A 114,979-nucleotide genomic window follows, 5' to 3' on the forward strand; every position below is an offset into this window, starting at 1 on the left:
CCGGTCTGGATCATCGAGTATCCCAGAAAGTGCACGGTGCCCTGCGCGTCCTCGATCCGGACCACCTGCACATAGCGCCCCGCCTCCTCATGCAGATCCAGATACGTAACATCCGCCGGACGCCACACCATCGGATAGCCCTGCGTGACCATCCGGCCAAAATTCTCCGGCGTGCGGAACATCCCCTGAATGGACGGCGCGGCATAGGTGAAAGCTTCGGCAAAATCATCAACCTTGAACGCCTCGATCTGGCTCGAAATCACGCCCTCGATCTCGGCGCCCTGTGCCAACGCACCACCTGCCAACCCAATGGCCAAAACCGCCCCAATCATCCACTTGCGCATCTGTCGTCTCCCCTGAACTGCAGGAAGACCTAGGCCAACACAGGGCACCGGCAACTTCGCCGCCCCAAGGCCTAGCGTGCAGCACCCTTGCAGAACCACACCACGCTGCCCACCAGAACACCCCAGAAGGCACCGCTGACGCCAAACAATTCCATTCCGCTTGCTGCGATCAGAAAGGTCAGCGCAGGTGCCTCAAGCTGTGCGGGCTCGGCAAACGCACCGGACGTTGACGCGACAAAGGCCGGGATCAGGGCCAGACCGGCAACAGCCGTGATCAATTCGACCGGCGCAAGCCCCGCCACGGTCGCCACAACTGCTGCGGCAAAAGCCAACAGCACATAGGCCACACCAGACGTGATCGCGGCCCAATACCGATGCGCCGGGTCTCTGCCCGCGTCCTCACCTGCCATCATCGCCGCCGTGATCGCGGACATGTTCACCGGCACCGACCCAAAGGCCGAAATCACCAGGCTCACCACCCCCGTGTTTCGGATCAACGGACGCCGCTCGACGGCATACCCGTTCAACTCCAGAACGGCGAAACCGGGAATGTTCTGCCCCGCCATCGTCACCAGATACAGCGGTAGCGCGATGGACACAAAAGACTGCAAGTTAAAGACAGGCACCACCGGCGCAAACTCGGGCAACCAAACCACATCCGATGCACTGTCTCCGCCTGACATGTCCACACCCAGAACCAGCACAAGCGCAAAGGCAAAAACCGCCAGCGGCATCGCCGCAAGCCGGTTCCAGATCAACCCGCCCAGCCATGCCGCCATGACCGGCAGCACCAGCAAGGGGATCGTACCGAGGGCAAGCGCCGGAGCCAGGCACAGCTTGAACAACACCCCCGCCAACAGCGCATTAGCAATGGGCTTCGGGATCGCGGCCACGACCCGGCCAAGTGCCGGGACAAGACCGGTCAGGATGATCAAGACGGCGCAACAGATCATCGCGCCTACGGCCTCTGCAAATCCGCCGGGCAGTACCGCCGTCGCAGCAAGGAACGCGGCACCGGGCGTCGACCAGGCGACCGCCGCCGGAATGCGCGTCACCGCAGGCAACCAGATGCTGCACACCCCCATGCCCATCGTCGCAAAAAACAACCCGGTCGCGGCCTGCGCCTCTGTCGCGCCCATGGCCGTCAACCCGGCCAGCACGATGGCGAAGGATGCGGAATAGCCCACAAAGGCCGCAAGCAGGCCCATGTATATGGCGGAGGGATGGATTTGGCGGATCATGGCGGCGCGGTTCCCGATGTCAGTCCGCCCTGTTTTGCAGACCCTGACGCCAAGGACCAGCACCCGCGTATGACGCGGCATTCAGATGGCTGGCACTCACAAAAAACGCTGCCGCCCGCTCTCGGGCAGCAGCATGTGATTTTGCCGGTTAATTTTGCGCTACGGTACCGCGCGCAGGCCAAACACCTGAAATCGCGTGGCTTTCACAAAGGCCTAAAGATCCCGTAACCCGGCCGAACAAGCTGTCCCCGCGGGGACAAATCCCGTCCCCGCCACGTCAATCACTCAATCGGACCGAGCAACACCCGTAGGGTGCGCATTTACTGCGCACCTTCCGGCACCAGTTCACCCGCCAAAGCCGCCTCAATCAGCGCAATGGTTTCAGCCACGCCATAAAGCGCAATGAACCCACCAAACCGCGGCCCTTGAGACGCCCCTAGCAGCACCTCGTACAGCGCGGTGAACCACCCCCGCAGCGGATCAAACCGCTCGCGCCCGACGGCATAGACAACCGACTGCAACGCCTCGTCCTCGATCGCCCCGTCATAGGTTTCCAGCTCTGCCTTCAGCACCTCCAGCGCCTCACGCTCTTGGTCCGTCGGCAGGCGGTAGGTCTTCGCCGGTTTCACGAAGTCATTGTAGTAGCGCACCGCATGACCCACGGCCGTGTCCATGCCCGGATGCGTCTCCGGCCCGGTCTCCGGCGCATAGCGCTGGATGAACCCCCACAGCTTGTCCTTATCCTCCGCCTGGCTGACCGAGGCGAGGTTCAGAAGCATCGCAAAAGGCACGACCATGTCGCTCTCGGGAACGTCGCCCGAATGGATATGCCAGACCGGGTTCGCCGCCTTGCCCTTGTCGTCCTGGCTCGGATAGGCCCGGAGTTGCTGGTGGTACTCGTCCACCGCCTTGGGGATAACGTCAAAGAACATGCGCTTCGCTGTCTTGGGCTTCTGGTACATGAAATACGAAAGCGACTCGGTGCTTGCATAGGTCAGCCACTCGTCGATGCTCACGCCATTGCCAGACGACTTCGAAATCTTCTGCCCCTGATCGTCCAGGAACAGCTCGTAGCTGAAGTGGTTCGGCGGCTGCGCCCCAAGCGTCCGACAGATCGCGTCATAGATCTTTTCGTTGGTGGCGTGCTCCTTACCATACATCTCGAAGTCCACGCCCAGCGCCGCCCAGCGCGCACCGAAATCCGGTTTCCACTGCAGCTTCACATTGCCGCCCGTGACAGGCAGCGTCCATTCCTTGCCCGTCTCATCGTCAAACGTGACGGTGCCGTTCACAGCATCCACATGCTTCATCGGCACATACATCACCCGGCGGCTTTCAGGATGCAGCGGCAGGAAAATCGAGTAACTCTGTTGCCGCTCCTCGCGCAGCGACTTGAGCATGATTTTCATCAGATCATCGTACTTCTCGGCACAGCGCAGCAGAATTTCGTCAAACTGGCCAGACGCATAGAATTCACGCGCCGAATAGAATTCGTAGTCAAAGCCAAACGTATCCAGAAACCGACGCAGCATGGCGTTGTTATGATGGCCAAAGCTCTCATGGGTGCCGAACGGATCCGGGACGTCCGTCAGCGGACGCTGGAGGTGCTGCTCCAGCAGCTCTGGATTCGGCACGTTGCCCGGCACCTTGCGCATGCCGTCGAGGTCATCCGAAAAACAAATCAGCTTGGTCGGGATGTCCGAGATCGCCTCGAAAGCGCGGCGCACCATTGTTGTACGGGCCACCTCACCAAAGGTGCCGATATGGGGCAGACCCGAGGGACCGTAGCCCGTCTCGAACAGGACATAGCCCTTTTCCGGCGGCGCTTTTTCGTAGCGTTTGAGCAACCGGCGCGCCTCTTCGAAGGGCCAGGCCTTGCTGCTCATCGCGGCGTCACGGAAACTCGACATGCTCATTGATCCCATGTGGTGGCACGCGCCCGATGCGCGGCCCTTGTGACATGTCCCCGCAGGGACAATCCCGGCGCTACCTATTGCGGGCCGCCCCAGCCGTCAATATTGAGGAATGCAGCACCGCATAAGGATACGCCACCATGGCCGACACGAACCTTTCCATGACCGCACAGGACGCGCTGGTCGCAATGATGATCGCTGTGTCCGCGTCAGACGAGGACATCCGCACCGCCGAGCTGGTCAAGATTAACTCGGCCGTGAACAACTTGCCGGTCTTTGCGGGTTACGATCTGGACCGGTTGAACCGGATGGCGCAGATGGTCTTTGACCTTTTTGAACAGGAAGACGGGCTGGATGCCCTCTTTGGCCTCGTCCGCGAAGCCCTGCCGGAACGGCTGTTCGAAACCGCCTATGCGCTGGCCTGCGACGTGGCCGCTGCGGACGGAACTCTTGAGGAGGCGGAACTGCGGCTCCTGGAAGAAATCCGCTACGAGCTGAACATCGACCGGCTTCATGCCGCGGCCATCGAACGGGGCGCGCGGGCGCGGCATATGACGCTGTAACAGGCGATGACCAACGAGCCAAACCATACGCAAGCGTTTGTTTTTCTCATCGCTGTTGGAGATGCGACGGCGGGGTTCTTTGCGCAGGAGGTGTCGGGGCTGGGCGCCACGCTGGAAACGGAACCCGTGGTGGAAGGTGGCGAAAACCGGTTTGTCCACCAACTGCCGAAGCCTGTGAAACATGTCAATTTAACCATCAAGCGTTTTGCCCTGAAAAAGACTGACCCCGTTATTGCCTGGGTTCGTGATACGCTCGAGGGCAATTTGAGCGAACCGATCACACCCAAGAGCGTTGCCATCGACCTGATGGATAACGTGGAAAACACCGTGGCCTCATGGAACCTGAAAGACGTCTACCCCGTTGCATGGTCAGTCGACCGCTTTGATGCGATGGAGGATGAGATCATGGTTGAGCGGATCGAACTGGCCTATGGCGACATCGTGCGCGACCTTTAGCAGGCCGCCTTGCATATCGGCCGCGGCGCAACATGTTCAATGCCTCACCGTGTAACGAAACCATTTGATCCCCATGGCCACTGACCCCGACACATCCTCCACCACATCGCGCATATTGGGACCGATCCTGTTTCTCGACGACGTGCGGGACGCGGCCCTGCACCTCAGTGCGCTTGTATTCGTGACGGACACCACCAACCCCGATCCGCTGATCTGCGGTGAGGGGCGTTATCCCTTTGTCGAAATTGCCGCAGATGCAGGCTGGCGCGTGCTGCGGGCGCGGTTCGAGGCGGCGATGAGCGCGCCCGTCACCTACAGCGTATTGGGCCAAAGCCACACGATCCGCACCGGCTATGACGGTGATCTGAACATCGCCTTCGCGTCCTGCAACGGCGAGGAAAACGGCGATCTGGACCGCGACCCGGATGAGCGCAACGCCATGTGGGCACGCTTGCGGGACGATCACCGGAACAATCCGTTCCACCTGCTTTTGCATGGAGGCGACCAGATCTATGCCGATGAGGTAACGCTGGGCCATCCGCTGAGCGAGGACTGGCCCGAAAGCGTGCCCAAGGACCCCGAGCGCGCCGACCTGAGAGAGCTGCGCGCGCATCTGCGGCGCGGGTTTTTTGAACGCTACATGAAGTTCTTTGACACCTGCCCGGCCTTCATGGAACTGGCCGCAAGCGTGCCGTCACTGTGCCAATGGGACGACCATGACATCTGCGACGGGTGGGGATCACTGCCCCGGTCACGCACCTATTCGCCTGTGGGCCAGACGCTTTATGAAGTTGCGCGCGAGGCGACGTTGATCTTTCAACATGCTTGCACCCTGGACGACATGCCGGGGCGGTTTCATGACAAGACCGGGCTGAGCCTTGGCTGGTGGATCGACCTGCCCGACCTGCGCCTCGTTGCCCCCGATCTGCGGGGCGAGCGGACGCGGCGGCAGGTGATGGGCGATGTCGGTTGGGCGATGATGGAGGCCGTGGCCGCGTTGCCGCCCACACGTCAGATCCTGTTTATCTCGTCCGTGCCCTTGCTGGGTCCGCGCCTGTCTGTGCTGGAGGCGGCGATGGTCGTCACGCCCAAAATGCAGGAATACGAAGATGATCTGCGCGACCAGTGGCAGAGCCGCGCGCATCGCACGGAATGGCGGCGAATGCTGCAATTGCTGACCGACATTGCCGTCGACACCGGCGCGCGCATCACCGCCGTATCGGGCGAAATTCACCTCGCGGCGCGCGCCACCATGCCCTTGGGCGGTCAGGACACCCTGCATCAATTGATTGCATCGGGCGTGGCCCACCGTCCGCCCCCTCAGGCCTGGGCCAAGGTTTTGGGCTCGCTTGCCGCCTTTGGCGAGGGCCCGCTGGACGGCGCGCCCATCACGATCGAGCGCCTGCCCGGTCAGTCGGGCCGTTATGTGGCCGAGCGGAATACCCTTGCCATCACCCGGACGGATGATGCCTGGCACGCGGTCTGGGATCTGGAAGACAGTGGCAAGACCGAGCCACTGGCGCTGGCTGGCCAATGACCGCAGTGGCATTGCCCAGATCTTGAGCGCCATTGCGCCATCGTGATCTTAATCTGAGGTGTACCTGAGAAAACCCTTTGCGCGACTCAATTGTGTTTCCTATACGAAACTCAGTCGCAGAGGCCGACATGGGAGAGCGCAAGCAACGTGCTTGCCGCCGAAGGAGCAACGCCCCGGAAACTCTCAGGCACCAGAACCGTGCCGGCCGCGCCCAACCTGAAGCCATTCAGGACGGTAGCTGTGACGATCTGGAGAGTGGTCGGACCGCATGGCATCCGGCCCACCGAAGGAGAAAGCGGCCCGCCCGGCACCTGATGAGGTGCTTGCCGTCAAGCTCTCAGGTCTCGCGACAGATGGGGATGCAGACCCGCGTGGTGCGGGTGCGCATCCGTGTCATCGCCGTGAGATTGGGAGGATCCCCAAATGACCCATATTGCCGTGATCGGCGCCGGAATAACCGGAATTACCACTGCTTATGCGCTGGCTCGCCGGGGCTATGATGTGAGCGTCTTCGACCGCAACCGCTATGCGGCGATGGAGACGTCCTTTGCCAATGGCGGTCAGTTGTCGGCCAGCAATGCCGAGGTGTGGACGCGCTGGGGCACGATCTTCAAGGGGTTGAAATGGATGATGAAATCCGACGCCCCGCTGCTCGTAAACCCGACGCCGAGTTGGCACAAGCTGAGCTGGATGGCCGAGTTCATGGGGAACATTCCGGACTATGAGCGTAATACGGTCGAGACGGCGCGGCTCGCCATTGCGGCGCGTGAGCATCTGCTGGCCTTTGCCAAGGAGGTGGGCGCCGATTTCGATATGGAGCAGCGCGGCATTCTGCATGTGTACCGCAACGCCGCCGAGTTCGATCATGCGCGGAGGGTGAATGACCTGCTGGAAAAGGCGGGGCTGGAACGGCGCGAGGTGTCGGCGGACGAGGTACAGCGGCTGGAACCCGCGCTGCAGGCCGAAACGCTGGGCGGCTTCTATACCGAGAGCGATTTTACCGGAGATATTCACCGCTACACCCGCGCGCTGAGCCAGGGCTGCGAGCGGATGGGCGTCAGTTTTCACTACAAGTGCGATGTGACCGACCTGACGCATACGGGCGCAGGTGTGAGGCTCACGTGGGACGAATGTGGTGCCGCCCAGACCGAAGCGTTTGATGGCATCGTAGTCTGCGCGGGTGTGGGCAGCCGCGCCATTGCGGCCGAACTGGGTGACCGAGTGAACATCTATCCGGTGAAGGGGTATTCCATCACCGTGAACCTTGATGACGTGGAAAGCCAGGCGGCGGCACCCTGGGTGAGCCTCTTGGATGACGAGGCCAAGATCGTGACCTCACGCCTGGGCCGCAAGCGGTTCCGGATTGCTGGCACCGCCGAGTTCAATGGCTACAACCTCGACATCCGCGACGACCGGATCCGGCCGCTGCGCGACTGGTGCGAGACGTTCTTTCCGGATGTATCGACGGAGCATTGCGTGCCATGGGCGGGTCTGCGCCCCATGCTGCCATCCATGATGCCGAAGGTCGGGCCGGGCAAGAAGCCGGGGGTCTACTACAACACTGGCCATGGGCATCTGGGCTGGACCCTGTCAGCGGCCACGGCGCAGGCCACGGCGGACACTATCGATGCGGGTCGGATGAAGAACGCGGCTTAGTCTTCTTCTGACCAAAAATACCACGGGGTCTGGGGCGGAGCCCCAGCCGGTCGCCGCGCGGCACGCGCGGCGAAACACCTAGCTGCCGTAGACAGCGCCCCAGCGTTCGATCAGCTTTTGTTGCATGGTCTTGGCCCGCCGGTTCCAGCTGCGTGCACCCTGCGGGCGTTCACGTTCCGCCCGCGGGATACCGGCCCGGGTCGCTTCATCGGCGGCGAAGATGGCAAAAGCCATTTCCGTGCCGTCGCGCGCCGTCATGTATCCGGCCAGTCCTGACACGAAGTTCAGAGTACCGGTCTTGGCGTGGACCTCGATCGGGTGGTTCTTGATCGCGCGACGCTGCGCATCGAGCATGGGAATGGGTTTCAGGATCGGACGCAGGACGTTGTTCTGGCGGGCCCGCACCAGAGCCAGAACCATGTCGTCGGCCGTCATCTTGCTGGCATCGCCAAGGCCCGAATGATCGACCAGGCGCATGCTTGGCGTGCCAAGTGCCGCCCGTGCCCAGCGGTTCATCTCGGTCGCCGAAGCGCGCAGGCTCGCCGGCCTTCCACTGCGTTTGGCGGTCGCCGCCATGCCGACCATTTCTGCCGTTACATTGGTCGAAAACCGCAGCATGTCGCGCACGATCGTTCGCAGATCACCGCTTTGATAGGAGGCAAGGGTGGTGCCCTGCGGCGTGCGCGTCACCACCTGCGGGTTCTTAAGCACGATGCCCTGTGACCGGGCGAGCGTCTGGAACACGTCACCTGCATAAAGCGCGGGCTTGCGCACAGGCAACCAGCGCGCGCCGCCACTGCCGAGCGCGCCGCGCGCCACGGTCCAGTTGTCCGTGCGTCCCCCGTCGGAATAGGTGTAGGTCGGTGCACGCCGTTCGGTTACCGCCATGCGTGCCATGGCGACGTCAGGACGATAGCGGTCCGACCGCGCATCCATCGACACGGCGTACTGCGATCCCTGCCGCCGCCATTCAAAGTGCACACGGTTAAAGTTCAGCGCGATGCCCGACAGCGCCGGGCTGTAGCCGACGTGATCGGGCTGCCCCTTGTCGATGGTGGGCACCTGCGGGAACATCCCGTCGGCCACTTTGAAATCGCCCCGCACCTCGCGGATGCCCTTGGCCTTCAGCGCGGCAGCCAAGGCCGCAAGCGCATTTGTGTCTAGCGTCGGGTCGCCGCCACCAACCAGAATAAGATCGCCCTGCACCACGCCGCCGGACACCCCACCGGTCGCCACGACCCGTGTCGTGAAGCGATGCGTCGCGCCGAGAACGGACAGGGCGTAGAGCGCCGTGATCACCTTGGCCACCGAGGCGGGGGGCGTGCCGATTTTGGCATTGTCGCCCTCGAGCATGGCGCCTGTTCTTGCATCCGCAACGGCATAGCATACGCGGCCACCCAGTCTTGCCTCGGCGATGATGGCCTGCGGATCGGCAATCGCCTTCTTGAAATGATCGCCGCCACGGGCGCTGGGTCGAAGGGATGCTGTCGGCGGGGCGGCAAGCGCGGTTGTGGCCGTTGAACCGGCCAAGGCAACTAAAAAGAAACGTCTCGAAAATCTACTCAACATGCGCGCATGTAAGCGCAGCTTTGCGGCGCGAACAAGCGGGTTCAGATCACAAATCCGAAGAAGCGGTCCAACCACCCTGCGCTCGGATCGCAGTCGAGGATTGCGCGGTCATCGCGACATTCACAAAACACCACGCCGGGGCATCGGCACGCCCCAGAAGGTGACTGGCCCGGCCTGAAATGCGGTAGCGGCGATAAAGCCGGGCCGCGTGGCTCATTCGGGCCGAAATCCTGTCACCCGGACGGGCAAGCACGCCGACGGGCACGTTTTCCATGATCCATGTCCAATCTTGCCAGAGATGGAACTGCGCAAGGTTGTCGGCACCCATGAGCCAGACGAAGCGCACGCCGGGATAGCGCGCACGCAGCGCCGCGATGGTTTCAGCCGTATAGCGCGTTCCCAGCCGCGCCTCGACATCGGTGACGGTCACGCGCGGGTGCTGCATAACCTTGCGCGCCCGGTCCATACGGCTGTGCAGGGGCGCGGGGCCTTGTGCCTTGAGCGGGTTGCCCGGCGACACCAACCACCACACATGGGTCAGCCCGAACCGCTTCATCGCCTCTCGCGTGATATGCGCATGCCCGTCATGGGCCGGATCGAACGAGCCGCCCAAGAGGCCGATGATCTGACCGCGCGTGGCGTGGGGAAAGGGCATGTGCGTCAAAGTCGCGTCCACAATATTCAGACCGCGTGAACGGACGCGAAAGTCTGGCGGTTGTCAATCAATCGGCTGCACCTGATCGCCAAGCGTGACGGTGCCCGGCTGCACCACCTCGGCACACCAGCCGCCATGCCCGCGCATCGCGGCATAGGCGCCGTGGCCGATGAGCCGCTCCATCAGGCTGCAGGGCGCGCAGATGGTGGTGATCCGCACTATGGCGCTGCCAATCTGCACCTCGCGCGCCTTGAGGCCGTTCAGGTTCAGGCCGCTGATCAGGATGTTGCGCCGAAACACCTCGGGACCAAGGTCAGTACGGCCGAGACAGGAGGAGATGACCGGCACATGTTCGGCTTGCATCAGCGTGACCGCGCGCTTGCCCGCCCGTCCCCGGTCGCCGTCCAACCCGTTGTCGGTGATGTTCACCCGGTCCAGCACCTGAAGCTCCGCCCCACGCGCGGGCCGCACGCCGATCCAGTCCACGCGCCCGGGCTGCGCCCAGCGCGCGATCATCGCGTGCAGGTCGCTCACCGTTCTTCGCGACGTGCGGCGCGCGCTTCGAGCCCAATGAGATCCGGCAGGCGGTCAAGCGGGTAGTTGGGGTGCAGAACCCATACCCCATCTTCATCCTGATCCAGCGGACGCAGCGTACCACCGGGAAAGGAGCGTGTGCGCAAGGCCAACACAACGTCTGACAGCACCGCCGGGTTTTCCCGGAAATAGGAATGCCCGAACCCGCCCCGCACGTTTTCGACCCGGATGAAATGGACAAGCGCCTGGTCCCGCAGCAGCTCAAGCTCGCCTTCCGCGAAATCGGTGTTCCTGAGCGCACCCAGCCGGGTGGACCGGGTGAGCAGCGCCGAGATGCGCAGGGCGGTGTCGCCGGGATTGATGTAGAGGTTGATCTGTTCGAAGGATTCCGAGAACCGTTCGGCTTGCAGCCGCTGCCGCACAATGCCGACATCAAGATCGGGGGCAGCCATGATCAATGTGCCGGTTTTTAGCATCTTCTTGGGATGGATGCCCGCCCCCCGCGCCTCGATCATCAACTCGCGCAGGGCCGTCGTAACCACATCCGTGCCCCGCGAATGTGCGATGATGTCGATGCTGTCGACCTCGGGCATCGCGGCGAGCATGCGCAGGAATTCCTTGGTATGATGGACCGAGAACACCCCAGCATCGCGGTCGCGGAAATAGCCAAGTGGGCCAAACCCGTTGCCCGCGGGCCAGGTGAAAGAGATCGGGACGGATTCCCGACCCGCAAAGTGCCACATGTTAGCCAGTGTGGTCAGGCTGTCTTCGAATTCGCTGTTGAAACCGTGGACGTAGATCAGAAGGCTGCGGTTGCCCGTCTGCCGGATTTCATCAGCGATGACCGCCTGAAACTGAGCGGCTTGGGCGTTGTAGACATCAAGCGACGTTTGCAAATGCGTCAGACGCCCGTCATCTCGGGCATAGGGGAGCGGAGTGGTCTCGAACCGCACGACCTCTTCCAGCTCGGGAACCCAAAGGGTGGACACCCGTTGGTCCGAGTCCGCACGGGTGCGTTCCAGCAATTCCTCCCACCCCAGGTCGCGGCCGAACTTGACCGTGGCCGCACCGAACGCCATCGAATCCGACCGGCTGGCACCGTAGCTTGTGCCGTCCGGCAGCCGGTTGGTCATGTAGAAAATCTTGGGTTCTGCCGTACGCCACACCTCTGGCACAAGATCGTCGGGGTAGTTGGCCCCTGTGCGGTACACGTTCGGCGGCGGCGCGAGGCTGATGCCGACCGCGCATCCACCAAGGATGAACAGGGCTGCCAGCAGGATAAACCGCCGCATGTCAGACACTTCCGTAGGTTTCGCCTGCCACCGCTACCACGACTCCGTATCCATCACCAAATCCCAATTCCAGGAGCGGCGGCGCATTGCCCTTTCTCCCGCCGGGCGGTAGATGGTTCTGCGCAGTTTTGACCGGGAGAGAACCATGGCGGCCTATCAATATGTCTACCACATGTCGGGTGTGTCCAAGACCTATCCCGGCGGCAAGAAATGCTTTGAGAACATCCACCTGAACTTCCTGCCCGGCGTGAAGATCGGCGTCGTGGGCGTGAACGGTGCGGGTAAGTCCACGCTGATGAAGATCATGGCGGGCATGGACAAGGATTTCACCGGTGAGGCCTGGGCCGCTGAGGGTGCCAAGGTCGGCTATCTGCCGCAGGAGCCGCAGCTCGACCCGGCGCTCAGCGTGCGCGAGAACGTGATGCTGGGCGTGGCCGAGAAGAAGGCCATTCTGGACCGCTATAATGAGCTCGCCATGAACTACTCCGACGAGACGGCGGATGAGATGGCGGCCTTGCAGGACCAGATCGATGCGGAAAACCTGTGGGATCTGGATTCGCAGATTGACGTGTCGATGGAGGCCCTGCGCTGCCCGCCCGATGACGCAGATGTGACAACCTTGTCCGGGGGCGAGGCGCGCCGCGTCGCGCTGTGCAAGCTGCTGCTAGAAGCGCCTGACATGCTGCTGCTCGACGAGCCGACCAACCACCTCGATGCCGAGACCATCGCGTGGCTGCAACAGCACCTGATCGACTACAAGGGCACGATCCTGATCGTGACCCACGACCGCTATTTCCTCGACGACATCACCGGGTGGATCCTGGAGTTGGATCGGGGCCGCGGCATTCCCTACGAGGGCAACTATTCCGCGTGGCTGGAGCAGAAGGCCAAGCGGCTGGAGCAGGAGGCGCGCGAGGACAAGAGCCGCCAGAAGACGCTGGAGCGCGAACTGGAGTGGATGCGGCAGGGCGCCAAGGCGCGGCAGGCCAAGTCCAAGGCCCGGATCAACGCCTATAACGAGCTGGCAGAGCAGTCCGAGCGCGAAAAGCTGAGCCGCGCGCAGATCGTCATTCCGAACGGGCAGCGGCTGGGGTCCAAGGTGATCGACGTGGCCGGGCTGACCAAGGCGATGGGGGATAAGTTGCTGGTCGAGGGGCTCGACTTTTCCCTGCCCCCCGGCGCGATTGTGGGCGTGATCGGCCCCAACGGCGCGGGCAAGTCGACGCTGTTCAAGATGCTCACCGGGCAGGAAACGCCCGATGCCGGGACCATCGAGTTGGGCGACACGGTGCAGCTGTCCTATGTCGACCAGTCGCGCGACGATCTGGCCGATGGGGACACGGTGTGGGAAGCGATCTCTGGCGGGGCCGAGGTAATCGAGCTGGGCGACGCGCAGGTGAACTCCCGTGCCTATTGCTCGTCCTTCAACTTCAAGGGCGGCGACCAGCAAAAGAAGGTGTCGCTGCTGTCAGGCGGCGAACGCAACCGCGTGCACATGGCGCGGCTGCTGAAAGAGGGCGGCAACGTGCTGCTGCTCGACGAGCCGACCAACGACCTGGACGTGGAGACGCTGCGGGCACTGGAAGACGCTTTGGTGGATTTCGCGGGCTGCGCGGTCGTGATCTCGCACGACCGGTTCTTCCTCGACCGGATTTGCACACATATCCTGGCGTTCGAAGGCGACGCGCATGTGGAATGGTTCGAGGGGAATTTCGAGGACTATGAGGAAGACAAGAAGCGCCGGTTGGGGCCGGATGCCCTTGAACCCAAAAGGCTCAAGCACAAGAAGTTCGTTCGCTAAGCGAACGGATTTCTTGTGCAGGCTTTTGGGTTCAAGGCGTGCGCGAAAGAGTGTTTGCGCAGCAAACGCGCGTAGCGGCACTCGGTTGGGTTTGTTAAACTCACAGTGTGTTTACGGTTGTAATTGACGAATCTGGCGACCCGGGAGTCGTCGGGGTTCAAGCTGATCCAAGTTTTGGACCTTCGCAGTACTTTACGATGTGCGCCACTCTATTTCGCGAAGACAACCGTACCCTTATTGAAGAAGCATATTCCAATTTGCCTTGGAACTCTTCCAAAAGGAAACACGCCAAGCACCTTGGACATTTCGATAAAGTACACGCTTGCAAGATAATTTCCGAGCTACCGGTCGCGATGGTAGGTGTTGTTTCAAACAAGTTAACTCTCGGAAATTACCTGGCCGCAGCCAAACAGACGCCAACACACTTTTACAACAAAGTCACTCATTACCTACTTGAGAGAGTAGGTGCACTACTGGGTGCCTACTCAATACCTAAGGAAAGCGTTCGTATCGTTTTTGAAGCTCGGGAACAGCAATATAGCTCATTACTATTCTACATTGAAAGAATTCAGGATACACCATTGAACCCAAACGCTCGTTTATTGAGAAACATTGATCGATTTTCGATCACAACGATCAAGAAGAGTGACGAACCATGTATGTGGGTTTCAGATATTGGTGCCCACGCAATATTTTGCCTTCTCCGGCGAGATGCTAAAATGCATTGCGTGACTGAAGGGCGTTATTTGCGCGAACTTTCGCCTCGGTTTTTTGCTAAGCGTAATGGATTGATCGCCGACGCCGGATTGAAGCTCATTCAGAGCCTTGACGATGTAACGTCTGACCAGGAAACGAAGAGCCTGATTGCTTTACTTCGGAATCCTCATAAGGAGTATTGCAAGTTGTAAGCCCCCGACCGCGGGTCGGAGGCCGTCTTGCAAACGCTCCAGTGGAGCGTTTGAGGCCGGAGAGGGCTTTAGCCCCGGGGGTGACAACGTCGCCCCCGCCCATGGGGGCGGTCGGGGGCGGCGAAAACGCGGGGCGTTTCCGCATAGCGCACAAAAAAGGCCGCTCAATCAGCGGCCCTTTCGTCGCACAGTTCAGTACATTCAGAGCAAATACGCCCAAACCAGCACCACCGGCAGCCCGAACGCAAACGCGATCATAAACAGCTTCGCCACGTGGCTCACCTTGCCGAACAGCCCGTCACCCAGCGCACCTTCGCCATAGTTCATCGCCGCCGACATCACCACATAGCCGCTCTTCTCCCGTTCCATCTTGGACCGGTTGATCGAGGCCATCGCAGCCTGGTACCGCGCATCCATGCGCTCTTGCTCATCGAGGTTTGGTTGCAGATTTTCCATACGTGTCATGTGGTGCGCACTCCCTTGTTGGGCAAATAGATGGGTCAAAACCCGCGCACGTCCACTTTCTGCGACAAAAAAGGCCAGCCCGTGGGCTGACCTCGCATACGTTCCGCTCAAACATTTGTTATTGAAGGATAAATGTCACCTTGAGGTTGACGCGATACTCGGTGATCTGACCATCACGGACAACTGCCTTCTGGTCCTGCACCCACGCCCCTTCGACATTCTTCAGGGTTTCGCAGGCGCGTTGCACCCCCTGCTGCACCGCGTCCTCGAAACTCGTCTCGGAACTGGCGATAATCTCGGTCACACGTGCGACTGACATGGTCTTCTCCCCTTTGCTGTGCTGGCCCAGTCAGGCTAACGCTGCGGAGAACCCCGAAATTGACAAATCGCATTACACGCGTGGGATCGGCGGAACCGGGCCACCCGTCATGGGCGGCCCGGCCAATCACTTACGACCCGCCAAGCGCTTTGTCCGTGATCTGGTGCGTCCACGCACCCTCGGGCGCTTTGGAGATCACGGGGTCCGAGCCGCCCGACAGCAGCGACGCCACCGTGCGCTCATAGTCCGCGGGCACCAGCGCGCCGTTGGAGCCCGCCGTCAGCTTGGCGACCTCGCCCATCATCCGCTTCTGGTGCTTTTCGGTCTGGGCGCCGGTTTCATCGTATTCCAACACGATCTCGGCTGCTTCGTCCGGGTTCTCCTCGGCGTATTTCCAGCCTTTCATGGAGGCGCGGACGAAGCGGACCATCTTGTCCTCGAACGCCGGGTCGGTGAGGTTTTCTTCGAGCACGTAAAGCCCGTCTTCGAGCGTGGCGACGCCGTTGTCCTCGTATTTGAAGACGGTCAGGTCCTCGGGCGTCAACCCTGCGTCGATGACCTGCCAGTATTCGTTGTAGGTCATGGTGGACACGCAGGCCGCCTGCCCGTTCAGGATCGGATCGACGTTAAAGCCCTGTTTCAGCACCTCGACACCCGCGTCAGAGCCGTCCGTGGGGATCTCAAGCTGGCTCATCCACGACAGGAACGGGAATTCATTGCCGAAGAACCAGACCCCCAGCGTCTTGCCGGGGAAGTCTGCGGTGGTCTCGACCCCCGCATCCTTGCGACATGTCAGCATCATGCCCGAGGATTTGAACGGTTGCGCGATGTTGACCATGGGCAGGCCCTTTTCCCGCGCCGCGAGGGCCGCTGGCATCCATTCCACCGTCACATCGGCACCGCCACCGGCCAGCACCTGCGTGGGCGCGATGTCCGGCCCGCCGGGCTTGATGGTGACGTTCAGGTCTTCCTCACCGTAGAAGCCCTTTTCCAGCGCCACATAGTAGCCCGCGAACTGGGCCTGGGTGACCCATTTCAGCTGCAAGGTGACGTCGTCCGCCGCCCATGCACCCGTCGCGGTCAGCGAGAGCGCTGCCAGAGTTGCTTTGATCTTCATGATACCCTCCGAGGTTGGTTTTGTTATCCGCGTTGTGACGGGTGCCAGAAGGTCACCCGCTTTTCGATCCAGGCCACGATGCCATAGAATGCCGTGCCTGCCAAAGCTGCGACGGCGATTTCAGCCCAGACGAGGTCGATGCTCAAGCTGCCCACGCCGGTCGAGATGCGAAATCCCATGCCGCGCGTGGGCGAGCCGAAATATTCGGCAACGATGGCCCCGATGAGCGCCAGCGTGGTGGCGATCTTGAGCCCGTTGAAGATGAACGGCATGGCCGCAGGCAGGCGCAGGCGGAAGAGCATCTGCCAATAGCTCGCCGCATAGGTCCGCATCAGGTCACGCTGCATGGCGCTGGCCTCGTTCAGCCCCTGCACGGTGTTCACGAGGATGGGGAAGAAGACCATGACCACGACCACCGCCGCTTTGGACTGCCAGTCAAAGCCGAACCAGTTCACCATGATGGGCGCGATGCCGACGATGGGCAGCGCAGCGACGAAGTTGCCGATGGGCAGCAGCCCGCGGGTCAGGAACGCCGACCGGTCAATCGCGATGGCCGCGACAAAGGCGGCAACGGCCCCGATGGCAAAGCCGCGCAGCGCGCCCTTAAGCACGGTCTGCTGGAAGTCGATCCAAAGCACATTGGTCGAAGTTGCAAAGGTCTGCGCGACAGTCGAGGGTGCAGGCAGAATCACCGGCGAAACGCCGAAACCGCGCACCAGCCCCTCCCAGATCACCAGCAGGGTCAGTCCAAAGATGACCGGCACGGCAATGCGCACCGCGCGGCTCTCACCCTGCTGTGCAAGCCAGGCGTTCAACGCCCAGCCCCCCAACCAGGCCACCAGCGCAAGAACCAGCCACATCATGTCGCCATCCCCATGCGCTTCAGCGTCACCCGCTGGATCACATCAAGCAAGGTCACCAGCGCCCCCGCCAGCACCGCCGCAGCAAAGAGCGCCGACCAGATCGCAAGCGGCGTGCCGAATTGGTCCCCGATCAGGATGCGGGCACCAAGGCCGGAGATAGCCCCTGTAGGCAACTCACCGACGATTGTGCCCACCAGCGCTGCAGCGATCCCGACCTTCAGCGACGTAAACAGATAGGGCACCGAGGCGGGCAGACGCAGGCGCAGGAAACTCTGCAAGCCACTGGCATTGTAGGTCCGCAACAGATCGAGTTGCGACGTGTCCGGCGCGCGTAACCCCTTCACCATGCCCACCAGCACCGGGAAGAAACACAGGTAAGCCGAGATAATGGCCTTTGGCACGCCTCGCCCTTCAATCCCCACCTGAGACGACAGCACGATGATCATCGGCGCCAGTGCCACTATAGGAATGGTCTGGCTGATGATGGCCCATGGCATCAGGCTCAGCTGCGCAGTGCGGGAATAGACGATGGCAACAGCGCCGACGATCCCCAGCAGCGTGCCCAGCGCAAAGCCCCATAGCGTCGATTGCAGGGTGATCCAACCGTGATAAATCAGCCCACGCTTCGACCAGGGCCGCCCCTTGGCTACCATCTCTCCCGTTGTCTTCCACAACTCCTGTCCCACCTGCGCAGGTGTGGGCAAGCGCGGCCTTTCAAGGGCATAGCCGAGGCGCACATGTTCGGAATTATCAGCCATCAAACGCCAAACAGACACCTCGCGGCGTGGCACAGATCCTTCGGGCACCACGACCTCTCCTGCACGCTCCGCCTGATCCAGCGCCACCCGCACGTTCATGGGGGCCACGGCGAGATACCAGATGCCAACGATCACGGCCAAAACGGTCAGAACAGGGAGCAGAGATCGCATCAGATGCACACCTCAGCTTCATTGTTCCACAAATATGCAAATGCTCCGTCCGCCACGCAGCGCAATTTCTTGCATATTTTAAGAACAATGAAAGGGTTTTGGTTTGAGTTGGTCCCACGGTACAGGCAGGCATGCCGATGGCCGTGAACGATGAAGATGGGGGTGGCCGCGCCCTTAAACCAGATGCGGTCCGGCTGTGGGCGGCAAGCAATGCTTGCCGTCCCATCCGGTAAAATCGTGCGCTCAGTCATAGGCATGCCCCGCCCGCAGCCCGTCCCGCACGCGGTGCGCGATGTCCAGAAACTCCGGCGTCTCGCGAATATCCAGAGGCCGCTCTCTCGGCAGAGAACTCTCGATCACATCGGTGATCCGCCCGGGTCGAGGCGACATCACCACGATCTTGGTCGACAAGTAGACCGCCTCGGGGATGGAGTGAGTGACGAAGGCAATCGTCTTTTCCGTCCGCGCCCAAAGCTGCAAAAGCTGTTCATTCAGGTGGTCACGCACAATTTCGTCCAGCGCGCCAAATGGTTCATCCATCAGGAGGATATCAGCATCGAAAGCCAACGCCCGTGCAATCGACGCCCGCTGCTGCATCCCGCCGGACAGCTGCCAAGGAAACTTCTTCTCGAAACCTGACAGCTCTACCAGCTCCAGCGTCCGCGCCACCCGTTCGGCGATATCAGCCTTGGAGTATCCCATGATCTCCAACGGCAGCGAGATATTCCGACCAATCGTCCGCCACGGATACAGCCCCGCCGCCTGAAAGACGTAGCCGTAGGCGCGCGCTTTCCTTGCCTCCTCCGGCGTGGTGCCATTCACGGTGATTGTCCCGCCGGTCGGCTGCTCCAGATCCGCCATGCAGCGCAGAAAGGTTGTTTTCCCGCAGCCCGACGGACCGATAAAGGAAACAAAGTCGCCCTTGGAAATGTCCAGCGACACACCCTTGAGCGCGTGGACCGGGCCGTCATTGGTTTGGAAAGTCAAATCCAGCGCGTCGGCCTGGATCACCGGGGCTTTTTCTCGGACCGGACCGTCTAAGGACATCGTCTCAGCCCTTGTCGCCAGTTGGGCGCGCCCTTGGGGTGAATGAGGATCAAATCCGGTTCGTCCGTTTCAATAATCATGTAGTCCAGATCGGATCGGCCCCCGATCCCTTCGCAGGTCAGTGATATCTGCTGCACACCGTCTTCGACCGGTTCGAGGTTGTCGATCTGGCAAACGTTGCTGCCAAACTCGAACCGTTGGCCCTGTACCCAGAATACCGGAACGCCCGCTTTCTCTCCGCTGGCATAAGCCGCGCAGCCATCCACGTTTCCAAAGACATCTTGCGCAGCCACGACACCGGGCACCATCAGCGAGACCGCCAAAGGTCCGAACCAACTTCTCTTTGCGCCCATCAAATCCCCGCCGGAATGTTCAATGGATCGCGCTCGATCATCTTGGGTGCGGTCAGCGCTTTCCACTTCGACAACGCCACAGAGGCAGACGGGAAGGCGGGCCGCGGCACGAACTTGCCCCGGCCGGGCGACGGTTGCGAATTCTGACCCCAAGCCCAGATCACTTCACCCCGGCTCAGCGTGTAACGCGACTGCGCCTTTACCTCGAACCCTTCGAACACGTTGTAGTCCAGCACAGAGTGATGATTGGCGGGCGAAATCGTTTTGGTGATCTTCGGATCCCACACCACGATATCCGCATCGGCCCCTTCCACCAGCGCACCCTTCTTGGGATAGATGTTCAGGATCTTCGCCACGTTGGTGGAGGTACATGCAACGAACTCGTTGGGCGTCAACCGCCCGGTCTCCACCCCCTCGGTCCAGAGCACGGCCAGCCGCTCCTCCAACCCGTTAGAGCCGTTGGGAATGATCCGGAAGTCATCGCGCCCTGCCCGCTTCTGTTCAGTGTTGAACGCCGCATGGTCCGTCGCGACGACCTGCAGCGACCCGGCCTGCAGACCCGCCCACAGCGAGTCCTGATGATCCTTCGACCGGAAGGGCGGCGACATCACCCGCCGCGCCGCATGGTCCCAATCCTTGTTGAAATACTCGCTTTCATCCAGCGTCAGGAACTGGATCAGCGGCTCACCATAGACCCGCATCCCCTTCTGCCGCGCGCGCCGGATCGCTTCATGCGCCTGCTCACAGGACACGTGGACGATATAGAGCGGCACACCGGCAGCGTCGGCAATGGTGATAGCGCGGTTCGCGGCTTCACCCTCGAACTCCGGCGGCCGGGAATAGGCGTGGCCCTCCGGCCCGGTGATCCCCTGATCGAAATACTTCTGCTGCATCTCGGCCACCAGATCGCCGTTCTCGGCATGGACCATGGGCAGCGCGCCCAACTCGGCGCAGCGCTTGAAGGACGCGAACATCTCGTCATCCTCGATCATGAGCGCACCCTTGTAGGCCATGAAGTGCTTGAAAGAGTTCACACCCATGTCGACCGCATCCTTCATCTCGTTGAAGATGCTCTCGTCCCAGCCGGTGATGGCCATGTGATAGCCGACGTCCGAACAGATCTGCGGCGCGGATTTGCGGTGCCACTCGTTGATCGCATTCTTGATCGACCCGTCGGCCCCCGGCAGGCAGAAGTCCACGATCATCGTGGTCCCACCTACAGCCGCCGCCCATGTGCCGGACTCAAAGGTCTCGGCGGCGGTCGTGCCCATAAATGGCATCTCCAGATGCGTGTGGGGGTCGATCCCACCGGGAATGACATAAGCGCCCTCGGCGTCGATATACTCGTCGCCCGACAGATCCTCGCCAATCTGCTTGATGGTCTCGCCTTCGACCAGAACGTCCGCTTTCCAGGTCCGGTCCGCTGTGCAGACCATCCCACCCTTGATCACCTTGGTCATGTCATCTCTCCTCTGTCAGCTGTTTCTTCTGACGAAAAATACGACGGGGTCTGGGGCAGAGCCCCAGTCACACAGATGCAAAACACCCCAACGCCGGCCCATGCACCCCAATGTCCAAGGGCCCGAAATCACTCTCCACGCACAGCGAAAAGTAGCCCGCGCGCGGCAAGTATACCACGCGATAGGCGCCATCGCTGCGCGTCACGGTCCAGCAGCGCTGCGTGATGCCGCCGCTGAAGTTCACCGTGCATTCGAACGGCTGGACCAAGGCATCCTCAAAGGCTTGCACAATGGCGCGTTCGGCTTCGGTGCCACGCGGCGCATCCAGCGCCTCGGCGGCCACCAGATCGGCAATGCGGTCGGCAAGGCTCAGGTCAGGATCGATCACACCTGCCACCCCGCACCGGAATTTTCCAAAAATTCCGGTCCGTTTTCCGTGTCGGAAAACGGCCCCGTCACGCCACGATCTCCGCCGTCTCGACAACCGCGTGCATCAGCACATCCGCCCCTGCAGCGGCCCACTCTTTTGAGATTTCCTCGGCCTCGTTATGGCTCAGCCCGTCCACACAAGGACACATGACCATCGCCGTCGGCGCCACCTGGTTGATCCAGCACGCATCGTGCCCGGCCCCAGAAATGATGTTCTGGTGCGAGTATCCCAACCGCTCTGCCGCTGACCGAACGGCGGTGACACAGTCCTCGTCAAAGGCCACAGGATCAAACCCGCCCACCTTCTCGAATGAAATGGTCAGCCCCATCTCGTCCGCAATCTTCTGACCCTCGGTACGCAGCCGCGCCTCCATATCCTCGATCACGCTCAACTCGGGTGACCGGAAATCAACGGTGAAAACGACCTTGCCCGGGATCACGTTGCGCGAGTTCGGGTACACATCAATATGCCCCGCTGCCCCCACGGCGTGCGGCGCATGAGACCAGGCAATCTCGTCCACTTTCTCAAGCACCCGCGCCATGCCAAGACCCGCATTCTTGCGCATGGGCATAGGGGTCGAGCCGGTGTGACTGTCTTTCCCTTCAATCGTCACCTGCGTCCACGACAGGCCCTGCCCGTGGGTCACAACGCCGATATCCTTGCTTTCGGCCTCCAGGATGGGCCCCTGTTCGATGTGCAATTCAAAGAAAGCGTGCATCTTGCGCGCGCCAACTTCTTCATCGCCGCGCCAGCCGATGCGCTTCAACTCGTCGCCGAATGTCTTGCCCTCTGCATCGACACGGTCATAGGCCCAGTCCTGCGTATGGATGCCCGCAAACACGCCCGAGGACAGCATCGCTGGCGCATAGCGCGTGCCCTCTTCATTGGTGAAGTTCGTCACGACGATAGGATGTTTCGTCTTCACATCCAGATCGTTCAGCGTGCGAATGATCTCCAATCCTCCAAGCACGCCCAGAACGCCGTCGTATTTGCCGCCCGTGGGCTGGGTGTCGAGGTGTGAGCCCACATAGACCGGCAGCGCATCGGGATCGGACCCTGCGCGCATCGCAAACATATTGCCCATCTGGTCCAGACCCATGGTGCAGCCCGCGGCCTCGCACCATTCCTGAAACAGCGCACGGCCCTCGGCATCTTCATCTGTCAGGGTCTGCCGATTGTTGCCGCCCGCCACGCCGGGGCCGATCTTGGCCATCTCCATCAGGCTGTCCCACAGCCGCTCACCGTTGATCCGCAGGTTCTCGCCCGGTGCCGCCATGTGATGTCCCCTTCTGCCGATGGTCGCGCGCTTTTTGACCAATTGGTAAAGCCACGATTGCCAGCCAGCCCTTTTCTGTCAAGAACTGCTTTGAACAGAATTGCCCAAGGGCCACGCATCTGCCTAGACTTGCAGCAGATCACGAGGGAAGTCCGAATGCCTGATGGCGCAGAGAAGAAACCCAGCCGCATCCAGCTGCGCAACCGCAGTCTGATCCTGGATGCAGCGCTCGACGTGTTCTCGGCCTATGGCTACCGCGGCGCGACGCTTGACCAGATTTCCGTCGCCTCGGGCCTGTCGAAGCCCAACATTCTATACTACTTTGCCGGCAAGGAAGACATCCATGTCACCCTGCTCAACCAGTTGATGGAGACGTGGCTTGACCCGCTGGTCGAAATGGATGCCAGCGGCGATCCGCTAGAAGAGCTGCTGGCCTATGTGCAGCGCAAATTGGACATGGCCCGCGAGCTGCCCCGCGAAAGCCGCCTGTTCGCGGGCGAAATCATACAGGGCGCCCCACGGATGCTGCCGCATCTGGAGGCCGACCTCAAACCGCTCTTTGACGAAAAATGCGCCGTGATCCAGGCATGGGTTGATGAGGGCAAGCTGGCGCCCATCGATCCGCGACATCTCATCTTTTCCATCTGGTCGACGACCCAGCATTACGCCGACTTCGCTGTCCAGATCGGGGTGCTTATGCGCACGGATGTGGCCGCCCCCGGCGCCGACGCCTACCTGCGCGATCTGTTCACAAAGCTTTTGATGCCCGCGACACGTTAACGGTTCGTCAACCTTCGTTACTCATTTGCCGGGCCAATTAACGCTCTGTTCAGACTCTTGCCGCACAAACCGTACCGGGTGAGGGCGTGAAGCCTATGAGTGGAATATGAGTATCTTATCAATCTTCGGCGGCGGTGGAGGCAGCCCGCAACCGACACAACAACCATCGAACCAACAGCAGACCGATCAAAGCACGGATGAAACGAGCACGGCTGCCAATGAAAGTCAGGACAGCGGTGCCGCAACCTCTGGCAACGCAGCCCAGACACAGGACACGGCGGCCCCTGCTCCGGCAACCGGAGCGGATCAATCAACCGCGATTGCGGCACCACCGCCAAGCGAGCCGAAAGCCGACGCGGCCCGTGTCGCCACGCTGAGCGAGACCGGAGACAGCACAAGCGCGCAATCCATTGTGGAGGCTGCGATTGCGGAAACACCGGAGCAGATCGAGGCTGACGCGCGTCGCTTTGCAGAAGCGGCCCAACAGCAGCAGCGTCTCGAGATGCTGATCGAAGCGGTGAACACGCCGGTCGAGGCGACATCGCTCGTCGCCCCGGCAGCGAACAACGATGAGGCCGCAGCGGCCGCCAAGGAAGACGGCACGCCGGTCTAGCGTCCTACTCGGCGGCGGTGGCCGCCGGGTTGTTCGGGTGGGTGGTCCAGTTGGCATAGTCCGGCTCGACCACCTTGCCCGTCCGCGGGTCGGTCTGACCCGGTTCCATCGCTTCCATCGTGATGCAGTTTTCGACCGGGCACACGTTGACGCACAGGTTACAGGCCACGCATTCCTCGTCGATCACCTCGAACACACGGGTCTCGGACATCGAAATCGCCTGGTGCGAGGTGTCCTCGCACGCCGCAAAACAGCGCCCACAGGAAATGCACAGGTCCTGATTGATCTTGGCCTTGGCCACGTAGTTCAGGTTCAGATACTGCCAGTCGGTCACATTGGGCACCGCAGCCCCTTTGAAGTCATCGATGCTGGCGTGGCCCTTTTCGTCCATCCAGTCGGACAGACCGCTGATCATCTCCTGCACGACCTTAAACCCGTAGGTCATCGCTGCCGTACAGACCTGCACGTTCCCGCAGCCCAGCGTGATGAACTCTGCCGCATCGCGCCATGTGGTGATGCCGCCGATGCCGGAAATGGGCAGACCGTGGGTTTCAGGGTTGCGCGCAATCTCCGACACCATCGACATGGCGATGGGCTTCACCGCAGGCCCGCAATAGCCCCCGTGCGAGCCCTTTCCGTCAATCGACGGCTCCGGCGACATGGTATCTAGGTTCACCGACGTGATCGAATTGATCGTGTTGATCAGGCTGACAGCATCCGCCCCACCCGCCTTGGCCGCAGCCGCAGGCTTACGAATGTCGGTGATGTTCGGCGTCAGCTTCACGATGACCGGCTTCGAATAGTAATGCTTGCACCAGCGCGTCACCATTTCGATATATTCCGGCACCTGCCCCACGGCGGACCCCATGCCGCGCTCGCTCATCCCGTGCGGACAGCCGAAATTCAGCTCGATCCCGTCGGCACCTGTGTCCTCGACCAGCGGCAGGATGGCTTTCCACGCCTCTTCCTCACACGGCACCATGATCGACACGATGACGGCGCGGTCCGGGTAGTCAGCCTTGACCCGCTTGATCTCTTCCAGGTTGGTATAAAGGTCGCGGTCCGTGATCAATTCGATGTTGTTCAGGCCCAACAGCCGCCGATCCGCACCGTAGATCGCGCCGTAACGCGGCCCGTTCACGTTGACGACGGGCGGCCCTTCGGACCCCAGGGTTTTCCAGACCACACCGCCCCACCCGGCCTCAAAGGCACGGCGGACATTGTATTCCTTGTCCGTGGGCGGGGCTGACGCCAGCCAGAACGGGTTGGGGGATTTGATCCCGACGAAGTCACTTTGCAGGTTTGCCATCGTTCTCTCCCTCCGCTCAGCCCATCAGGCTTGCGTGAATATCCATGGCCGCATCCCGGCCCTCGGCCACGGCCGTCACGGTCAGGTCGTCACCGCCAGCAGCGCAGTCGCCCCCAGCCCAGACACCGTCCATAGAAGTGCGTCCGGCACCCGTGACCGCGATCTTGCCACCATCCAGATCAGGCAACGCATCGCCGTCCAGCGTCTGGCCAATGGCACGCAGCACCTGATCCGCAGGAATGCGCACCGTCTCGCCCGTGCCGGTCATATCGTCGTTCACATATTCGAACTCAATCTCGCGCACGGCGCCATTGCCATGCAGAGCACGCGGCACAACATGGGTCATGATCCGCACACCCTTCGAAGCGGCGAGGTCCTGTTCGAACACACTCGCATTCATGCGATCACGGCCCCTGCGATAGGCCAGTGTGACGTTCAGCGCACCCAGAAGCTTGGACTGCACCGCAGCATCCACGGCTGTCATGCCTCCGCCAATCACAACCACATCGCGTCCCACGGGCAAGGCACCCATATCCGAGGCCTGCCGCAAGTCAGCGATGAAATCGACGGCATTCAAAACGCCGTCCTTGTCACCACCCTCGACCGCCAGTGCGTTCACACCACCCAGGCCCATGCCTAGGAACACCGCGTCAAAGTCGCCTTTCAACTGCTCCAGTGTCATGTCCAGACCCAGCGCCTTGCCATGCTCGAGCGTGATGCCACCGATCTTCAGCAGCCAATCCACCTCGGCCTGCGCAAAGTTCTCGGGCGTCTTGTAGGCGGCAATGCCATACTCGTTCAGCCCACCCGGCTTGGGCCGCGCGTCATAGACTGTCACGTCATGGCCCAGCATCGCCAAGCGATGCGCGCAGGACAAGCCCGCAGGACCCGCGCCCACCACGGCCACACTCTTGCCCGTCGCATCGGCGCGGGAGAACGGATGAATACCCTGCTCTTGCAGATGATCCGTGGCATAGCGCTGAAGCTGCCCGATCTTGACCGGCTTGCCCTCGGCCAACTCGCGCACACAGGCCTCTTCGCACAGCGTCTCGGTCGGGCACACACGGGCGCACATGCCGCCCATGATGTTCTGTGTCAGGATGGTTTTAGCCGCTGCATCCGGTGTCCCGGTCGCGATCTGACGAATGAAGAGCGGGATGTCGATTTCGGTCGGACAGGCCGTGACGCAGGGCGCGTCGTGGCAAAAATAGCACCGATCCGCCGCAACAAGCGCTTCATGCGGATCGAACGCAGGGTGCAGGTCAGAAAAATTTTCAGCATAGGCACCGTCGTCCAGGCGACCCGCCTCAACACCCGGTGAGAAAGGAGATGGCTTCATGGCTACCCCGTGTGCAAGATTTGTTCACCTGAAACGCTCTCACAGGTCAAAAATTTTATCAACTGGTAAAAAAGATGGGCCTGCAACGATTTCGAGGGTCTGCACAAAGAAGCAGCACTTCGCCGGAACCGGCCAATGCGGCCGCAAGCCCTTGCAATGCTGCCAAACGGTGCCATATCTCGCGGTGCTACATCATCTATCGACCTACTGCTCCTTTCGGCTCAGTCACTCGATCTATTGACGACGCCAAGGTTGCCGCATGTTGCGGGCAACACCCAAAGGAGTAACGACGATGGCCAACGGCACCGTCAAATGGTTCAACACCACCAAAGGCTACGGCTTTATCGCACCCGAAGATGGTGGCAAAGACATCTTTGTCCACATCTCTGCTGTTGAGCGGTCCGGCCTCACAGGCCTGGCCGACAACCAGAAGGTCACATTCGACCTGGAATCCGGCCGCGACGGCCGCGAAAGCGCGGTGAACATCGCGCTGGCCTAAGCCATACGCGAGACACAGGTTTGAGGGCGGTGCACTTCGCGGTGCACCGCCTTTTCTTTTTGCGATCGTCGGAGCCTCCGGCGGGGATTTTTTGAAACAGGGAAGACGGGACCCGAAGCGCTTGGCGGTCAGTCAACCAACCTGGCTTCTACTCTCGTAGTGCGTTGGGAACTAGCGTAGCGCTTCAATAGATAATGGCGTCGCGCAGCGGCCTTTGGATCACGGCCCTTTCCAGTCCACGCCAGTTGCCTCTTCGATCTTCAGCCGACCAACGGGCCACGGCTGCATCAAGGCCTTCACCGCGTCGATTTCGGTGCCCATCCAGGTATCCAGATCAGCGCGCTCAAGCAAAACGCCCATCCGGTGATGTATCGGTGCCACGTCCGCATTCGGCTCACAAGTGACAGCAGCAACCTGTGGCACCTGCAAACCACCCGGCGCCGTCCAGACATCGGTCACCGCAGCGAAGTAGAGAAAGCCACCGCCTTTCGGCGCGATCCGCCAGGCCGTTTTCTTGCGTTTCTCGCCGGTCCACTCGTACCAGCCATTGACCGGAATGACCGCGCGGCCAACGCCCTTGAACGCAGGTTTCTCGAACAGTGTCTCGGACCGCGCGTTAATGATGTTCTGCATCACCGGTCGACCCCGCGCGTTCACGCGACCAACAGGCACGATGCCCCAGCGCATTCGCGTCAGGGCGCCATCAAAAACGATGATCTCCTGGCTGGGCGAGATGTTCTGGCGGGCGGGTTCGTTGTCGACGACCCCTGCCGGGACATCCAGCGCCGCAGTCAGGTCCGATATCGGATCAGTGAGAAAGAACCGCCCCGGCATATCACTCGACCCTGCCAATCAAGGCTTCGACACTCGGACCCAGCCCACCGACAATCCGCGCCACACCCTCGGCATTGGGGTGGATGCCATCCGGCTGCATGAAGCTGCGCACCTCTGCCGGGTCTGTGTCAGGCCCACCAAGCCCGGCAAAGAAGCTGTCGAGGTAAAGCGTGCCGTAAGCCTCGGCAATCTCCGGGTACATCGCATCAAAGGCCTGTTTGTAGTCGGGCCCATAATTCCCCGGCGCCTGCATCCCGACGACCAACACCTCCACCCCGGCATCCGAAGCGGCCTGCACGATCCCCTCAAGATTGGCCCGGCTCACTTCCGGCGCGATCCCGCGAAGCAGATCGTTGCCACCCAGCGTGACAATCATCGCATCCACTTCTGGCGTCAGGGTCCATCCCACACGGCTCAACCCGCCCTGGGTCGTATCGCCGGACACCCCTGCGTTCACCACGTCAACATCATGCCCGGCTTCTTCCAGCCACGCCTCAAGCTGCGGCACGAACCCCTGCTCGACGGGCAGCCCATAGCCTTGCGTCAGACTGTCACCCAGCGCCGCAATCGTCACCGGCTCCGCCCCGGCCATCCCGGCACACAGACTGATGACAATTGCACCTGTTACCTTGCCCATCCTGATCCGATCTCCATATGACGGCGTACACGACAATAAAGGCCGCTTGTGATGTCCGATCCAGTCCTGTCCCTGAAAAATGCAGCGCTCAGCCTCGATGGCAATGCCGGGCGGGTCGATATCCTGCATGGAATCACGCTGGATGTGGGCAAGGGGGAAACGGTCGGGCTGGTGGGTCCGTCAGGGTCCGGCAAGTCCTCGCTGCTGATGATCATGGGCGGGCTTGAGCGGGCCACGAGCGGCACGGTCACCGCGCTCGGTCAGGACCTGACCGCCATGAACGAGGATGCACTGGCCCGCTTCCGCCGCGGACATATGGGCGTGGTGTTCCAAAGCTTTCACCTCATCCCCACCATGACCGCACTTGAAAATGTCGCAACCCCGCTGGAACTGGCAGGCGTACGCGACGCCTTTGACCGGGCGGAGGCCGAACTTCAGGCCGTGGGCCTTGCCCATCGCAGCGGGCACTACCCAAGCCAGATGTCGGGCGGTGAACAACAACGCGTGGCACTGGCCCGTGCACTGGTCACCCGGCCCGAGATCCTGTTGGCGGATGAGCCCACCGGCAACCTCGACGGTGCAAACGGTCAGGCCATCATGGACCTGCTCTTTGCCCTGCGCGACCGGCACGGGGCCACGCTGGTGCTGGTCACCCACGCGCCTGACTTGGCCGCGCGCTGCGACCGGGTGATCCGTCTGGCCGATGGCCGGATCGAAACGCCCGCGCGGGCCGCCGCCGAATGAGCCTTGCCACCTCCGCCCGCTTTGCGCGACGCGAGCTGCGCGGGGGTCTGCGCGGCTTCCGCATCTTCCTCGCCTGCCTCGCCCTCGGCGTGGCCGCTATCGCAGCCGTGGGCTCAGTCCGGTCCGCAATAGAAGCGGGGCTGGAACGCGAAGGCGCGGCCCTGCTCGGTGGCGATGCAGAACTGGACTTCACCTACCGCTTTGCCACCGACGATGAACGCGCGTGGATGGAAGAGGTCGCGACAGACGTGTCGGAAATTGCCGATTTCCGCTCCATGGCCGTCGTCGAACGCGCTGGCGAAACAGAACGCGGTCTGACCCAGATCAAGGCGGTCGATGGCGCCTATCCCCTGATTGGCGCGGTCGAACTGGACCCGGCAATGCCGCTGGCCGAGGCGCTCGCGGGTCAAGACAACCTTCCCGGTGCCGTGATGGAACGCGCGCTGATCGACAGGCTGGGGCTGAGCACAGGCGATACGTTCCGCCTTGGCACGCAGGACTTTGTGCTGATGGCGACGCTCACCCGGGAACCGGACAGTGCTGCGGGTGGCTTTGGCCTCGGTCCACGCACAATCGTATTGCGCACGGCGCTGGAGAACGCGCAGCTGCTCGCCCCCGGCACACTGTTCAATTCAAAATATCGGCTGGACCTTCCGGATGGCACCGACCTCGAAACACTCGAAAACGCCGCACGCGACCAGTTCGAGGCCACGGGGATGCGCTGGACAGATGCGCGCAATGGCGCACCCGGCGTCTCTGAGTTCGTGGATCGGCTTGGCGCATTCTTTGTGCTGGTTGGCTTGTCCGGATTAGCCGTCGGCGGCGTCGGCGTGTCGGCGGCAGTGCGCGCCTATCTGGCAGGCAAAACATCCGTGATCGCCACACTGCGCACGCTCGGGGCCGAACGTCGCACGATCTTTCAAACCTACTTCATCCAGATCGGCGTGCTGTCCCTGCTGGGCATCGCCATGGGCCTTGTGCTCGGGGCGCTCGTCCCTTTGCTCCTCGCCCCCATCATCGAGGCACGCCTGCCGATCCCCGCCAGCTTCACCATATTCCCCGCCCCGCTTTTCGAGGCCGCAATCTACGGCCTCCTAACCGCCTTTGTCTTCACCCTCTGGCCACTCGCACGGGCCGAAGACGTCCGCGCCGCCACTCTGTTCCGCGACGCCCTCGACAAGGCGCGGTTATTGCCACGGGCAGGCTACCTGTTCTGGATCGGCCTTGGCCTAGCCGCACTCATCAGCCTCGCGGGCCTGTTCTCAGGCACATGGTGGCTGACGCTCTGGACCTCGGGCGGCATCGCCTTTGCCCTCGGCCTTCTGGCACTCGCCGCCGTGCTCATCCGTTGGCTATCAAAACGCGCCGCCCCACAGGCCAAGGGTCGACCGGCCTTGCGATGGGCGCTCGGCGCAATCTCCGGCACGCGCGAAGGGGCGGCATCGGTGGTTTTGTCCCTTGGCCTCGGTCTGTCAGTCCTCGCCGCCGTGGGCCAGATCGACGGCAACCTGCGCAACGCGATCACCGGCAACCTGCCCGAGATTGCGCCCAGCTACTTCTTCGTCGACATCCAACGCGACCAGATGCCCGGCTACACCGAACGGCTGGAAAACGACCCCGCCGTCAGCCGCATCGACAGCGCGCCCATGCTGCGCGGCATCATCACCCAGATCAACGGGCAGCGCGCTGCCGACGTCGCAGGCGACCACTGGGTTCTGTCCGGCGACCGCGGCATCACCTATTCCGACACGCCCACCGAAAACACACGCATCACCGCCGGTGAATGGTGGCCCGAGGACTACACGGGCGAACCGCAGATCAGTTTTGCTGCCGAAGAGGCCGAAGAAATGGGCCTGTCCCTTGGCGACAGCATGACCATCAACATCCTGGGCCGCGACATCACCGGCACGATCGCATCGTTCCGCGAGGTCGACTTTTCCACTGCAGGCATCGGTTTCATCCTGTCCATGAACCCCGCGGCCCTGCAGGGCGCGCCGCACACCTTCATCTCGACGGTCTACGCCGAGGACGGGGCCGAAACCCAGATCCTGCGAGACATCGCCAACGCCTATCCCAACGTGACCGCCATCCGCGTCCGCGACGCAATCGACCGGGTGAGCGAGGTGCTGTCCGGCCTTGCCGCCGCAACATCTTACGGCGCAGGCGCCACATTGCTTACCGGCTTCCTCGTCCTGATCGGCGCGGCAGCGGCAGGCACGCAAGCCCGCACATACGAGGCAGCGGTGCTGAAAACCCTCGGCGCCACGCGCCAGCGCATCCTGATCAGCTTCGCCACCCGCGCCGCCCTACTTGGCCTCGGCGCAGGCGCGGTGGCCCTCGCCGCAGGGATCGCAGGCGGCTGGGCGGTCAGCCACTACATCATGGACACCGACTTCACCGTCATCTGGCCCTCCGCCCTCGCCATCGTCATCGGTGGCGTGACAGCCACACTGCTGGCAGGGCTCGCCTTTGCCTGGGGGCCACTCGCCGCACGTCCGGCCCAGGTGCTCAGGGGGCGCGAATAAGGCACGTTGCGGCGGTGCAGCAAGACATGGCACACCAACGACGATCCATGGAATCAAGGACTATTTTATGACCGACCAATTGCCCATGCCCGTCACCGCCCCTCTGACCCAGGCCCAGAAAACCCAGATCATCAACCTGATCCGCCGCGCCGCCCGGGCCGAAATCATGCCCCGCTTCCGCCGCCTTGATGCAGGCGAGGTCGACACCAAACGCGACGAAACCGACCTAGTCACCCAAGCCGACACGGCAGCCGAAGCGATGATCACCCGCGGCCTGCAAATGGCCTTCCCCCACGCGCTCGTGATCGGGGAAGAGGCCGTATCGGCCAACCCAAAACTGCTCGACGGCGTGGGCGACGCCGAACTGTGTTTCATCATCGACCCGGTCGACGGCACCTGGAATTTCGCCAAGAACATGCCACTTTTCGGCACGATGGTGGCAGCCTGCCGCTTTGGTGTCCCGGTCTTTGGCCTGATCTACGACCCGGTGGGCAACGATCTGATCATGGCCGACAACAGCAATGCAGCTGAATGGCTGACGCAAACAGGGCGCCTGCGCGCGATCCAGACCGCCAGGACCAAACCGCTGGATCAGCTCGCAGGCTACGCCCACATTCGGCTGATGACACCCGCGGACCAGGCGCTGATGTGGACCAAGGTCGGCGCGCTCGCCTTTGTGGGCAGCCTGCGATGCTCGGCCCACGAATACCGTCTGGTCGCCACCGGCGCGGTCGATTTCCTGATCACCAGCTCGCTCAACAGCTGGGATCACGCCGCCGGCGCCCTGATCTGCCAGCAGGCAGGCGGCAAGGCGGCGATGCTCGACGGTTCGGACTACAACGCCGCAACCAAGGAAGGCTACCTGCTCACAGCCTCGTCACCCGAAGTCTGGGACACGCTCGCCGCCCATTTCGCCGATCTCATGTCCGACGAATGACGCCCTGGTTCTTCGGCTACGGCAGCCTCGTCAACCGGGCCACCCATGACTACCCGCAAGCCCAGCGCGCCACGCTCAACGGCTGGCGGCGCGCTTGGGTGCGCACCGAACGGCGCGACGTGGTGTTCCTGTCGGTGCACAAAGCACCGGGCCACAGCATCGATGGGCTGATCGCCTCGGTCCCGCAGGCGGATTGGGCCGCGCTCGACCTGCGCGAAACCGGATACACCCGGATTGACGCGACCCGCGCCGTGACCCACGACGCCAACGCCACCGACATCGCGGTCTACCAGGTGCCCGCCCATGCACAGCAACCAAGCGGCGATCACCGCATCTTGCTCAGCTATCTCGACGTGGTGGTCCAAGGGTTCCTGCGCGAGTTCGGGCAGGCCGGGGCCGAACAGTTCTTTGCCACGACCGATGGCTGGGACACGGCCATACATGACGACCGCGGCACCCCGCTCTACCCCCGCGCACAAACCCTGACGGCGCAGGAACAGACGCTCACCGACCGCCTACTTGCGCAGGTTCAATAGGGACAACAGCCGCCCCTCGCGCGCAAAGCTGTCGCGGGCAACCTCACCACCCTCAGCCGCGATGACACGCCGGGCCAACGCCCAGGCAAACCCGCCAAAAACGACCGCCGACAGCGCCTGCCCGATCAGAACGCCCTCTGCGCCGTAAAGCTGCCCGCCAACCCACACCAGCGGGATCATGGCGACCGTGTTCCGTCCCCAGTTCATCCACGTCGAATAGAACGGGTGCCCCAGATTGTTGAACGCCGCATTGGCCACAAACAACACCCCGTTGAAAAAGAACAAAAGCGCCAGTGGCCCGCAAAACAGAAACACCAGATCGCGGGTCACGCCACTCGCATCGAACAGGTCCGCAATCGGCCCCCGCAGCACGAACAGCGCCCCCGCAATGACAAAGATCACCGACCCAGCAAAGATCAGCGCCGCATCGAACCCCGCACGCACCCGGTCACGGCGACCCGCACCAAAGTTCTGACCCAGGATCGGACCAACCGCACCGGAAAGGGCAAAGATCACGGCAAAGGACACCGGCATCAGACGGCCCACGATGGCCATGCCCGCCACGGCCTCCAACCCGTACTGCGCCATGGACCGTGTGACGATGGCCTGACCCACGGGCGTTGCAAATTGCGTCAGGATTGCAGGGAAACCGATGGTCACAAGCGGGCGCAAATCGCGCAACATCCCCACCACCTCGGGGCGCGGCAACCCGCCATGATGGCGCAGGATCGGCAGGATCGCCGTTGTCGCAATCGCCACCCGCGCCGCGACCGACGCCAGCGCCGCACCGGTCAAATCCAGCCCCAGACCAAAGATCAAAATGGGATCCAGAACGGCATTCACACCCCCACCCCAGATCGTCGCCATCATCGCGCGGCGCGCATCGCCATGAGCGCGCAGAATGCCACTACCCATCATGCCCACGACCAGAAAGGGCAGCGACGGGATGATGATAGCCAGATACCCCTCGGCCAGCGCCGCCGTCTCCCCCTCGGCCCCGATCCAGCGCACGAAGGTGGGAATGTTCCACCAGACAAAGGCCGAAAACAGAACACCGAACCCAATGCCGTAGGCTAGCCCATGCGAACTGCGCAGCCGCGCCCGGTCGCGGTCGCCCGCACCCAGATCCCGCGCGACCAGTGCGCCCACCGCAATCGCCATCCCGATGGAAAAGGACGTCGTGAAAAACAGGATCGCCCCGGCATAGCCGACGGCAGCGGCCAACTCCGCCTTGCCCAGCATGGAGATAAACACCATGTCGATAAAGTCGACCAGAAACACCGCCATCAACCCAACGGTCGAGGTCAACGACATCACCGTCACATGACGTAAAAGCGACCCTGAGAGGAACTTCGCCTGCCCCTCAGCCATCACCGGCGCTCTTCATCTTGCCAGAAAAACTCCCCCCGGAGGGCCGCTGTCCAAAAGCGCCCCCCGCCAGGATCATGTGCGGGCCTTCACAACCTGCAAAAGCGGCATGAGCGATCCCATATCGGGCCCATGCCGTTGCCCGGTCAGCGCCAGACGCAAGGGCATGAACAAACCGCGCCCCTTACGACCCGTCGCGGCCTTCACGGCACCGGTCCACGTACCCCAGGTGTCGGCATCAAACGGCCCTTCGGGCAACATCGCCATGGCCTCGGTCACGAAGTCCTTGTCCTCGTCCTCGATCACAGGCTCGGCCCCGTCCCGGCACAGCGCCCACCAGGTCGCAATATCAGCACGGGTGTCGATGTTCTCGCGGATCACGGACCAGAACGCATCGCGCTGACCCTCGGGCACGCCAGCGGCATCCAGATCGGCGGCCACGGCTTCGACTGGCAAGGCCTGCAAGTAGCGGCTGGTCAGCGGATCAATATCCGCCACATCGAACTTTGTCGGCGTCGTGCCAAACCGACCCACATCGAACCCGTCGATCAGGGCCTCCATGTCCATCCGCAACTCCACAGGGTCCGAGGAGCCCAATCGGGCGAGGAGGCTCAGCACCGCCATCGGTTCCACACCTTTGGCGCGCAGATCACGCAAGGCCAATGTGCCCAGACGCTTCGACAGCGCCTCGCCCTGCGGCCCGGTCAGCAGCGAGTGGTGCGCAAAACGCGGCACGGACCCGCCCAGCGCCTCGATGATCTGGATCTGGGTCGCGGTGTTGGTCACGTGATCCGACCCGCGCACCACGTCCGTCACACCCATCTCAGTGTCGTCCACGACGGATGCCAACGTATAAAGCACCTGACCATCGCCCCGGATCAGCACCGGGTCGGACACGCTGGCCGCGTCGATGCTGACATCGCCGATGATCCCGTCGGCCCATTCGATGCGTTCGTGGTCCAGCTTGAAGCGCCACACGCCCTGCCCGCGCTCAGCGCGCAGCGCAGCCTTCTCATCATCGCTCAAATTCAACGCCGCACGGTCATAAACCGGCGGCTTGCCCATGTTCAGCTGCTTCTTGCGCTTCAGATCCAGCTCGGTCGGCGTCTCGAACGCCTCGTAGAACCGGCCAATCTCGCGCAGCTTGTCCGCGGCCGCAGCATAGCGATCCAGCCGCTCCGACTGCCGCTCCACCCGGTCCCAGTGCAGGCCCAGCCACTCCATGTCCTGCTTGATGGCGTCAACGTATTCTTCCTTCGACCGCTCGGGGTCGGTATCGTCGATGCGCAGGATGAAAGTGCCGCCCGCCTTGCGCGCGATCAGGTAGTTCATAAGCGCCGTGCGCAGGTTGCCGATGTGCAGGTAACCGGTGGGCGACGGGGCGAAACGGGTGGTGGTCATGGGCGTCTCCAAAACTTCCGCCTGCCTTGTCACAGGGGCTGCCCCTTGTCCAGCGAGGCACGCGCGCGCACGGGCCACCGGGAGGCCAAATCCTGCACACCCGCAGCAATCAATTCGCCCAGAACATCCAGGTCCACCCGTTGCAACCTCGTGATGTACAGACACGACTTGCCCCGCGAATGCGGCCCCAGGCGGTCAAGGATCGGTCCAAAATCCGTGTAGCCCGGCATGATGTAAATGCTCAACTTGGCCTTGCGCGGGGCAAACCCCGTCGCCATCCACGTCCCGGACCGACCCGATGCGTAGGTGTAGTCGTAAGCCCCGTAACCCACGATTCCACCGGTCCAGACCTGCGCCTCAAAACCCGTCACCCGTCGGAACAGTTCATCCAGAACACGTGCCTCCTCGCGCCTTTGCTGCGGTTCCACGTCCTCGACCCAGACGGAAAACGGCGTGTCAGACGTTTGTGTTTTGAGGTCGGCCATCGGCACCTCTCGCAAAAATGAACAGCCGTGTTTGCATATGACCACGTGACTGTGTCGCCATAGCGCTATGTATGATGTGTCTGACAGGAAGGATAACACCCATGTCCACACCCCCCAAATTCAATCGTCGCACGGCCCTGATGGGTGCCGCCGCACTTCCACTGGCCGCCGCCACAGCCACCCAGACGCGGGCCGCAGCGCCCATGCTCGGGGTTGCCCAGGCCCCGTATCGTCGGGTCAAGGTCGGCAGTTTCGAGGTCACGACCCTGCTGGCTGGCACACGCGCGGTCGAAGGGCCACACAACATCTTCGGCCTGAACGTGGATGCCGATACGTTTAACAGCGTCTCGGCCGAGGCCGGGCTTTCGACGCACGCAGCCCAATTCTTCTTCACGCCCACGCTTGTGAACAACGGCTCCGAACTGGTCCTGTTCGACACCGGGCTGTCCGGCGCCGGCACCGTCGCCGCGATCGAAGCGGCAGGCTACACCGCCGACCAGGTGGACAAGGTGGTGATCACCCACATGCACGGCGACCACATCGGCGGCCTGTCGGGCGATGACGGCACGCCCACATTCTCCAACGCCGCCTACGTCACCGGCTCAGCCGAATTCGGCGCGTGGTCGGGCACCGACAACGAAAACTTCGACGCCAAGGTCGCCCCGCTGAGCGAACAGTTCACGATGCTCGACGACGGCGGCTCACCCGCCTCCGGCATCACGGCCATGGCTGCCTTCGGACACACGCCCGGCCACATGGTCTACATGGTCGAAGATGGCGGCACGCAACTCGTGATCGGCGCGGATTTCGCCAATCACTACGTCTGGTCACTGGCCCACCCCGACTGGGAGGTCCGCTTCGACATGGACAAGGAAGCCGCCGCCGTAACGCGCAAGCGCCTGCTCGACATGATGGCCACGGACCGGATCGCCTTTATCGGCTACCACATGCCCTGGCCCGGCATCGGCTACGTCGTCGGCAATGGCGAAGGCGGCTACCGCTACGAAGCACACAGCTACCAGCTCATGCTCTAAGCAAGAAAGGCGGAGGACAGCTCCGCCTTACACCTTCCCTGCGGCACTCAGGCGATCCCAGGCATAGCCAAGGAAACCTCGCCGAAAGCTATGGCCGCCGGGGAAGGTGCAGAACTCCAGCACATCACCCGCCGCGTTGTCCTGCCGCTGGCACGCCAGATCGTCCATGACGTCCGCGTGCTGCACAGGACCAAAGCCACCCTGATCGCGATACATGGCAAGAACCTCGGCCATGTCGCCCTGCTTGGTGTCGCGGATCGGGCGCCCGGCCAAGGGCACGGTGCGGTCCTCGGTGCCGTGAATGTGGATCACACTCGCAGGCGCCGCACAGCTTTCAGGCGGACCCTGCCAGAAGGTCCCTGCCACCGGCGCGAAGCCTGCAAACAGATGCGGCCGGGTGCAGGCCAATTCCCACGTCACCATCCCCCCGGCCGAGAAGCCCGACATCATGATGCGGTCGGGATCGACACCAAAACGCGCGGTGATGTCGGCCACAACGTCATCGAAATACGCCATCTCGGCGGCACCCGTGCTGTCCATATTGCTGGGCGTGCCGGGAATGTCCCAATCATCGCCCGCCGATTTCACGGCAACCAGCGCAAGGCCCATATCCGACACCATGCGGCGCATGTTCATGTTGCGCATCGTGCCACGCGCCGAACCGCGATAGCCGTGGGCAAAGACAATGGCGCCCACGGGCGTCGCACCGTCATGGCCCTCCGGCATCGCGATCAGGTAGTGACGGTCGCCCAGCACACATTCCGTATCCGGCCCACAGGCATCGGCCGCACCGCCAAACACAAGGGCAAAGACCCCGGCCAACATCCATCGCGACAGCATCCGCACCCTCCGCAGTTCATCCTGCCGGAGCAGCATGACAAAGGCACGCACAGGCTCAAGTCACATGCGCGTGTAAAGGATGTGACCCAATCAGCTCGGATCGCGCCACCGGTTCACGATGGGATAGCGCCGATCCAGCCAGAAGGCCCGCGTGGTCAGGCGTGCGCCGGGTGCGGACTGGAACCGCTTGTATTCGCTGAGGTAGATCAACCGCTCCACCTTGCGCGCCACATCCGTCTCGAACCCGGCAGCCACGCAATCGGCAATCGACCCGTCCTGATCCACCAGAATATCCAGCAACACATCCAGCTCGGGATAATCCGGCAGGCTGTCGCTGTCCTTCTGATCTTCGCGCAGCTCGGCACTTGGCGGTTTCGTGATGATCCGGTCCGGGATCACCTCACCGGTATTGCCCATCATCCAGTCGCGATGGTTGGCATTGCGCCAGCGGCAGGTCTCGAACACGCGGGTCTTGTAAAGATCCTTGATCGGATTGTAGCCGCCCGCCATGTCGCCATAGATCGTGGCATAGCCAACGGAGACCTCGGACTTGTTGCCGGTGGTCAGCAGCATCTCACCAAACTTGTTGGACAAGGCCATCAGCAACAGCCCCCGAATGCGGCTCTGGATGTTCTCCTCGGTCAGACCCTCGTCCATCCCCTCGAACAAGGGCGCAAGGGTCGAGGTCACAGCGGCCCGGGTCTCGGCAATCGGCACGTAATCATAATGGCACCCGAGTGCGGTCGCACAGGCTTCGGCATCCTCCAGCGAATGCGGGGATGTGTATTCCGACGGCAGCATGACGCAGCGCACATTTTCCGGGCCCAGCGCATCGGCGGCAATGGTGGCGACCAGCGCGGAATCCACACCGCCGGACATGCCAAGCAGCACCTTCTTGAACCCGGTCTTGCCGCAATAGTCGCGCACGGACGTGACCATGACGCGGTAGTCCTGCTCCCACTCGTCAGGATGATGTGCTTTTTCGCCATCAACCACACGCCAGCCGTCGGAGCCACGCTCCAGATCGACATGGGCCACGATCTCGTCAAAAACGGGTAGTTGCACGGCCAGCGCGCCACCGGGGTTCAACGCAAAGCTGCCACCGTCAAAAACCTGATCGTCTTGTCCACCCACCATGTTCAGATAGATCAGCGGCAGCCCAGTCTCGACGACACGGGCAACCATATGGTTCAGGCGGGTTTCGAATTTACCCCGGTAATAGGGCGAGCCATTGGGCACCAGCAGGAACTCGGCGCCGGTTTCCTGAAGGGTTTCGGACACCTCCGGGTGCCAAGCATCCTCACAGATCGGGCTGCCGACGCGCGTGTTGCCCACGGAATATGGCCCACCCAAAGGCCCCGCATCAAAAATGCGCACTTCGTCGAACACCGTTTCATTGGGCAGGTTGTGCTTCAGCAACCGGCTCACGATCTTGCCACCGCGACAGATCAGATAGGCGTTGAAAAGCTCCGCCCCTTCGGTCCACGGACAGCCAATGGCAAGCGTCGGCCCCTCGGCGCACTCTTCCGCCAGCGCCTCCACCGCCTTCATGGCCGCGGTGTGAAAGGCAGGCTTCATCACCAGATCCTGCGCGTTGTACCCGGTGATGAACATCTCCGGCAGCGCCACCAGATCGGCGCCTGCGTCGCGCCCCGCCTCCCAGGCGGCCTTGGCCTTGGCGGCATTGCCCGGGATGTCGCCCACAATCGGGTTCAACTGGCCCAAGGTGATGCGAAATGTGTCGGCCATGACAGGCCCTCCTTCAACGTCCCGCGTGATGTAGCAGAAAGCGGGACGGAGGAAACCCACCCGCGACAACGCGACGAAATACACCTTCTTCTGACTGAAAATACCACGGGGGAGCCCGGCACGGGCGGGGGCAGAGCCCCCCAAACAATGTCGTCGCGCAGCGGCCTTTGGATCACGTCCCGCTGAACCCCATTGCCCCCTGCCGCCCCCTGCCTTACCCTTTCCGCGCCTGCCCCACGGGGCAAGCCAACGAATCTTGAGAGGTGAGCCATGTCCGTCCGCGGTCTGATCTTCTGTCTATGCCTGTTGCCCGGCGCTGCACTTGCGCAATCTGGCGCCGTGCTGACCAAGCAATACGATGATGGCGGCGTCTACGAGGGGACCTTCCGCGGTGGCCTCCAGCACGGGCAGGGCACCTACCGGCTGCCCAATGGTTACGAATATTCCGGCGAATGGGTCGATGGCGAGATCAAGGGCGAAGGCACGGCGCGCTTCCCCAACGGCTCGATCTACGAAGGCACGTTCTCCAAGGGCAAACCCGAAGGCTTCGGCAAGATCACTTTCGCCGATGGCGGCACCTATGAGGGCGAGTGGCAATCCGGCGCCATCATGGGCGAGGGCGTCGCACTCTACGCCAACGGGGTGCGCTACGAGGGCCAGTTCCGCAACGCCAAACACCACGGCAAGGGGACCATGCAGTCGCCGGGCGGCTACGAATACCGCGGCGACTGGATCGACGGCATCAAACAGGGCATGGGCGTGATCACCTACCCAGATGGCTCCGTCTATGACGGTCAGATCGACGCCGGCAAACGCCAGGGCGAGGGGACGCTGACCACGCCCGACGGGCTGGTCTACGTGGGCCTGTGGACCGGCGGCCAGATCGACGGTAAGGGCACGCTGACCCAACCCAATGGCGACGTCTACGAAGGCGACCTCGTCTCCGGCAAACGCGAGGGCCAGGGGCGCGTCACCTACGCCAATGGGGACGTGTACGAAGGGCAATTCACCGATGACCGCCGCCACGGCCAGGGCACCTTCATCGGCAATGACGGCTATCGCTATATCGGCCAATGGGCCGAGGGCCAGATCGAGGGCACAGGCCGCGTCACCTACCCCGATGGCTCCGTCTACGAGGGGGAATTCGTCGACGACCTGCCGCAAGGCACCGGCAAGATCACCTATCCCGACGGCGCAGTCTACGAAGGCGCGTGGATCGCCGGCGTGATCGAGGGCGAGGGCAAGATCACCTACCCCAACGGCATCACGTATGAGGGCAGCTTCAAGAACGCCCGCAACCACGGCACCGGCGTGATGACATATGCCGACGGCTACCGCTACGAAGGGGCCTGGGTCGACGGCAAGCGCCAGGGCCAGGGCGTGGCCACCTACCCCGACGGCACGGTCTATACCGGCCAGTTCCAGGACGGCCAGCGCCACGGCACAGGCAAGATCGTCATGGCCTCGGGCTTCACCTATGAAGGCGAATGGCAAAACGGCGAAATCAACGGCCAGGGCATCGCCACCTACGCCAGCGGCGACGTGTACGAAGGGATGTTCCAGGACGGCAAGCGCCAGGGCACCGGCACCATGCGCTACGCCACGGGCGAAGAAGCCACCGGCGAATGGAAAAGCGGGACCCTGAATGAAGACAGCTAGGGCTGTCGCGGCAGCGCTCTGCCTCCTCGGCAGCGCAGCGCACGCCGAATGGCGCACGATCGACGGCTTTTCCGACCCGTTCAACGGCTTCGACACCCGCGCCGCGGTCACCGAAGCCGCCGATGGCACCATTCTGCACCTCTACCGAAACCCGGTCGGCCGGGTCTATGCGCTCTTCACACTGCCAGAAACCGGACCCGACTTCGCCGCAGAAGGGCCCGTCGCGACACTCACACCCCAGGGCTTCGATCCCAAATCCATCGAAGCCCGCTCTGAAGCGGGCCGGGTGGTGGAATATGCAGCGACCCAAGGGCGCACCCTGCGCGACAGGCTCTGGCACGGCGAAGGGACGGCCCCCGCCTTCGGCACCCTGCACGACCTGATCGAAGCGCCGGAAATCGCGGCAACCTTCACCCTGTCCGATGGTTCCACCCACAGCACAACATGGTCGATGGCGGGCGCGGGCACCCCCATCGCCCACGCGCTCGGCATCACCATCGAAGGGGCGGCCGCAGGCCAGGAATGGGAAGACGCCGCCGCCCAGGCGCTGCTCGCGGCGATGACCACCTGCCAGTTCCCCAAACTCGATGTCACCTGCGTGCAAAAGGTCACCGCCTGCTCGGACAAGATCAGCACCGACCGCGACATTGACGGCTTTGACGCCTGCGTCGCCGAAGGCACAGACTGAAGGGACAGCTCCCATGACGGACAAGGACGGCGCCTTCGACACACATGTCGCCAGCACCTACGATGAACGGCACGGCGCGACCTCACCAGACACGCTGAACAGCACCATCGACACACTGGCCGCCCTTGCCGATGGCGGCGCAATCCTCGAATTCGCAATCGGCACCGGCCGCATCGCCCTGCCCCTGGCAGCGCGCAATATCCCGGTCTCCGGGATCGAACTGTCGGCAGCCATGGTCGACCAGATGCGCGCCAAACCCGGCGGCGCGGACATCCCCGTGGTCATCGGCGACATGACGCGCGCCAAGGTCCCCGGGCCCTTTGCTCTCGTGGCACTGGTCTTCAACACCATCGACAATCTAACAACACAGGACGCGCAGGTGGCCTGTTTTGAAAACGCTGCCGCCCACCTGCAACCCGGCGGGCGCTTCGTGGTCGAAACCCTGATCCCACCGCTACAAGACCTGCCGTTCGGCGAATGCAAACGCGCCTTTGCCGCCGATGACGATCATTTCGGAACAGATGTGTTCGACGTCGCGCAGCAGACATACAGCTCGCGCCACGTCTGGATGACAGATAAAGGCACCGACACGCTGACGGTCCAGTTCCGCTATGCGTGGCCCGCCGAAATGGACCTGATGGCACGGATTGCCGGGCTCACGCTCGAACATCGGTGGTCCGACTGGTCCAGATCACCCTTCACCCGAACCAGCCGCAGCCACATTTCCGTCTGGCAGAAACCGGCATAGAGCTTACACCAGCTCACCAGCCGACATCCGCTCCAGAAACGCCTCGGCCTCCGACAGCACGGTCTCGCGCCGCGCATCATCCATCCGGTCCCAGGTCCGGTACATGTTGCCCATCCGCGCATTGTTCGAAAACCGATCCCGATGCCTATCCAGGAAATGCCAGTAAAGCAGGTTGAAGGGGCACGCCTCCTCGCCCGTCTTGACGCTCACCTTGTAGTGGCAGCCTTTGCAGTAATCCGACATCCGGTTGATGTAGGCGCCGGACGATACGTAAGGCTTCGACGCAATCACGCCGCCATCGGCAAACAGCGACATACCCACGACATTCGGCGCCTCGACCCATTCAAACGCATCAGCGTAAACGGCCAGATACCACTCCGACACCTCTGCCGGGTCCAGCCCGGCCAGCAGCGCAAAATTCCCTGTCACCATCAGCCGCTGGATATGGTGGGCATAGGCTTCGGCCCCCGTCTGCTCGACCGCTTTCGAAATGCAGCGCATCCGCGTCTCACCACCCCAATAGAACTCCGGCAATTTCCGCTGGTGGTTCAACACATTGCGGCGCGGATAGTCGGGACCATGCAGGAAATAGATGCCCCGCACATATTCCCTCCAGCCGATGATCTGGCGAATGAAGCCCTCGGCCGCGTTGATGGGGGCATCTCCGTCCTTCCAGGCCTGCTCCACCGCCTGACAGACCTCCAGCGGGTCAAGCAGCCCGATGTTGATGTAAAGGCCGACAACCGCGTGATACAAAAACCGGTTCTCCGCCAGCATCGCATCCTGAAAGTCCCCGAACTTGGGCAGTGCGTGTTTTACGAAATGGCCCAACGCCCGCCGCGCCTGCCCCTGATCGGTCGCAAACCAGAACGGGCGCAGATCGCCAAAATGATTGCCAAAGCGCCGCTCGACCAGATCCAGCACCGCCTCGACCGTCTCATCCGGCGTGAATTGCATCGGCCCGCCAAAATCCACGTCATCCGGCGCAGGCTTGCGGTTGTCGTGGTCATAATTCCACTTGTCGCCCGCGGGCTGGTCGCCCTCCATCATCAGCCCGGTCTTACGCCGCATATCGCGATAGAAATACTCCATGCGCAACGCCTTGCGCCCCTCGGCCCAGTCCTCGAACTCTTTGTGAGAGGCAATGAACCGATCATCCTCCAACAGCGTGACCTTCAGCGGGCACTCCTCAAGAGCCGCGATCAAGCGATACTCCCCGGGCCGCGTCGCAATCACCTCCGACGCCCCCCGCTGCTCCGCCCGACGCAGCAGCTCGCCGGTGATCGACTGGCTGTTCTCGGTATCGTCCAGTTCGGAATAATCGACGGTCCAGCCATCCTCCCGCAACCGCGCCGCAAACTTGCGCATCGCAGCAAGGATCAGCGCAATCTTCTTGGGATGATGGGGTACATAAGACCCCTCCTCCGCCACCTCGGCCATCACGACCACATCGCTCGACTTGTCAGCCCCCCGCAACGCCGCAACGCTCTCGGTCAACTGATCCCCCAACACCAAAATCAACCGGCTCACCACGGCACCTCCGCCCCTGAATAGTCAAAGAACCTGCCGGTCTGCTCCGGCCCCAACCCGTCCATGACGGCAATCAACTCTTCTGCCGCCTGTGCGGGAGGCACCGACGGATGCCGCCCCAGATACTTCTCGGTAAACGATGTCGCCACAGTCCCCGGATGCAACGCCACCACAGCAGCCCGCTTATGCGTCCTCGCCAATTCAATCGACGCCGTCCGCACCACCTGGTTCACGGCAGCCTTCGCCGCCCGATATGAAATCCACCCGCCAATCCGATTGTCCCCAATCGACCCAACCCGCGCCGACAACACGGCAAACACCCCCGGTGCATCCCGATCCAGCAACCGATGCGCATGGCTCAAAACCAACGCAGGCCCCACCGCATTCAGCGCAAACTGATCCATCATCGCGCCCGGATCCAAGCCCTTCACAGTCTTCTCCGGCGCCGCCCCATCAATCTCCAACGCCCCCGTCGCGACGACCACCCGGTCATAAGGCCCACGCCCCGCCAAATGCCGTTCCACCGACCCCGCATCCGTCACATCAAACCCATCACCAGACCGCGACAGCCGCTCCACCTCAGCCCCACGGCGCTCAAACCCAGCGACCAGAGCCGACCCGATCCCACCGGACGCACCCAATATCAAAACCTTTTCCATGAGCGCACGAGCTAGCAGCCAAACCCGATCCATCAACTTCATCTTGCCAAATAAACTTCCCCCGGAGGGCCCGGCAGCCACCAGAATTCCCCACTTCCCATTCTCGGCAAGCGCGGTATAACTAAGCCCATGACCAATGCCACGCATATCCCGACGCAGCGCCCCACCGGCGCGCTCCTGCGTGGCCTCCTGCTCCTAATCCGCCTCTGAGCGTGCCCACCGGCGCGACCGCTCAGAGGATGCCGCCCGCGCCAAGGCTTTAGGACAGAAAAAGAGAATTCAAATGACCCAAGATCAAGTTGTCATCTTCGACACGACCCTCCGCGACGGCGAACAATCCCCTGGCGCCACCATGACCCACGCCGAAAAGCTCGAGATCGCGAACCTGCTCGACGACATGGGCGTCGACATCATCGAAGCGGGCTTTCCCATCGCGTCCGAGGGCGACTTCAACGCCGTCTCCGAGATCGCCAAACAGACCCGGAACGCCGTGATCTGCGGCCTCGCCCGCGCGCAGCTGCCCGACATCGATCGCTGCTGGGAGGCGGTGAAACACGCCAAACGCCCCCGCATCCACACCTTCATCGGCACCTCGCCCCTCCACCGCGCCATCCCGAACCTGACGCAGGACGAAATGGCCGAGCGGATCGAACAGACGGTCAGCCACGCCCGCAACCTCTGCGACAACGTGCAATGGTCGCCCATGGACGCCACGCGGACCGAGCTTGACTACCTCTACCGGGTCGTCGAAATCGCGATCAAGGCAGGCGCCACCACGATCAACATCCCCGACACCGTGGGCTACACCGCCCCACGCGAAAGCGCCGACCTGATCGGCAAACTGATCGAGAACGTCCCAGGCGCGGATGAGATCACCTTCGCCACCCACTGCCACAACGACCTCGGCATGGCGACGGCCAACTCGCTGGCGGCCGTCGAAGCAGGCGCGCGCCAGATCGAATGCACGATCAACGGTCTGGGCGAACGCGCAGGCAATACGGCACTGGAAGAGGTCGTGATGGCCCTCAAGGTCCGCAACGACATCATGCCCTTCCAGACAGGCATCGATTCAACCAAGATCATGAACATCTCGCGCCGCGTCGCCGCCGTCTCCGGCTTTCCCGTCCAGTTCAACAAGGCCATCGTCGGCAAGAACGCCTTCGCCCACGAATCCGGCATCCACCAGGACGGGATGCTCAAGAACGCCGAGACGTTCGAGATCATGCGCCCCGAAGACGTAGGCCTGTCTGAGACCAACCTCGTCATGGGCAAGCATTCGGGCCGCGCCGCCCTGCGCGACAAGCTCGAACAGCTGGGGTTCGAGGTGGGCGACAACCAGCTCAAGGACGTCTTTGTCCGGTTCAAGGCACTGGCCGACCGCAAAAAGGAAATCTTCGACGACGACCTGATCGCGCTGATGCGCACATCGGACGATGTCGAATCCTCGCGTCTGAAAATCGTCTCGCTCGCCGTCCAATGCGGCACCGAAGGGCCACAACAGGCCGAACTGACGATGGAGATCGACGGCGAGGTCCAAAGCACCACCCAAACCGGCGACGGCCCGGTCGATGCGACCTTTAACGCGGTCAAGGCACTCTTCCCGCACGAAGCACGCCTGCAACTTTACCAGGTCCACGCCGTGACCGAAGGCACCGATGCCCAGGCCACAGTGAGCGTCCGCATGGAAGAAGCGGGCCGCATCGTGACCGGCCAATCCGCCGACACCGACACGGTCGTGGCTTCGGCCAAGGCCTATGTCCACGCGCTCAACCGCCTGCTGGTGCGGCGCGAAAAGGCGGGTACCGACCGGCGTGAGGTCAGCTACAAGGACGTCAGCTAAAAGTCAGGCGGGCGACACGCCCGCCTTACCAGTGCCGACACGATGGCACCGTAGGGTGCGCATCCCTTGCGCGCCCATCGTAAGGCGGAGGTGCCCTCCGCCCTCCACACGTTTGCCCAAAGCGCCGCAAAGCCATCCTGTCTCCGCAATGGCCGGTTATCCCACGCAAAGCCGCAGGTCTCAGCGATTTACAGGGGTGACAAAATGAACAGTGGCTTCTTCAAACGGCCCGCCAATGAAAAGCCGATGCAGACATTCCCCCCACCCGAGCCAGAACACGCTCCCGACCCCACACGCGACCACATGCCGGCCGCCGCGCCGGACGCGCCCGGAGTCTTTAGTGTCACTGAACGCGGGTTTGACGAACTACACCCGCGGCTAAACGCGCTTCACGAGTTCAAGGCGTTCAATGTCGCAGGACAACGGGATGCCGCGCAAATCGCCGAACTCGACCGGGTTGCACCGATCTGGAAGGCATTCAAATAAGGTGATGTCGCAGCAAGCGAACAACTTCCGCGCAATCTCTACGTCCAGCTTGGTATGCGCTTCCCGGACGCGATCCCGACGGTCTTTACCGGTGGACGCATGAATGTCTTTTACATGCGCGAGGACATCGCGAACATCCTGCGCCAGCACAACCTCGGCGACGCCGCCCTTCTGCCCGTCGACATCTATGACGCTGACGGCCTGAACACATATGATGAGCGCGCCTATCTCCTTGCCCCAGGCACATTCCGTCCGACAGTGGACATCCGCGCATCGCGTCTCCGCAGGAACCGCTACGCTTCAAAACCGGAATTCTCACTTTACTACGATGCCGAAACCTGGCGCGACCTCACACCGCTGGCACAGCCGGACGACGGGCTTGCCGTCTGGTGGGACGACAAGATCATCAACACCGTCTTTTTTCAGCGAGGCGCTGGTGGCCGACCTGAAAGGAACAGGGCTCGAACAGGATGTCATCGTGGGCAGGATCGGACAGGGTCCGCTCTGAACGCAGTCGCATGTCAGCCGGACATAAACCCGCTGACGCCCCGTCCCGCGTCCAAAACGGTCTTTAATCCGCGCCCGCCCATCCCTATAAGACCCCGGGTTGCAAGCGCCCCCGAGTCGGGGCGCCAATAAGCATTTGGGGCCAGTCAAAGGCAAGGGGCACGGGGCATGTCAGTATTCGGAAATCTCGGCGGTCTGTTCTCGTCAGACATGGCGATCGACCTCGGCACCGCCAACACGCTGGTTTACGTCAAGGGGCGCGGCGTGATCCTGAGCGAACCCTCGGTCGTGGCCTACCACGTCAAGGACGGCGTCAAGAAGGTGCTCGCCGTGGGCGAAGACGCCAAGCTGATGCTGGGCCGGACCCCCGGCAGCATCGAAGCCATCCGGCCCATGCGCGAAGGCGTCATTGCCGACTTCGACACCGCCGAAGAGATGATCAAGCACTTCATCCGCAAGGTGCACAAACGCTCGACCTTTTCGAAGCCCAAGATCATCGTCTGCGTCCCCCACGGCGCGACACCCGTTGAAAAACGCGCAATCCGCCAGTCGGTGCTGTCCGCAGGCGCCCGCCGCGCGGGCCTGATCGCCGAACCCATCGCCGCCGCCATCGGCGCGGGCATGCCCATCACCGACCCCACCGGCAACATGGTCGTCGACATCGGCGGCGGTACAACCGAGGTGGCGGTTCTGTCGCTCGGCGACATCGTCTACGCCCGCTCCGTCCGCGTCGGCGGCGACCGCATGGACGAGGCGATCATTTCCTACCTCCGCCGCCAGCAAAACCTGCTTGTGGGTGAAACCACCGCCGAACGGATCAAGACTTCCATCGGCACCGCCCGGATGCCCGACGACGGGCGCGGCACCTCCATGCAGATCCGGGGCCGCGACCTGCTGAACGGCGTGCCCAAGGAAATCGAAGTGACACAGGCGCAAATCGCCGAGGCGCTTGCCGAACCGGTCCAGCAAATCTGCGAAGCGGTGATGACCGCGCTCGAAACCACGCCACCCGATCTGGCAGCCGACATCGTGGACCGAGGCGTGATGCTGACCGGCGGCGGCGCGCTGCTGGGTGATCTCGATCTGGCACTGCGCGAACAGACCGGCCTCGCCGTCTCCATCGCTGACGAAAGCTTGAACTGCGTGGCCCTTGGCACCGGCAAGGCGCTGGAATACGAAAAACAACTGCGCCACGCCATCGACTACGACAGCTAAACCGGTGTCGTTAAGACTCTGCTAACCAGCTAAGGGTTTGATTTGGCGCGCAATTCAAAATGTCCCAGCGTGGGACACCAGGTCTCTTGCCCTGTCGGGGCAAATGTCGGACCATCCAGAGAACGGACCATATCTTGAGGTGACACCGCCTTGGCCAAGGACCGCGGACAGGTAGACTATGGCGGCCCGCTGCGGCGGCTCGTTCTGGCCGTGCTGGTGCTGGCGCTGGCGGGCACATTCCTGCTGTGGCGCATCGACAGCCCAAGGGTCGAACGGTTCCGGGCGCAGGTCACAGACCGGATCGTGCCCAACATGGACTGGGCCATGGCCCCCGTCACGGGCACCATAAATCTCTTCCGCGATTTCCAAAGCTACCGCCGCATCGCCGAGCAAAATACCGAACTCCGGCGCGAGCTGCGGCAGATGCAGGCCTGGAAAGAAGCCGCCCTCCAACTCGAACAGGAAAACGCCCGTCTCCTCGACCTCAACAACGTCCGCCTAGACCCGCGCCTGACCTACATCACCGGCGTGGTCCTCGCCGACAGTGGCTCCCCCTTCCGCCAGTCAGTCCTCCTAAACGTGGGTGCCCGCGACGGCATCGTAGAAGGCTGGGCCACCATGGACGGCATCGGCCTCGTGGGCCGCATATCGGGCGTCGCCCAGAACACAGCACGGGTGATCATGGTCACCGACGCCTCGAGCCGCGTGCCAGCCATCATCCAGCCCTCCGGACAGCGGGCCATCGTGGCGGGCGACAACTCGGCAGCGCCCCCCATCGATTTCCTCGAAAACCCAGACCTCGTGCGCCCCGGCGACAGGGTGATCAGCAGCGGTGACGGCGGCGTATTCCCCGCCGGCCTCCTGATCGGCCAAGTCGCCGCCGACCCCGGTGGACGGCTCAGAGTGCGACTGGCCGCAGACTACGAACGGCTCGAATTCCTGCGGGTCTTGCGCCATTACGGCACGGAGCCGGTCACAGACGACAGCACCATTCTGGCCCCCGGCGGCGCAGCCCTGCTGCTGGAGACGGAGGCATCGGAATGAGCGACGTTGCCCCCTCCACCCGCCTCTGGACCATGCGGATCGCTTTTTCGGCGCTGGTCCTGACGATCCTTTTCCTGCACCTCTTGCCTCTTCAAACGGCAACGGGCGGGCTTATCTGGCCCGATTTCCTGCTGCTTTTCGCCCTCGCCTGGTCGGTGCGCCGACCGGACTATGTGCCCGCCGGGCTGCTCGCCCTGCTGTTCCTGATGGCGGACCTGCTCCTGCAACGTCCTCCGGGCCTTTGGGCGCTGCTCGCGCTGCTCGCCTGCGAACAGATGAAGGGTCAGTCCAGATCTCTGCGCGACGCCAGCCTCGCGGCCGAGATGATGTCGGCGGCGCTTTGGATCGTCGGCATCGGGCTCGCCTACCGCATCATCCTCGCCGTTTTTCTGGTCGATATCCCGCCGCTTGGCCCGGCCCTGATCCAGATCGTCGTGACGGCTGTGGCCTACCCGCTGGTCGTGGTCATCACCCACGCGCTGATGGGCGTGCGCAAACCGACACCCGGCGACATTGACGGCAAGGGAGTACGCTCATGAAACGCCCCCGCGTCGATGTCGAAGCAAACCATCGCCTGCTGACACGCCGCGCCGCGATCCTTGGCGGGGTGCAATTGGCCTTTGTCGGGGCGCTTGGGGCGCGAATGCAGTTCCTGCAGGTTGATCAGGCAGACCAGTTCCGGCTGCTGGCGGAAGAAAACCGGATCAACATCCGCCTCATTCCACCCGCGCGGGGCGAGATTTTCGATCGCAATGGTGTCGCACTGGCCCGCAACGTGCCCAGCTACCGTATCGTCATGGTCCGCGAGGATGCGGGCGACGTGGACGCGGCCGTTGATGCACTCAGCAAGCTGGTGACCCTTGACCCCGATGAGGTCGAGCGGGCACTGGCCGAAATGAAACGCTCCGCCCCGTTCCTTCCCATCACCGTCGCGGACGAGGTAAGTTGGGAGGACCTGAGCCGTGTGTCGGTCAACGCGCCCGCACTGCCCGGCGTCACGCCCGAAGTTGGCCTCAGCCGCGTCTATCCTTTGGGCTCGGACTACGCGCATGTGCTGGGTTACGTCGGCCCTGTCAGTGACTTTGACCTCGAACGGATCGAGGACCCGGACCAGTTGCTGCGTATCCCGCGGTTCCAGATTGGCAAGGTCGGGGTCGAGGCGAAGATCGAGGAAAACCTGCGCGGCAAGGCCGGCGCACGCCGGGTCGAGGTGAACGCGGCGGGCCGCGTCATGCGCGAACTGGACCGGCGCGAGGGCACGCCGGGCTCCGACCTGCAACTGACAATCGACAGCAAGCTGCAAAGCTACGTTCAGGCGCGGCTGAACGGCGAGAGCGCCAGTGCCATCGTGATGGACGTGGAAAATGGCGACCTGCTCTCGATCGCGTCGGCGCCGACCTATGATCCGAACCTGTTCGTGCGCGGCATTTCCAGCCGGGACTACAAGGCGCTGACCGAAAACAAGTACCGCCCGCTCGCCTCTAAGTCGGTGCAGGGCACGTATCCCCCCGGCTCGACCTTCAAGATGATTACGGCCATGGCCGCGCTCGAGGAAGGGCTGATTGGCCCGGACGAGACCGTGTACTGCCCTGGCCATATAGAAGTGGCCGGCCGCCGCTTCCATTGCTGGAAACGGGCCGGTCACGGCTGGGTCGACCTGCAGAACTCGCTCAAGCAATCCTGCGACGTCTATTACTACGATCTGGCCGTGAAGGTCGGCATCGAAAAGATCAGCGCCATGGCCCGCCGCTTCGGGTTGGGCGAACGGCATGACATTCCAATGTCTGCGGTGGCGCAGGGGCTGACGCCCACCATGGATTGGAAAAGCCGGGTCCACGGTCAAAGCTGGGTTGTGGGCGATACGGTCAACGCCTCTATCGGGCAAGGCTTCATGCTCGCCTCGCCGCTGCAACTGGCGGTGATGACGGCACGGCTGGCCTCGGGCACGGCAGTGACCCCACGCTTGATCAAGACGATTGACGGGATCGAACAACCCTCGGGTGCCGGGCCGAGCCTTGGCATGAACGAAAACAACCTGCGCAAGATGCGCCGGGCCATGTACGACACCGTCAACGACCGGCGCGGCACGGCCTATGGCAGCCGCATCATCGAGGATGCGGTGCGCATGGCGGGCAAGACCGGCACCAGCCAGGTCCGCAACATCACCGCCGCCGAACGCGCCCGCGGCGTGACCCGGAACGAGGACCTGCCTTGGGAACGCCGGGACCATGCACTGTTCGTGAACTTCGCGCCCTATGACGACCCCAAGATCGCCGTGGCCGTGATTGTCGAGCATGGCGGCGGCGGGTCGAAGGCCGCAGCCCCAATTGCCCGCGACATTACGCTGCAAGCGCTGTACGGCGAAGAACCCCCGCTCGAGGCTTATCCGACAAAGGACCGCGACCGCATCAAGCAGCAGCAACAGGTGCTGCGCGGCATCCAGCCCGTCGCCAATTTCGCGGGGCGCGATCAGGCATGAGTTATCTTGAGTATACGGTCAAACATGTCCCGTCGGGGCCGCGTAAGATCCTGTATCTGAACTGGCCGCTGGCATTGTTGCTGGCGGCTGTCGCGTGTATCGGCTTCCTGATGCTGTATTCGGTGGCGGGCGGGTCGTTCAGCCCATGGGCCGAACCGCAGATGAAGCGTTTTGCCATGGGCTTTGTGCTGATGCTGATCGTCGCCATGGTGCCGATCTGGTTCTGGCGCAACATGGCAGGGGTCGCATTTGCCGGGACGCTGTTGTTGCTGCTCGGCGTGGAATTCTTCGGGTCGGTCGGCAAGGGCGCGCAGCGTTGGATCGACCTTGGCTTTATGCGGCTTCAGCCCTCGGAACTGGCCAAGATCACGTTGGTGATGATCCTGGCCGCCTATTACGACTGGTTGCCCAGTCACAAGAAATCGCGCCCGTTCTGGGTGCTTATCCCCGTCTTGCTGATCCTTGTGCCTGTAGCGATGGTGCTGCGCCAGCCTGATCTGGGCACCTCGATCCTGCTGCTCGCGGCCGGGGGCGGCATGATGTTCATCGCGGGTGTGCACTGGGCCTATTTCGCGGCGGTGATCGGGGCGGTGATCGGCTTGATCACGGCGGTGTTCCAGTCGCGTGGAACCGAGTGGCAATTGCTGAAGGACTACCAGTACCGTCGGATCGACACGTTTCTTGATCCGGCTTCGGACCCGCTGGGCGCGGGATACCACATCACCCAATCGAAGATCGCGCTCGGCTCGGGCGGCTGGACCGGGCGCGGGTTCATGCAGGGCACGCAGTCGCGGCTGAACTTTCTGCCGGAAAAGCACACCGACTTCATCTTTACCACGCTGGCTGAAGAGTTCGGCTTCATCGGAGCATTTTCGCTGCTGGTGCTCTACGCGCTGATCATCCTGTTCTGCGTGGTCTCGGCGCTCGCCAACAAGGACCGTTTTGCGTCTCTTTTGACGCTGGGCATCGCGCTCAATTTCTTCCTGTTCTTCGCGGTCAACATGTCGATGGTCATGGGGCTGGCGCCAGTCGTGGGTGTGCCTCTGCCACTGGTCAGCTTTGGCGGGTCGGCCATGCTGGTTTTGATGCTGGCTTTTGGTCTGGCGCAAAGCGCGCATGTGCACAGGCCGCGGCAGGGGTATTGATGTCACATCTGGCCCCGTATGAGGCACGCACGGTTTTGACTTTGCCAGCGGTGCAACAGGACGGTTGGCGCCTCAAGCGTTATGCAATCCTTGCCTCCGGACGCTCTTTGTCTGAGGTAGTAACCGATGCGGCCAGTGCGGAAGCATTTCGCCGTCTTCCGCCGCCCGGATCACTTGAAGATGGAACAGGCAATCATGGGGTCGGCTTTCAGATCGTCCACTTTGCCGAGGTAGCCGTCGTGTCGCCCATGTTCTATTGGCAGTGGGGCAGTGTGCTGGCGAACATCCCGCAAATGCGCGCCAACTGGGATCGACCGACCGACTTTGGCGACGGCAAGACAGAGGTCGTTGGATGCGTTTGGGAGATGAACATCGTCATCCACGAGACACAGGCGTGGACCGAAATCATGTTGAGTGATGGTGGCGTGCCCTCCAAACGCCTTGCCCGCTACATGGATAGTCACGCCTGACACCTTTCATCGCCAATCCGTGTCGTTGGCATCACAATCCGCCGTTTCCCAATTGGCGCACAGGGCGCTACACCACCCACAGACAATGACCGGAGGTGCCCCATGGCCTTGTTTCACCTTGCCTTTAACGTGACTGATCTGGACGAAACCCGCGCGTTCTACGGCGGTCTTCTGGGATGTGCCGAGGGGCGCAGCACCGACACCTGGGTGGACTTCGATTTCTTCGGGCATCAACTCAGCTGCCACCTGGGCAAACCCTTTGACAGCGCCCCCACGGGCAAGGTTGGCAATTGCGACGTGCCTATGCCCCATTTCGGCGCAGTGCTGCCGATGTCTGAGTGGAGGGCGCTGGCCGAAAAGCTGGTGACCGAGGGCGTGGAGTTCGTGCTGGAGCCGCAGATCCGGTTCGAGGGGGAGCCGGGCGAGCAGTCGACAATGTTCTTCATGGACCCGTCCGGCAACCCGATCGAGATCAAAGGCATGGCCGATCTGGGCGGAGCGTTCGATACATGACCGTCAATGTCCTTTTCGCGGCCACAGAGAGCCGCTGGGCGCAGTACGAACCGCCCTTGCGCAAGGAGATGGCCGCCCTTGGGATCGACGCGCATATCGCAACCGATATTCCGGCAGATCAGGTTGACTACATCGTCTATGCCCCGAACTCCGAGGTGCAGGATTTCACCCCCTTCACCCGCGCCAAGGCCGTGCTGAACCTCTGGGCGGGCGTCGAAGCTATCGTAGGCAACCCGACCCTGCATCTGCCGCTATGCCGCATGGTGGACCCAGCGCTGACGCAAGGGATGGTCGAGTGGGTGACGGGACATATCCTGCGCCTGCATCTGGGCATGGATGCGCATATCAACGCGCCTGCCGGGACCTGGGAACCTGTGGCCCCACCCCTGTCCTTTGACACGCGCGTGACAGTGCTTGGTCTCGGTGAACTTGGCGCTGCTTGCGCGACTGCGCTTGCAGGTCTTGGCTTTCAGGTGACCGGGTGGAGCCGGTCGCAGAAAGACGTCGCGGGCGTCACCTGCCTGTCCGGAGACGCGGGGCTGGAGGATGCGCTGGCCGTCGCCGACTATTGCGTGCTGCTCTTGCCCAAGACACCCGCAACGGAAAACACCTTGAACGCGCACACGCTGGCCTTGATGCCAAAAGGTGCGCGCATCCTGAACCCCGGACGCGGGCCACTAATTGATGACGAGGCGCTGCTGGCCGCACTAGACGGCGGTCATATCGATCACGCCACGCTGGACGTGTTCCGCATCGAACCTTTGCCGGCCAATCACCCCTACTGGGCCCACCCGAGCGTGACCGTCACACCGCATATCGCGTCAGAAACGCGCCCAGCCTATTCCAGCAAAACCATTGCCGAGAACATCCGGCGCGGCGAAGCCGGAGAACCGTTCCTGCATCTGGTGGACCGCTCCGCAGGGTACTGACCCCTTGGCGGATTGCTGCGGATAACTGCCGGGTAGCCTGTTCGTTGCGGCACCGGCCCCTTACGTTCCGCGCATGGATATTTTTGGCAACGCGCTGCGCGACAGGCAGGCCGGTCACACCGGTCGGATGCTCACGATCCGGCGGGACGACGATCACGTCGACCGGCACGACCCGGCCCTTTACTTCATGCCGGACCCCTTTGCCCACGAAGCGGCCTTGCTTGAGATGGTCGAAGGGCCCGTACTTGATGTCGGGTGCGGGGCCGGTCGCACACTTCTTTGGCTGCAACAACAGGGGGTGCCTGCGGCGGGCATCGACCTGTCGCCGGGCGCGGTCGAGGTTGCGCGGATGCGCGGATGCCAGAACGTGACGCTCGGGGATGTGATGGACCCAAGCCTGCCCGTATTGCGGGCTCGCTTCAGAACGATCATTGTCTTTGGCAACAACATCGGCATTGGTGGCACGCAGGACGGGGCCAAGACATTGCTGCGACATCTGGCGCAGGCCACCGAACCGGGTGGCAGATTGCTTGTCACAGGACTGGACATCACGAACACGGACGAGCCGCACCACCTTGCCTATCATCAACGCAATCTCGACGCGGGACGTCCCCGGGGCGAGATTTCGATGCGGTTCGAGTACGAAGGCACTGTCGGTGACTGGATCCCGTGGTTTCACCCTGAACCGCAGGAACTGGATCACATAGCCATGACCAGCGGGTGGGCGGTGGACAAGATCGGCCCGGCGGGCGGGCCGTTCTTTGCTGGCGTCTTGCGAAAGGCAGGCTAGGCCGCCAGCCCCCGCCCTTTCAGCAACGCATCGACTCCGGGCAACCGACCGCGGAACGCCTTGTAAAGCTCCGCTGCATCCTCGGACCCGCCAGTGCTGAGAATATGCTCCTCCAAGGCAGCGGCCTTCTCCGGATCAAACGGCCCATCCGCCTCTTCAAAGGCGGCGAAGGCGTCGGCATCCATGACCTCGGACCACATGTAGCTGTAGTAGCCCGACGAATAGCCGTCACCGGCAAACACATGCGCGAAATGCGGGGTGGCGTGGCGCATACCGATGGCGTGCGGCATCTCGAGCCCTTCCAGCACCTCGGCCTGTTTCTGCATCGGATCAGCGGGGGCCGGACCGTCGTGGAACTCAAGATCAACGAGGGCAGAGGCGACATACTCAACCGTCTGGAACCCCATGTTGTAGGTCGCCGCCGCCAGCACGTTGTCGAGCAGCGCCTGCGGCATCGCCTCGCCCGTCTCGGCATGGGTGGCGAATTCATGCAGCACCTGCGGCACCTCCAGCCAGTGTTCATAAAGCTGGCTCGGCAGCTCCACAAAGTCGCGGGCGACGGAGGTGCCACTGATCGACTCGTAGGTCACGTCCGACAGCATCTGGTGCAGCGCATGGCCGAATTCGTGAAACAGCGTGCGCGCGTCGTCATAGGACAACAGGGCCGGATCGCCCTTGGCGAAGTTGCAGACGTTGATGACGATGGGCGTCTGCGCCTCGGGGAACTTGGCCTGCGCCCGCATGGCCGAACACCACGCGCCTGACCGTTTCGATCCTCGGGCGAAGTAGTCCCCGATAAACACGGCCACATGGGTGCCACCGCGCGTGACTTCCCATGCGCGACAGTCGGGGTGGTAGAGCGGGATATCGAGCGGCGTGAACTCCAGCCCAAACAGGCGATTTGCGCAGTCAAAGGACGCATCAATCATGCGGTCGAGCTGGAAATACGGCTTCACCTCGGCCTCATCGAGATCGTGCAGGTCCTTGCGCCGCCGTTCGGCGTAGAACCACCAGTCCCACGGCTCCAGCGGGCCGTCGATGCCGTCGGCCTTTAGCATCTGTTCCAGCACCCAGGCGTCGGCATTGGCCTGTGATTTGGCGGGCTCCCACACAGCCATCAGCAGGTCGCGCACCGCCTCGGGCGTCTTCGCCATCTCGGTTTCCAGCTTGAAGTTCGCGAAGTTCTGATAGCCGAGCAGGTTCGCACGCTCTTCCCGCAGTTTCAGGATTTCGGCGGCGATGGCCCGGTTGTCATTCTTGTCCCCATTGGCGCCGCGCGCCGTCCAGGCGCGATAGGCCTTCTTCCGCAGGTCACGCCGGGTCGAGAATTGCAGAAACGGCACGATGATCGACCGCGAGAGGGTGACAACGGGGCTGCCCGCCTCTTTCTCCTCGCCCGCCGCGCGGACGGCATCGACGACAAAGGCTGGCAGACCAGCCATGTCACTCTCGCCCAGCTTCATGTACCAGTCGCGTTCATCAGCCAGCAGGTTCTGGGTGAATGCCGTGCCCAACTCGGCGAGCCGTCCCTTGATCTCTTTCATGCGGGCATCTTCCGCGCCGTCGAGGGCGGCACCTGACCGGACATAGTTGCGATGGGTCAACATCAGCACCCGCTGCTGTTCGTCGGTCAGCTCAAGCGTATCACGTGCATCCCAGACGGCCTTGATCCGCGCAAACAGGGCCTTGTTGCTGGAAATCTCTGCGAAATGTGCGGCCAGCCTGGGGGAAAAGTCGCGCTGCAACTCTTCGCGCTTTGGATTGCTGTCGGCGCCTGTGACGGTGAAGAAGGTGCCAAGCACCTTGTCCAGATCCTTGCCCGACGCCTCCAGCGCCTCGATCGTGTTGGCAAAACCCGGGTCGTCATCGCTGTCCGCGATGGCATCAATCTCCGTCTTGTGATTTTCGAGGGCAACCTCAAGCGCGGGGGCGAAATCATCGTCTGAAATGGCATCAAAGGGGGCGATCTGGAACGGTGTCTCCCAGTCGGCGAGCAGCACGTTGGTCATGGGCAAATCTCCTTTGAACAGGATGTAGGGCGTGGGTCAGCCCGCCACCACCTGTTTGCCGCAGGTTTCGCAATCAGGGCGGCGGGCGAGCGCAATCTTGCGGCTTTCGCCGTAAAGCGCGTCATAAATGACCATCTCGCCCCGCAAGGGCGTCCCTGCACCCGTCAGCAGCTTGACCGCCTCAACGGCCATCATCGATCCGACCACTCCGGGCAGCGGACCGATCACGCCCGCCTCGGCACAGTTGGGTGCCAGTTCGGGGGCGGGGGCTTCGGGGAAGATGCAGCGGTAGCAAGGCGCGTTCTGGGCCGGGTCAAAGACGCTCACTTGCCCTTCCCACTGCGTCAGCGCGCCCGAAATCAGGGGGATGCCTGCACGCACGGCAGCGGCATTGACCCGGTAGCGCGTGTCGAAATTGTCGGTGCCGTCGATGACAAGGTCATAGTCAGCGACCAACTCATCCACGATGTCGTCCGTCAAACGCCGGTGATAGGGCCGCACGGTGACAAAGGGATTCTGCGCTTCCATCGCGGCCTTGGCGGAAAAGACCTTGGGCATTCCGATGCGATCATCGGTGTGGATGATCTGGCGTTGAAGGTTGGTATTCTCGACCGTGTCGTCATCGATGACGCCGATGGTGCCGACACCGGCTGCTGCTAGGTATTGCAAGACCGGCGCACCAAGCCCGCCCGCCCCCACGACCAGCACCTTGCCATCCTTCAGCCGTTTCTGACCCACGCCTCCGACCTCACGCAGCACGATATGGCGGGCGTAGCGGTTCAACTCCGTGTCACTGAATGGCCCGTCCTGCGCAGGTGCCACCTTGGCCTCCTCCGCCTGCGCGCGACCCCTCAACTTTCGCAGAACGGCCCGGTATCCGACCGCAATGGCCGCAAACCCGCCCACGATCAGCCACGGCGCGGGGCTTTCCCCGGTGGCCATGCGCAGCGGGTTGCCTGCGGGCAGCGCAACCTGGATCGCCAGCACCGCCACGTAAAGCAACCCGATCATGAGCCAGCGCGCCGAATGCGGCGTATTCATCATCACGCCGATACCCCAGAGCACACCGGCCAGCAGAAACACCAAAAGCATCAGCCGCGCCCCGTCGATCCAAAGCCACCGGCACCCCGGGCCGTGTCATCGAGCGTATCGACCACGTCGAAGGTCGCTTGCACCACGGGCGCCAGAACCATCTGCGCAATGCGCATTCCGTGCGTCACTTCGAAGGGCTTATCGGCGGTGTTCAAGACAATCACCCCGACCTCACCCCGATAGTCACTGTCGATGGTGCCGGGACTGTTCACGAGCGCAATGCCATGTTTCAGCGCGAGACCGGAACGGGGCCTCACCTGCACCTCGAACCCTTGCGGGATTGCCATGGCGAGACCCGTTGGGATCAGCGCGCGTTCGGACGGGGCAAGGCTCACGCCCACGCGATCCGGGAAATTGGCGCGCAGGTCCGCCCCCGCCGCGCCCACAGTTTCATAGGCGGGCAAGGCAATCTCGGGATCCGATCCCGCGACACGCATTATTTTCAGGGACACACTGCTCATCTTCACTACGCCAAATAAACTCAAATCCTGCCCCGACCAGACGCGATCAGTTCAGCGCATCCGCAATCCTCTGTGCCAGGCGTGCTGCCACCTCGTCCTTCGACATCCGCGGCCAAGGCTCTGCACCTTCTTCGGAGATCAGGATAACTGCATTCTCAGACCCGCCCATAATACCCGTTTCCGGCGATACATCGTTGGCGACAATCCAGTCACAGCCCTTGCGCGCGCGCTTGGCCGTGGCATGGGCCTCGACCTCATCGGTTTCGGCAGCGAATCCGACGACGAGTCCGGGACGGCCATCCGTCATTTGCGCCACGCCCGCCAAGATGTCCGGATTCTCCGCAAATTCCAGCACTGGCAACCCGTCCTTCGATTTCTTCAGCTTGCGATTGCTGGCCGATGCCATGCGCCAGTCAGCAACGGCGGCCGCAAAGACCGCGGCGTCGGCAGGCAATGCACTGTGCACCGCGTCATGCATTTGCTGTGCGGTTTGCACTTTCACCACGTCTGCCCCCGCTGGCGGCGCAACATCGGCAGGACCGGTGACAAAAGTCACCCGCGCGCCCGCCGCGATGAACGCGCGGGCCAGGGCCGTACCCTGCGCGCCCGAAGAGCGGTTGGCGATGTAACGCACTGGATCGATTGGTTCATGAGTGGGGCCGGAGGTCACAAGGACATGTTTGCCCGCGAGCGGCTTAGGCCCGAAATGCGCTTCAACCGCTCCCACGATTTCCAGCGGTTCCGACATGCGCCCCGGTCCGAATTCGCCACAGGCCATGTCGCCGTCTTTGGGCCCCACGACGGCAACGCCGTCGCCCGCAATCTGTGTCATATTCCGCTGCGTGGCCGGATGATCCCACATGCGCACGTTCATCGCAGGCGCAATCATCACGGGCGTGTCCGTTGCGAGCAGCAAGGTCGAGGCCAGATCATCTGCCCGCCCCTGCGCCATCTTTGCGATGATATCCGCCGTCGCGGGCGCCACCAGGATCAGGTCGGCGGACCGGGACAGCTGGATATGCCCCATCTCGGCCTCGTCGGTCAGATCAAAGAGGTCGCGATAGACCTTCTCTCCCGCCAGTGCCGATACGGACAGCGGCGTCACGAATTGCTCGGCCGCGCGGGTCAGAACCGGCGTCACAGCCGCACCTCGTTCCCGCAATCGCCGGATCAGGTCGAGCCCCTTATAGGCCGCGATCCCGCCCGTCAGGATCAGCAGAATACGTTTGTCTTGCAGCATGTTGGCCCGTCCGGCTGGCTCTGGTCGGTGTGACAATAGGGGCAGGTGGCATCAAGAACCAGCCCCAGTGCCAAGAGGGGGCCGGCCCCCTCGGCCTTGCGGCCTCACCCCCGGGATTTTTTGAAACAGGGAATTCGAACCGGTCCGCATCAGCGGCAAACACCGCGGGGCGGTGTTTGAGGTTCGAATGGGCGGAGCCCCGGACCGCTTTGCGCTATTGATTGAAGACCGCGCAGGGGTCTTCACGGTCCGGACTGGATGCACCGTTCAGGGTCCACGAATAGACACCCTCGGGGGGCTCCTGCCGTTCTCCCTGTCCGACGCTGGTGACATCTAGGTCCGGCTGTACGCGCGACAGATACACCGGCACGCCCCAATCCATCCGCGCGTGGCCATTGCCTGTGATCAGCACAACAGGGCTACCGTGGGTGTCGAGCGCGTCCATCACCGTGCGCGCAAAGGCGGCATCGCGCAGCCGCTGCGCCTCGACCATGCCGCCCATCATCTCCAGCGGCATTGCTTCGCAATGGGCGTCGAACTGGGCCTGTTCTCGGACGGCTTGTTCGTCCTCGGGCAGAGCCGTTGTCAGGCCAAAGCGTTCCGCATCAGGACCAAAGACCGCCGCCGCGCCATCGGTAAAGGCACCACGCATATCATCACGGGACAAGGCCGCGCCTACAATCACCGGGCTTGCGGCCAGTACATCGGCATAATCCGCTATATTCGACCAATGAAAACCGTCGGCCGCTGCGGCCATGCTGTCAGGATTGCGAGGTGCGTCGCCCAGCGCATCGGCTTCTGCAGGCGTCAGCATCTCGTACACGACCGCTGTCGGTTCGATGAGGCGAATGGCCTTGGCCTGCTCTGCGTGATGGGTCGCGTTGTCGTGAAATTCCCCAAGGATCAGCACATCCCCGCTGAAATCACTCCAATCGGTGGCTGCAAATGAAACTGCCGCCGGCGACAGCGTCGCGGCGGCGGCAAGCAAAGCGGTTCTGAACATCATCCTCATGCAAGGAAATGATGGACCTCGCGGCTTTGGTTTTCCAGTGCCTTGCGCATTTTTGTGAAGGCGGCGGCTTCAAGCTGGCGCACACGCTCTTTCGAAAGGCTCAGCTCCTGACCAAGGCTTTCCAGCGTACGCGGGTCCTCACGCAGCTTGCGCTCACGCACGATGAAGCGCTCGCGCTCGTTCAAGCCATTCAGGGCTGTGAGCAGCCATTCACGCAATTGCTCGGTGTCGTGCGCGTGCTCCACCGTCTCGGCAGCCTGCGCGCTGTCATCTTCCAGCGCATCAATCCACTCGCGACCCTCGTCATCGACCGATTGCGTCGCATTCAGCGAATAGTCGGACCCTGACAGCCGACCCTCCATCATCTCCACATCGTGCAGGGGCACGCCAATCTCGGTCGAGATCATCTGGCGCAGCTGGTGCTTGTCCAGCGTCTCACCCGCCGCAGCACTTTCACGCTCCAGCCGGGCCTGCACGCGCCGCATGTTGAAAAAGAGGGATTTCTGGGACGACGTGGAGCCGGTCCGCACCATCGACCAGTTGCGCATCACGTAATCCTGGATCGACGCCTTGATCCACCATACCGCGTAGGTCGAGAAGCGCACGCCGCGGTCCGGGTCGAACTTGTCGGCCGCTTTCATCAAGCCAAGACCCGCTTCCTGGATCAGGTCGTTCATAGGGGCGCCATAGCGTTTGAACTTGGATGCCATGGAGATCGCAAGACGCATGTAAGCCGTGATCAGGCGATGCAGCGCCGCTTCATCACGCTCATCGCGCCACGCGTAGGCCAGTCGCAATTCTGTCTCTGCATCAAGCAACTCGGCCTTCATCGCTGTGCGTGACAGCGACATATCTCGGACATTATCCAACGCCATTTGTCATCCCCCTGGATGGTTATGCTTGTTTTGCGCACTTGACCTCTTTACGCAGCACCTCGCCGATTGGTTCACTTTTGAGACTAAAAAATGTTGCCAGCCCTGACCCTCGTTCTAGGTGGAGCCGCTTCCGGCAAATCGCAGTGGGCGGAATCTCTTATTCTTAACAGTGGGTTAAATCCGGTGTATCTCGCTACATCCCGGATCTGGGATGAAGAAATGCAAGCCAAGGTCGATTTGCACAAAGCACGGCGGGGTGCGGAATGGACGACGGTCGACGCTGCCAACGGGGTCCGTGACGGGCTGGCCGGAGCGGGTCCGGATCAAGCGCTGCTGCTGGATTGCGCCACGATGTGGTTGACCAACCTGATGATGGACGAGGCGGACATTGTCGATGCTCAGGCCTCGCTCCTCACCGATCTCGCGCGCTGTGCCGCGCCGGTCGTGGTCGTATCAAACGAAGTCGGTCAGAGCATTGTGCCCGAAAACGCGCTTGCCCGACGATTTCGCGAGGCGCAGGGACGGCTCAACATCGCACTGGCGGCGCAGGCCGACACCGTCTGGCACGTGCTGGCCGGTCTGCCGCAACTGCGGAAGGGCGATGCACCATGACCACGTGGCACTGGGTTCGGCATGGGCCCACGCACCAGAAGACCTTTACCGGTTGGCGAGATGTACCTGCGGACCTCAGCGATGCCGGCGCCGTCGCGCGCCTTGCACAGCACCTGCCAGCCGATGCGCTTGTGATCTCTTCCGACCTGACACGGTCGGTCAACACGGCCACCGCAATCCAACAGACCCGCACCCGCCTGCCCCACGACCCGGCCTTGCGCGAGTTTCACTTTGGCGTCTGGGACGGCGTGCATTTTTCGACCGTCGCCGACTGGCATCCTGACCTCAGCCGCGCCTATTGGGAGCAACCCGGTGACCACACCCCACCCGGTGGCGAAAGCTGGAACGCATCCGCGGCAAGGGTCGCGATGGCCGTACGCCGGATCGAGGCGGCACATCCCGGTCGCCACATCATCGCGGTGGCGCATTTCGGCGTGATCCTGACGCAGGTGCAGGCGGTGCTTGGGCTTACCGCGCAAGAGGTTCTGGCGCACAAGATCGACCCGCTGTCGGTCACGACGCTGAACCGCGCAACAGGCAAGGCCGAGGTCATCAATCACCTGCCGTGATGGCTGTGACCACAAACTTGCGTTGGGCAAACATGTCGGCCTGCGCCTAGCCTGCTTCCATGACTTACGACCTCTATATCGGCGACCGCACCTTTTCGAGCTGGTCGCTCCGCGGGTGGCTCATGCTCGAGAAATTCGGCCTGCCCCACCGCGCCCACATGATTGGCCTCTACTCCGGCACGATGGCCGACGACATGGCCCCACTGGCCCCGGCTCGGCTAGTGCCCGCCCTGAAGCTGCCCGACGGCACCGTGGTAGGCGAAAGCCTCGCCATGGCAGAAACACTCGCCGAACGGCACCCGGAGGCCGGGTTGTGGCCCGCCGATCCCTCTGCTCGCGCAACGGCCCGTTGGCTCTGCGCCGAAATGGCGGCAGGCTTCACCGCTTTGCGCGGCGCTTGTCCCATGCAGTTGAAACACGTGAACCAGGGTTTTGCCGTCTCCGACGACGTGCAGCGCGATCTCGGCCGGATCGAGACGCTCTGGGCGCACGCAGCCAAGTTCAAGACAGACGGTCCATGGCTGTTCGGTGCCTACTCACTGGCCGACGTGTTCTACGCCCCGGTCTGCGCACGCATCGTGGGCTACGACCTGCCGGTGTCCGAGGCGGCGCGCGCCTATTGCACGACGACAATCACAGACCCGACATTCATGGCGTGGCGAGCAGAGGGTCAGAAGGTGACCTATGATCCATTCCCTTACGAAATGGATCTGCCCAAAGGGGCATGGCCCGCCTAGCGCTGCAGAAACTTCTTCCGCGCCTCACGCGCAATGTTGTAGCGCAGCTCCAACTGCGCGAGCTTTTTCATAGCCACCTTGCGCGCACTTTCATCGCGCAGGGTGGCAAGATGCGCGCGGTGCGCATCCATGGCCCTCTTGATCTCGATCTCTTCCGGAACAACGCCAGCCTGCGCCATGATGCGAAACCCGGCGGCATCGGCCGGATCGACAACAGCCTGCTCGGGCCGGGCAGGCAAAGGCTTACCCTCACCCTCCAGCCCCGAAAGCTGGCCCTGCACACGGGCCTTTTCGATCTGGCGTTCGATCAGCCGCCTGAAACCACGTGACATGCGCGCATTTTACCCGATGCAGCCTGTCTTGGCGACCGCGGCTGTTAACCAATCGTAAACCGGCGACCGCTAGCCATTAACCATCTTTGAAGAGGTGGAGACATGGTGGCACGCGCCTACACGGTGGCATTTCAGGGCGTCGACGCGCGCGAGGTCGAGGTGCAATGCGCCATGACCCCGGGCCTGCCCGCATTCTCCATCGTCGGCCTGCCGGACAAAGCGGTGTCCGAAGCCCGCGACCGCGTGCGTGCTGCACTGACGGCTATGTCCATTGCGCTGCCCTCCAAACGCATCACAATCAATCTGTCGCCCGCCGACCTGCCCAAGGAAGGCTCGCATTTCGACCTGCCCATTGCCCTGTCACTGCTCGCGGCCCTTGGCATCCTGCCCGAAGACACGGTTGAGGGTACGGTGGCTCTAGGGGAACTCTCCCTCGACGGCACGCTCGTGCCCGTGCTGGGCGCGCTGCCCGCCGCCATGGCCGCTGCAGAACAGGATCGCGGCCTCTTATGCCCTGCGGGGTCTGGCGCCGAAGCGGCATGGGTAGACGCAACTAAGGTCATAGCAGCCGCATCGCTGGGCGACGTGGTGCGCCACTATACCGGCCAGGTGCCGCTGGAACCCGCCAAGGCGGGCCAAATCGCCAGCGGCACCGGTCTGCCCGACCTGCGCGACGTCAAGGGACAGGAACGCGCCAAGCGCGCGATGGAAGTGGCCGCCGCCGGACGGCATCACTTCCTGATGGTCGGCACACCGGGTTCGGGCAAATCCATGCTCGCTGCTCGCCTGCCCGGCATCCTGCCGCCCCTCTCGGCGATGGAAGCGCTTGAAACCTCAATGATCCATTCGCTCGCCGGGCTCCTGGACGCGGGCGGCATCTCCATGGACCGCCCGTTTCGCGAGCCACACCACACAGCCTCCATGGCCGCGATCATCGGCGGCGGGCGCGGGGCCAAACCGGGCGAGGTGTCGCTGGCCCATAACGGTGTGCTCTTCATGGACGAGTTCCCGGAATTCCCCCGCACCGTCCTCGAAACCCTCCGCCAACCCATCGAGACGGGCGAGGTCATGGTCGCCCGCGCCAACAACCACGTGAAATACCCCTGCCGCTTCATGCTGGTGGCAGCAGCCAACCCCTGCAAATGCGGCTACCTGTCGGACGCGTCCCGCGCCTGCGGCCGGGCGCCTGCCTGCGGCGATGACTACATGGGGCGCATCTCGGGTCCTCTCATGGACAGGTTCGACCTGCGGGTGGATGTCCCACCCGTGACCTATTCCGACCTCGACTTGCCCGCCTCGGGCGACAGCTCCGCCACGGTCGCTGCAAGGGTCGACGCAGCACGCAAGGTGCAAGCGGCACGACTCGACGGCACGGGTATGCGCAGCAACGCGGACCTGACGGGCGGCGCGCTCGACGACTTCGCGGCCCCTGATGAGGAAGGACGGACGCTATTGACCAAGGTTGCAGACCGGTTTGGCCTGTCCGCGCGCGGTTACCACCGAGTTCTGCGGGTGGCGCGCACGATTGCAGACCTCGACGGGTCGGATGCCGTGCGCAAACCCCACGTCGCCGAAGCGGTCAGCTACCGGGTCGGAGCGCTCGCAACAGTCTGAGCCTTGATCCACGCAGCCAGTGCGTTCAACGTCGCCCGCGCCTCTGGCAAGGTATTGTGAAAAATGGGCCAGACATGCGGCAGGTCACGTTCCTCGACATAGGTGACATCCACACCCTGCTCCCCCATCTTCCGGGCCACGCGGCGGCTGTCATCGCGCAGTATCTCGGTGTCGCCAGCGGTGATCCAGACCGGCGGCGCGCCCGTGAAATCTACAAAAAGAGGGCTTGCACGCGGATCAGTCGGGTCACTGCCCCCCAGATACATGCGCGCCATCTCATCGGCGCGCTCGGCGGGCAGCGCAACATCCGCACGGGCATTGTCATGAAAACTGTCACCGGAAAATGTCAGATCCGTCAGCGGCGAAAGTCCAAAAACAGCCTCGGGCAGCGGTGCACCTTCGGCGATGAGGCTGCCCAGCAAGGCAAGTGTCAGGCCACCCCCGGCACTATCACCGCCAATGATCAGGGAACCACTTTCGGCCCGGCACGCCTCGTAGACCGCTCGCGCATGTTCAAGAGCCGCAGGGAACGGGTGTTCCGGTGCCAGAGGATAGGACGGCAGAACAGCCTGCGCGCCCGCGCGCGAGGCCAGAGCAGCCACCATCGCTTCATGTGTGCGCGGCGAACCAAACACATACCCACCTCCATGAAAGTAAAGAATGGTGAGGTCGCTCTGTCGTGCCCGCGGCCGGGTCCAAAGCACATCAGCCCCCGCCAACCGAGCCCATTCGGACCGCATCGACAACGGCGCATGAAAGAAAAGCCGGGCCTTGGCCTCGAAACTGCGGCGCAAGGCGTCCGGCCCCGACGCTGTCCTGAGATTCCGCTTCTCGGTCAGCCGCAAATACTGATTGAGAATGGGCCGCAGCAGGCTCACGCGATCTTGGCCTCGATCGCCTGCCAGATCTTTTCAGCGATGTTCACGCCGTCAAAGCGCTCCAGCTCCTGAATACCGGTGGGGGAGGTGAAGTTGATCTCGGTCAGATAGTCGCCAATCACGTCGATCCCGACGAAAACTTGGCCTTTCTCCTTGAGCAATGGGCCAATGGCGTCGCAAATCTCGCGGTCACGGGCGGTCAGGCCGATCTTCTCTGGTCGGCCACCTACATGCATGTTCGACCGGGTCTCGCCCTCGGCGGGCACCCGGTTGATGGCGCCCACCGGCTCTCCATCCACCAGGATCACGCGCTTGTCGCCGTTCGACACGTCAGGCAGGAATTTCTGCACAATCAACGGCTCGCGACTGAAGCCGGTGAAGAGTTCGTGCAACGACGTCAGGTTCCGGTCATTGGCATCCAGACGAAACACGCCAGCACCGCCATTGCCATAGAGCGGCTTCAGGATGACATCGCCGTGCCGCGCCTTGAACGCCTTGATGGTATCGAGATCGCGGGCAATGGTCGTGGGCGGGGTCAGGTCAGGGAAATCCAGGACCAGCAGCTTTTCCGGATAGTTCCGCACCCAGAACGGATCGTTGACGACCAGAGCATCGCCCCTGAGACGGTCCAGAAGATGGGTCGACGTGATGTAGTGCATGTCAAAGGGCGGATCCTGGCGCAGCCAAACAACGTCGAACTCGGCCAGATCAACTTCGCGCATTTCCCCCAACTGCGCGTGCTCGCCCTGCACGCGCTGAACGGTGAAGTCGTGGCCACGCGCGGTAACGCGACCCTCCTGATAGGCGAGGTGATCCGGGGAATAGAAAAACAGGCTGTGCCCGCGCGCCTGCGCTTCCTCGGCCAGGCGGAAACTGCTGTCCGCGTTGATATCCACCGCCCCGATCGGGTCCATCTGAAAGGCAATCTTCATGGCACACCTCTGCTGTCGTCCGCACCTTTGATGGCGCAGAGCGGCAGGGCGTGCAATGGCAAGGAGATGTGCAGGGATGCAGAGCGCGCTGCGCGGCAGTCAAATGCAGCCGGCGAACGCATTCTCAAGAATGTTCAACCCACCGGCCTGATCGACAAGCGCCACATCAAAACGGACGTCTGTGAGCGACCCGTTCGGCAGCGTTGCAAGATATTCATCGGCAGTCGCATAAAGGCGGGACACCTGTGCCGGCGTCAGGTGCGCGGCAGCGGATTCAAAAGACTTGCTGGCCTTGACCTCCACCATGACGACCCCGAGGCATGTCGAAAACACCAGATCAATTTCGCCGCGACGCCCCCGCCAGCGTTCGGCAAGCAGTTCGTATCCAGCCGCAAGATACGCACGAACCACAATCTCTTCGGCCGCCAGACCGGCCAGATAGGCCATGCGTCCACGCGCGGCGCGCGCCGCAACCGGATGTGCATGATCAAAACACCGTTCGTGTCGTGCCATCAGTCTGACTCATCATTCCGTTTCATATCGCGCGATATGTCCAAAGCGCGCTGGTACACGCGCCGCCGTGGCAAGTCCAAACTTTCGGCCACGAAAGACGCTGCATCCTTGACTGTCATATCGGTCAGCGCGGAGTGTAGCGCCTGATCAATGTCTTTTTCATTAACAACCCGCATGTCCGCGCGCCCGATCAAGACAACGATTTCCCCCTTGGGTGTGTCATGAGTGTAGACGTCGGCCAATTCTCCGAGCGTTCCGCGCCGTACGTCTTCGAACCGCTTCGTCAGCTCCCGACAGACCGCAGCCTGCCTGTCAGCGCCCAACCGTTCCGCGGCATCCGCCAGCAGCGCCCCCACACGTTTGGGCGATTCGTACAGCACCAAAGTCCCGGCGATGCCCCCCAGATCATCCAGTGCCCGCTGCCGCGCGCTGCGCGACGCGGGCAGGAAGCCGCCAAAATGGAAGGCATCGGTCGGCAATCCCCCGAGCACCAATGCCGTCACCACGGCCGACGGACCCGGCGCGCATGTGACCGAAACGCCTGCGTCGCGCGCCGCCCGTCCCAACTCGAAACCCGGGTCGGCGATCAGCGGCATCCCGGCTTCTGACGCATAGGCCACGCTCTGCTCCGCTGCACGCGCCACGAGCCGCGCCACCTGTGTCTCCTTGGAATGTTCGTGCAGGGCCTCGATCCGGCGCCCTTCCAACGGAATGCCGTGAATGTCCATCAGCTTGCGCAAACTGCGCGTGTCCTCGGCGGCCAGAACGTCGGCAGAGGCCAGCACATCAAGCGCGCGCAAGGTAATATCGCGCGCGGTTCCAATAGGCACTCCGACAAACCAGATCCCCGGGCGCAGCGTCGTCTTGACATGATTCAAAGCTGGACCCGCCTAACCTTACCTCTATTATCCGCCCAAAACGACGGGCGGGCCAATGTCATGCCCTGTAAAGCTGGGAGTGACAATTCATGTTTGCGTTTTTCAAATCGCTGCGCAAGTCGGTGCGGCGGGCGGTATTGCCCGTTGCGGCGCTCGCGCTTGCGGCCTGTGATCCGGCTGCCATCGGCGGCATCACGGCAGGCGGGCCACGCATCGACACGACCCAACCGGTGCCCGTGGCATTGCTGGTGCCGCGCGGGTCTGGACAGGCCAGTGACGAACTTCTGGCCAACAACCTTGAAAACGCAGCACGCCTCGCGATGCGGGACCTGCAAGGGGTGGAGATCGACCTGCGGGTGTACGGCACTGCAGGCAATGCCCAGACAGCCGCCTCGCAAGCAGCCCAAGCCGTCAACGATGGTGCCCAGATCATCCTCGGCCCACTCTATGCAGAGGCCGCAAACGCCGCTGGCGTGGCGGTTGCCCCCCAGAACGTGAACGTGCTGGCATTCTCCAACAACACGACCATCGCGGGTGGCAACGTGTTTGTGCTGGGCGCAACCTTCAACAACACCGCCGATCGCCTGGTCAGCTACGCCGCGCGGCAGGGCAAGGACCGGATCGTGGTGGTCCACGCGCAGGACGTGGCCGGCCAGCTTGGGCGCAATGCCATCCAGCAGGCCGCGTCGCGCAGCGGCGCCACCGTGACCGGCACTGTCGACTACCCCCTGTCTCAACAGGGGCTGATCGCAGCCGTTCCGCGGGTCAAGGCGGCGGTGGACAATGCCGGTGCAAACGCCGTGTTCATGACGGCTGCGCCAGCGGGCGGCCTGCCGCTCCTATCACAGTTGCTGCCAGAAACCGGTGTCGATCCGGCAGCGACGCAGTTCATCGGCATGACGCGCTGGGACATCCCTCGCCAAACGCTGGACCTGCCGGGCATCCAGGGCGGGTGGTTCGCCCTGCCTGATCCGAACAGGGCCGGCGCGTTCCGCTCGCAATACGAAGCTGCCTATGGTGGCGCACCGCACCCCCTGGCCGGGCTGGCCTTTGATGGAATTGCCGCCATCGGCGCGCTGGCAGCCCAAGGCAACTCGGGCGCCCTGACAGGCGCCGCTCTGACGCAGGGGTCGGGCTTCCAAGGGGCATCGGGTATCTTCCGCCTGCGCCAGGACGGCACCAATGAACGCGGCCTTGCCGTTGCAACTGTACGGGGCAACCAGGTGGTGGTGATCGACCCGGCACCACGCGGCTTTGGCGGCGCAGGGTTCTGACCCAGCCACGCCCCTGAACGGAGAACACATTGAGCGACACCGCCCTTCAGGCACCCAACATGCCTGACATGCACCTCATCTGCGCCGCCACCGAGATCTTCGATGGCGGCGCTTTCGATGATCTGCTCGCAACGAACCCGGATCGGGCTGCGGTTGTGGCCCACCTGAGAGCCGCCCAAAAAGCGGGGCGCGAGGCCATTGCCACCGCCTTTCGCGCCGAGCCCTTTGCCGCAAGGCCGACAACACAGGCCTACACCTACCTGACCGACTGTCTGGTCCATGCCGCCCTGCAGACCGCACAAACGCTCATGCACCCAAACCCGACACCCACGAACAGCGAACGGCTCGCCGTGCTTGCGGTGGGCGGTTATGGACGGGGTGAAATGGCGCCCGCATCGGATGTCGATCTGCTGTTTCTGACACCCTACAAGATCACGCCCTGGGCCGAGAGCGTCATTGAAACGACCCTCTACATCCTCTGGGACCTCAAGCTGAAAGTGGGTCATTCCAGCCGCACAGTCCGCGATTGCCTCCGGCTCGGGGCCGAGGATTTCACGATCCGCACCGCCATGCTGGAGCACCGCTTCCTCTTCGGCGATGCGGCACTTGCCGCCGAACTCGACAGCAAACTGCGCACCGACCTCTTCGAAGGCAGCGAACGCGACTTCATCGAAGCCAAACTGGCCGAACGCGACGCGCGCCATGTACGCCAAGGCCAACGCTATGTCGTCGAACCCAACGTAAAAGAGGGCAAAGGCGGCCTGCGCGACCTGCAATCGCTGTTCTGGATCGGCAAGTACATCCACAAGGTTCAGGATGCGGCAGAACTCGTGCCCCTGGGCCTGTTCACGGACGAGGAATTCGACGCCTTCGTCGCGGCCGAAGATTTCCTCTGGGCCACCCGCTGCCACTTGCACCTGATCTCTGGCCGGGCGACGGAACAACTGACCTTCGACATGCAGGTCGCCGTGGCCGAAGCCATGGGATACGAGGACAAGGCAGGCCGCCGCGCGGTCGAGCTGTTCATGCAGGACTACTTCCTGCACGCCACCGAAGTGGGCGACCTGACCCGCATCTTCCTGACCAAGCTGGAGGCCGACCACCTCAAGGCCGAACCCCTGCTCGACCGTCTGTTCAAGCGCAAGCCGCGGGCAAAGGCAGGCTACCAGGTCATCAACAACCGGCTCGCCATCGACGACGATACCGAATTCCTCTCGAACAAACTGAACCTCCTGCGCATCTTCGAGGAAGCACTGCGCACAGGCATGTTGATCCACCCCGACGCCATGCGGCTGATCAAATCGCACCTCCACCTCGTCGACGATGACATGCGCAACGACCCCGAAGCGCAGCGCATTTTCCTCGACCTGCTCCTGAAACACGGCAACCCCGAACGGGCGCTGCGGCGGATGAACGAGCTGGGGATGCTCGCTGCCTTCATCCCTGAATTCGAACCCATCGTCGCGATGATGCAGTTCAACATGTACCACTCCTACACGGTGGACGAACATATCATCCAATGCATCGCCCAGCTTGCGATGATCGAACGCGACGAATTGGAAGAAGACCTGCCCGTCGCCTCCTCGATCCTCAAGGAAGGCGTGAACCGCAAGGTGCTCTATGTCGCGCTCCTCCTGCACGACATCGGCAAGGGACGGCCCGAGGATCACTCGATCCTCGGCGCGCAGATGGTGCGCAAGATCGCCCCGCGGCTGGGGCTGAAACAGGACGAGGTCGACACGGTCGAATGGCTGGTGCGCTATCACCTCCTGATGTCCGACATGGCCCAGAAACGCGACATCGCCGACCCGCGCACCGTCCGCGACTTTGCCAAGGCTGTGCAGACGGTCAAACGGCTCGACCTGCTCTGCGTGCTCACGGTCTGCGACATCCGCGGCGTCGGCCCCACCACCTGGAACAACTGGAAAGCCGTGCTGATCCGCGCGCTCTATCGGCAGACGCGCCGCGCGCTTGAGGATGGGATGGAGGCGCTCACCCGCGACAACCGTGGGGCAGAGGCGAAAAAAGCGCTGCGCGCCGAACTGGCCGATTGGGCCCGCAAGGACCTGCAAACCGAGGTTGCACGTCACTACGACGCCTATTGGCAGGGACTGCATGTCACGGCTCACGTCGTTTTTGCCAAACTGCTCAAGGACATTGGCGAGAATGAAATCGTCATGGACCTGCACCCGGACGAAGACCGCGATGCCACGCGTGCCTGCTTTGTGATGCCCGACCACCCGGGCATCTTCGCCCGGCTCACCGGCGCGCTGGCTTTGGTCGGCGCCAACGTGGTCGACGCTCGCAGCTACACCACGTCCGACGGCTTCGTGACCGATGCGTTCTGGATCCAGGACGCCGACGGCAACCCCTACGACGCCGCCCGCCTGCCCCGCCTGCGCAAGATGATCGAACGGACCCTCGCAGGCGAAGTCGTCACCCGCGAGGCGATCAAGGACCGCGACAAGGTCAAGAAGCGTGAAAAGGCGTTCAAGGTCCCGACCCACATCACCTTCGACAACGAAGGGTCCGACATCTACACGATCATCGAGGTCGACACCCGCGACCGCCCCGGCCTGCTGCACGACCTGACACGCACACTTGCGGCGTCCAACGTCTACATCGCCAACGCGGTCATCGCGACCTATGGCGAACAGGTGGTGGATACGTTCTACGTCAAGGACATGTTCGGCCTCAAATACTACTCCGAGTCCAAGCAAAAGACGCTGGAAAAGAAACTGCGCGCTGCCATCACCGAAGGGGCGGAACGGGCCGCAACCTGAAGTCGTCCCTTACAGCCCCCAAGTTGTAAATCGCGCCCGGATCAAGATTTTTCTACCTCCAACGCTACACAAGGGCTAGCGTGACGATGTTGACAACGATCAACATCTTGGGGGGACAAGGAATTATGAATCACGCGGATATCGGCTGGGTCATGGTGGCCACAGCCATGGTTTTCTTTATGTCATTGCCGGGGCTGATCCTGTTTTACGGCGGGATGGTGCGGGCCAGAAACGTCATCAGCCTGATGGTGCAGTGCTACGCGGTCGCCTGCATGATGGCGCTCTTGTGGTTTGTGCTGGGCTACTCCATCGCATTCGGCGATGGCAACGCTTTCTGGGGCGGCCTGGGCAAAGTGGCGCTGCTGGACGTCACGCTGGGCTCAATGGTCGGGACATTGCCTGAAACGCTGTTCTTCGCCTTTCAGATGACCTTTGCCATCATCACACCGGTAATCATCCTGGGGGCCTGCGCGGAACGCACGAAATTCGGCTTCATCCTGCTGTTTTCATCGCTGTGGATGCTGCTGGTCTACGCCCCCGTGGCCCATTGGGTCTGGGGCGGAGGATTCCTGAGCGATGGGGGGCTTTTCGGCGAAACGGGCGTGCGCGACTTTGCAGGCGGGCTTGTGGTGCACGAAACCGCAGGCATTTCGGCCCTGATGCTGACCATCGTGATCGGGCGGCGCGCGGTCAGCGACTACCGCCCGCACAATCCCGGCATGGTCATGGTGGGCGCCTCGATCCTCTGGTTCGGCTGGCTGGGCTTCAACGGTGGTTCACAACTGGCCGCCGATGCAGGGGCGGCACGGGCCGTGACCGTCACCATCCTCGCCGGGGCCACCGCGTCCGTCACATGGATCGGGTGGGAATACGTCAAGACGGGCAAGATCACCCTCGTCGGCATGGTCACAGGCACCCTCGCGGGGCTTGCAGCGGTCACACCCGCATCCGGCTTCGTCAGCCCGCTCTACGGCATCCTGATCGGCATCGTGGCAGGTATCATGTGCCAGGAAACGGTCTACATCCTGCGCGACAAGACCGGCATCGACGACGCACTTGATGTCTTTGCCGTGCACGGCGCCGGAGGCATCTTCGGCTCGGTCATGATGGCCGCACTCGGCACGGCCTCATGGACGGCGCAACTGGGCGGCATCGCCATCATCGCCGGGTACACCGCCGTGGCGACACTGATCCTGATCTTCTTCTGCAAGGGCGTGATCGGCATCCGCGTCTCGCCAGAGATCGAGGCACAGGGGCTGGATCAGCCGGTCCACGGCCAACGCGGCTACGAACTGGCCTCGTAGTGCAACACCCCCGGACCGTTTTCAGAGACGGTCCGGGGCAATTATCTCAGGTGATCACATCAGGGCCGTCGCGCCCGGTTCGCACCTTGATCTCGGCCAGCGCATCGGCAGCAGCAATGATGCCAGCCAGCGCCTCTTGCGGGTCCTTGCCGAGCGCACCCGCATCCGTCTCCAACTGCTCAAGGTAGACGCGCAACGTGGCCCCATCCGTGCCTGTCCCCGACAACCGGAACACGACACGCCCGCCCCCCTCGAAATAGATGCGAATGCCCTGCCCCGAAGATGTCGAGCCATCCACCGGATCGTCATAGGAAAACTCATCCGCCCCCGACACGGTGAGGTCTCCAACCGTGTGCCCGGCCAAATCGCCCAGACGCGCCCGCAGATTGGCGATCAGATCATTCGCGGCACCGGAATCCACCGCCTCATAGTCATGGCGCGAATAGTAGTTCCGCCCATAGGTCGCCCAATGATCCGCCATCAACTCGGACACGGACTTGCCCGTCTTGGCCAAAATGTTCAGCCACAACAGCACGGCCCACAAACCATCCTTCTCCCGCACATGGTTCGACCCGGTGCCGGCACTTTCCTCACCGCACAGCGTCACCGTCCCGGCATCCAGCAAGTTGCCAAAAAACTTCCACCCCGTCGGCGTCTCGAAAGAGGCCATACCCTTCGCCTCGGCCACCCGGTCGGCGGCGGCAGAGGTCGGCATCGACCGCGCAACACCCGCCAGACCACCGGCATAGCCCGGCGCCAGATCAGCCTTGTCCGCCAGCAGCGCCAGACTGTCCGACGGGCTGACGTAACAATGCGCGCCCACAATCATGTTGCGGTCACCATCGCCATCAGACGCAGCCCCAAAATCCGGCGCATCGTCCGCATACATGATATCCATCAGCGCCTTGGCCCAGACCGGGTTCGGGTCCGGATGCCCACCGCCAAAATCCGGGCTCGGCGCCCCGTTCATCACCGTACCCGCAGGCGCACCCAACCGGTTCTCCAAAATCTCATGGGCATAAGGCCCGGTGACAGCGTGCATGGCGTCAAAGCACATCCGGAACCCGCCCGTGAACAGCGCCGAAATGGCGCCGAAATCAAACAGCTCCCCCATCAACTCGGCATAGTCGGCAACAGGATCGACAATCTCGATCTGCATATCGCCCAAGCTGCTCTCACCCAGCACACCCAGATCGACCTCACCACCATCCAGAATGCGGTAGCTGTCGATCTCCTGCGTCCGGGCAAAGATCTTCTCCGTCACACCCTCCGTCGCAGGCCCCCCATTGGGCCCGTTGTACTTGAGCCCGAAATCCGCGTTCGGCCCGCCGGGATTGTGACTGGCCGACAGGATCAAGCCCCCATCAGCCTTCCACTTGCGGATCAGGTGCGAGGCGGCAGGGGTCGACAACAACCCACCCTGCCCAACGATGCACTTGGCCGCCCCATTGGCCGCCGCCATGCGCAGGATCGTCCCGATGGCGACATCGTTGAAATACCGCCCGTCACCGCCCACAACGAGCGTCTTGCCCTCAACCCCGCCAATGCCATCAAAAATGGCCTGCGTATAGTTCTCAAGATACCCCGACTCCATGAACACGGCGGTCTTCTTGCGCAGCCCGCTGGTGCCAGGCTTCTGCCCCTCAATCGGCGTGGTCTGAACGGTTTGAACACTCATGCTTCAATCTCTCTGTTTTGAAAATCAGCTTCGCCCTCGGACATCCCGTCCACAGGGCACAATTCCAACGCCACGACACTGTTGGGCGCAACAGACACGGCGCCCGGGCGCGCAGCCTCCGCCACCTGACCCGAGGTATCGATGACACGTTTCCAACGATGGCCGGGCAAGGTTTCGGGCAAGGTCGCAACGGTCTTCTCACCCGCATTGAACAGCAGGTAGATCGCGCCCAGCCGCGGCTCATAGGCGGGCGTACCACGCGCCATGCGCATCTCGACGCCCAGGAATTTCAACTCGGACCGCTGCCAATCCTCGTCCAGCATCGCAGTGCCATCCGCCTTGCGCCAGAACACATCCGGCTTGCCATCGACCGCCCGCTTGCCCGCGTGCAGGAACCGCTTCTGCCGCAGGATCGGGCTCGACTTGCGGAAGGCAATAATCTGACGACAGAAGGCGAGGAAATCCGGGTCCGCCTCGTCCCAATTGACCCAGCCGATTTCATTATCCTGACAATAGGCATTGTTATTGCCCATCTGCGAGTTGCCCAGCTCATCGCCCGCCAAAATCATCGGCGTGCCCTGGCTCAGCATCAGCGTCGCCAGCATGTTCCGCCGCCGCTGCGCCCGCAGCGCCATGACCGCCGGATCATCCGTCGGCCCCTCGACACCGCAATTGTCCGAACAATTGTGGTCATGGCCATCGCGATTGTCCTCGCCATTGGCCGCATTGTGCTTCTCGTTGTAGCTGACCGTATCCATCAGCGTGAACCCGTCATGGGCAGTGATGAAGTTCAGGGACGAGGTCGCAGGCCGCCCATCATGGTCAAAGCGCAGGGCACTGCCGGTCACATTCCCCGCCAGTTTCCGGATCATGCAGGCATCGCCACGCCAGAACCGGCGCACCGTATCGCGATACTTGTCATTCCATTCAGTAAAGGGCGACGGAAACGCCCCCAGCTGATAGCCGCCGGGCCCCACATCCCAAGGCTCCGCAATCATCTTCACCTTGTTCAGCACCGGGTCCTGCCGAATGGCCCGGCAAAACGGCCCGTCCCGGTCAAAGCCACCGGATGTGCGGGCCAGACTCGACGCCAGGTCGAAGCGGAAGCCGTCCACATGCATGACCTCGACCCAATAGCGCAGCGAGTCCATCACCATGCGCAGCACAAAGGGGTGATCCAGATCCAGCGTGTTCCCGCAGCCAGTGTCATCGACATAGTAACGCCGATCATCCGCCAGCCGGTAGTAACTCGCGTTGTCGAAGCCACGGAAACTCAGGGTCGGCCCGCGCTGATCGCCTTCGGCCGTGTGGTTGTAAACCACATCCATGATCACCTCGATCCCGGCAGAATGGAACCGCGCCACCATCTGCTGGAACTCGGAAATATCGTGGTTGCTCAGATACTTCGGCTCGGGCGCAAAGAACCCATAGGTCATGTAGCCCCAGTAGTTGCTCAGCCCCTTGTCGACCAGAAACCGGTCATCGACGGCGGCCTGCGCAGGCAACAGCTCAATGGCCGTCACGCCCAGATCGGTCAGGTGCTCCAGCATCTGATCCGACGCCATGCCGAGGAACTTGCCCGCATGCGGCACATCCTTGCGCTGCGCCGTCAACCCTTTGACATGCGCCTCATAAATCACGGTGTCAGACCACGGCGTCTCCAGCCGCACCTGCTCGTTTCGCCCCCAGGTAAAGGCCGGATCGACGACAACCGAGCGCGGCATGTAATCCGCACTGTCACGGGTGTCGAAGCTCAGATCCTTGTCCGCATGACCAATCTCATAGCCATAAAGCGCGTCATGCCACTGCACATGACCAGTCAACCGCTTGGAATAGGGATCCATCAGCAGCTTGTACGGATTGAACCGATGCCCCTCGCGCGGGGCATAGGGCCCATGCACCCGGTAGCCATATTGCTGCCCCGGACGCAGGCCCGCGATATAGCCGTGCCAGATATGCCCCTCACGCTCGGCCAGATCGACAAGGTACACCTCGCGCCCCTGCTCATCGCACAGGCACAGCACCACGCGGGTCGCGTGTTGGGAAAACACGGCAAAGTTCACGCCCTCGCCGTCGAACGTGGCGCCCAGAGGATGCGGGCGGCCTGCGCTCAGTTGGAATGGTGTCATTCAGCAGCCTTCACCAGGTCGTCATACAGCGCAGCATAGGCCGCAGCCGACGGCGCCCACCCCACGGGCTGCGCCATCGCGTTTCGCTGCATCTTTGACCACAGCTTGGGCGCGGCGAAAAGGTCACAAAGCTGGATCAGCGCGTTTGAGAGCGCATCCGCCGTCACAGGATGAAATTGCAAGCCGGTCGCGACGCCCTTTGCCATAGTGGCAGGCGTGGCCGGAATGACGGTATCGGCCAGCCCCCCGGTCAACGCGACGACGGGCAAGGTGCCATAGCGCAGGCCGTAAAGTTGGGTCAGCCCGCACGGCTCGAACCGCGACGGCACAAGGATCGCATCACCCCCGGCCATCATCCGATGCGACAACGCCTCGTCATACCCGATACGAACCGCCACGCCGGGATGCGCGTGGCTGGCAAAGGCCCCCTCAAGCGCCGGATCACCAGATCCAAGCAGCGCCAATTGCCCACCACGATCCAAGAGCGCAGGCAAAGCATCCAGAAGCAGGTCCAGTCCCTTCTGCTCGGTCAACCGCGACACCACCACACAAAGCGGCCCATCGGCCTCGGGCAGTCCAAACTCGGCCCGCAGAGCCGCCTTGTTCGCCGCCTTCCCCTTCGGAGCCTTGTACGTCTGGATGTGGTCGTCCACCTCTGGCGACCAGACATCCAGATCAATACCGTTCAGAATGCCGTACAAGTCCGCCTTGCGCATCTGCAACACGCCATCCAGACCCATGCCGAACTCCGGCGTCATCAACTCGCGGGCATAGGTGGGCGACACGGTGGTCAACCGGTCCGCCCAAACGAGCCCCGCTTTCAACGCCGAAATCTGCCCCCAATATTCCACGCCCTCGCGGGTCAGGTCCGCCTTCGCAATGCCCAGGTCCTTGGCCGCATCCATCTGCACCAGCCCCTGAAAGGCGATGTTATGCACGGTCAGCACGCTGGGCACGTCCACCCCATCGCGCTTCATGTAGTAAGGCACCAACCCCGCCTGCCAGTCATGGCAATGCACCAGATCAGGGCGCCATGTGCCCAGCGCCCCCGCCGCAACATCCGCAGCGACCCGGCACAGCGCCGCAAATCGCTCCGGGTTGTCCGGCCAATCCACGCCATCGTCGTTCAGGTAAATCCCCGCCACCCGGTCATACAAATGCGGCGCATCCAGCACGAACAGATCAAGCCCGCCAGCCGCCCCCGACAACAGCCGCGCATCCCCGCCAAAAAGGCCGGTGAACTCCGCGGCGGTCTCAGCGCCCTCCAACGCTTCCATCACCGCAGGATACCCGGGCAGCAACGTCCGCATCTCGACACCCAAAGGCGCCAGCGCCCCGGGCAGAGCGCCCACCACATCCGCAAGGCCCCCGGTCTTCACCAGCGGCGCACACTCGGACGCGACGGACAGCACACGTATCATTGCGCGGCCTGCCAGGCGTCAATCATCTCCTTGGTGATCAGGGTCGTCCCCTTCTCGCTCACACGGAAAAACTTGGCATCCTCCACCGGGTCCTCGCCCACCACCAGCCCGGTCGGTATTTCCACGCCCCGATCAATCACGCATTTGCGCAGCCGGGCGGAGCGGTTGATGACCACGTTCGGCAGCACCACGGAATGATCCAGCACGGCGTAAGAATTGGTATGCACCTGCGTGAACAGCAGCGAATTGCGCACCTCCGTCCCCGAGATGATGCACCCGCCCGACACCATCGACGAAATCGCAACCCCGCGCCGGTCCTTCTCATCATGGATGAACTTCGCAGGCGGCGCGCTCTCGGAATAGGTCCAGATCGGCCACTGCTGATCCCACAAATCCAGTTCTGGGGTGAAGTCAGTCAGATCAATGTTGGCTTCCCAAAAGGCATCCAGCGTCCCCACATCGCGCCAATAACTCGGCGCGCCGTCCGCCCGCACGCAAGAGTCATCAAACCGATGCGCCACAGCCTTCCCGTTCTTCACAATCTCGGGGATCAGGTCGTGGCCAAAGTCATGGCTCGAATTCGGGTCCTCGGCATCCTTGATCAGCAACTCGCGCAGGAACTTCCAGCTGAAGACGTAAATCCCCATCGACGCCAACGCCTTGGTCGCATCCTCCGGCGTGCCGGGTGGATCAGCAGGCTTTTCCAGAAATGACGTGATGCGGCTTGTCTCATCCACCGCCATCACACCAAAGGCACTCGCCTCCTCGCGCGGCACGGTCAGGCAGCCCACGGTCACATCCGCCCCCTGCTCCACATGCTGGCGCAGCATCACCTCGTAATCCATCTTGTAGATGTGATCGCCCGCCAGAATGACTATATATTCAATGTCATAGCTGTCGACGATGTCGATGTTTTGGGTCACCGCATCGGCCGTCCCCCGATACCACATCTCCTCGGACACCCGCTGCGACGCGGGCAGAATATCCAGAAACTCGTTCCGCTCTGCGCGAAAGAAACTCCACCCCCGCTGGCAGTGGCGGATCAACGAATGCGCCTTGTACTGGGTCGCCAGCGCCATGCGCCGGATGCCTGAGTTCACCGCATTGGACAGAGCAAAATCCACGATCCGCGTCTTGCCACCAAAGAACACCGCCGGTTTCACCCGCCGGTTGGTCAACTCCTTCAGGCGCGACCCGCGCCCGCCCGCCAGCACAAAGGCCATCGACCGCTGCGACAGCCGTGTCGTGTCCACCATATCCTCTCCTCCCTATTCTTCATGTCGGAGCATCACCGTCGCCAAAGGCGGCACGGTAATGTCCAAAAATTGCGGCAACCCGTCCCACTCCCCCTCCTGAGAGTGAACGGCGCCCCCATTGCCCCGGTTCCCACCGCCATAAACGGCAGCATCACTGTTCAGAACCTCGGCCCATGCCCCTGCAACGGGCACACCAATGCGCCACTGACGCTCCACCGGCGTGAAGTTGCAGATGACGACGACAGGCGCATCGCCCTCCTCACCCATCCGCACAAACGCGGTCAGCGAGTGCTCCGGATCATTGGCAATCCATTGAAAACCCGACGGATCACAATCCCGCCGATGCAATGCAGGCGTGTCGCGATAGACATGGTTCAGGTCACGCACCCAAGCCTGCAGCCCCTTCTGCTGATCCCCATGCAGCGCCTCCCAATCCAAGGCCGCATCATGGTTCCACTCAGCCCACTGCCCAAACTCGCAGCCCATGAACAACAGCTTCTTGCCCGGATGCCCCCACATGAACCCATAGTAGGCGCGCAGGTTGGCGAACTTCTCCCACTCGTCGCCCGGCATCTTGGCGATCATCGACCCCTTGCCGTGCACCACTTCGTCATGGCTGATCGGCAGCACGAAGTTTTCCGAGAACGAATAGTCGATCGGGAAAGTCATCAGATGATGATCGTACTGCCGGTGAATGGGGTCCTTTTCGATGTACCGCAGGGTGTCGTTCATCCACCCCATGTTCCACTTGTACCCGAAGCCCAAGCCACCCGCGTCCACCGGCGTCGACACACCAGGAAAGGCGGTGCTTTCCTCGGCCACGGTCATGATCCCCTCCACCTCGCCATAGCAGACGGTGTTCATCTCTTTCAGGAAATCAATCGCCTCGTAATTCTCGCGCCCGCCATCCTTGTTCGGCACCCACTCGCCATCGGCGCGCGAGTAATCGCGGTAGAGCATCGACGCCACCGCATCCACGCGCAGCCCGTCAATATGGTATTCCTTGAACCAATAGAGCGCGTTGGCCGTCAGGTGGTTCTTCACCTCGCGCCGCCCGTAATTGTAGATCAGGGTGTTCCAGTCCTGATGGAACCCCTCGCGCGGATCGGCGTGCTCATACAGATGCGTGCCATCAAACTGCGCCAGCCCGTGGGCATCCGACGGAAAATGCCCCGGCACCCAGTCGAGGATGACCCCCAACCCCGCCTTGTGCGCCGCCTCGACCAGATCGCGAAACTCGTGCGGCGGACCAAAGCGGATTGTGGGCGCATAAAGACCAAGCGGCTGATAGCCCCAAGACCCGTCAAAGGGAAACTCGCTGATCGGCAGGAATTCCAGATGGGTGAAGCCCATCCATTTGGCATAGTCCACCAGCTCGGTCGCCAATTCGCGGTAGCTCAGCCGCCGCCCATCTGCGGTATGCCGCCAAGACCCCAGATGCACCTCGTAAATAGAAATCGGCTTGTCCCGGCTCTGCGCCGCACCCCGCGATGCCATCCACCCTGCATCGTCCCAGCCATAGCCCGAAATGTCCCGCACGACCGATGATGTCTCGGGCGGATGCTGCGCCCCAAACCCCACCGGATCAGCCTTCAGAAACGGCGCGCCATGCCTCGGCGCAATCTCGTATTTGTAAAGATCACCCTCTCCCAGACCCGGCAGGAATATCTCCCAAACGCCCGTCTCGCCCACCCGGCGCATCGAATGCCGCCGCCCGTCCCAGACGTTGAAGTCCCCAACGACAGACACACGCACAGCATTCGGCGCCCAGACCGCAAAATGCACGCCTGCGACACCGTCGATGTCCATCACATGCGCGCCCAGCGCCTGCCACAACTGCCGGTGCGAACCCTCACCAATCAGGTACTGGTCCACATCCGTCAGCACCGGACCAAAGCGATAGGGATCGTCAAAAGACCATTCGGCCCCGTCCGCAAAACGCGCCTTCAAAGAATGCGCAAACTTCGAATTGGGCACCTGCCCGGCAAAGAGCGGCCCCTCAATCCGGTCCAGCGGCACCGACTTGCGGCCCGCGACGGCCACAACCTCCACCGCATCCGGCACCAGCGCCACGCACCACGCCGCGCGGCCCGTCTTGTGGACACCAAGTATGTCAAAGGGGCGGTCATGCCGCGCCTCCAGCAGCGCATCGACATCCCCTTGGGTCATATGGGGCGGCAGGGTCTTGGTCTCCGCCCCACTCATCAGGCGATGCGCCCGATCAAAAACCCGCTGCCACCAAGCGTCACCTGCGCGCCATCCACCTGCGCCGATTGATCCAGAACAGACGCCAGCGCATGGGGCAATTCCACGCTCACAGGCTCAGGCGACAGATTGTAAATGCAAATCATATTCTCTCCACGCATGAACCCTAGCACGGGTTCCGGCAGATCAAGAAACTCCGTCTTGCCGGCACGCAAGTCCTCAGACCCACGGCGCAGCGCCAGCATCTCGCGATAGAACGCCAGCACCGAGTTCTCCCCCTGCGCCGACACCGCCCGCGCCTGCTGCGGCTCCTTCACCGGCAGCCACGTCCGGTTGGCCTGTGAAAACCCACCATTCGGCGCATCCGCCTCCCACACCATCGGCGTCCGGCAGCCATCACGCCCCGTCTTCTCCGGCCAGAAGTTGATGCCCTCGGGATCGGTCAACTCATCAAAGCTCAGAACAGTATCGACCTGCCCCAGCTCCTCGCCCTGATAGATACAGATCGACCCCTCAAAGCTCAGCAACAACGCCGCCGCCTGCTTGGCCAAGGCATCCTGATCCACCCCATGCTCCAGCCAGCGCCCGACATGGCGCGGCACGTCATGGTTGGAAAACGCCCAGCACGGCCACCCCTCCGGCGCATCGCGAAAGAACGCCTCGATCCGCTCGCGGAAATGCTTGGGCGAGAAATCCGGCCCCAACATCTCGAAACTATAGGCCATGTGCAGACGATGGCCCGAGGTATATTGCCCCATGATATCAATAGCATGGTGGCTGTCGCCCACCTCACCCACCATGGTGCGCGCATCATACTCATCCAAAAGCGCGCGCAGCCGCTTCAGGAACACCAGGTTCTCCGGCCGGTTCTTCGAAAACAGCGTGTACTGCATCTCGAATGGACGGACAGCGTCCTGCGCCCAATCCGACGGGTTCGCCGCATTGTCGCGCAACAGGTCATCGTGGAAGTAGAAGTTCACAGTATCCAACCGGAACCCGTCTACCCCCCGCTCCAACCAGAAACGCACGCAATCCAGCAGATAGTCCTGCACCTCCGGGCTATGGAAATTCCAATCCGGCTGCTCCTTCAGAAAGTTGTGCATGTAGTACTGCCGCCGCCGCGAATCCCACGTCCACGCAGGCCCACCAAAGATCGACAGCCAGTTATTGGGCGGTGTCCCATCCGGCTTCGGATCAGCCCAGACAAACCAGTCGGCTTTCGGGTTGTCCCGGCTCGCCCGGCTCTCTGTGAACAACGCATGCTGGTCCGACGCATGGCTCAGCACCTGGTCGATGATCACCTTCAGGCCCAGATCATGCGCCTTCGCCACCATGGCATCAAACTCAGCGAGCGTCCCGAAACTCGGATCAATGTCCAGATAATCCGAAACATCATACCCCATGTCCGCCATAGGCGACGGAAACACCGGGCTCAGCCAGATCGCATCGACGCCCAGCGACGCCACATGCTCCAACCGGTCCATGATGCCCTTGATGTCGCCAATGCCATCCCCATCCGCGTCCATGAAGGACCGGGGATAGATCTGATAGGTCACCGACCCGCGCCACCAGTCCTGTCCATCTGCCATCGTCAAAACCCCTTGATCCAATGTTAGCACTAACACTCAAAGCGCTTTGATACGCAGCACACATCAATAACGCAAATGATTCACGCGACAGCGCCACGACCACCCAAACGAAAAAAGACCCCCGCCAAAAGCGGGGGTCCCGAAAGTGCTGAAATGAAATGCTGAAAAGGCTCAGGTCACGCCGCCATACGCGCGGCAAAGCTGTCGTAGTCAAAGGTCTGTGGGGCCATGTACGGCAGGTGCAGCACCAGCACGCCCGTCATGTCATAGAGGTCCGAGGTAATCACACTGTCGCCCGACACGGCGGCGGAAATGATGTTCGGCTCGGATGTCGGAAAGAACCAGATGACCCCGTCGCTCGCCTCGAACACGTCCATCACGACCACCTCGATCCCGACATGGCCCGCAGGCGGAGCATAGATGATCTTCTCCGTCTCCTTCCGCTCCTTTTCGACGACGGAATTGAACTCGGCCTGTGTGGTCACGGTCAGGCCAAAGGTCGTGCTGGCCTTGGCGGAAAACTCGCCCATCGCCGCACCCGCCTCATTGGTCTGGGTCACGCTGCTCACCGTTTCAAAGAACAGGCGCGTGCTGTCCATCTTGGCCACACGGCTGGAGACGGTGCGTTCGAATCTCTGGCCCTGCGGGATGACATTGGTCACGGCGAACACGCCGGTCTGAACCACGGACGATTCCTTGTAGTTCGAGATGTGGTACACGCGCAGCTTGAACAGCATGTGCCCCGCGTTCCCGCCAATGCCCAGTACGCGCACGTTCTTCAGGACGCGCTTGGGCCCTCGAAACGTACCACACTTGATGCTCCGGCCCAGGTTGGTCGTCAGTTCGACACCGCGGATCCGGTCTTCGTTCTTCTTGTCGTGATGGCTTTCATAGATGACGAGGTGGTTGATGTACTCGTCCTGCTGAAAGTTCAAAACGACGGTTTCGTCGCCCTGCACGTCGCCGTAATACGTGCCATTGATCCGAACGCCCTCCACCATATCGGCACCACGAAAGCCGATGGAGTTGATGTGCTCAATACCGAAATCCTCGCCGTGGTCTCCGCCGATGGCAACTGTCTGAATGGTCATTTGAAGTCTCCTTTTTGCGTAATCCGTTTCTGTCTTTCTCGGCACCGACACCGTGTCGGCCTTGCAAAAAGGTAACGATCGACCCTGCGGCTTTATTCGCGTCCTGCGGGAAAAGATTTACGGAAGAGGGCGCACAACGCAGTCAGCCCGAGGATTTGAACGGCGGGACGCTGCCGTCCGAAGGACCCTAACCGGCAGGATCTCGCAGGCAATCAGGCAGCCAATTGCTTTGACGCGGCGTCAAGATACCGTTTCCCAATCGTTAACTGATTTTTTTGGAGAAATTGATGACCGACAACAACATCATCGTCACCGGAACACGTCCGCAGGATCCCTGGATCCAAAGCATCTATCTCGATGACCTCTACGCCGTAGGCCAGTTCGACCTCAACGCGGCGCTGTTTGGCAACCCGATGCCGGGCTGGGGCCAGGGCACGGTCACGGACCCCTCCAGCGACCGGCCTGTCGTGCGCTCCGACCAACCCAAGGAAGCGTCCGAAGGTCAGGAAGACTTCGCCGAAGACGGCGATCCCTTCAACGATGGCGAAGCGCCCACGCTGCAAACCGTCGAAGCGTGGCTGGAGGCCGAAGCCGCAGCAGACCAGGACATGACCTACCTCGTCTCAAGCGATGTCAGCGACCCCGATGCCTACTCCGGCTGGTACACCACTGGCGACGGCGACACCTTCACCTTCTATTCCGATGGGGAGGGGGGCTACGGCCTGACGCCGGTCGCGCCAGAACCCTCCGGCGACACGGGCGCGGACCTCGGCCTCGGGGACGGCTTCCTGTTCTGATGTCCTGAACACCACGCAAGGGCCGGGCGCACGCTTGGCCCTTTTTGCATCCAGCAGACCATGGCGGCAAAGCGGACACGCTGAAAATCCGTTCTACGGGCAGCCATTGCGCGCGTCCGCACCACCCGCTACGCCATCTCCAATGAAACCGATCCGCCTTATCACCGGCTTTCTGACCGTCGGCGTCTGGACGCTGCTCAGCCGCATCCTTGGCTTCGTGCGCGAGGTGATGATCCTGTCGCTGATCGGCCCCGGCCCGGTGATGGACGCCTTTGTCGCGGCCTTCCGCCTGCCCAACATGTTCCGCCGCTTCTTTGCCGAAGGCGCGTTCAACGCTGCCTTCGTGCCGATGTTCTCGGCCAAACTCGAAGGAGACGAGGACGCGGCGCGTTTCGGACGCGATGCACTCAACGGGCTGGCGCTGGTCACCCTGATGCTGACCGCGCTCGCCATGATCTTCATGCCTGCGCTGGTCTGGGCCACCGCAGGCGGGTTCGGACAGGAACGCTTCGACCTCGCCGTGGGCTACGGTCGGATCGTGTTCCCCTACATCTTCTTCATGTCGCTCTCGGCCCTCTTCTCCGGCGTCCTCAACGCCACGGGCCGCTTTGCCGCCGCCGCCGCTGCGCCCGTCCTGCTCAACGTGTTGGTGATCACCGCCATGACCCTCGCCTGGGCGACCGGAGCCGAAGCAATCACGTGGCTGATCTGGACCATCCCCGTCGCAGGCGTCGCACAATTGGCCCTCACATGGGGTGCTGCGGCCCAAGCCGGTTTCGCCCTGAAACCCGCCCTGCCCCGCTGGACACCCGACATGTCGCAAATGGTACGCACCGCCGTACCCGCCGCCCTCGCCACCGGAGTCATGCAGATCAACCTCGTCGTCGGCCAGCTCGTGGCCTCCAACTACGACAACGCCGTCAGCTGGCTCTTTGCCGCCGACCGCCTCTATCAACTGCCGCTGGGTGTCGTAGGCATCGCCGTCGGCATCGTCCTGCTCCCCGACCTGTCGCGACGGCTGAAGGCTGAGGATATGGCAGGCGCCCGCAACGCCTATTCCCGCGCGACCGAGTTTTCCATGGCGCTCACCCTGCCCAGCGCCGTGGCGCTCATGGTGATCCCCCTGCCGCTCGTGTCAGTCCTGTTCCAGCGCGGCGCCACGGGTGTCGACGACGCCGCCGCCATCGCCACTGCCGTTGCGATCTACGGCGCGGGCTTGCCCGCCTTCGTCCTGCAAAAGGTGCTGCAACCGCAGTATTTCGCGCGCGGCGACACGAAAACGCCGTTCTACTACGCCCTCGTCGCCATGGTCATCAACGCCGCCGTGGCCATCGGCCTCTCCCCCATCCTCGGCTGGATCGCCCCCGCCATCGCAACCACCGCCGCAGGCTGGGCCATGCTCGGGCTCCTCTACATCGGTGTGCGCGGCATGGGTGACGTGGTCAAAACCGACGACCGCTACCGCAAGCGCCTGCCCCGCATCATCGCCGCCTCCATCGCCATGGGTGTCATCCTCGGCGCACTCGCCACCGTGCTCAAGCCCGCCCTCGGCACCGACGGGCTACGCTACCTCGCCCTTCTGGGTCTGATCGCAATCGGCGGCGCAGGCTATTTCGGTATCGCCCACGCCATCGGCGCCCTGCGCCTCTCGGACATCAAGGGGGCAGTCCGGCGCGGCTAGCGCTTGCGCAGGGTCGCCAGCACCCGCGTCCATCCACCGGGCATGACAAAGGCCGTCAACGCAAAGCCCGCGCAAAACCCAGACAGCTCCGCCACCCAGGCATAGCCCACCTGGAAAAACATCCCGAACAGCAGCTGCAACCCCATCAGCACCCCGATCAGGGTAAACGCCCGCGACTGCGGCCCCCCGGTCGCTGCCAACTTCTGCCACAGCAGAAAGGTAAAGACCCCGATCAGCCCGTAAACGCTCGGATACGCCCCATACAGCCACGCCTGATTGGTCACGAGCGCAAAGACCAGCGCCCCAAACACCCCGCACAGCACAAACAGCAGGATCACGGCCCAACCGCCCATCACCTCCGCCACCATCTTGCCCATCGCCAGCAGGATCACGCCCGCAAACAGGGTCGAGGTAAAGGCCCCATGCACGAACGGATAGGTCAGAAACCGCAGCATATGCTCCGGCAACAGCACCCCATTGCCCAGCATGAAATCAAAGGCTTCGCCGGAAAACGCATAGTCATTCAGCGCCTGCAACCGCCACCCCACGGCCCCCGGCCCGCCAATCAAATTCGCCTCCCCCAGCGAAAACGCCAGCTCCGGCAGCGCAATGGCGGCAAAGAGCAGCCACACCGCGGGCGGCAAAGGGTTCACGGGGCTCGGATCATACTGCTCTGACATGGGGCCTGCCTGCTTGACGCTTCTTACCCCCATGGGTAAGCCAACCACGCAAATTTGCCCAGAGGTTCCACGATGTCAGACAGCCAATTCACACCCCGCGTGTTCTCGGGCATGCAGCCCTCGGGCGGTCTGACGCTGGGCAACTACCTCGGCGCGCTCAAGCGCTACGTGGAAATGCAGAACGAAGGCACCTACGAGACGATCTACTGCATGGTCGACCTGCACGCGATCACCGTCTGGCAGGACCCGGCCGAGCTTGCGTCCAAAACCCGCGAACTGGCAGCGGCTTACATCGCCGCAGGCGTGGACCCGGAAAAATCCATCCTGATCAACCAGTCCCAAGTGCCCGAACATGCCCAACTCGGCTGGGTCTTCAACTGCGTGGCACGCATGGGCTGGATGCAGCGCATGACGCAGTTCAAGGACAAGGCGGGCAAGAACGCCCAAAACGCCTCTCTCGGCCTTTTCGCCTACCCCGCGCTGATGGCGGCAGACATCCTTGTCTACCACGCCACGCACGTGCCCGTGGGCGACGATCAGAAACAGCACCTCGAACTCACACGCGACATCGCGACCAAGTTCAACCACGACTACGGCGTCGATTTCTTCCCCATCACCGAACCGGTGATCAAGGGGGCGGCGACCCGCGTCATGTCCCTGCGTGACGGCTCCAAGAAGATGTCGAAATCCGACCCCTCCGACGCCAGCCGCATCAACATGACCGACGACGCCGACACGATCGCGAAAAAGATCCGCAAGGCCAAGACGGACCCCGAACCTCTGCCCTCCGAATACAAGGGGCTCGACGACCGGCCCGAGGCGCGCAACCTCGTCAACATCTACGCCGCGCTGGCCGACATCAGCGTCGATCAGGTGCTGGCCGACCATGGCGGCGCACAATTCGGCACGTTCAAACCGGCGCTTGCAGAGCTGGCCGTGGAAAAGCTCAGCCCCATCGCATCCGAGATGACACGGCTGCTGAACGACGTGCCCGAGATCGACCGCCTGCTCGCCCGCGGGGCGGAACAGGCGCGCGAGATCACGCAACCGATCCTCAAGCGCACCTACGAAATCGTGGGCATGGTCGGCGCATAGAGGAAAGGCGCACTGGCGATGCGTCAACGTCAGCTGCTCGGAATACAGCAGGCTTTCGCTGCGATTGCGCCAATGACGGGTTTTTTAAGGTTTCTTGGTTCATAAGCGGCCTAGGATAGCGACGCCGCCCAATCCATAAAATCCTTGAAAAGAAAACGGACACCCTTGTCTGGAATAACCCAATCAGCTTTCGACTCATTGAACCAAAGCGTGCCCAGATCAATCTTGTCGTCAGCTAGGAGTTTCTTGCCGTACTTAACCAGTTCCCGGACTGCTTGATCGCCGTATCCCTGCCGAAAATCCTCATAGATCTCATAGCGGGCGCCGGCTTTATCTGAATCCCACTCCGGATAGACCAGATCCAGGTCCTGGTGAAACTGCAGCGTAAAATCATAAAAGGACTGTGGTGGCTTCATATCAGTCCCCCCTTGGATACGAAGTGATAATGATAAAGCCATCGGGCATATCTGGGGCATGTTCAATAACAGTTCCGACGCCGAACGTCCGGCGAAGAATTACGTGGGATGAGCGTCGCTGGTTCATTCGGAACGCCTCCATTCCTGTCGGCGACGAAAATTCGCTTGTCAAGAATGCTCGGTTTCTTCTTCCGCTAACAACGTCCTCGACGAGCGCGGCATTGTTGGCAAGATTGGAGTTGGTCAACTTGCGCGCAGCCTCAAGCGATGAAAATGACCCATGGCGATAACGGTAAAGGCTGAGAAATGGAGAGCGAACGCGAGGGGTTGTGACAGACCTCAGCAGGAAATCGTCGCTCTTTCCCACGTGTTGAGCAATGGTATGCCCCCCGCGAACTTCATGTTCCAACAAGTCTTGTGGAGGAGGGCTACCGTCGAAGTCGGCTAGAACTACGTCGTTTTGAGGCCCTGGGGTAATGGGTTCCGCGTAGCACCGACAGTTATGTGCTTCGCCCGGATGCCCGCCCGCTGGGGGATGATCCCAACGAAACACCTGGTCGTCATATTCTGCATGGCTGTCCCGCACTTTGACGTCGTCTTGTGAGCGCCAAACATACCTTTCAATGCCAAGGTCTTCTTGTCGGAGCTGGTTGATCAGACCAGCAAACGCGCGCAGTAAGCGTTCTTCCATTGCCGTGCGTAACGGTCTCAGTCTTTCTTGGTGGTTTTGGTACTCATTGAATATGTGCTCAAGTCGTGAGTCCCATGCGCTTAACGCTTCTTCCTTGGCGTCTGATACGTCTCTTAGATCAGCGGCAGACACGTTTGGTACGGTATCTGGGGGCGTCAAAGCATTCAGAAGCATCAGGGTGTTGTCGGCAGTCACTTGGTCGAGGCGATCGCCAAAATCGATCCGCAGAGCCGAGTAATTCGGGAAAGCTGATTTTAGAGAACACCCGAGACTTCGACCAAGTGTTCTTCCATGCCGAAGCGACAGGACATACTGGCCATCGCCGCCGTGCCTTAAAAAGTCACTGAAGTTCTGTTGCATAAATAGCCCGCATACTGATTTTGAAATTTTTACTGAAAATGATTAAGAAAGAATGCTGGGCGCGTTCGGTTGATAGTTGGAAAACGCAACGTGCTGAAACCCGGAAGCGGCCATTCGCACTCGTCGCAGCATCCGGTGTTTGGCCTCCTAAGCTGCCAGCAGCACCGGATACCACTGTCGCGTTGCGCCCCCTTCGCTACGAGCAAATACGTCATCAACCACAGCGCAAGCTCACCCCTCCCACACCGCGCACCAACCCTGTGCACCCCTGCGCCTAGCAACCAAAACCCGCGACCCCTAGCTTCCCAAGCAAAGGAGCCGCACCATGCCCGCAACCGTCCCCGCCGACACACGCGTCGGTCACATCCACCTCAAGGTCACCGACCTCGACCGCGCCATCGCGTTTTACAGCGACGTGCTCGGCTTCACCCTCACCCAGCGCTACGGCGATCAGGCGGCCTTTCTGTCCGCAGGCGGGTATCATCATCACATCGGCCTCAACACCTGGCACTCACGCGGCGCAGGCCCCGCACCCGAGCGTGCCGCCGGTCTCTACCACGTGGCCTTCCTCTTCCCCGACCGCGCCTCCCTCGGCGCCGCCCTCAACCGTGTGCTCGACCACGGCACCCCGCTCGACGGCGCTGCCGATCATGGCGTCTCGGAAGCGGTCTATTTCCGCGACCCCGACGGCAACGGGATCGAGCTTTACCGCGACCGGGCCGAGGCCGAGTGGCCCCGCGACCCGGACGGCACCATCGCGATGATCAACCAGCCGCTCGATGTCGACGCCCTGCGCGCCGAAGGTGCGGCATAATCGCGTACGTTAACCATTTTCCGGGCCGGGTTTGCCGTTCAAACGCCAAAACGCGCAGTTTCGGGCGCAAAATGTGCAGTTTTGCCAAAACAGGTCGAAATGACCCCGATGTCGCGGCCCGAAAACACGCAGTTTCACGGCCAAAATGTGCAGTTTGCCAAATTCCGGGCCGCATCACCATCCACATTCGCCCCCCCAAAACCCCGGTTAATGCCCCGCACGCTGCCATGGACAACACCCCATCCCTCCGCCACCTTGTCCCCAAATCGGAGGGTCGGATGAGCACCGCATTTTTCTGGGACGAACGCACCATGTGGCACGGCGGCGGCAACTATGCCTTCACCGTTCCCTTGGGCGGATTGGTGCAACCATTGGCCGCCGGTGGCCTGCCAGAAAGCCCCGAAACCAAGCGCCGGATGAAGAACCTGATGGATGTCACCGGCCTCACCAACGACTTGCACGTGACCTCTGCCGACGCCGCCACAACCGAACAGCTCCTGCGCGTCCATCCTCAAGAATACCTCAATAAATTCAAAGCGATGTCCGATGACCAAGGCGGCGAAATCGGCCACCATGCCCCCTTCGCCAAAGGCGGTTACGAGATCGCAGCCCTCGCCGCCGGCCTCACCACCGCCGCCGTCGACGCAGTGCTTCAAGGCACTCATGAAAACGCCTACGCCCTCGCCCGACCGCCGGGTCACCATTGCGAGGCGGCCAACCCCATGGGCTTCTGCCTGATGGCCAACATCGCCATCGCGATCGAAGCCGCCAAATCCACCCGCCCCGACCTCAAAGTCGCCGTCCTCGACTGGGACGTCCACCACGGCAACGGCACGGAATCCATCTATCGTGAACGGCCCGATGTGCTCACCATCTCGCTCCATCAGGAAGGTAATTATCCGTTAGATACCGGTCACTTAGCTGATCGCGGAGAAGGCGCCGGGGAGGGCGCAAACATCAACCTCCCGCTCCCCGCAGGCACCGGACACACCGCCTATCTCCACGCCATCGACCGTGTCGTGACCCCCGCCATCGAAGCCTTCAGTCCCGACCTCATCATCGTCGCCTGCGGCTTTGATGCGGGCGCAGTAGACCCCCTCGCCCGGATGCTCGCCACCGCCGAAACCTTCCGCGAAATGACGCTGAAAATCAAAGCGTTAGCCGAACGCATCTGCGACGGCAAACTCGTCCTGAGCCACGAGGGCGGGTACTCCGAAATCTACGTCCCCTTCTGCGGGCACGCCACGCTCGAAGCGCTGTCAGGCAGCAAGATCACCGCCGCCGACCCCATGGCCCGCGCCCTGAACAACCGCCAACCGGGGCCCCGTTTCGACGCCTTCCTGCGCAGCGAAATTGACCATATGGCGCAACAACTTAACCTCTAACCCCTTGACGTCGCAGCACAACGCCACGACATGACCCTCAACATGTAAAAAGGCGTAACATATGCCCGCGAAAAACCAAGCCGCCCTCGATTTCCTGCTCACCCGCCGGTCCCGCCCCGCCAAGACCCTCCGCGAACCCGTGCCCGACCGCGTCACCCTCGAACACCTCCTGACCGCCGCAGCCCGCACGCCCGATCACGGCAAGCTCGAACCATGGCGCTTCATCGTGCTGGGCAAAGCCGCCATGCCGCGCCTTGCGGAAGCCGCAGAAAGTCGGGGCAAGGCATTGGGCCTCGACCCCGATCAGATCACCAAGGGGCGGTCCCAGTTTGACCAAGGGCACCTCGCCGTCGCCGTCATCGAAATCACCCGCAATGTGGAAAAAATCCCAACGCTTGAAATGACTTACTCCGCAGGTGCCGTCTGCCTGTCCTTGCTCAACGCCGCCCTCGCCGCAGGCTGGGGAGCCAATTGGCTGAGCGGCTGGCCCAGCCACGACCGGGGCTTCATGACCGAAGCCCTAAACCTCGCCGACAACGAACGCATCGCCGGTTTCATCCACATCGGCACCGAAACCTCCGCCCCGCCGGAACGCCCCCGCCCGGACGTGCCGGCCATCACCACATGGGTCGACGCATGATCCTCACCGCCTTCTTCTCAGCCCTCGGCCAGATCAGCGACCCGCGTTTCCGGCGTGTCCTGCTCATAGGCATCGCGCTCACCATCGCGCTGCTGGTCGCGGCCACCTCCGGCTTTGTCTGGTTCATCGGCTGGCTCACCGCCGACGGCGTGTCCGTCCCATGGCTCGGCACCATCACATGGCTCGGCGACATCATCACGTGGAGCTCGTTCTTCCTGTTCCTCGTGCTGTCCATCTTCCTGATGATGCCGGTCGCCTCGGCCATCACGTCGATGTTCCTCGATGAGGTCGCACAAGCCGTTGAAGACAAACACTATCCTCACCTACCGCCTGCACAGAACGTGCCCATTGGCGACGCCATCGTGGACACCATCAACTTCCTCGGCGTGCTGATCGGCGCCAATATCCTCGCGCTGATCCTCTACGTGATCTTCGCGCCCGCTGCCCCCTTCATCTTCTGGGGCCTCAACGGTTTTTTGCTGGGCCGGGAATACTTCACCCTCGCCGCCATGCGTCGGGTCGGACGCGCACGGGCAAAAGAACTACGCCGCGCCCACAACGGCACCATCTGGCTCGCCGGTACACTCATGGCGATCCCGCTGTCCGTGCCACTGGTGAACCTGCTGATCCCGATCATCGGGGCGGCGACATTTACCCATATATTCCATGGGGTTACAGCGGTTCCAGCGCCCGATCAAAGAAGTTCATATCGTCCAGACTGATCCACCCGGAAAAGATGATGCCTGCGATGATGACCCACAGAACCAGCGCAACCCAGGTCACGATCCACGCCTTACGCCGCGTGTGGTGATGCTCGGGCGCGCCTGCGTGGGTGCCCGGCTCAATCTCCCCCAGATCACCTTGGGTCTGCACCTTGATGGGCAGAGCGATCAGGAAGCACAGCCACCAGATCACGGCATAAAGAACAAGGGCGGATGTGATGCCCATCAGACCTGCTCAAGCTCGGTCAGGGTGCCGTTCATGTCCTTGGGATGCAGGAACAGAACGGGTTTGCCATGGGCCCCAATCTTGGGCTCTCCGTCGCCCAAAACGCGCAGACCGCTGGCCTTCAAATGGTCGCGCGCGGCGAGGATGTCTTCGACCTCATAGCAAACATGGTGAATGCCGCCTGACGGGTTCTTGTCCAGAAAACCCTGAATGGGGGAGTTGTCGCCCAGGGGGTACAGCAGCTCGATCTTGGTGTTCGGCAGCTCGATGAAAATGACGGTGACGCCGTGGTCCGGTTCGTCCTGCGGCTCGCCCACATTGGCGCCCAGCGCGCTGCGATATTGCGCGGCGGCAGCCTCCAGGTCGGGGACGGCAATGGCGACATGGTTCAAGCGACCGATCATGTTCTGAGGCTCCTCTGGCTCGCATTTGCGCCCTTATCGCCAAGGATGTGGCGAGGTGCAATGTGACGTTAACGCGCTGTTAGGCATGGCGACGTAACGATGAGTCGCAAGAGATTTTGGAGGATCTGATGGACTCGACGGACCCGTTCAAACCAACCTACCCGGCCCCCACGTCCTTGCGCCCACTGTTGGGCCTGACTGTTCTGGTGATCGAAGACAGCCGCTACGCCTGCGAGGCGATGCGCCTTTTGTGCCTGCGCAGCGGGGCGCGGATCAGACGCGCCGACACGATGCGCGCCGCGCGGCGGCACCTGCAGGTCTACCGCCCGTCGGTGGCGATTGTCGATCTGGGCCTGCCAGACGGCAACGGGGCCGACCTGATCCGCGATCTCGCCACTGCGGCACAGCGCCCGGACGTCATTCTTGGCATTTCCGGGGATTCTGACAGCGAAATCCGGGCGCTGGACGCAGGCGCTGACGGTTTCATGGAAAAACCCGTCGTGTCACTGGCCCACTTCCAGGAATCCATCCTGACGCATTTGCCAGAAGATCGCCGACCAACCGGCCCCCGTGCCCTGCCCGATGGTGAGGTTGAGCCCGACCCCATCGCCTATCGCGATGACATGGTGCATGTCGCAGATGTGCTTGAAGATGCGCAGGATACCCGGGCCCTGGACTACGTGGTGCAATTCCTGGGCGGGGTTGCGCGCAGCGCACAGGACACGGAACTGCTGCAAGCGACAAATGCGCTTGCCGCCAAGCGGGCGCATGGCGACGCAGCGGCATCCGAAACGGCCGTTATCGCTGGTCTCGTTCAGGAACGCCTGGCGGAAAAGATCGCGATCTAGCCTTGCTGCGCGGCCATGGGATCGTCTGCAACACGCACCAGCCGTGTCAGATCGGACAACCGCTCGCGTTGTAAACCGTCGGCATCAAAGTTGCTGTCGGACAACCAGACGCCAAAGGCTTCCTTGAGTGCGGGCCATTCCGCGTCAATGGCTGCGAACCAGGCAGTGTCGCGATTGCGCCCCTTCACGACGGTTGCCTGCCGGAAGATGCCTTCGTAGCTGAACCCCAAACGCTGCGCCGCTCGGCGCGACCCACGGTTCAGCGCGTCGCATTTCCACTCAAAGCGGCGATACCCCGCCTCGAACGCCCATGCCATCATGAGGTACAAGGCTTCTGTCGCGGCCCGCGTCTTTTGCAAGGAAGGGCTGAAATTGATGTGGCCGACTTCAATGCTGCCAGCCTCGGGCGCAATGCGCAGAAAACTCGCCACGCCCTCGTAGCATCCGCTCGCGATGTTGAAGATCGCATAGAATTGAAGAGCCGGATCCTGCTCCATATCGCGTACCCAACGGTGGTACTGGGATGACGACGAATACGGGCCATAGGGCAGGAACTCCCACACATTGTCATGCCCGATATAGGCGCGATACAGCAGTGCGGCGTGGACTTCTGCCCGGAGCGGTTCAAGTCGGGCGTGCTTGCCCGTCAGAACACGGCTGTCATCCGGCGCAGGCGGTGGCGTCCAGTTTGGAACCGGCGCGGCATTCACTGTGTAAATCGCAGTCATACCGGGACGTTAGGCAAGGTTCGGCCCAAGGCCAAGGGGCATTGCGCAGCGTCACAAAAGCAAGCCCGGATCATCCCCCATCTCAAGTCCCGGGAACACGGCGCTTTCCAACACACCGCGATCAAGCCCGGTCAGGCCCCGCATCACCCAGGCAGCATGTGCCCGAACATCACGGGTCGGCATCAGATCCCGATCCAGATAGAGATCACCCTCGCCCAGCCCGGGCCATTGTCCGAAAACGCGCCCGCCCTTGATCGCGCCACCAGCAAGGATCATGAGCCCACCCGTGCCATGGTCGGTCCCGCGGGTGCCGTTCTGGCGGGCCGTACGGCCGAATTCGGTCATGGCAATGACGGCTGTCTTGCTCCAGGTGTTTCCCCGCATCTTGCCACGGAGCGTGATCAGGGTGTCGGCCAAACGGGCCAGCGCCGTTTCGATATAGCGTTCCTGGCCTGCATGAGTGTCCCAGCCGTTCAGCGAAAACGCCGCAATGCGCGCATCCTCGGACAGCCGTGCGGCTGCAAATTTGGCGATTTCCATATGCTCGCCCTTCAACCGCTCATCATCGTTCGCCTCGACCGATGACAGGATCTGCGCTTCGGACAGGGCGGCATGAAACGCCGGATCACTTTCGGTCACGAGTTCAAGCAAGCGCACGGCTTGCGGGCTCAGGTCCAACTCCGCCTGCGGTGTCCAATTGGCGACTTCAGCCGCACCTTGCACCAGGCGCATATCGTTGCGCCCAAGGGCAAAAGCGGTCTGGGATGTGACACCCGGCACAACTTGCAACATCCGGTTCAGCCAGCCATCACGCACCCCGGCCATACTCTCGGTGCCCGCTTCAAGCAGGTCCTGGCCGTCAAAATGACTGCGCTTGTCGCGGTACGGGGTAGAGACGGCATGTACGAAAGACAGCTGCTCCGCCTCCCACATCGGCATAAGGGGCGCCAAGGTGGGATGCAGCGCAAAATAGCCATCCAGATCCAGCGCACCGCCTTCGGGACCGGGCGACATGGTGCCCCTGAGCGCGCGAAACGCGGGATCGCCATATGGGCGCACGACATCCAGGCCGTCCATTCCACCGCGCAGAATGATCACGACAAAGCGCGTATCCCAAGGTGCAGCCGCGAAACTCACCGGTGTCAAAAGCGGGCTGGCTGCCAGCGAGCAGCCAATCAGACCGGTCCGAGCCAGAAAATCGCGTCGAGAGACGGAATGGGTCATCACGTACTCCTATCTGCGTTGAAATGCCGGCGACATCAGGACAAGTCCGATCGCCTCGGGCCGTGTCTCGGCCGCGGCGGCGGCAAAACGGACCGGTTTCGTTGCAAACCGGCCAAGGGCATGATCGACGAAGTCCCGCGGGTCCGGCAATGGATCAATCAACCTGCCCGGCGCGCTCATCGCCCAGGACACGCGCAGGGCGATCCCCTGCGGCGTGATCCACTCCAGATCTTCTTCGGGCCAGCCATCAGGACCATTGGGCGTCTCCCACCGCTGCCCCATATTGAACAGCGGCCGCTGAAACAGGCCTCGCATGAATTGCTCAGTGCGCCCCTCAAAAGCAGCGGGCGGAACAGCCAGCGCCCGCAGCGCGGACGACATGAAATCGACGGGCGGCTTGACGTTGGACAGTTCCGCGTCCCAGACCGACGGATGGGTCAACAGCGCCTCGTACACGGGCAAAAGCGCGCCGCGATTTTCGACAAACGCGCGCTCGATGGTATCGATCAGGTCCGGATCGGGCCGATCGCTTCCGAAATGAATGGCGAGCTTGGTCGCAATATGCCGTGCGGTGGCGGGGTGGTGTGCAAGATCCTCAAGCGCTGTACGCACCGTTTTGAGGTTCGCCGCCTCGCTATAGGTGACGCCCAGAACAGTTTCCGACCCCGGTTCGGCCAGGTTTTTCTGGAATTTCATCCCATTCCGCTCGTCGAATGTCAGCCCGGTCAGCAGTTCCGCCAGTTCAGTCACATCGGTCTGCGTATACGGGCCATCGACACCAAGCGTGTGCAGTTCAAGCACTTCGCGCGCGAGGTTTTCATTCAGTCCGATCTTGCGATTGTTGCCCGCACGTTCGGCCCGAACACTGTTCGGCCCGGTCGACAATCGCTGATCAAGATAATCGACCATCAGCGGATGCGTCACTGCTTCGACCAGAAGTTCATCGAACGAACCGGTGATGAAGGGGCGGATAGCCTCTTCAATATAGGGTGAGGTACCACGGCGCACCACGCCCCGCTTGCCGACAGCGGTGAAGTGATCCGCCCAAAAGGACACAATGCGCTCGCGAAAGGCGGTTTCGGTATGCGCCCGGCGCAACATCGTCTTGCCCACCCACACGGCCATGTCGACGCGCGCTTCCTTGTTGATTTCGTTGCGCCGCTTTCGCGCAGCCGCCGCCAGTGATGTACCGCGATTTTTCTTGCGAATGTCGCGCTGCTCCCTGATCTCGACCATGCGGGCGCGGAAGGCGGTGAAATCCTGAATGGGATAGGTTTCAGCCATCAGGTCAGGGCCGGTGAGCCCGGACAACATGGTATTGATATCTGTTGGTGCCGCATATTCCGGTGAAAGACCGTAGCCAAACCGGATTTCCGCAAGTTGTGGATCGAAATCACGCATGAAAGTCACCCGGTGTAGAGCGCTGCCGATGCAAACATAGCATTGCCAGCACCGATTTACACCGGTGACAGTCATGGTTTGTGCGTTTCTTCGCCTAGTCCTGAGGAATGACGCGGAGGCCCAATTCCATCAGCTGATCACTCGTCGGATCACTTGGCGCGTCCATCATCAGGTCTTCGGCCCGCTGGTTCATCGGGAACAGGATCACCTCGCGGATATTCTGCTCACCCGCCAGCAGCATCACGATCCGGTCAATGCCCGCAGCACAGCCACCATGGGGCGGCGCGCCGTATTGGAACGCGTTGACCATACCGCCGAACCGTTTGCGCACTTCCGCCTCGTCATAGCCTGCGATCTCGAAGGCCTTGAACATGATCTCGGGCCGGTGGTTCCGGATGGCGCCCGACACCAGCTCATAGCCGTTGCACGCCAGGTCATACTGGTAGCCCAGCACGTTGAGCGGATCGCCATCAAGCGCGTCCATCCCGCCTTGGGGCATGGAGAACGGGTTGTGTTCAAAGTCGATCTTGCCGGTTTCCTCGTCCGCCTCGTAGATCGGGAAATCCACGATCCACGCAAATGCGAAACGATCCTCGTCGATCAGGTTCAACTCTTCGCCGATCACGTTGCGCGCACGGCCCGCGATCGCCTCAAATGCCTTGGGCTTGCCGCCAAGGAAGAAGGCCGCGTCGCCAATGCCCAGACCCAATTGCTGGCGGATGGCTTCGGTGCGTTCGGGGCCGATGTTCTTGGCCAGCGGGCCAGCCGCTTCCATCCCCTCGCCTTGATCGCGCCAGAAGATGTAGCCCATCCCTGGCAGCCCTTCCTTCTGCGCATAGGCATTCATGCGGTCGCAGAACTTGCGGCTGCCGCCCGTGGGCGCCGGAATCGCGCGGATTTCGGTGCCATCCTGTTCCAGCAACTTGGCAAAGATGGCGAAACCGGAACCGCGGAAATGGTCAGACACAACCTGCATCTTGATCGGGTTGCGCAGGTCGGGCTTGTCGGAGCCATACCAGAGTGCCGCGTCGCGGTAGCTGATCTGCGGCCAGTGATCCGGCGCGTCGACCTTCTTGCCGCCGCCAAACTCTTCGAAGACACCGGCCAGAACTGGTGCGATCGTGTCGAACACATCCTGCTGCTCGACAAAGCTCATTTCCATGTCGAGTTGGTAGAAGTCCGTCGGCGAGCGGTCGGCGCGCGGGTCTTCGTCACGGAAACAAGGCGCGATCTGGAAATACTTGTCAAAGCCCGACACCATCAGCAGCTGCTTGAATTGCTGCGGCGCCTGCGGCAGGGCATAGAACTTGCCCGGGTGCAGGCGTGAGGGCACGAGGAAGTCGCGCGCGCCTTCGGGGCTGGATGCCGTGATGATCGGCGTTTGATACTCGCGGAATTCCTTGTCCCACATGCGCTTGCGGATCGACGCAACGACGTCGCTGCGCAGCTTCATGTTCTCCTGCATCTTCTCACGGCGCAGGTCGAGATAGCGGTAGGTCAGGCGCGTTTCTTCGGGATATTCCTGATCGCCAAACACCATCAGCGGCAGCTCCGCCGCGTGGCCCAGCACTTCCATGTCGCGGATATAGACCTCGATCTCGCCCGTGGGCAGCTTGGGATTGATCAGCGACTCGTCGCGCGCCTTCACATTGCCGTCGATGCGGATGCACCATTCGCTGCGCACCTTCTCGACGTCCGCGAACACGGGGCTGTCGGGATCACACAGCACCTGCGTCACGCCGTAGTGGTCGCGCAGGTCGATGAACAGCACGCCGCCATGGTCGCGCACCCGGTGGACCCAGCCCGACAAACGCACATTATCACCCACATTGGCCGAGGTCAGAGCGGCGCAGGAGTGAGAGCGGTAAGCATGCATGGTCGTGTCCCTTCGGGGCTGCGGTTTTGATCGGCGCAGATACACCGGGCAAGGGGTGGAAAGTCAAGGCGACAACGCCGTTTGGGCCATGCTATCACGGATGAAAAGGGAGGCTGCGATGGACGACAAATGGGCCAAGGGCATGGGCGTGCGCCGGACCGTGCTGGGAGATGCCCACGTGGACCGGGCAGAAGCGGTGAAAACCGCGTTCGACGCGCCCTTTCAAGAGCTGATCACCGAAGGGGCCTGGGGCACGGTCTGGGCCAGCGATGCAATTTCCTTGCGCGAACGCTCCATGCTCACCCTCGCCCTGCTGGCCGCCACCGGCAACTTCGATGAAATCCCGATGCACATCCGCGCCACAGCCCGCACTGGCGCCACGCCAAGCGACGTGGCCGAAGCGCTCCAGCACGTCGCGATCTATGCCGGTGTCCCACGGGCCAACCGCGCATTGCAGATCGCCAAGGCCACCTATGCCGAGATGGAAGCCGAAAGTGGCTGACTTCCTCTACCCAAGGGACCGCAACTGGCACCCGGCAGCCCATTTCCCCGACTACAAGTCCAGCATTCTCCGATCCCCGCAAAAACCGCTGGTCAAGGCGCCGCCGTCCCCCAGCGAAGACCATGGCCCCGTCTTCGGTCACGATATGCTCGGCCCTCTCGACAACGACCTGATCCGCAACTTCGCGGCACCCGGCGAAATGGCAATTGGCCCGCGCATGATCGTGCACGGGCGGGTCCTGGACGAAAACGCCCGCCCCATCCCCGGCGCGCTGATCGAGGTGTGGCAGGCCAACGCAGGCGGGCGTTATCGCCACGCCAAGGAAGGATACCTTGCCGCCCTCGACCCGAACTTCGGCGGCTGCGGGCGCACGATCACAGATGACGAAGGCACCTACCGCTTCACAACGGTCCAGCCCGGCCCCTACCCGTGGCCCAACGGCCCCAACTCTTGGCGCCCCGCCCACATCCACTTCTCGGTCTTCGGCCACAGCTTTGCCCAGCGCCTGATCACCCAGATGTATTTCGAAGGCGACCCGCTGATCCCCCTCTGCCCCATCGTCCGCGCCATCTCGGACCCCGCCGCCATCGACCAACTGACCGCCCGTCTCGACATGGACGCAACAGCCCCCATGGACGCGCTCGCCTACCGCTTTGACATCGTCCTGCGCGGGCGCGGATCGACCCCGTTCGAAAACCGGTCGGAGGGGAACTGATGGCGACCAAACGGCTCAAGGAAAGCCCATCGCAGACGGCGGGACCGTACGTCCATATCGGCTGCACCCCCAATTTCGCAGGCATAACAGGCGTTTACGCAAGCGACCCCGGCGCAACCATGCTGACCGGCGCGACCGAAGGCGAACGGATCACGATCACCGGCACCGTGTTCGACGGCGACGGCGCGCCGCTCACCGATGCGCTGGTCGAAATCTGGCAAGCCGACGCTGCGGGCCATTTCGGCACGACGAACACCGGCTTCACTGGGTGGGGCCGATGCCCCGCCGATCAAAGCACCGGAGCATGGCGGCTCGACACGATCCGCCCCGGCGCAACGGGCGATGGCGCGGCACACATAACGTTCTGGATCGTGGCGCGGGGTATCAATGTGGGCCTGCACACCCGCATGTACTTCCCTGATGATCCCAAGCTGCCAAGCGACCCGTGGCTGTCACTCGTCGAAGACACAAGACGCGAAACTCTCATCGCAAGCCAAGTCGCAGACGGTCACTTCCACTTCGACATCCACCTGCAAGGACCAAACGAAACCGTGTTCTTCGACGCCTGAAAACGCAAAACGCGGGCCACAAAGGACCCGCGTTTCACATCATTTACAACCGCTTACAGCAGATCGAAGCGGTCGTTTTCCATCACCTTGGTCCAGGCCGACACAAAGTCCTTCACGAACTTCTCGGCGTTGTCGTCCTGGGCATAGACCTCGGCATAGGCACGCAGGATCGAGTTCGAGCCAAAGACGAGATCAGCGCTTGTCGCGGTGAACTTGATCTGACCCGTCGCACGGTCCCGCAGCTCATAGGTGCCGTCACCCGCCGGATGCCAGCTATAGGCCATGTCGGTCAGGTTGACGAAAAAGTCCTGCGTCAACTGACCCACCCGGTTGGTGAACACACCGTGGTTCGACCCACCGTAGTTCGTGCCCAGCACACGCATCCCACCGAGCAGAACGGTCATGTCCTGTGCGTTCAGACCCAAAAGCTGCGCCCGATCCAGCGTCATTTCCTCGGCGCTGATGGCCAGGTCATCCTTGGCATAGTTGCGGAAACCATCGGCGTGCGGTTCCAGCACGTCAAAGCTGTCGGCATCCGTCATCTCGTCCGTGGCATCGCCGCGACCGGGGGTGAAGGGCACGGTGACGTCAAAACCAGCCGCCTTCGCCGCCGCTTCAACACCCATGTTGCCCGCCAGCACGATCACGTCCGCGACCGATGCACCGGTCTCTGCCGCAATCGGCTCAAGTGCTGCCAGCACGGCGTCCAGACGTTCGGGCTCGTTGCCTTCCCATGTCCGCTGCGGGGCCAGACGGATGCGGGCACCATTTGCACCGCCCCGCTTGTCCGACCCGCGGAAGGTCCGGGCGCTGTCCCACGCGGTCGCAATCAGATCAGCGTGCGAAACACCGCTTTCCGCGATCTTTGCCTTCACCGCGTCCACATCATAGCCGGTGCTGCCAGCAGGGACCGGGTCTTGCCAGATCAGATCCTCGGCAGGCACATCGGGGCCGATGTAGTTGGCGCGCGGACCCATGTCGCGGTGGGTCAACTTGAACCACGCGCGGGCGAACGTGTCGCGGAAGTACTCTTCGTCCGCCATGAACTTTTCACAGATCTCGCGATAGATCGGGTCGACCTTCATCGCCATGTCGGCATCGGTCATCATCGGCATCCGCTTGGTCACACCGTCGCCAGCGTCAACGGGCATGTCCTCGTCCTTGATGTCGATGGGCTGCCACTGATGCGCACCTGCAGGCGATTTGGTCAGCTCCCACTCATAACCAAAAAGCAGCTTGAAATAGCCCATATCGAACTTGGTCGGTTCCGTCGTCCAGGCACCTTCGATGCCCGAGGTGACAAGCGAATCTGCTGTTGCCGTCTGGTTCGGGTTGGTCCAGCCCATACCCTGATCTTCGATCCCGGCGCCTTCGGGTTCGGCACCCAGAACACTGGCATCGCCATTGCCGTGCGCCTTGCCAACGGTGTGCCCACCACAGGTCAGAGCCGCAGTTTCTTCGTCATTCATCGCCATCCGGGCAAAGGTTTCGCGCACGTGCAGCGCAGAGCGGGCGGGATCCGGGTTGCCGTTCACACCCTCGGGGTTCACGTAAATCAGACCCATATGCACCGCAGCCAACGGGTTTGCCATCGTGCCAGGCTCGTCCAGATCCTCATAACGGTTCTCGGACGGGGCCAGCCACTCGGTCTCTTCCCCCCAGTTGATGTCGATACCGGGCGCCCATGTGTCGGCACGGCCAAAGCCAAAACCAAACGTCTTCAAGCCCATGGATTCGTAGGCAATATTCCCCGCCAGCAGCATCAGATCCGCCCAGGACAGGGCATTGCCGTATTTCTTCTTTACCGGCCACAGCAAACGACGCGCCTTGTCGAGGCTGGCGTTGTCCGGCCACGAGTTCAGCGGCGCAAAACGCTGATCCCCGGCCGCGCCACCACCGCGGCCGTCCTGCATCCGGTAGGTGCCCGCCGCGTGCCAGGCCATGCGGATCATGAAGCCACCGTAGTGACCCCAATCTGCCGGCCACCAGGGCTGGCTGTCGGTCATCAATGCGTGCAGGTCAGCTTTAACCGCGTCAAAGTCCAAACCCTTCACCGCTTCGCGATAGTCGAAATCTGGGTCCATCGGATTGGTCCGCGCACCGTGCTGGTGCAGCACCTCGACCTTCAGGGCGTTTGGCCACCAATCCTTGTTGGTGCGTCCGCCAAATGTGCTGGCAAGGCTTGCGCCATGCATGACGGGGCATTTGCCAATATCGTTGCCGTCCATGTCAGTCTCCGTTCTTTGCTGCGTTGGTGTCGGTGCTGCTGCACACCTAAGGTCAGTTGAGAATCATTCTAGACTTGCCTTCAGATTCATTTGCGGACCCGGTGCCGAGCGTCTGGATGCCTTCGATTCGCCTGAGAGATCAGCGAACCACCAGCGTGTGTAGGCGCACCCTAAAGCGCAGCTTTGATTAGGAGAAGTTGCATTTTTCAATCGCTACCATAATTAAATCCTATGAATATCACGCTCCGCCAACTGCGATACTTCAGAGCGCTCGCGCAAGAACTGCACTTTGGCCGCGCAGCCGACAAATGCGCCATCTCCCAACCGGCACTCTCTGTTCAAATCCGTGAGTTGGAAGACACGCTGAACCTCGAACTGTTCGAACGGCAACCCCGCGCCTTGCGCCTCACCCTGCGGGGCGAGGAGTTTGCCGAACGCGCAAACGTCATCCTACGTGAAATGGACGAGTTGGAAGATTGGGCCACCTCGACGCGCGGCACGACACTGGGCCGCCTGCGTCTGGGCATCATCCCGACAATTGCGCCCTACCTGCTGCCGAACCTGATCAGCCAATTGACCCAGGCGCATCCACAGATCGACCTGCATGTCCGCGAAACCGTCACGCCGCGTCTCATTGACGAACTGATGGACGGTCAGCTTGACGCGGCCATTGTGGCCTTGCCGCTGGATGAACCGGCCTTGGTTGAAACCCCTGTTTTTACGGAAGAAATGGTGCTCGTCCGCCCCAAAACAGAGGCCGGTGCCCCACCCGTGGCGCTGGACGAACTGGCCCGGATGCGGCTGCTGCTCCTTGAGGAAGGGCACTGCTTTCGCGATCAGGCCATGTCGTTCTGCAACATAAACCCCAACCGCCCGCGCGGGGGCCTTGATGGCAGTTCGCTTGGAACACTTGTGCAAATGGTCGGTGCGGGGATCGGCGTGACGCTCATCCCCGACATGGCCATCGACGTCGAAACCCGGTCCGCACCTGTCTGCGTCAATCGCTTTGCGGGCGCAGCACCCACCCGGTCCATCGGCGTCGTTTGGCGCGCCACCAACCCGATGGGTCCGGCCTTGCAGGACCTTGTGCCACTGCTTCAGCAAGCCGCCGGTTACGAGGACTAAAACGGGAAACGCCGCCCCGAAGGACGGCGTTTTTTGGTTGCGGGAGTAGGATTTGAACCTACGACCTTCAGGTTATGAGCCTGACGAGCTACCGGGCTGCTCCATCCCGCGCCAGTTGGTTCGGGTGATGTACGCCGAGTCGCGGGGGACCGCAAGACCGTCCCCCACATTTGCTGTCAGAAAACCGTCATAAAATCGCGCAACTACTCCCAGAACTCCGCCTGCCATTCGAGGTTCGGCAATTCCTCGACCACCTCAAAGGCAATCGTGTCCCGAAACACGCGGTCATGGCGGTCGGTCACGGTGATCTCAACTGTATGAATGCCCACGGGAAGGTCGGTCGGCATATCAAGGCGCCACAAGTGACTGCTGTTGTCGGTCAGCATCCAGCCCTGAAACGGGTTGGCCTGGCCGGTCCAGGATGTGCCTTGCCACGTGGTGAAGCCAGCCGTCTCGTCCCCACCATCAACCGAGCGTGCAGCGATAGACCCTTGGGTCGACTGAATGGCCAGGGCCAGCGGGTCTGCATACTCGACACCCTCCAGCTTTTCTTCGCCCGTTCCGGACTGGGTGCGCTCGGCCTCCATCGCCTCACCGCCATTCACGCTGGCAGTGACAACCGAAGACGCCGACCCACTCCAGACGTTGACGGTCAGCCACGTTCCCTCGGCCAGATCATCCGTGGTCAACATCAGCATGTCACCCAGATCACGGCGCACAACCGGAGGCGTCTGGTCAAACTCCCGATCATAAAGCGCACGATAACTCAACAACCGATCCGCCCAATCGCGAAAGCGCGGCGTGTTGAAAGAGGCGTGGAATTGATCATCCGCGTGCGTATGAAAGGTGCGGAAGCTTTCGACATAGTCTGCGCCGTTGAACGCCAGCTCGTAATACCCGCGCGGGCTGCCCAGCCGCTGCGTGGCATGCGGCACACCCTGCGCGTTCAAATCGCCAGCCCACCAGCTGCCGGACAAGGCGCCGGCAATGATGTGATGAAACGGGGCAGGACCCACATTCGTGGCCGCTTCCCACCCGCCGAAATACTCACCTTTTTCAATATTTTCAGTGGTATGCGTGTGCCCAGCCAGGGTCACGACCGGCCTGTCACCCAAAATCGCAACAAGCGCATCCAGGTTGTCGGTCTGGTGCTTGGCGGCGGTGTTGTCGGTAAAGGTCTGGAACGGGATATGCGCACTCAGGACGATCAGCTTGTCCTCGGGCACGTTTTCCAGGGTGTTCGCCAGCCATTCCAACTGCCGGTCCGTGACCATGCCGTTATACGTGGTCCGCGCGTCCATCGCGCAAAAGTCATGCGTGTCCACGCCGTTGCAGGGGTAGCGCACGTTGTCCAGGCTGACAAAATGCACGTCTCCGATCTCAAAGGAGTAATACTCCGGCCCCCACGCGCGACGGAACGTATCAAAACTGTCCTTGTCCTCGGCCGCGTCGAAATCAATGTCGTGGTTCCCGCCCACAAAATATTGCGGCGTCTGGCCCACGGCGATGATCGACTGGAAACGGGGATACAGGGTCAGATCATCCCCCATCACATCACCAACAAAGATCAGGCATTCGGTCTCCGACAGATTCGCAGTGGCGAGCATCTGACCAGCCGTGTCACGGACATAGCCGATTTCCCGGTTGGTGTACGCCTGCGCATCGCCAAAAATCAGGCAATTGAACTCTGACCCGACCTCATCCTCGATAAGCGGAAAATTCACGGCCTCCGGCAACGGTCCAGTGGGTTCCAGTCCACCGAATCGCAGCTCCGGCGACCCGGCTTCCTTGTGGATATAGGCAAATTGCGGAACCATATCGGCGCTCAGCGGCGTTGCATATCCGGCGGGCTTCGTGATCATCAGGTTCATGTCGTCATAGACGGGCAGCTCATAGCTGCCGTCTTCGGCCGACAACACAACCTCCCGCCCATTCGAAACAAGGACATTGGGCAACCCGCGCTCACCCTCATCGAACTGCGCATTCCGGTTTTCATCCAGAAATACGGTCCCGCGCGCCATATCGGCGTCATCACCGGATCCGCGCACAACATGAACGCCGCCGATATAGGTGGGATCCTTGGCCATCGCGGCCCCGGCAAGGGCGCAAAGAGCGGTCATAGTCAGAAGTCGATGCATCAGAAAGCCTTTCGCTGAAACGTGCGACACGGACCTTGCGGTGAGTCGGTGACGGGCTTTCATCCGTAACGTGAATTTTGGGCGACAGATCCGTGACAGGCGGCGGTTCGCCGACCGGTGCGGTCAGACGCTCTGGCAACGGGCGCAGTAGTACAGGGTGCGTGCTGAAATCTTGGCGACATCGATCTCAGACTTGCACGTCGGGCACGCCTCTTCCGCGTAGATATTGACCCGTTCCTGAATGTCCTGACCGGCGGCGGGCAACTCTCCGTTCGTGATGATAGAGTTGTATTTGACACCAATCTGCATGAGCGCACGCATCTCGGCCCAGAGCCGGTGCAATACATCCTCGGGCACGTCACATCCCCGCATGAACGGGTTCAAGCTCAAAAGCCAAAGAATTTCAGTGCGATAGATGTTCCCGATCCCGGAAATGACCTGCTGGTTCATCAATAGCGTGGCAATCGGCGAGCGGCTCTTGCGGATGCGGGCAATGGCCCGCTCCGGCTCCTCCGGCTCTGCCAACAGGTCCGGGCCGTATTTCATCCGAAATGCAGCAAGGTCCGCGTCGTTCAGGATTTCGCAAATGGCCGGACCCGTGATGTCGATCACATGGGACAGGGACTCCATCCGGATGCGAACAACATCACGCGGCGGATCAGCTGGTTGCGCCGTGCGATAGATACGCCCGGCAAGCCCAAGATGGATATGCAGGTGCTCACCAATATCGAAATGATAAAGCAAGTGCTTGCCCAAAGCGTCGATGGCGACGCATGTCCGCCCATCAATCATCGCGGCGCCATCTGCAAACCGGCCCTGGGGCGACGTTGCTGCAATGCGCTTGCCCACCAGCATGGGGCGCTGGTCTTGCGCAGCGCGGTGGATCGTATGGCCTTCGGGCATGGAAGTCTCACAAAACAGTCTTGCTCAGACACAGCGACATAACGCGAAGTGTCCGCGCTTAAAGACTGAATTGTAGGGAATGTGTCATCGTAAGAGAGATACTCTCGAGCGGCTTTTTAGGTTTGGCAGTGACCTACTCTCCCACACCTTAAGATGCAGTACCATCGGCGCTACAGCACTTAACGGCCGGGTTCGGGATGGGACCGGGTGTTTTGCTTGCGCTATGACCACCAAACCGAAAAAACCGCTCAGAGTAATCAACAATGTGTCCAAGTCGCGTACGACTTTGTGATGTGTATGCTTTGATCAGTGAAGTCTTGCTTCTACTGGATCAAATCAAGCCTATCGGGCAATTAGTACCAGTCAACTGAACGCATTACTGCGCTTACATCTCTGGCCTATCGACGTGGTGGTCTACCACGGCCCTCAGGGATACCTTGTTTTGAGGGGGGCTTCCCGCTTAGATGCCTTCAGCGGTTATCCTGTCCGATCATAGCTACCCTGCACTGCCGTTGGCACGACAACAGGTCCACCAGTGGATCGTTCACCCCGGTCCTCTCGTACTAGGGGCAACTCCTCTCAAGTATCCTACACCCACGGAAGATAGGGACCGAACTGTCTCACGACGTTCTAAACCCAGCTCACGTACCTCTTTAAACGGCGAACAGCCGTACCCTTGGGACCTGCTCCAGCCCCAGGATGAGATGAGCCGACATCGAGGTGCCAAACACTGCCGTCGATATGGACTCTTGGGCAGTATCAGCCTGTTATCCCCGGCGTACCTTTTATCCGTTGAGCGATGGCCCTTCCACTCGGGACCACCGGATCACTATGGCCGTCTTTCGACTCTGCTCGACTTGTCAGTCTCGCAGTCAGGCTGGCTTCTGCCATTGCACTCAACGAGCGATTTCCGACCGCTCTGAGCCAACCTTCGCGCGCCTCCGTTACGCTTTAGGAGGCGACCGCCCCAGTCAAACTACCCGCCACACAGGGTCCCGGATCCGGATAACGGACCGCGGTTAGACATCAAGCAATGCAAGGGTGGTATCTCAAGGGTGGCTCCACAAGGACTAGCGTCCCTGCTTCAAAGCCCACCACCTATCCTGCACATGCATGGCCTGATGCCAGTGTGAAGCTGTAGTAAAGGTGCACGGGGTCTTTCCGTCTAACCGCGGGAAACCTGCATCTTGACAGGTAATTCAATTTCGCTGAGTCGATGTTGGAGACAGCGGGGAAGTCGTTACGCCATTCGTGCAGGTCGGAACTTACCCGACAAGGAATTTCGCTACCTTAGGACCGTTATAGTTACGGCCGCCGTTTACCTGGGCTTCAATTCAAGGCTCTCACCTCTCCTTTTAACCTTCAGGCACCGGGCAGGCGTCAGACCCTATACGTCGTCTTGCGACTTCGCAGAGCCCTGTGTTTTTAATAAACAGTCGCCACCCCCTGGTTTGTGCCCCCAGCCCCTAGTTGCCTAGGAACCGGGCCTCCTTCTCGCGAACTTACGGAGGTATTTTGCCGAGTTCCTTCAACATCGTTCTCTCAAGCGCCTTGGTATGCTCTACCAGTCCACCTGTGTCGGTTTAGGGTACGATCTCATGGAGGGCTATTTCCAGGGACTGATTAGCGGCCCACCCAATCCGATAAGGGTGAACAACCTTCACAATCCGTCACATCCTCCTGGCCCAGGAATATTAACCTGGTTCCCATCGACTACGCCTTTCGGCCTCGCCTTAGGGGTCGGCTTACCCTGCTCAGATTAGCTTTAAGCAGGAACCCTTGGACTTTCGGCGAGAGTGTCTCTCACACTCTTTGTCGCTACTCATGTCATCATTCTCACTAGTGATCTCTCCACCGGATCGCTCACGCGCCGGCTTCACTGAAAGCTCCAAATATCCTCCAAGGTGGTCCGAAGACCACTAAAGAGGATAGGAACTATGTCACACTACGCTCTGCTACCATGCCTTACGGCATCCTAAGCTTCGGCTCATGGCTTGAGCCCCGTTACATCTTCGCCGCAGGACAACTTATTTAGACCAGTGAGCTGTTACGCTATCTTTAAAGGATGGCTGCTTCTAAGCCAACCTCCTGGTTGTTTTGGTCGTCCCACCTGCTTTCCCACTTAGCCATGAATTGGGGGCCTTAGCTGTAGGTCAGGGTTGTTTCCCTCTCCACGACGGACGTTAGCATTCGCCGTGTGTCTGCCATCTAGTACTCCCGGGTATTCGGAGTTTGGTTAGGATCAGTAAGCCTGTGGGGCCCCATTACCCATCCAGTGCTCTACCCCCCGGGGTATTCGGATGACGCTCTACCTAAATAGATTTCGCAGAGAACCAGCTATCTCCGAGTTTGATTGGCCTTTCACCCCTAGGCACAACTCATCCCGACCTTTTTCAACAGGTGTGGGTTCGGCCCTCCAGTAAGTGTTACCTTACCTTCAGCCTGGTCATGCCTAGATCACTCGGTTTCGGGTCTGATCCCACTAACTCGACGCCCTATTAAGACTCGCTTTCGCTGCGCCTACACCTAACGGCTTAAGCTTGCTAGTAAGACCAAGTCGATGACCCATTATACAAAAGGTACGCTGTCAGCCCTCAAGGGGCCTCCAACTGATTGTAGGCGTTCGGTTTCAGGTACTGTTTCACTCCCCTCGTCGGGGTGCTTTTCACCTTTCCCTCACGGTACTGGTTCGCTATCGGTCAGTAAGGAGTACTTAGCCTTCGAAGGTGGTCCTCCGATCTTCAGACAGAATTTCACGTGTTCCGCCCTACTTAATACGTCCAATCATGCTTCCTATACGGGGCTGTCACCCACTATGGCCGACCTTTCCAGGTCGTTCTAGTCACATTCATGGCTCGGCTGGTCCCCGTTCGCTCGCCGCTACTAGGGGAGTATCAATTGATTTCCTTTCCTCCGGGTACTTAGATGTTTCAGTTCCCCGGGTTTGCTCTTATAAACCTATGTATTCAGTCTATAAGTACCTGGTTCAGCGACCTATTGATTACCGAAGTAACAATAGGAAACTGTCAGGTGGGTTCCCCCATTCAGAGATCCGTGGATCAAAGCTTATTCTCAGCTCCTCACGGCTTATCGCAGAGTATCACGTCTTTCATCGCCTCTTACTGCCAAGGCATTCACCAAACGCCCTTCTCGCGCTTGATTTGATCCAGAAAAAGAAAGACTTGCGCCTTCGATGGCTCAGAAGCTGGAACAACTGGGCCGCATTTTCTGGTCAAAAGCATACTTTCCCTGATCCTTCTGATGTCG

Annotated in this window: 106 protein-coding genes, 1 tRNA gene, 2 rRNA genes and 2 riboswitches (1 of these 111 only partly in view); of the genes, 48 read left to right on the top strand and 61 right to left on the bottom strand. The window is 62.0% G+C overall.

The genetic code is table 11. The features are described 5' to 3' along the window. From KUV51_RS17345 to KUV51_RS17355, 3 genes are all read right to left on the bottom strand, one after another. On the bottom strand, positions 1-344 hold the 5' portion of the coding sequence (locus KUV51_RS17345; RefSeq protein ID WP_222522701.1) for a DUF4864 domain-containing protein. Its footprint begins 58 nt before the window's first position; the window shows 344 of its 402 coding nt (coding positions 1-344); the start codon lies at positions 342-344; the stop codon falls past the left edge of the window. Positions 345-415: 71 nt separating this feature from the next. After that, on the bottom strand, positions 416-1,585 hold the full coding sequence (locus KUV51_RS17350) for a benzoate/H(+) symporter BenE family transporter (RefSeq protein ID WP_222522702.1): 1,170 nt from the start codon (positions 1,583-1,585) through the stop codon (positions 416-418). Between the two features lie 320 nt (positions 1,586-1,905). Then, positions 1,906-3,495: a lysine--tRNA ligase gene (locus KUV51_RS17355; protein ID WP_222522703.1), complete on the bottom strand. Its 1,590-nt coding sequence runs from the start codon at positions 3,493-3,495 to the stop codon at positions 1,906-1,908. Positions 3,496-3,638: 143 nt separating this feature from the next. Between KUV51_RS17355 and KUV51_RS17360 the strand changes: the two genes are divergently transcribed. The 4 genes from KUV51_RS17360 (at position 3,639) to KUV51_RS17375 (ending at position 7,710) form a co-directional block, all read left to right on the top strand. Then, complete coding sequence (locus KUV51_RS17360) at positions 3,639-4,061, top strand: tellurite resistance TerB family protein (protein ID WP_222522704.1); 423 nt, start codon at positions 3,639-3,641, stop codon at positions 4,059-4,061. Positions 4,062-4,067: 6 nt separating this feature from the next. Further along, a complete protein-coding gene (locus tag KUV51_RS17365) occupies positions 4,068-4,517 on the top strand; it encodes a phage tail protein (RefSeq protein ID WP_222522705.1) in 450 nt (149 codons plus the stop codon). Positions 4,518-4,590: 73 nt separating this feature from the next. Then, positions 4,591-6,054 (top strand): alkaline phosphatase D family protein, encoded by a 1,464-nt coding sequence (locus KUV51_RS17370; RefSeq protein ID WP_222522706.1) that lies wholly within the window; start codon positions 4,591-4,593, stop codon positions 6,052-6,054. Positions 6,055-6,173: 119 nt separating this feature from the next. Then, positions 6,174-6,263, top strand: a riboswitch (glycine riboswitch). Positions 6,264-6,292: 29 nt separating this feature from the next. Further along, positions 6,293-6,417, top strand: a riboswitch (glycine riboswitch). Positions 6,418-6,477: 60 nt separating this feature from the next. Then, entirely contained in the window at positions 6,478-7,710 is a 1,233-nt protein-coding gene (locus KUV51_RS17375) for a D-amino acid dehydrogenase (protein ID WP_222522707.1), read from the top strand. A 78-nt stretch (positions 7,711-7,788) separates the two neighbouring features. Here KUV51_RS17375 and dacB read toward each other — a convergent pair whose 3' ends face one another. The 4 genes from dacB to KUV51_RS17395 all read right to left on the bottom strand — a co-directional run bounded on the left by dacB (position 7,789) and on the right by KUV51_RS17395 (position 11,760). Continuing rightward, positions 7,789-9,279, bottom strand: a complete 1,491-nt coding sequence (dacB, locus tag KUV51_RS17380) for a D-alanyl-D-alanine carboxypeptidase/D-alanyl-D-alanine-endopeptidase (RefSeq protein WP_222522708.1) — start codon at positions 9,277-9,279, stop codon at positions 7,789-7,791. Between the two features lie 46 nt (positions 9,280-9,325). After that, positions 9,326-9,934: a nicotinate-nucleotide adenylyltransferase gene (locus KUV51_RS17385; RefSeq protein ID WP_222522709.1), complete on the bottom strand. Its 609-nt coding sequence runs from the start codon at positions 9,932-9,934 to the stop codon at positions 9,326-9,328. Positions 9,935-9,997: 63 nt separating this feature from the next. Further along, positions 9,998-10,468, bottom strand: a complete 471-nt coding sequence (locus KUV51_RS17390; RefSeq protein ID WP_315898844.1) for an MOSC domain-containing protein — start codon at positions 10,466-10,468, stop codon at positions 9,998-10,000. Continuing rightward, the gene (locus KUV51_RS17395) at positions 10,465-11,760 is read right to left on the bottom strand and encodes an alpha/beta hydrolase (RefSeq protein WP_222522710.1); all 1,296 of its coding nucleotides are present in this window, start codon (positions 11,758-11,760) and stop codon (positions 10,465-10,467) included. Before KUV51_RS17395 ends, KUV51_RS17390 begins: the two co-directional genes overlap by 4 nt. Positions 11,761-11,905: 145 nt before the next feature. Here KUV51_RS17395 and ettA point away from each other — a divergent pair, with 145 nt between their 5' ends. Together ettA and KUV51_RS17405 are read left to right on the top strand one after the other, a co-directional pair. Next, positions 11,906-13,561 (top strand): energy-dependent translational throttle protein EttA, encoded by a 1,656-nt coding sequence (gene ettA / locus KUV51_RS17400; protein ID WP_222522711.1) that lies wholly within the window; start codon positions 11,906-11,908, stop codon positions 13,559-13,561. 107 nt (positions 13,562-13,668) lie between these two features. After that, positions 13,669-14,469, top strand: a complete 801-nt coding sequence (locus KUV51_RS17405; RefSeq protein WP_222522712.1) for a DUF3800 domain-containing protein — start codon at positions 13,669-13,671, stop codon at positions 14,467-14,469. Positions 14,470-14,670: 201 nt separating this feature from the next. Here the strand turns inward: KUV51_RS17405 and KUV51_RS17410 are convergent, their stop codons facing one another. From KUV51_RS17410 to KUV51_RS17455, 10 genes are all read right to left on the bottom strand, one after another. Beyond that, positions 14,671-14,934, bottom strand: a complete 264-nt coding sequence (locus tag KUV51_RS17410; protein ID WP_222522713.1) for a hypothetical protein — start codon at positions 14,932-14,934, stop codon at positions 14,671-14,673. Positions 14,935-15,052: 118 nt separating this feature from the next. Further along, positions 15,053-15,253, bottom strand: a complete 201-nt coding sequence (locus KUV51_RS17415) for a dodecin family protein (RefSeq protein WP_222522714.1) — start codon at positions 15,251-15,253, stop codon at positions 15,053-15,055. 130 nt (positions 15,254-15,383) lie between these two features. Then, positions 15,384-16,370, bottom strand: a complete 987-nt coding sequence (locus KUV51_RS17420) for an ABC transporter substrate-binding protein (protein WP_222522715.1) — start codon at positions 16,368-16,370, stop codon at positions 15,384-15,386. 23 nt (positions 16,371-16,393) lie between these two features. Further along, positions 16,394-17,233, bottom strand: coding sequence for an ABC transporter permease (locus KUV51_RS17425; RefSeq protein ID WP_222522716.1), 840 nt, complete (start codon positions 17,231-17,233; stop codon positions 16,394-16,396). Beyond that, positions 17,230-18,162, bottom strand: a complete 933-nt coding sequence (locus tag KUV51_RS17430; RefSeq protein WP_222522717.1) for an ABC transporter permease — start codon at positions 18,160-18,162, stop codon at positions 17,230-17,232. The genes KUV51_RS17425 and KUV51_RS17430 overlap by 4 nt, the downstream gene beginning before the upstream one ends. Positions 18,163-18,405: 243 nt before the next feature. Further along, positions 18,406-19,209 (bottom strand): ABC transporter ATP-binding protein, encoded by an 804-nt coding sequence (locus KUV51_RS17435; protein WP_222522718.1) that lies wholly within the window; start codon positions 19,207-19,209, stop codon positions 18,406-18,408. Beyond that, a complete protein-coding gene (locus KUV51_RS17440) occupies positions 19,200-19,562 on the bottom strand; it encodes a hypothetical protein (RefSeq protein WP_222522719.1) in 363 nt (120 codons plus the stop codon). The genes KUV51_RS17435 and KUV51_RS17440 overlap by 10 nt, the downstream gene beginning before the upstream one ends. Further along, positions 19,562-21,022 carry a dihydropyrimidinase gene (gene hydA, locus KUV51_RS17445; protein ID WP_222522720.1) on the bottom strand — a complete coding sequence of 487 codons (1,461 nt, stop codon included), beginning with the start codon at positions 21,020-21,022 and terminating at the stop codon, positions 19,562-19,564. Before hydA ends, KUV51_RS17440 begins: the two co-directional genes overlap by 1 nt. Positions 21,023-21,089: 67 nt before the next feature. Further along, positions 21,090-21,410 (bottom strand): hypothetical protein, encoded by a 321-nt coding sequence (locus KUV51_RS17450; protein WP_222522721.1) that lies wholly within the window; start codon positions 21,408-21,410, stop codon positions 21,090-21,092. A 67-nt stretch (positions 21,411-21,477) separates the two neighbouring features. Further along, positions 21,478-22,728 (bottom strand): Zn-dependent hydrolase, encoded by a 1,251-nt coding sequence (locus KUV51_RS17455; RefSeq protein WP_222522722.1) that lies wholly within the window; start codon positions 22,726-22,728, stop codon positions 21,478-21,480. Positions 22,729-22,884: 156 nt separating this feature from the next. On the opposite strand from KUV51_RS17455, the gene KUV51_RS17460 reads away from it, so the two are divergent. Beyond that, complete coding sequence (locus KUV51_RS17460; RefSeq protein WP_222522723.1) at positions 22,885-23,508, top strand: TetR family transcriptional regulator C-terminal domain-containing protein; 624 nt, start codon at positions 22,885-22,887, stop codon at positions 23,506-23,508. Between the two features lie 106 nt (positions 23,509-23,614). Then, entirely contained in the window at positions 23,615-24,121 is a 507-nt protein-coding gene (locus KUV51_RS17465; protein WP_222522724.1) for a hypothetical protein, read from the top strand. Positions 24,122-24,125: 4 nt separating this feature from the next. Here the strand turns inward: KUV51_RS17465 and preA are convergent, their stop codons facing one another. Together preA and KUV51_RS17475 are read right to left on the bottom strand one after the other, a co-directional pair. Continuing rightward, a complete protein-coding gene (preA, locus tag KUV51_RS17470; protein WP_222522725.1) occupies positions 24,126-25,430 on the bottom strand; it encodes an NAD-dependent dihydropyrimidine dehydrogenase subunit PreA in 1,305 nt (434 codons plus the stop codon). 16 nt (positions 25,431-25,446) lie between these two features. Then, the gene (locus KUV51_RS17475) at positions 25,447-26,769 is read right to left on the bottom strand and encodes an NAD(P)-dependent oxidoreductase (protein WP_222522726.1); all 1,323 of its coding nucleotides are present in this window, start codon (positions 26,767-26,769) and stop codon (positions 25,447-25,449) included. A gap of 292 nt (positions 26,770-27,061) precedes the next feature. On the opposite strand from KUV51_RS17475, the gene KUV51_RS17480 reads away from it, so the two are divergent. Continuing rightward, a complete protein-coding gene (locus tag KUV51_RS17480; protein ID WP_189367848.1) occupies positions 27,062-27,268 on the top strand; it encodes a cold-shock protein in 207 nt (68 codons plus the stop codon). A gap of 219 nt (positions 27,269-27,487) precedes the next feature. Here KUV51_RS17480 and KUV51_RS17485 read toward each other — a convergent pair whose 3' ends face one another. Both KUV51_RS17485 and KUV51_RS17490 read right to left on the bottom strand, forming a co-directional pair. Next, the gene (locus tag KUV51_RS17485) at positions 27,488-28,102 is read right to left on the bottom strand and encodes an SOS response-associated peptidase (protein WP_222522727.1); all 615 of its coding nucleotides are present in this window, start codon (positions 28,100-28,102) and stop codon (positions 27,488-27,490) included. 1 nt (position 28,103) lies between these two features. Continuing rightward, positions 28,104-28,739, bottom strand: a complete 636-nt coding sequence (locus KUV51_RS17490; RefSeq protein ID WP_222522728.1) for an arylesterase — start codon at positions 28,737-28,739, stop codon at positions 28,104-28,106. Positions 28,740-28,790: 51 nt separating this feature from the next. On the opposite strand from KUV51_RS17490, the gene KUV51_RS17495 reads away from it, so the two are divergent. The 4 genes from KUV51_RS17495 to KUV51_RS17510 all read left to right on the top strand — a co-directional run bounded on the left by KUV51_RS17495 (position 28,791) and on the right by KUV51_RS17510 (position 33,481). Continuing rightward, positions 28,791-29,483 carry an ABC transporter ATP-binding protein gene (locus tag KUV51_RS17495; protein WP_222522729.1) on the top strand — a complete coding sequence of 231 codons (693 nt, stop codon included), beginning with the start codon at positions 28,791-28,793 and terminating at the stop codon, positions 29,481-29,483. After that, the gene (locus tag KUV51_RS17500) at positions 29,480-32,008 is read left to right on the top strand and encodes an ABC transporter permease (RefSeq protein ID WP_222522730.1); all 2,529 of its coding nucleotides are present in this window, start codon (positions 29,480-29,482) and stop codon (positions 32,006-32,008) included. The genes KUV51_RS17495 and KUV51_RS17500 overlap by 4 nt, the downstream gene beginning before the upstream one ends. Before the next feature lie 67 nt (positions 32,009-32,075). Next, positions 32,076-32,945: an inositol monophosphatase family protein gene (locus KUV51_RS17505; RefSeq protein ID WP_222522731.1), complete on the top strand. Its 870-nt coding sequence runs from the start codon at positions 32,076-32,078 to the stop codon at positions 32,943-32,945. Next, complete coding sequence (locus tag KUV51_RS17510) at positions 32,942-33,481, top strand: gamma-glutamylcyclotransferase family protein (protein ID WP_222522732.1); 540 nt, start codon at positions 32,942-32,944, stop codon at positions 33,479-33,481. The genes KUV51_RS17505 and KUV51_RS17510 overlap by 4 nt, the downstream gene beginning before the upstream one ends. Here KUV51_RS17510 and KUV51_RS17515 read toward each other — a convergent pair. The 3 genes from KUV51_RS17515 to KUV51_RS17525 form a co-directional block, all read right to left on the bottom strand. After that, complete coding sequence (locus KUV51_RS17515; protein WP_222522733.1) at positions 33,461-34,852, bottom strand: MATE family efflux transporter; 1,392 nt, start codon at positions 34,850-34,852, stop codon at positions 33,461-33,463. The two genes, KUV51_RS17510 and KUV51_RS17515, sit on opposite strands and share 21 nt — an antisense overlap. 72 nt (positions 34,853-34,924) lie before the next feature. After that, positions 34,925-36,250: a glutamate--tRNA ligase gene (gene gltX, locus KUV51_RS17520; RefSeq protein ID WP_222522734.1), complete on the bottom strand. Its 1,326-nt coding sequence runs from the start codon at positions 36,248-36,250 to the stop codon at positions 34,925-34,927. A 29-nt stretch (positions 36,251-36,279) separates the two neighbouring features. Further along, complete coding sequence (locus tag KUV51_RS17525) at positions 36,280-36,735, bottom strand: DUF1801 domain-containing protein (protein WP_222522735.1); 456 nt, start codon at positions 36,733-36,735, stop codon at positions 36,280-36,282. Between the two features lie 101 nt (positions 36,736-36,836). Here KUV51_RS17525 and KUV51_RS17530 point away from each other — a divergent pair, with 101 nt between their 5' ends. Beyond that, the gene (locus KUV51_RS17530) at positions 36,837-37,769 is read left to right on the top strand and encodes an MBL fold metallo-hydrolase (RefSeq protein ID WP_222522736.1); all 933 of its coding nucleotides are present in this window, start codon (positions 36,837-36,839) and stop codon (positions 37,767-37,769) included. A 27-nt stretch (positions 37,770-37,796) separates the two neighbouring features. Here the strand turns inward: KUV51_RS17530 and KUV51_RS17535 are convergent, their stop codons facing one another. Together KUV51_RS17535 and KUV51_RS17540 are read right to left on the bottom strand one after the other, a co-directional pair. Continuing rightward, entirely contained in the window at positions 37,797-38,609 is an 813-nt protein-coding gene (locus tag KUV51_RS17535; RefSeq protein WP_261385892.1) for an alpha/beta hydrolase family esterase, read from the bottom strand. A 90-nt stretch (positions 38,610-38,699) separates the two neighbouring features. Further along, positions 38,700-40,358, bottom strand: a complete 1,659-nt coding sequence (locus KUV51_RS17540) for an NAD+ synthase (protein WP_222522737.1) — start codon at positions 40,356-40,358, stop codon at positions 38,700-38,702. Positions 40,359-40,628: 270 nt separating this feature from the next. Between KUV51_RS17540 and KUV51_RS17545 the strand changes: the two genes are divergently transcribed. Genes KUV51_RS17545 through KUV51_RS17555 form a run of 3 tightly spaced genes read left to right on the top strand, consistent with a single transcriptional unit; the run spans position 40,629 to position 43,453 of the window. Next, positions 40,629-42,017: an MORN repeat-containing protein gene (locus KUV51_RS17545; RefSeq protein ID WP_222522738.1), complete on the top strand. Its 1,389-nt coding sequence runs from the start codon at positions 40,629-40,631 to the stop codon at positions 42,015-42,017. Continuing rightward, entirely contained in the window at positions 42,004-42,705 is a 702-nt protein-coding gene (locus KUV51_RS17550) for a hypothetical protein (RefSeq protein ID WP_222522739.1), read from the top strand. The genes KUV51_RS17545 and KUV51_RS17550 overlap by 14 nt, the downstream gene beginning before the upstream one ends. A gap of 13 nt (positions 42,706-42,718) precedes the next feature. Continuing rightward, entirely contained in the window at positions 42,719-43,453 is a 735-nt protein-coding gene (locus tag KUV51_RS17555; RefSeq protein ID WP_222522740.1) for a class I SAM-dependent DNA methyltransferase, read from the top strand. Positions 43,454-43,456: 3 nt separating this feature from the next. Here the strand turns inward: KUV51_RS17555 and KUV51_RS17560 are convergent, their stop codons facing one another. Both KUV51_RS17560 and KUV51_RS17565 read right to left on the bottom strand, forming a co-directional pair. Next, positions 43,457-44,983 carry a cryptochrome/photolyase family protein gene (locus KUV51_RS17560; RefSeq protein ID WP_222522741.1) on the bottom strand — a complete coding sequence of 509 codons (1,527 nt, stop codon included), beginning with the start codon at positions 44,981-44,983 and terminating at the stop codon, positions 43,457-43,459. After that, entirely contained in the window at positions 44,980-45,642 is a 663-nt protein-coding gene (locus KUV51_RS17565) for an SDR family NAD(P)-dependent oxidoreductase (RefSeq protein WP_222522823.1), read from the bottom strand. The genes KUV51_RS17560 and KUV51_RS17565 overlap by 4 nt, the downstream gene beginning before the upstream one ends. 283 nt (positions 45,643-45,925) lie before the next feature. Between KUV51_RS17565 and KUV51_RS17570 the strand changes: the two genes are divergently transcribed. The 12 genes from KUV51_RS17570 (at position 45,926) to KUV51_RS17625 (ending at position 57,060) form a co-directional block, all read left to right on the top strand. Then, entirely contained in the window at positions 45,926-47,482 is a 1,557-nt protein-coding gene (locus KUV51_RS17570) for a 2-isopropylmalate synthase (protein ID WP_222522742.1), read from the top strand. Between the two features lie 204 nt (positions 47,483-47,686). Continuing rightward, positions 47,687-47,968, top strand: a complete 282-nt coding sequence (locus tag KUV51_RS17575) for a hypothetical protein (RefSeq protein WP_222522743.1) — start codon at positions 47,687-47,689, stop codon at positions 47,966-47,968. 54 nt (positions 47,969-48,022) lie between these two features. Then, positions 48,023-48,607, top strand: coding sequence for a hypothetical protein (locus KUV51_RS17580; RefSeq protein WP_222522744.1), 585 nt, complete (start codon positions 48,023-48,025; stop codon positions 48,605-48,607). Between the two features lie 36 nt (positions 48,608-48,643). Then, positions 48,644-49,690 (top strand): rod shape-determining protein, encoded by a 1,047-nt coding sequence (locus tag KUV51_RS17585; RefSeq protein ID WP_076629964.1) that lies wholly within the window; start codon positions 48,644-48,646, stop codon positions 49,688-49,690. 150 nt (positions 49,691-49,840) lie between these two features. Continuing rightward, positions 49,841-50,734 carry a rod shape-determining protein MreC gene (gene mreC / locus KUV51_RS17590; RefSeq protein WP_222522745.1) on the top strand — a complete coding sequence of 298 codons (894 nt, stop codon included), beginning with the start codon at positions 49,841-49,843 and terminating at the stop codon, positions 50,732-50,734. Continuing rightward, positions 50,731-51,273, top strand: coding sequence for a rod shape-determining protein MreD (locus tag KUV51_RS17595; protein WP_222522746.1), 543 nt, complete (start codon positions 50,731-50,733; stop codon positions 51,271-51,273). The genes mreC and KUV51_RS17595 overlap by 4 nt, the downstream gene beginning before the upstream one ends. Continuing rightward, positions 51,270-53,213: a penicillin-binding protein 2 gene (mrdA, locus tag KUV51_RS17600; protein WP_222522747.1), complete on the top strand. Its 1,944-nt coding sequence runs from the start codon at positions 51,270-51,272 to the stop codon at positions 53,211-53,213. Before KUV51_RS17595 ends, mrdA begins: the two co-directional genes overlap by 4 nt. Beyond that, complete coding sequence (gene rodA / locus KUV51_RS17605) at positions 53,210-54,358, top strand: rod shape-determining protein RodA (protein WP_222522748.1); 1,149 nt, start codon at positions 53,210-53,212, stop codon at positions 54,356-54,358. Before mrdA ends, rodA begins: the two co-directional genes overlap by 4 nt. Then, a complete protein-coding gene (locus tag KUV51_RS17610; RefSeq protein WP_222522749.1) occupies positions 54,358-54,828 on the top strand; it encodes a hypothetical protein in 471 nt (156 codons plus the stop codon). The genes rodA and KUV51_RS17610 overlap by 1 nt, the downstream gene beginning before the upstream one ends. A gap of 102 nt (positions 54,829-54,930) precedes the next feature. After that, entirely contained in the window at positions 54,931-55,341 is a 411-nt protein-coding gene (locus KUV51_RS17615; protein WP_222522750.1) for a VOC family protein, read from the top strand. Then, complete coding sequence (locus KUV51_RS17620; protein ID WP_222522751.1) at positions 55,338-56,270, top strand: 2-hydroxyacid dehydrogenase; 933 nt, start codon at positions 55,338-55,340, stop codon at positions 56,268-56,270. The genes KUV51_RS17615 and KUV51_RS17620 overlap by 4 nt, the downstream gene beginning before the upstream one ends. Before the next feature lie 73 nt (positions 56,271-56,343). Further along, entirely contained in the window at positions 56,344-57,060 is a 717-nt protein-coding gene (locus tag KUV51_RS17625) for a class I SAM-dependent methyltransferase (RefSeq protein WP_222522752.1), read from the top strand. Here KUV51_RS17625 and KUV51_RS17630 read toward each other — a convergent pair. From KUV51_RS17630 to KUV51_RS17655, 6 genes are all read right to left on the bottom strand, one after another. Next, complete coding sequence (locus tag KUV51_RS17630; RefSeq protein WP_222522753.1) at positions 57,057-59,069, bottom strand: M3 family metallopeptidase; 2,013 nt, start codon at positions 59,067-59,069, stop codon at positions 57,057-57,059. The two genes, KUV51_RS17625 and KUV51_RS17630, sit on opposite strands and share 4 nt — an antisense overlap. A 36-nt stretch (positions 59,070-59,105) precedes the next feature. After that, on the bottom strand, positions 59,106-60,161 hold the full coding sequence (locus KUV51_RS17635; protein WP_222522754.1) for a HesA/MoeB/ThiF family protein: 1,056 nt from the start codon (positions 60,159-60,161) through the stop codon (positions 59,106-59,108). Next, a complete protein-coding gene (gene dut, locus KUV51_RS17640; RefSeq protein WP_222522755.1) occupies positions 60,161-60,622 on the bottom strand; it encodes a dUTP diphosphatase in 462 nt (153 codons plus the stop codon). Before dut ends, KUV51_RS17635 begins: the two co-directional genes overlap by 1 nt. Positions 60,623-60,668: 46 nt before the next feature. Next, complete coding sequence (gene coaBC / locus KUV51_RS17645; RefSeq protein WP_222522756.1) at positions 60,669-61,862, bottom strand: bifunctional phosphopantothenoylcysteine decarboxylase/phosphopantothenate--cysteine ligase CoaBC; 1,194 nt, start codon at positions 61,860-61,862, stop codon at positions 60,669-60,671. Between the two features lie 214 nt (positions 61,863-62,076). Further along, positions 62,077-62,868 carry a ChaN family lipoprotein gene (locus KUV51_RS17650; RefSeq protein ID WP_222522757.1) on the bottom strand — a complete coding sequence of 264 codons (792 nt, stop codon included), beginning with the start codon at positions 62,866-62,868 and terminating at the stop codon, positions 62,077-62,079. Between the two features lie 2 nt (positions 62,869-62,870). Beyond that, positions 62,871-63,749 carry an RNA polymerase factor sigma-32 gene (locus KUV51_RS17655; protein ID WP_222522758.1) on the bottom strand — a complete coding sequence of 293 codons (879 nt, stop codon included), beginning with the start codon at positions 63,747-63,749 and terminating at the stop codon, positions 62,871-62,873. A gap of 90 nt (positions 63,750-63,839) precedes the next feature. On the opposite strand from KUV51_RS17655, the gene cobU reads away from it, so the two are divergent. From cobU to KUV51_RS17670, 3 genes are read left to right on the top strand one after another with little or no spacing between them, the layout of a single operon-like run. After that, positions 63,840-64,361 carry a bifunctional adenosylcobinamide kinase/adenosylcobinamide-phosphate guanylyltransferase gene (gene cobU / locus KUV51_RS17660; protein ID WP_222522759.1) on the top strand — a complete coding sequence of 174 codons (522 nt, stop codon included), beginning with the start codon at positions 63,840-63,842 and terminating at the stop codon, positions 64,359-64,361. Next, complete coding sequence (locus tag KUV51_RS17665) at positions 64,358-64,930, top strand: histidine phosphatase family protein (RefSeq protein WP_222522760.1); 573 nt, start codon at positions 64,358-64,360, stop codon at positions 64,928-64,930. The genes cobU and KUV51_RS17665 overlap by 4 nt, the downstream gene beginning before the upstream one ends. A gap of 59 nt (positions 64,931-64,989) precedes the next feature. Continuing rightward, positions 64,990-65,667 (top strand): glutathione S-transferase, encoded by a 678-nt coding sequence (locus KUV51_RS17670; protein ID WP_222522761.1) that lies wholly within the window; start codon positions 64,990-64,992, stop codon positions 65,665-65,667. Here KUV51_RS17670 and KUV51_RS17675 read toward each other — a convergent pair. After that, complete coding sequence (locus KUV51_RS17675; RefSeq protein ID WP_222522762.1) at positions 65,664-65,999, bottom strand: DUF1992 domain-containing protein; 336 nt, start codon at positions 65,997-65,999, stop codon at positions 65,664-65,666. The two genes, KUV51_RS17670 and KUV51_RS17675, sit on opposite strands and share 4 nt — an antisense overlap. Positions 66,000-66,101: 102 nt before the next feature. Between KUV51_RS17675 and KUV51_RS17680 the strand changes: the two genes are divergently transcribed. Further along, the gene (locus tag KUV51_RS17680) at positions 66,102-67,613 is read left to right on the top strand and encodes a YifB family Mg chelatase-like AAA ATPase (protein WP_222522763.1); all 1,512 of its coding nucleotides are present in this window, start codon (positions 66,102-66,104) and stop codon (positions 67,611-67,613) included. Here KUV51_RS17680 and KUV51_RS17685 read toward each other — a convergent pair. The 4 genes from KUV51_RS17685 to rsmI form a co-directional block, all read right to left on the bottom strand. Beyond that, a complete protein-coding gene (locus KUV51_RS17685; protein ID WP_222522764.1) occupies positions 67,583-68,491 on the bottom strand; it encodes an alpha/beta hydrolase in 909 nt (302 codons plus the stop codon). The two genes, KUV51_RS17680 and KUV51_RS17685, sit on opposite strands and share 31 nt — an antisense overlap. Beyond that, positions 68,488-69,423: a glutathione synthase gene (gene gshB / locus KUV51_RS17690; RefSeq protein WP_222522765.1), complete on the bottom strand. Its 936-nt coding sequence runs from the start codon at positions 69,421-69,423 to the stop codon at positions 68,488-68,490. Before gshB ends, KUV51_RS17685 begins: the two co-directional genes overlap by 4 nt. Before the next feature lie 99 nt (positions 69,424-69,522). Further along, entirely contained in the window at positions 69,523-69,936 is a 414-nt protein-coding gene (locus KUV51_RS17695; RefSeq protein ID WP_222522766.1) for a YraN family protein, read from the bottom strand. Then, complete coding sequence (rsmI, locus tag KUV51_RS17700) at positions 69,936-70,814, bottom strand: 16S rRNA (cytidine(1402)-2'-O)-methyltransferase (RefSeq protein ID WP_222522767.1); 879 nt, start codon at positions 70,812-70,814, stop codon at positions 69,936-69,938. Before rsmI ends, KUV51_RS17695 begins: the two co-directional genes overlap by 1 nt. 89 nt (positions 70,815-70,903) lie before the next feature. On the opposite strand from rsmI, the gene KUV51_RS17705 reads away from it, so the two are divergent. The 3 genes from KUV51_RS17705 to KUV51_RS17715 all read left to right on the top strand — a co-directional run bounded on the left by KUV51_RS17705 (position 70,904) and on the right by KUV51_RS17715 (position 76,175). Then, positions 70,904-72,088, top strand: coding sequence for a penicillin-binding protein activator (locus KUV51_RS17705; protein ID WP_222522768.1), 1,185 nt, complete (start codon positions 70,904-70,906; stop codon positions 72,086-72,088). Positions 72,089-72,147: 59 nt separating this feature from the next. Then, positions 72,148-74,871, top strand: coding sequence for a [protein-PII] uridylyltransferase (locus tag KUV51_RS17710; protein ID WP_222522824.1), 2,724 nt, complete (start codon positions 72,148-72,150; stop codon positions 74,869-74,871). Between the two features lie 125 nt (positions 74,872-74,996). Next, on the top strand, positions 74,997-76,175 hold the full coding sequence (locus KUV51_RS17715) for an ammonium transporter (protein ID WP_222522769.1): 1,179 nt from the start codon (positions 74,997-74,999) through the stop codon (positions 76,173-76,175). 46 nt (positions 76,176-76,221) lie between these two features. On the opposite strand, the gene KUV51_RS17720 is transcribed toward KUV51_RS17715, so the two are convergent. The 7 genes from KUV51_RS17720 to KUV51_RS17750 all read right to left on the bottom strand — a co-directional run bounded on the left by KUV51_RS17720 (position 76,222) and on the right by KUV51_RS17750 (position 87,544). Further along, a complete protein-coding gene (locus KUV51_RS17720) occupies positions 76,222-77,853 on the bottom strand; it encodes an alpha-D-glucose phosphate-specific phosphoglucomutase (protein WP_222522770.1) in 1,632 nt (543 codons plus the stop codon). Continuing rightward, positions 77,850-79,982, bottom strand: coding sequence for a glycogen debranching protein GlgX (gene glgX / locus KUV51_RS17725; RefSeq protein ID WP_222522771.1), 2,133 nt, complete (start codon positions 79,980-79,982; stop codon positions 77,850-77,852). The genes KUV51_RS17720 and glgX overlap by 4 nt, the downstream gene beginning before the upstream one ends. Next, positions 79,979-81,403, bottom strand: a complete 1,425-nt coding sequence (gene glgA / locus KUV51_RS17730; protein WP_222522772.1) for a glycogen synthase GlgA — start codon at positions 81,401-81,403, stop codon at positions 79,979-79,981. The genes glgX and glgA overlap by 4 nt, the downstream gene beginning before the upstream one ends. After that, entirely contained in the window at positions 81,400-82,659 is a 1,260-nt protein-coding gene (gene glgC / locus KUV51_RS17735; RefSeq protein ID WP_222522773.1) for a glucose-1-phosphate adenylyltransferase, read from the bottom strand. Before glgC ends, glgA begins: the two co-directional genes overlap by 4 nt. A 12-nt stretch (positions 82,660-82,671) precedes the next feature. Next, complete coding sequence (glgB, locus tag KUV51_RS17740) at positions 82,672-84,864, bottom strand: 1,4-alpha-glucan branching protein GlgB (RefSeq protein WP_261385893.1); 2,193 nt, start codon at positions 84,862-84,864, stop codon at positions 82,672-82,674. Then, entirely contained in the window at positions 84,864-86,453 is a 1,590-nt protein-coding gene (locus KUV51_RS17745) for an alpha-glucosidase (RefSeq protein ID WP_222522774.1), read from the bottom strand. Before KUV51_RS17745 ends, glgB begins: the two co-directional genes overlap by 1 nt. Before the next feature lie 176 nt (positions 86,454-86,629). Next, entirely contained in the window at positions 86,630-87,544 is a 915-nt protein-coding gene (locus KUV51_RS17750) for a jacalin-like lectin (protein WP_222522775.1), read from the bottom strand. A 287-nt stretch (positions 87,545-87,831) separates the two neighbouring features. Here KUV51_RS17750 and KUV51_RS17755 point away from each other — a divergent pair, with 287 nt between their 5' ends. Together KUV51_RS17755 and murJ are read left to right on the top strand one after the other, a co-directional pair. Continuing rightward, positions 87,832-88,341 (top strand): hypothetical protein, encoded by a 510-nt coding sequence (locus tag KUV51_RS17755; RefSeq protein WP_222522776.1) that lies wholly within the window; start codon positions 87,832-87,834, stop codon positions 88,339-88,341. Positions 88,342-88,483: 142 nt separating this feature from the next. Beyond that, entirely contained in the window at positions 88,484-90,022 is a 1,539-nt protein-coding gene (gene murJ, locus KUV51_RS17760; RefSeq protein ID WP_222522777.1) for a murein biosynthesis integral membrane protein MurJ, read from the top strand. Here murJ and KUV51_RS17765 read toward each other — a convergent pair. After that, positions 90,019-90,702, bottom strand: a complete 684-nt coding sequence (locus KUV51_RS17765; RefSeq protein WP_222522778.1) for a rhomboid family intramembrane serine protease — start codon at positions 90,700-90,702, stop codon at positions 90,019-90,021. The two genes, murJ and KUV51_RS17765, sit on opposite strands and share 4 nt — an antisense overlap. Before the next feature lie 72 nt (positions 90,703-90,774). Here KUV51_RS17765 and trpS point away from each other — a divergent pair, with 72 nt between their 5' ends. Beyond that, positions 90,775-91,797 (top strand): tryptophan--tRNA ligase, encoded by a 1,023-nt coding sequence (gene trpS, locus KUV51_RS17770; protein WP_222522779.1) that lies wholly within the window; start codon positions 90,775-90,777, stop codon positions 91,795-91,797. 110 nt (positions 91,798-91,907) lie between these two features. Here trpS and KUV51_RS17775 read toward each other — a convergent pair whose 3' ends face one another. Beyond that, a complete protein-coding gene (locus KUV51_RS17775) occupies positions 91,908-92,213 on the bottom strand; it encodes a hypothetical protein (protein WP_222522780.1) in 306 nt (101 codons plus the stop codon). Between the two features lies 1 nt (position 92,214). After that, positions 92,215-93,264 carry a phage minor head protein gene (locus KUV51_RS17780; protein ID WP_222522781.1) on the bottom strand — a complete coding sequence of 350 codons (1,050 nt, stop codon included), beginning with the start codon at positions 93,262-93,264 and terminating at the stop codon, positions 92,215-92,217. A gap of 325 nt (positions 93,265-93,589) precedes the next feature. Between KUV51_RS17780 and KUV51_RS17785 the strand changes: the two genes are divergently transcribed. From KUV51_RS17785 to KUV51_RS17800, 4 genes are all read left to right on the top strand, one after another. Beyond that, complete coding sequence (locus tag KUV51_RS17785) at positions 93,590-94,078, top strand: VOC family protein (RefSeq protein ID WP_222522782.1); 489 nt, start codon at positions 93,590-93,592, stop codon at positions 94,076-94,078. Between the two features lie 278 nt (positions 94,079-94,356). Next, complete coding sequence (locus tag KUV51_RS17790; protein ID WP_222522783.1) at positions 94,357-95,463, top strand: class II histone deacetylase; 1,107 nt, start codon at positions 94,357-94,359, stop codon at positions 95,461-95,463. Positions 95,464-95,524: 61 nt separating this feature from the next. Continuing rightward, positions 95,525-96,103, top strand: coding sequence for a nitroreductase family protein (locus tag KUV51_RS17795; protein ID WP_222522784.1), 579 nt, complete (start codon positions 95,525-95,527; stop codon positions 96,101-96,103). Further along, positions 96,100-96,825 carry an EI24 domain-containing protein gene (locus tag KUV51_RS17800; RefSeq protein WP_222522785.1) on the top strand — a complete coding sequence of 242 codons (726 nt, stop codon included), beginning with the start codon at positions 96,100-96,102 and terminating at the stop codon, positions 96,823-96,825. The genes KUV51_RS17795 and KUV51_RS17800 overlap by 4 nt, the downstream gene beginning before the upstream one ends. On the opposite strand, the gene KUV51_RS17805 is transcribed toward KUV51_RS17800, so the two are convergent. Together KUV51_RS17805 and mce are read right to left on the bottom strand one after the other, a co-directional pair. Next, a complete protein-coding gene (locus KUV51_RS17805) occupies positions 96,776-97,051 on the bottom strand; it encodes a DUF1467 family protein (protein ID WP_222522786.1) in 276 nt (91 codons plus the stop codon). The two genes, KUV51_RS17800 and KUV51_RS17805, sit on opposite strands and share 50 nt — an antisense overlap. Continuing rightward, entirely contained in the window at positions 97,051-97,455 is a 405-nt protein-coding gene (mce, locus tag KUV51_RS17810; RefSeq protein ID WP_222522787.1) for a methylmalonyl-CoA epimerase, read from the bottom strand. The genes KUV51_RS17805 and mce overlap by 1 nt, the downstream gene beginning before the upstream one ends. 128 nt (positions 97,456-97,583) lie before the next feature. On the opposite strand from mce, the gene KUV51_RS17815 reads away from it, so the two are divergent. Then, positions 97,584-98,303, top strand: a complete 720-nt coding sequence (locus KUV51_RS17815) for a response regulator (RefSeq protein WP_222522788.1) — start codon at positions 97,584-97,586, stop codon at positions 98,301-98,303. On the opposite strand, the gene KUV51_RS17820 is transcribed toward KUV51_RS17815, so the two are convergent. The 4 genes from KUV51_RS17820 to aspS form a co-directional block, all read right to left on the bottom strand. Then, a complete protein-coding gene (locus KUV51_RS17820; RefSeq protein ID WP_222522789.1) occupies positions 98,300-99,031 on the bottom strand; it encodes a GNAT family N-acetyltransferase in 732 nt (243 codons plus the stop codon). The genes KUV51_RS17815 and KUV51_RS17820 overlap by 4 nt on opposite strands. 51 nt (positions 99,032-99,082) lie before the next feature. Further along, positions 99,083-100,255, bottom strand: coding sequence for a DUF1501 domain-containing protein (locus KUV51_RS17825; protein WP_222522790.1), 1,173 nt, complete (start codon positions 100,253-100,255; stop codon positions 99,083-99,085). Between the two features lie 9 nt (positions 100,256-100,264). Next, on the bottom strand, positions 100,265-101,656 hold the full coding sequence (locus KUV51_RS17830; protein WP_222522791.1) for a DUF1800 family protein: 1,392 nt from the start codon (positions 101,654-101,656) through the stop codon (positions 100,265-100,267). A 94-nt stretch (positions 101,657-101,750) separates the two neighbouring features. Then, positions 101,751-103,532, bottom strand: a complete 1,782-nt coding sequence (gene aspS, locus KUV51_RS17835) for an aspartate--tRNA ligase (protein WP_222522792.1) — start codon at positions 103,530-103,532, stop codon at positions 101,751-101,753. Positions 103,533-103,650: 118 nt separating this feature from the next. Between aspS and pcaC the strand changes: the two genes are divergently transcribed. Genes pcaC through pcaG form a run of 3 tightly spaced genes read left to right on the top strand, consistent with a single transcriptional unit; the run spans position 103,651 to position 105,318 of the window. Beyond that, positions 103,651-104,034: a 4-carboxymuconolactone decarboxylase gene (gene pcaC, locus KUV51_RS17840; RefSeq protein ID WP_222522793.1), complete on the top strand. Its 384-nt coding sequence runs from the start codon at positions 103,651-103,653 to the stop codon at positions 104,032-104,034. Continuing rightward, positions 104,006-104,749, top strand: a complete 744-nt coding sequence (gene pcaH, locus KUV51_RS17845) for a protocatechuate 3,4-dioxygenase subunit beta (RefSeq protein ID WP_222522794.1) — start codon at positions 104,006-104,008, stop codon at positions 104,747-104,749. Before pcaC ends, pcaH begins: the two co-directional genes overlap by 29 nt. Beyond that, a complete protein-coding gene (gene pcaG, locus KUV51_RS17850; protein ID WP_222522795.1) occupies positions 104,749-105,318 on the top strand; it encodes a protocatechuate 3,4-dioxygenase subunit alpha in 570 nt (189 codons plus the stop codon). The genes pcaH and pcaG overlap by 1 nt, the downstream gene beginning before the upstream one ends. Positions 105,319-105,371: 53 nt before the next feature. Here pcaG and katG read toward each other — a convergent pair whose 3' ends face one another. Beyond that, positions 105,372-107,546, bottom strand: coding sequence for a catalase/peroxidase HPI (gene katG / locus KUV51_RS17855; protein ID WP_222522796.1), 2,175 nt, complete (start codon positions 107,544-107,546; stop codon positions 105,372-105,374). 231 nt (positions 107,547-107,777) lie between these two features. Between katG and KUV51_RS17860 the strand changes: the two genes are divergently transcribed. Next, positions 107,778-108,671 carry a hydrogen peroxide-inducible genes activator gene (locus KUV51_RS17860; RefSeq protein WP_222522797.1) on the top strand — a complete coding sequence of 298 codons (894 nt, stop codon included), beginning with the start codon at positions 107,778-107,780 and terminating at the stop codon, positions 108,669-108,671. A 34-nt stretch (positions 108,672-108,705) separates the two neighbouring features. Here KUV51_RS17860 and KUV51_RS17865 read toward each other — a convergent pair. From KUV51_RS17865 to KUV51_RS17885, 5 genes are all read right to left on the bottom strand, one after another. Next, positions 108,706-108,782 (bottom strand) — tRNA-Met (locus tag KUV51_RS17865). Positions 108,783-108,874: 92 nt separating this feature from the next. After that, entirely contained in the window at positions 108,875-110,791 is a 1,917-nt protein-coding gene (locus KUV51_RS17870; protein WP_222522798.1) for a calcineurin-like phosphoesterase C-terminal domain-containing protein, read from the bottom strand. 141 nt (positions 110,792-110,932) lie between these two features. Further along, positions 110,933-111,712 carry an Fpg/Nei family DNA glycosylase gene (locus KUV51_RS17875; RefSeq protein ID WP_222522799.1) on the bottom strand — a complete coding sequence of 260 codons (780 nt, stop codon included), beginning with the start codon at positions 111,710-111,712 and terminating at the stop codon, positions 110,933-110,935. Between the two features lie 120 nt (positions 111,713-111,832). Further along, a 5S ribosomal RNA gene (gene rrf, locus KUV51_RS17880) occupies positions 111,833-111,947 on the bottom strand. Between the two features lie 97 nt (positions 111,948-112,044). Beyond that, positions 112,045-114,874, bottom strand: a 23S ribosomal RNA gene (locus tag KUV51_RS17885). Positions 114,875-114,979: the final 105 nt, after the last annotated feature.

Origin of the sequence: Tateyamaria omphalii, from assembly GCF_019802125.1 — a bacterium.
Taxonomy (GTDB): Bacteria; Pseudomonadota; Alphaproteobacteria; order Rhodobacterales; family Rhodobacteraceae; genus Tateyamaria; species Tateyamaria omphalii_B.

Coding starts and splice junctions, on each gene's coding strand:
- KUV51_RS17620 (WP_222522751.1), top strand. CDS start 55,338: ATGACCGTCAATGTCCTTTTCGCGGCCACAGAGAGCCGCTGGGCGCAG.
- mrdA (WP_222522747.1), top strand. CDS start 51,270: ATGAAACGCCCCCGCGTCGATGTCGAAGCAAACCATCGCCTGCTGACA.
- KUV51_RS17420 (WP_222522715.1), bottom strand. CDS start 16,370: ATGAAGATCAAAGCAACTCTGGCAGCGCTCTCGCTGACCGCGACGGGT.
- gltX (WP_222522734.1), bottom strand. CDS start 36,250: ATGACCACCACCCGTTTCGCCCCGTCGCCCACCGGTTACCTGCACATC.
- KUV51_RS17540 (WP_222522737.1), bottom strand. CDS start 40,358: ATGGCCGACACATTTCGCATCACCTTGGGCCAGTTGAACCCGATTGTG.
- preA (WP_222522725.1), bottom strand. CDS start 25,430: ATGGCAAACCTGCAAAGTGACTTCGTCGGGATCAAATCCCCCAACCCG.
- KUV51_RS17785 (WP_222522782.1), top strand. CDS start 93,590: ATGCCCGCAACCGTCCCCGCCGACACACGCGTCGGTCACATCCACCTC.
- KUV51_RS17750 (WP_222522775.1), bottom strand. CDS start 87,544: ATGACCATTCAGACAGTTGCCATCGGCGGAGACCACGGCGAGGATTTC.
- KUV51_RS17425 (WP_222522716.1), bottom strand. CDS start 17,233: ATGATGTGGCTGGTTCTTGCGCTGGTGGCCTGGTTGGGGGGCTGGGCG.
- KUV51_RS17720 (WP_222522770.1), bottom strand. CDS start 77,853: ATGAGTGTTCAAACCGTTCAGACCACGCCGATTGAGGGGCAGAAGCCT.
- KUV51_RS17395 (WP_222522710.1), bottom strand. CDS start 11,760: ATGCGGCGGTTTATCCTGCTGGCAGCCCTGTTCATCCTTGGTGGATGC.
- KUV51_RS17585 (WP_076629964.1), top strand. CDS start 48,644: ATGTCAGTATTCGGAAATCTCGGCGGTCTGTTCTCGTCAGACATGGCG.
- mce (WP_222522787.1), bottom strand. CDS start 97,455: ATGATCGGTCGCTTGAACCATGTCGCCATTGCCGTCCCCGACCTGGAG.
- KUV51_RS17875 (WP_222522799.1), bottom strand. CDS start 111,712: ATGCCCGAAGGCCATACGATCCACCGCGCTGCGCAAGACCAGCGCCCC.
- glgC (WP_222522773.1), bottom strand. CDS start 82,659: ATGGTGGACACGACACGGCTGTCGCAGCGGTCGATGGCCTTTGTGCTG.
- KUV51_RS17480 (WP_189367848.1), top strand. CDS start 27,062: ATGGCCAACGGCACCGTCAAATGGTTCAACACCACCAAAGGCTACGGC.
- dacB (WP_222522708.1), bottom strand. CDS start 9,279: ATGTTGAGTAGATTTTCGAGACGTTTCTTTTTAGTTGCCTTGGCCGGT.
- KUV51_RS17775 (WP_222522780.1), bottom strand. CDS start 92,213: ATGAAGCCACCACAGTCCTTTTATGATTTTACGCTGCAGTTTCACCAG.
- KUV51_RS17525 (WP_222522735.1), bottom strand. CDS start 36,735: ATGGCCGACCTCAAAACACAAACGTCTGACACGCCGTTTTCCGTCTGG.
- pcaG (WP_222522795.1), top strand. CDS start 104,749: ATGGCGACCAAACGGCTCAAGGAAAGCCCATCGCAGACGGCGGGACCG.
- KUV51_RS17765 (WP_222522778.1), bottom strand. CDS start 90,702: ATGTCAGAGCAGTATGATCCGAGCCCCGTGAACCCTTTGCCGCCCGCG.
- KUV51_RS17675 (WP_222522762.1), bottom strand. CDS start 65,999: ATGTCACGTGGTTTCAGGCGGCTGATCGAACGCCAGATCGAAAAGGCC.
- KUV51_RS17635 (WP_222522754.1), bottom strand. CDS start 60,161: ATGCTTTTGGTGTTTCTGCTGGCCGGTGTGCTCTGGGGTATCGGCGTG.
- dut (WP_222522755.1), bottom strand. CDS start 60,622: ATGAGCAGTGTGTCCCTGAAAATAATGCGTGTCGCGGGATCGGATCCC.
- KUV51_RS17515 (WP_222522733.1), bottom strand. CDS start 34,852: ATGGCTGAGGGGCAGGCGAAGTTCCTCTCAGGGTCGCTTTTACGTCAT.
- aspS (WP_222522792.1), bottom strand. CDS start 103,532: ATGCATGCTTACCGCTCTCACTCCTGCGCCGCTCTGACCTCGGCCAAT.
- KUV51_RS17485 (WP_222522727.1), bottom strand. CDS start 28,102: ATGCCGGGGCGGTTCTTTCTCACTGATCCGATATCGGACCTGACTGCG.
- KUV51_RS17790 (WP_222522783.1), top strand. CDS start 94,357: ATGAGCACCGCATTTTTCTGGGACGAACGCACCATGTGGCACGGCGGC.
- KUV51_RS17800 (WP_222522785.1), top strand. CDS start 96,100: ATGATCCTCACCGCCTTCTTCTCAGCCCTCGGCCAGATCAGCGACCCG.
- coaBC (WP_222522756.1), bottom strand. CDS start 61,862: ATGCTGCAAGACAAACGTATTCTGCTGATCCTGACGGGCGGGATCGCG.
- KUV51_RS17475 (WP_222522726.1), bottom strand. CDS start 26,769: ATGAAGCCATCTCCTTTCTCACCGGGTGTTGAGGCGGGTCGCCTGGAC.
- KUV51_RS17715 (WP_222522769.1), top strand. CDS start 74,997: ATGAATCACGCGGATATCGGCTGGGTCATGGTGGCCACAGCCATGGTT.
- KUV51_RS17860 (WP_222522797.1), top strand. CDS start 107,778: ATGAATATCACGCTCCGCCAACTGCGATACTTCAGAGCGCTCGCGCAA.
- KUV51_RS17440 (WP_222522719.1), bottom strand. CDS start 19,562: ATGGGCGCAAAGAGAAGTTGGTTCGGACCTTTGGCGGTCTCGCTGATG.
- KUV51_RS17780 (WP_222522781.1), bottom strand. CDS start 93,264: ATGCAACAGAACTTCAGTGACTTTTTAAGGCACGGCGGCGATGGCCAG.
- KUV51_RS17615 (WP_222522750.1), top strand. CDS start 54,931: ATGGCCTTGTTTCACCTTGCCTTTAACGTGACTGATCTGGACGAAACC.
- hydA (WP_222522720.1), bottom strand. CDS start 21,022: ATGACCAAGGTGATCAAGGGTGGGATGGTCTGCACAGCGGACCGGACC.
- KUV51_RS17695 (WP_222522766.1), bottom strand. CDS start 69,936: ATGGCACGACACGAACGGTGTTTTGATCATGCACATCCGGTTGCGGCG.
- glgB (WP_261385893.1), bottom strand. CDS start 84,864: ATGAGTGGGGCGGAGACCAAGACCCTGCCGCCCCATATGACCCAAGGG.
- KUV51_RS17745 (WP_222522774.1), bottom strand. CDS start 86,453: ATGGCAGATGGACAGGACTGGTGGCGCGGGTCGGTGACCTATCAGATC.
- gshB (WP_222522765.1), bottom strand. CDS start 69,423: ATGAAGATTGCCTTTCAGATGGACCCGATCGGGGCGGTGGATATCAAC.
- trpS (WP_222522779.1), top strand. CDS start 90,775: ATGTCAGACAGCCAATTCACACCCCGCGTGTTCTCGGGCATGCAGCCC.
- cobU (WP_222522759.1), top strand. CDS start 63,840: ATGTTGCCAGCCCTGACCCTCGTTCTAGGTGGAGCCGCTTCCGGCAAA.
- KUV51_RS17795 (WP_222522784.1), top strand. CDS start 95,525: ATGCCCGCGAAAAACCAAGCCGCCCTCGATTTCCTGCTCACCCGCCGG.
- KUV51_RS17500 (WP_222522730.1), top strand. CDS start 29,480: ATGAGCCTTGCCACCTCCGCCCGCTTTGCGCGACGCGAGCTGCGCGGG.
- katG (WP_222522796.1), bottom strand. CDS start 107,546: ATGGACGGCAACGATATTGGCAAATGCCCCGTCATGCATGGCGCAAGC.
- KUV51_RS17870 (WP_222522798.1), bottom strand. CDS start 110,791: ATGACCGCTCTTTGCGCCCTTGCCGGGGCCGCGATGGCCAAGGATCCC.
- KUV51_RS17755 (WP_222522776.1), top strand. CDS start 87,832: ATGACCGACAACAACATCATCGTCACCGGAACACGTCCGCAGGATCCC.
- KUV51_RS17360 (WP_222522704.1), top strand. CDS start 3,639: ATGGCCGACACGAACCTTTCCATGACCGCACAGGACGCGCTGGTCGCA.
- KUV51_RS17530 (WP_222522736.1), top strand. CDS start 36,837: ATGTCCACACCCCCCAAATTCAATCGTCGCACGGCCCTGATGGGTGCC.
- KUV51_RS17510 (WP_222522732.1), top strand. CDS start 32,942: ATGACGCCCTGGTTCTTCGGCTACGGCAGCCTCGTCAACCGGGCCACC.
- KUV51_RS17375 (WP_222522707.1), top strand. CDS start 6,478: ATGACCCATATTGCCGTGATCGGCGCCGGAATAACCGGAATTACCACT.
- KUV51_RS17415 (WP_222522714.1), bottom strand. CDS start 15,253: ATGTCAGTCGCACGTGTGACCGAGATTATCGCCAGTTCCGAGACGAGT.
- KUV51_RS17630 (WP_222522753.1), bottom strand. CDS start 59,069: ATGACCAACGTGCTGCTCGCCGACTGGGAGACACCGTTCCAGATCGCC.
- KUV51_RS17495 (WP_222522729.1), top strand. CDS start 28,791: ATGTCCGATCCAGTCCTGTCCCTGAAAAATGCAGCGCTCAGCCTCGAT.
- KUV51_RS17385 (WP_222522709.1), bottom strand. CDS start 9,934: ATGCCCTTTCCCCACGCCACGCGCGGTCAGATCATCGGCCTCTTGGGC.
- KUV51_RS17355 (WP_222522703.1), bottom strand. CDS start 3,495: ATGTCGAGTTTCCGTGACGCCGCGATGAGCAGCAAGGCCTGGCCCTTC.
- KUV51_RS17430 (WP_222522717.1), bottom strand. CDS start 18,162: ATGCGATCTCTGCTCCCTGTTCTGACCGTTTTGGCCGTGATCGTTGGC.
- KUV51_RS17820 (WP_222522789.1), bottom strand. CDS start 99,031: ATGACTGCGATTTACACAGTGAATGCCGCGCCGGTTCCAAACTGGACG.
- pcaH (WP_222522794.1), top strand. CDS start 104,006: ATGCCGAGATGGAAGCCGAAAGTGGCTGACTTCCTCTACCCAAGGGAC.
- KUV51_RS17575 (WP_222522743.1), top strand. CDS start 47,687: ATGAACAGTGGCTTCTTCAAACGGCCCGCCAATGAAAAGCCGATGCAG.
- KUV51_RS17805 (WP_222522786.1), bottom strand. CDS start 97,051: ATGGGCATCACATCCGCCCTTGTTCTTTATGCCGTGATCTGGTGGCTG.
- KUV51_RS17625 (WP_222522752.1), top strand. CDS start 56,344: ATGGATATTTTTGGCAACGCGCTGCGCGACAGGCAGGCCGGTCACACC.
- ettA (WP_222522711.1), top strand. CDS start 11,906: ATGGCGGCCTATCAATATGTCTACCACATGTCGGGTGTGTCCAAGACC.
- KUV51_RS17555 (WP_222522740.1), top strand. CDS start 42,719: ATGACGGACAAGGACGGCGCCTTCGACACACATGTCGCCAGCACCTAC.
- KUV51_RS17665 (WP_222522760.1), top strand. CDS start 64,358: ATGACCACGTGGCACTGGGTTCGGCATGGGCCCACGCACCAGAAGACC.
- KUV51_RS17565 (WP_222522823.1), bottom strand. CDS start 45,642: ATGGAAAAGGTTTTGATATTGGGTGCGTCCGGTGGGATCGGGTCGGCT.
- KUV51_RS17455 (WP_222522722.1), bottom strand. CDS start 22,728: ATGGCGGCACCGGGCGAGAACCTGCGGATCAACGGTGAGCGGCTGTGG.
- KUV51_RS17705 (WP_222522768.1), top strand. CDS start 70,904: ATGTTTGCGTTTTTCAAATCGCTGCGCAAGTCGGTGCGGCGGGCGGTA.
- KUV51_RS17410 (WP_222522713.1), bottom strand. CDS start 14,934: ATGACACGTATGGAAAATCTGCAACCAAACCTCGATGAGCAAGAGCGC.
- KUV51_RS17650 (WP_222522757.1), bottom strand. CDS start 62,868: ATGATGTTCAGAACCGCTTTGCTTGCCGCCGCCGCGACGCTGTCGCCG.
- KUV51_RS17815 (WP_222522788.1), top strand. CDS start 97,584: ATGGACTCGACGGACCCGTTCAAACCAACCTACCCGGCCCCCACGTCC.
- KUV51_RS17830 (WP_222522791.1), bottom strand. CDS start 101,656: ATGCGTGATTTCGATCCACAACTTGCGGAAATCCGGTTTGGCTACGGT.
- KUV51_RS17465 (WP_222522724.1), top strand. CDS start 23,615: ATGAGTATCTTATCAATCTTCGGCGGCGGTGGAGGCAGCCCGCAACCG.
- KUV51_RS17550 (WP_222522739.1), top strand. CDS start 42,004: ATGAAGACAGCTAGGGCTGTCGCGGCAGCGCTCTGCCTCCTCGGCAGC.
- KUV51_RS17535 (WP_261385892.1), bottom strand. CDS start 38,609: ATGCTGTCGCGATGGATGTTGGCCGGGGTCTTTGCCCTTGTGTTTGGC.
- KUV51_RS17825 (WP_222522790.1), bottom strand. CDS start 100,255: ATGACCCATTCCGTCTCTCGACGCGATTTTCTGGCTCGGACCGGTCTG.
- KUV51_RS17490 (WP_222522728.1), bottom strand. CDS start 28,739: ATGGGCAAGGTAACAGGTGCAATTGTCATCAGTCTGTGTGCCGGGATG.
- KUV51_RS17655 (WP_222522758.1), bottom strand. CDS start 63,749: ATGGCGTTGGATAATGTCCGAGATATGTCGCTGTCACGCACAGCGATG.
- KUV51_RS17505 (WP_222522731.1), top strand. CDS start 32,076: ATGACCGACCAATTGCCCATGCCCGTCACCGCCCCTCTGACCCAGGCC.
- KUV51_RS17365 (WP_222522705.1), top strand. CDS start 4,068: ATGACCAACGAGCCAAACCATACGCAAGCGTTTGTTTTTCTCATCGCT.
- KUV51_RS17710 (WP_222522824.1), top strand. CDS start 72,148: ATGCCTGACATGCACCTCATCTGCGCCGCCACCGAGATCTTCGATGGC.
- KUV51_RS17580 (WP_222522744.1), top strand. CDS start 48,023: ATGCGCTTCCCGGACGCGATCCCGACGGTCTTTACCGGTGGACGCATG.
- KUV51_RS17670 (WP_222522761.1), top strand. CDS start 64,990: ATGACTTACGACCTCTATATCGGCGACCGCACCTTTTCGAGCTGGTCG.
- KUV51_RS17460 (WP_222522723.1), top strand. CDS start 22,885: ATGCCTGATGGCGCAGAGAAGAAACCCAGCCGCATCCAGCTGCGCAAC.
- KUV51_RS17350 (WP_222522702.1), bottom strand. CDS start 1,585: ATGATCCGCCAAATCCATCCCTCCGCCATATACATGGGCCTGCTTGCG.
- KUV51_RS17610 (WP_222522749.1), top strand. CDS start 54,358: ATGTCACATCTGGCCCCGTATGAGGCACGCACGGTTTTGACTTTGCCA.
- KUV51_RS17570 (WP_222522742.1), top strand. CDS start 45,926: ATGACCCAAGATCAAGTTGTCATCTTCGACACGACCCTCCGCGACGGC.
- KUV51_RS17545 (WP_222522738.1), top strand. CDS start 40,629: ATGTCCGTCCGCGGTCTGATCTTCTGTCTATGCCTGTTGCCCGGCGCT.
- glgA (WP_222522772.1), bottom strand. CDS start 81,403: ATGATACGTGTGCTGTCCGTCGCGTCCGAGTGTGCGCCGCTGGTGAAG.
- pcaC (WP_222522793.1), top strand. CDS start 103,651: ATGGACGACAAATGGGCCAAGGGCATGGGCGTGCGCCGGACCGTGCTG.
- KUV51_RS17595 (WP_222522746.1), top strand. CDS start 50,731: ATGAGCGACGTTGCCCCCTCCACCCGCCTCTGGACCATGCGGATCGCT.
- KUV51_RS17370 (WP_222522706.1), top strand. CDS start 4,591: ATGGCCACTGACCCCGACACATCCTCCACCACATCGCGCATATTGGGA.
- KUV51_RS17680 (WP_222522763.1), top strand. CDS start 66,102: ATGGTGGCACGCGCCTACACGGTGGCATTTCAGGGCGTCGACGCGCGC.
- murJ (WP_222522777.1), top strand. CDS start 88,484: ATGAAACCGATCCGCCTTATCACCGGCTTTCTGACCGTCGGCGTCTGG.
- glgX (WP_222522771.1), bottom strand. CDS start 79,982: ATGACACCATTCCAACTGAGCGCAGGCCGCCCGCATCCTCTGGGCGCC.
- KUV51_RS17435 (WP_222522718.1), bottom strand. CDS start 19,209: ATGTCCTTAGACGGTCCGGTCCGAGAAAAAGCCCCGGTGATCCAGGCC.
- rodA (WP_222522748.1), top strand. CDS start 53,210: ATGAGTTATCTTGAGTATACGGTCAAACATGTCCCGTCGGGGCCGCGT.